Genomic DNA, 115343 nt, shown 5'->3' with positions numbered 1-115343 from the left:
TATATCAGAGAAAAACACCGTCACCCGCTTGCGCTCGGTGGTAAGCGATTGCTCGCGCCCCTCGCTAATGGCCTTCCACACTGTTGGCGGCAAGTAACGTGCAAGCTTATAGGTTTTGAGTTTATAAAGCGTATGCTCACTAGAAAGGCGCTTAACCTGCTCGGTGAGCTTGCGCATACGGTTGTATGCATAAAGCGCATAAGCACAAAAATAAACGAAGATACCGACAAGGCTAATACTGCTAATTTCCAAGCGGCTAGAATAATTCCACTCAGGCCTATGGAGAGCAAAACTTGCGGCCACGCCCAACAATAGCGCCAGCGTATCGAGCACCCACTTGCGAATACCGCCGTTAATCAGGCTGTTGAACTGCACCATCGTGACAAACATAATCGTTGGTAACACACTAAAGTCACATAAACTCAGTACCGCACCAATCACAGCCGCATCAGCCATCATAAAACGGTCAAAAGCCTTATGCTGGCTCATGACTCGACGCTTAATAAAGAAGTAGCTAACAACCGTATACACGCCCACCAGCAAGCCTGCGCCAAACAAAAGCCAATCGATTTCTGGCCAGTTGACGTGGGTAATCGCCGTGCCCGCTGCTGCAAAGCAGATCAGAGCTCGAATGTCGTGCTGACGCAAGGAAACCTCAGAATGAGAGGAATTCTTGCTGTTAGCTGAGTTGTCGCTCATATGCGCACTCAATTGTTATTGTGTTTACCTTGTTCTCATCGTCTGTTCGATGAACGCTTATTGCACCATATGCTTATAGCTTCAACAAAAACCAGCGAAGCCTGTCTTTATTAAAACTTTTTGCTATATCTATAGTTATTAAAGGTGCTTAATTATTGCTGTGCATTAAACGCCTTTTACGCGCTATTGTCCATATTGACCTTTACTGAAACCTCAATCATAAGCAGCGCGACCGACACGGCTACCCCTGAAGCTTTAAATCCAAATACCGCTCTTCTAGTTCGGCATATTGCTTTTTCAACGCACTGAGCTCTTTTGCTAGCTCAGGGTCCTGCTCAGCTGATGCAGCAGGGCTCGCCGCCACAGTGCGAACCGCTTGTGAGGCATAGGATTCGGCATTACTGGACAACTCAAGCTTCAAGTCACACACTTCATCTTTCAAGCGGTTAATCATCACATCACTCACTCCAGACTCGTCCTGCAACTCTTTTAAGTGCGCACGCAAACTTGGTAACTCCTTCAATTTAGCTTTCAAGCTTTGCAACTCTTTATGCGTAACTGACAGCTCATCCTCCATTAATTTGACACACGACTCAGACTCCCGCAAAAAGCGTTGCTGCCGATTAAGCTCATCTTCTAAGTTGCGAATAAGGGCTACTTTGGCATTATCATCAGTAGCATTATCGATTTGCTTTTTAAGATCATCAATCAAGCGATGCTGCTCGGCCGTGGTCCGACGCAGGGCTCTAAGCTCTTCGCTAGCCGCTTCTATGGTCTCTGGCAGCGGCATCTGGCTATCAAAAATCACATTAACGCTGTCATAACTACGGTGATACTCGCCGACCAACTCAATTAAGCCATCGGCCCCTTCGTCATTTTTATCCACGCGCCCTTTGATTTGCTCGTAGTACTCATCCGCCTGGTTTTTACTCGCGTGCCAACTGGCCTCCAAATCAAAATACAGCCCTTTATATTTTTCAATGGAAGCAACGTGCTTTTGCGCCGAACGCAAAGCTTCACTCAATTCGTGAATCCGCGCTTCGGCCTTTAGCGAAGGGAAGTCTTCGTAGTAACTCAGCAATGCCTTATACCGCCCCTTCAAGCTGGTCCAATTAACCTCTTCCGTCAGCGTAGCCTCTCGCTCAGCAATTAATACCGCGTGCCTTACCGCCGCTATCCTTCGTTCTAATGGTGCACTCGGGTCAATATCCAAGGCGATATCACGGCCGCCACCCAACTCTTCATGGTGCCTGCGCACATTCATCAGCTCATCATCAATATAAGCGGTGTAGGTTTTTTGCTTCAGATTATCAGGCATAACATCGCGCTGTTGCACCAGTTCATCAACAGGGTTTGGCGGCTCATCAGGCGCAGAGGTTTGCGCGGCAGGCTTCGCTTGTGCCGCAAGTGCCTTTTTCAGCTGCTGCTTTAGCTTTTGAATATAAAAAATAAGGCCGAACACCATCAACACAGACAATATACAAAGCTCTGCCAATACGATGAACGTAAATGTCTTAACCTCCATGCGCCCCTTACATACTCTCGTTAGCTGTCATGCGTTAAAAATGGACTTTTGTATTAGTATGGTTCAAATACTGCCGACTTGCCGAACGGAAAAAGAAAAGCCGCAATAACATTTGCCTTTACCGAGACTCTTCGGTAAAGTTGCGCGCCTTATTTGAGCGAAAGCACGCTTAACGTGTTGAAAACTCAAAGGTTATTGGTGAGGTGTCCGAGTGGTCGAAGGAGCACGCCTGGAAAGTGTGTAGGTCGCAAGGCCTCGAGGGTTCGAATCCCTCCCTCACCGCCATATTAAAGAGGCCTGACACTGTCAGGCTTTTTTTATGGCTAACGGTCGCAAGCGTCGGCCTGCCGTAAACGGCAGTCGCTTCGGTAGCGCGAGCTGCACTCGCGAAAACCCTACCTTCGCCCCTCACCGCCATATTAAAGAGGCCTGACACTGTCAGGCTTTTTTTATGGCTAACGGTCGCAAGCGTCGGCCTGCCTTAAACGGCAGTCGCTTCGGTAGCGCGAGCTGCACTCGCGAAAACCCTACCTTCGCCCCTCACCGCCATATTAAAGAGGCCTGACACTGTCAGGCTTTTTTTATGGCTAACGGTCGCAAGCGTCGGCCTGCCGTAAACGGCAGTCGCTTCGGTAGCGCGAGCTCCACTCGCGAAAACCCTACCTTCGCCCCTCACCGCCATATTAAAGAGGCCTGACACTGTCAGGCTTTTTTTATGGCTAACGGTCGCAAGCGTCGGCCTGCCGTAAACGGCAGTCGCTTCGGTAGCGCGAGCTGCACTCGCAACCCCCTACTTTCGCCCATCTAAACAGTAAACAACTTAAAGGCTCCCTCTTGCCACTTTTATCGCTTGACGCTTTAGCCATGGCATTTGATTGAATAGGCGCATGCCTTCGTTTCTTAGCAAGCCAACCATCGGGCTTTTGGCTTCGAATAAAACCTTAAAAGCGGCCATGGCTTTAATTGCCGCGGTGTTGTGTGCTCGGCGCTGGCGCTGGTATCGGGTTAATACGCTTGGCTCGGCTAAAGGCAACCCTCGGATTTGTGCGCGCTTTAGCTCGGTAGCTAGCGCTTGCGCATCAGCAAAACCTAAATTAATACCCTGCCCTGCAAGGGGGTGAAGGGTATGGGCCGCATCACCGATTAGCGCTAAACCTGCACGATAGTAACTATTTGCATGTCGCTCTTTTAGTGGGTACGCCGCTCGATTATGCACACTCAGTACGCGACCAAGGCGATGCTCGATGGCACGTTCCAGCTTGAGCACAAAAGCTGCATCATCCAATGCTAGTAGCTCGTCAGCAACGGCTTGCTGTTGCGACCAGACAATTGAGCAGTAATGCTTACCCTCTTTTGATGGCAGAGGCAAAAATGCAAGCGGGCCTGTATTTGAAAAACGCTGGAACGCTACGCCATCGTGCGCGTGCTGTGTTTCTACCGTTGCAACAATTGCACTATGGCCATAGTCATTTTCGCTTACCCCTAAACCGGCCATTGTACGCACTACCGATTCGGCGCCATCAGCCGCGACAACTAAAGAAGTTTTAAACTTCGAACCCGACTTAAGCTCCACACAGTGTTTTGCTTGCCCCTGCGAAAAAACAACATCACTCACCGCATCCGCTGTAACCACATGAATACGGCCGGTTGCCTGTAACGCACCCCACAACCGAGTAAGTAGGTGATTATTTTCAACAATGGTACCAAGCTGTGTTTGATGCTCATCGGCAGCATCAAAGGTAACTTCGCCGGTTCCCTCGCCATCCCAAACCACCATCTTTTGGTAGGGGCTATAATATGCGGCCTGAAGCTCAGGCCATACGCCTAACCGAGTCAACCAATTGATAGAAGCTTCGTTTAATGCAACTACCCGGCTAGCCAAAACGGGGGGGGCCGTTGCAGCCTTGTCGCCGCTTGCGCCGGCATCAATTAGCGCAATGCTCCACTGGGTTTCCTGCGCCAACGCCAGTGCCAGTGCCGCACCGGCCATACCCCCGCCAACAATGGTGATATCGGTTTGATAATTCATATGTCCATCCATTATAAAATGGTAAAAAATAAACTACTGGCGTAGCAGCCTTTTTATTAAGCTGCAGGCTGCGCCCTACCAGAAAGCAAGCGGATAAATTGCGCACGCAATACTGGGTTTAGCTCTAGAGCAATAAGCCCTGAAGTTCTTAGCAACTGAATGGGAAAAGGCATGCGAGTGAATATACGGTTAAACCCATGGCTCAGCGCTATGGTATTTTGCTGATCGGCCCTTTGTTGTTTTTCATAACTTTGCAATACGGCCAAATCGCCAATACTACTACCGGCAGCAACCGCTGTTTTTAACACCGAAACCAAGCGCAAGGCATCACGAACCGACAAGTTAAAGCCCTGCCCCGCCACCGGATGTAAAAAATGGGCCGCATTACCCATCAAAACAACATTCGAGCGCACTTGCTCTTGCGCGACTAACAGCTCTAACGGGTAGAAATTGGGCGTACCGATATCCAATAAGCGCCCCAAGCGAAAACCAAACTGCGACTGCAAACGCTGAATTAACTGTGCGCCATCAAGCGCTTGATAATTCTGTAATTCGTCGGTGGGGCATGTCCACACCAAAGCGCTTTCACAACTGCTCGCATGCCCGCCTTTAGGCAACAACGCAATTGGACCGCGAGGCGTAAAACGCTCAAAGGCTTGTAATTGGTGAGGTAACTCATGGCGAACATTGGCAACTATGGCGTGCTGCTGATAATCAACTCGCCGCACATCAATGCCTAGCTGCTTACGCAAAGAGGAATGCGCACCATCGGCAACGACTACCAAATCAAAGACTGTCGCATTCTGGCCAGAGGTATCACCAGCATTTAACACTGCCCCCAGGGCCACCATATTAATAGATTTAACGTTGGCCTGAACGCTCTGTAAGTTGGGTTGATTATTCACAGCCGCTAGCAGTACCTGCCCCATGCCGCCATTATCAATAACGTAACCTAAGGGCGCGCCGCTATTATCACTGGGGTCGAACAAAGCCATGCCAGCATGCCCTTTATCAGACACATGGATTTGCTCTATAGGCGTCGCGTGAGCAGCTAATGCCGCCCAAAGCCCCAAACGCCGGAAGCACTGCTCGGTAGAAGGCGCTATCGCCGTAGAGCGCCGATCAAAACTTGGCCTTTCTTGCTCGCCCGCTTCGTACCGATCAAACAAAGTAATATGCGCACACGGCAAATTGCGCGCGAGCAATAAGGCAAGCACCGCGCCCACCATGCCGCCACCTACAATGGCAATACTCGGCTGTGCTTTTTCACCGCCTTCTAATGTTTGCCCTATATCCAACCCTTGCACAGCCCCCACCCTTACTTAATGCCATCACGCTTGAAATAGGCGCGATTTAACTTCTCGTTTATTTATGGGCATAATACGGTATTCGCACCTAACTTTCCTTGTTTGCTCCGCGCGCATATTTATCTAAGGCAGCACCATGCCAACTAATGACATTCATTACCATAGCTACATCGCCGGCGAAAACACCAACCTAGTCACTGGGGACGATTTTCGCCAACTGCTTAAAAATTGCGCGCTAGGGCAGCGCAGGCCAAGCGATACCCACTGCACCGACGGTATGATTAATAACAGCAACCTAATTGTTAGCGCTTGGCAAGAAAACCCCGCCGGCAAACGCCTCGTTGGAATTGCGCGCGCAATGACAGACTTTCATTACGCGTGCTACCTTTCAGACTTAGCAGTCCACAATGATTTACAGCGAAGAGGCATTGGCAAACAATTAATAACAGGCGTAACTCAAGCGCTACAAAAGAAGTGCAAAGTCATTTTATTAGCAGCGCCAGATGCCAACGACTACTACGCCCCTTTAGGTTTTGTTAGCAACCCTAGAGGCTGGGTTTTAGACACATAAAGGAAGTTTTTCAACGACAAGCCCAAACTTACTGACAGTTCAGAGCGCCAACATACCCCCAGCTGTTCAACCCCAGTTGAATATCTTCGACCACCTGAGCAGGGGTTTTGCTGCCAGCTAAAATATCCTCGACCGCCCTAAAGACAAGATCATTATAACTAGGGCTGTCATGATTAAGCGCATAAGCTGTAAAAAGACTAACTGGATAAGCATTATCCGCAACAATCGCGGCCATATTTTTAAGGTCGCCCTCTTTAATATAAAAGGCTCCGCCGTATGCTGGCAATTCATTTACGTGCTCTGCGAATAGCTCCGCAAATTTTTGCGTTGTGGTAAATTCCAGCACCTGCTGCGCTGCGGCACGTACTTTAGACGTAGCAGCTACCTGGAAAGTACCATCACCCAAGGCATAAACTTTTCCCGATAAACCTGGAACAGGCCAAAAACCCAGCTCGAAATTAGGGTCTATTTCATAAAAGATGGACGTTGGCCCAGCCATCCATGCACCATCAATATTCATAGCAGAATTACCGACAGCAACAGCCCTTGCCATTACGCCATAATCTTCGGTAGTTATATTATCGTTAACAAACCCTTGGGCTTGCCAGCGTGCCAAGGTTTCAAAAATTAAGCGGTAGCGTGGTGATGTAAAGCATTCTTCCCCGGCAAGCAAAGCAGCTGCAAATTCCTCGTCAACTAAGCCTGCCAACAATACCTCGGCCAATACTTGCTTAACATACCAGTTAGTACCTCCCGCCAAGTGCATTGGATTTATACCTTTAGCTTTTAACGCCTCGAACATTTGCGTTAGCTCGGCCATAGTCTGCGGTTTTTGATCCAAACCGTGCTTTTGCAATAGTTTGCGATTAATCGTCATAGATTGCAGCTGCAAGGCAAAAGGCACACCATAGGAAATACCCTGTGCGCTTTTGCCTGCCAATATTGCGGCAGAATTCATCATGCTTAAATCGTGCGGGTAAGGCTCAATAAAATTGCGCCGCACCAGTTCTTGTAAATTAGTAGCGCCCGGCTGCCATAAGAACAAATCGGCTTTGCCATTTTGCAACGCCAAAAAAACATAAGAGCGATAAACCGAACGAAAAACTGCATCAACCTCTACGGTGACACCGGGGATTAAATTTTTCTCATTAACCGCTTGCCATACGGGTTTATCTTGCGTGCGCCAAGTATAAAATTTAACAACCGTATTGGATTCACTCGCATTAGCACCAGCAAAAAAAGAAGGTAACAAGGCACCGCAAAAAACCACCACACTTAACCACAGAATATAAAAGGGGCGCCGTATTGCTTGCATCAAACTCACTCGCTGCCAAGCCTTCATAAGGTAAATTTCTCCACAAGCGCTTCTAGTTCGTGGGTAGAGCGGTGCAAGCCATCAACTTGCCGCTGTGTTTGTTCGGCACCATCAGCCGTATCGTGCGATAGCGATGTAATCCTATCAACATTGCGGTCAATATCTTTTGATGTTCGGCTTTGCTCTTCTGAAGACGTTGCAATTTGCATATTTAAATTTTTGGCATTGGAAATCATCGTCACAATTTCCTCTATTTGCCGCGAAATCAACTCTGCACTGGCAACAGAATCCTGCGTTTTTTGTTGCGAGCGTTGAATAACATCAACCGCATTACGCGACCCTTCCAATAGGTGGTGAATATTCGACTTAATCTCTTCAGTTGATAGTCGCGTTCGCTTAGCCAATGTTCTTACTTCGTCAGCCACTACCGCAAAGCCTCGCCCTTGGTCGCCCGCGCGTGCAGCTTCGATAGCTGCATTTAAGGCTAATAGGTTTGTCTGCTCTGCAATGCCTTCAATAACCTGAATAATTTCCTCGATCTTATGAACATCACCATCCAAATCATTAATGACACCGCAAGCATTGTTCATTTCATCTTGCAGCAGTAGTGACTTTTCTTTGTTTTCAATAATTTTTTGTTGGCTGAGTTCAGCATTTTCATGAGCGCCCACCATTTTTTCAAAAGCATCTTCAGCGTTGCGCGAAACCTCACTAATAGAAACGGACATTTCATGCATAGCCGCAGCAACCATCTCTGTTTGCTCTTGCTGGGTGTTTACATTATTTAACGATTTTTCGGTGATTGTGCGGGTTTGATCAACCGACTCCATAATAAAGAGCGATTGCGAACGAATAGACTGGATCATAGCTTGCAAATTTTCGCTCAGCGTTTTTGCCGAGCCTTGCAATAAACCAAATTCATCTTTCTTTGAAACAACTATCGATTGAGATAAATCCCCGGTTGCCATACTTTCTAATACCGACACCACATATTTAAGCGGGGATCGAATACTGCGAACCACAAGAAACGCAATAATAAGGCAAGCCAAAATTGCTACGGCACTAATTGCAAGAATCGTTGTTCTGCCGCCATCAACGGTATTTGCAGCGTTACTGGCTAAACGGTTGGTATAGTTTTTAGCAAACCCACCCACAATCGCAAATTCTGTACGAATAAGCTTGATGTCTTTTTCGTTATTGGCGAGGCTTTTCTCCATGACAGTCTCATTACCTAAATACCCCGATTGAGACTCCAACAAGCCGTGGTTACGCGCCACAATCCAAACAAGGTGGCTGACTTTATCGCCTAGCTCTATTAGTTCTGGCGCTAGATGCTGGCTTTGTTGCTCTAGTCCCTTTAACTGATAACCCAGCTCTACATAACGCTCCAACCATTTAGCAAACTGATTACTCAGCTGGTTGTATTCATCAAAGCGCGTGGTTAAAGCAATATAGGTGGCTAGTGAAACACCCCGATTAACCTCTAATATAGCTTCGTGTATTAATGGCCTTTCTTGCGCCGAAAGCTCAATAACTTTGAGCCGTTCAAAAACAGTATGCAGTTCGTTTTCTGCCGTTTTAATTTCTTCTTTTAAACTTAACAACCGGCTTAACCCTAAAAGGCTTTCGCGGTTTAAAGTCATTAAACGATCTACGCTGGCAAAGACTTCGTTGGCTTTTTTGGCGATTCGATCTAGCCGCTCTATCTCGCCGTCACCGCCGGCGACCTGCTGCAGCTTTTCCGATAATTGCTGTGATAAACGCTGATAATTACTTTTAAATTCAGCAAAGCGCGCTTCAAAATCGAGGGCTTGCTGCGGATCGGTACTGTTGTAATGTTGGTACATTAAGAGGTTAGCAAGCGCCAGTTCGTCAGCTAGCTGTGCGGTGGTATCACCAATAGGCGCCGCTTGACGAGAGACCTCCTGCAAATTTTGATTAATGCTTGTAATGCGCGACAGCCCTGCAACGGCAATAGCAATCAAGCACGCCAAAATAAAAAGGTAACCGCCCGCAATGCGGTGAATAACCGACAAATTCATAACTAACTGAAATATCTAAAGTGCGCTGTAATTTCGAAACCACTCATACCCGCTAAAGACTCCTACATTAATGGCTATCGCCTTTAGTGTAGTACAGTTATTTAGCCCGCTCTGGGCAATGCAAGGCCTAGCCTGCCAATTCCTAAGCCCCAAAAAAAAGCGGGTGCCTCATAAAGGCACCCGCTTTTTTACTAACACTATTTTATAACGGTGTTTTTTCTTCCGGCTCGCTTTGCCACAGCCAGCGCAAGCCTTCGGGTAATAACGCCCCTGGATGGCTATCATTATGCTCACCATCCGTCCAGACATGGGTAAATTGATAACGCGCACCGCCAATTTTTTGGTTGTCGGCATGCCGATTAGCGTAATCCAATGCTTTTATCATCTGCTGATTGGCTAAAAACCAATTGCCCCATTCATTATCAATATCGTTAATGCCATCTTGAAAAAATATTTTTAGCGGCCGAATAGCCTCGCGACGAATTAATGCAGGGTAATCTTGCCCACCCAACTTGATAGGCTTTTCGGTAGGCTTAAAGCCTATGGATACATAACTGCCGATTCCGCTAAATACTTTGCGAAAATAATCTGGCCGCTGCCAAGCCGCTGTAAACGCAGCAATAGCACCACTACTAGTGCCACCAATAACGCGCTGCTCTGGATCAGTTGTTAAATGGTAACGCTTGCCAACCAAAGGCAGAAGCTCCTCAATAAGCATGCGTGCATAACGGTCATCAAGGGCATCGTACTCTTGCGCGCGCTGACTCGGATTGCTCATACCTAAATTATCGGGATAGTATTTAGCTTTGTGCCCAGGCGTAACAAACACCCCTATGGTCACGGGCATCTCCCCTTTGGCGATTAAGTTTTCCATAACTTGCGGCACACGCAAAGAGCCACTGGGGTTTGTTGCTCTTTGGCCGTCTTGAAAAACCAGTAAGCTGGCAGGCTTGCTTTTATCGTATTGCGCAGGAACAAATATCCAATAACGCCTTACGGTATTATCAAACACCGTACTATAAAAACCAAAAGGGCCTTCTAATCGACCTTTGGGTACGCCTTCCTGTGGGAGATGATCTGGTGTTAGTTGTACATTTGTGCGCACATCCATTGCTGCGACAGGCAAAGCTAAAAACGTAACAAACAGCCATGCCACTACTCGACCAACCTTCAGATACCTCTGCATATAAAACCCTTAATCATAATTGAATGCAGGTAGTCTATCGGCAAAGGGCACATTGGGCAAAATGTAAAGCCACGCGGGGTCTACATTTTGCCCAATTAAGGCTGGCAGCTAAAAACCACCTACAACCGACTAGTTATCGAAAATAGTGGGCATATCTTCTGGGAAGCTTTTCCATACCAAGGTGCCTTGACCATAAATGGCATCTAACATTTCACAGCGATACCATTCGTTTTCGCTGCTTTGTGGGTCGCACGATGCATATTCATTAAGCATATAGCCTAGAGGAACCTCGGTATCACGCGGGTTCCTTAGCATTTCTGAACGATAAACAGGTTGGCCGTCCAACACTTCGACTTGTGTTTCAGCCGAGTGACAAAAAGCACAAACGCTCAGAGTATTCGATTCGTCATAATTTATTTTGACGTAAGGTGCGTTCCGAGGCAGCTGTTGCGTTACAGGGAATTTAAGCTCAGCCTTAATGGATTGCCTTGTTGGTAATGTAGTAGCCACCTCCATTGATAATTCCAACAATTGAATATTATCAATATCCCAAAAACGCAAATCCAAGCCCGTTTCTGGGTCCTTCATAACCTTACCTGTTTCAGGGTCTCGCTTGGTGTCCGACTTTTCGTCGGGCACAACGGTCAGCACTAAATCATTAATCATGAAAAAAACGCGTGGGCTACGCTTACCCACCGAGGGCTGGGCACTAAACGAGCTTAGTGTAGCGTTGTAATACATTGGCCGCGGCAAGCTTTTAACAAAGCACGCCAACGTCAATGGCTTAGGCATCGCATTTACCCAATCGACCACACTGGCAATATCTGTAATTTCTAAATCTGCAGGCGCTTCGCACAAAGGCTCGCTTGGTATGCTCGGCTCGCTACTCGAACTCACGCTGCTTAATGCTTCAGAAGAAACACTCGAAGCCATCGAGCTAACGCTACTGGCTGCATTGGAAGACAAGCTCGACACCACCGCGCTAGAACTGGTCAAACTAGAGCCGTCGCAAGCCCCCAACAACAAGCTTGTTAACGCCACAACCCCGTAGGATAGAGGTCCACGTTTCAGCCATTTTGGACATGTTCTTTTACGCTTCATACAACGTCCTTACACCTACAAAAATGAAAGCCACAAAAGTGGCATTGGGCACATACGTTACAGCACCCGCTATAAAGGTTATAAGCGCCAGCCTCGCTAAGCACAACGATTTTTACCGGCTTTAGGCTAAGGCTTGACCCAAATCAACCTTCTAACATCGCTTGCGCATCAACCTCTCATTACAGGTGCCAACCCTGTCACAACGCAACTTTGGGTTGAATATTTGCATTTAGTTGAGCCATCTCGAATAATGCGTACTTTTTCGAGATGCCTGTGACCAAACGACGCACACCCGTAAACCGCTCCAACAAACCAAGCCATCGCAATGGCAGTAACTCGCGACCACAGCGCAACGCTGCAACAGAGCACTCCGATCACTACTCCCCCGAAGTCCGTATTGCCAACCAAATGCGCCAAGCACTTGCGCTATGGCAAGAATGGTTAGATCAACGCAATTGGTACCAATTGGATCGCTGGCTCAAACACACACTGGGTAAAAACCGTAAATACGGCAAGCGCGACCGCCTTTTTTATGGTGATGTTCTTTTTAATGCCGCACGCTTTGGTTACTGGGCTGCAAACGTTATTACCCTCAAAAACACTATGTCGGCTGGCGCTACCGCCGCGCAAAGCGTCAGCCGTTTTAGCGAGCTAACCCCCGATGCCTTTAGCTTAAAAGAACAGCTAGGCTTGTTAAGCCAAAGCTCTAGTGGCGAAACCTTATTAGCGCTTTGCCAATGGCGCGCCCATTGCGAGCAACCCTTACCGCAAGCGCTTAGCGAATATCAAGCTAGCGTGCAGGCACTGCAACAATACCAACACGATGATTTAGCCGGCACACTGGTATGGCACGGCATTCCTACAAGCTATGCACAGCAATTAGAAACCCTAAAACGCAACGGCAGCGATGATGCATTGCGTTCTTTTTTAGCTGCGCAAGATACACGCCCCCCGCTATGGCTACGTCTTAACCACGAAAATAAACGCACCGAGGTTATGACCGAACTAGCCGAGTTTTACAAAGCACAAGAAGATGGCAGAGCCATTTCTATCGAAGGTGAACGCGGTGTGTTTGGCCTAGATTGTTATAAAAACGGCTGGGTAGAAATTCAAGACTGGGCCTCGCAACAGCTTGCGCTGAAAGTCGACGCAACACCAGGACAAAAAGTGTGGGATGCCTGCGCAGGCGGCGGCGGAAAAACCCTGGCCATTGCTGCGCCGCTAAAAAATAAAGGCGCCGTATGGGCAACTGACATTCGTGAGCACAAACTGATCGAGGTAAAACGCCGCGCCAAACAAGCCGAGTTTTACAATATTCGCACAGCACCATGGGATGGCGAAGCACCTTTACGCTTGCCTAAAGAAATTGCCAACGATGGCGGTTTTGACTGGGTATTAGTGGACGGGCCTTGCAGCTCCAGCGGCACATGGCGCCGCAACCCGGATGCCAAATTACGCAATACCGGCGAAGATCTCACTAAGCTGACGCAGCTTCAGCTTCAGCTACTCACCCACGCCAGTAAAAGCGTGAAAACGGGGGGCAAATTGGTTTATGGCACCTGCTCTTTTTTCGACAGCGAAAACAGCGCTATCGTGGACGAATTTCTAACCAACAATCCAGAGTGGTCCTTAAAATCTAGCGAGCTTATGGGGTGCCCAAACAACAATAGCGATACACTCTTTGCAGCAGTGCTACAGGCGCCGTAATTTAATTAGCCACTCAACCCTGTGTGGCGCAAATAACTAGGCTCTGTACGTACGGGTTTTATTGCGCCACTTTCTAGCGCTTTGGGCAAGGGCACACAAATCAAGTGGCTATGCCCTTTGGCACACAGCTTTTCCCAGTTTTTGGCGTAGCGCATTACCTCACCAACCGTTAAAAGGTGCGCGCCGCCACTCAATGCATCACTAAAGCTATCGCGTAATGGCCTAAACCGAATGGACTCGCAAACCACCAAAACCAAAATACCTAAGGCCTCGCGAATTTCACCATAATGGCCACCTGCCCTAACCTTTTGTGTGCTCAGCTTCTGCAGCGCAGCCATAATGCGATCTTTTGTGATGACTTTGTGGTACGCGCGATCAGTCATACCCAAGCTATCATAACTATCGTCGTTAAAGTTAACATGCGACCAAGGCAAGCTATCGCGCTCTTGCGTTTGCAAACGTAGGCCATTGTAGGTGTTTAAGTAAAAAGCACCGTTATCATTATAAAAAGCCTGCATGTAAATATTGCTATCGTTAACCAATAACGTAACTGGCGATACACCATATTTAACCGGCGCAATAATTTTAATGCGCGTATAAGCCTGGCCGCCCGAGCAAACAGCCAGTGTTCGATCTGCAAGGCTATTAAACGCCATTTGCAAGCGCCCAATATCACGCTTGAAGTTATTGTCTAGCCTTACCTCAAAAACTTGCTTCATAGCTTTCCCCTAATCCTTTTGGATGACAACATTAAACCTGAAGCCTGAAACCGCAGTTGAACCATCAAAGTCTACGCACCTTCTTGACTCTCAACTGATGTTTCTAGGTTAAACGCAAAATATACTAACAAAAAAAAACCGGCTTTCGCCGGTTTTTAACACTCAAAAACAGCCTAAATTAATTAGTTGTTTCAGGTGTTGCCGCTTGCTGTTGCTGCTGTTGAACAGCGCGCGCAAACAAAGCTTCAAAATTAATAGGCGGTAAAGCTAATGCTGGGAAGCCGCCTTTTAATGCGCAGCTATCAACGGCTTCACGCGCATATGGGAATAAGATTTGTGGGCACATGGTGTTTAGCAATTGCGCTAATTGCTGGCCTTCAATGTCTTTTGCCAAGAATAAGCCGGCTTGCTGTACTTCAACCAAGAAGATGGTTTTTTCATCAATAGTGACATTGATGGTCAACTTTAAAACCACTTCGTAGTGGTTTTCGTCAACTTTGCTTGAAGTAGTGTTTAAATCTTGGCCGATTTTTGGGTTCCACTGCTGCTTAAACGCTTCAATACCTTGTGGCGCCTCAAAGGACATATCTTTAAGGTAAATGCGCTGTAACATGAACTGCGGGCCTTGTGCTTGACCTTGTGCGTTATTATCGTCTGCCATGATGTCTCCTAGTGGCTTTACGCCGGCTTTGTAATCTATCTATAAAGAAAAGCCTGCAACACAGTGCAGGCCATTAAGGATGATATGTATCGTTTACCCTATATGGGGTGCCTTCAGGCAGGATCAACCCTCTGTGGCTAAAAGTGCGTCTAGCTGGCCCTTTTGCTGAAGCTCAGCTAAGTCGTCGTAGCCGCCAACATGGGTTTGACCGATCCATATTTGCGGTACTGTTCGCTGGCCACTATCAGCCATCATTTTTTTCAGCATCGCATCGTCGCTATCCACTTTAATTTCGGTAAAGTTAGCGCCTTTGCTCACCAATAAGCGCTTAGCCATTACACAATAAGGGCAAAACTGCTTGCTGTACACGGTGATACTCATCCCTTTTTACCTTTGTTTTTACCTGCCTTAATGACGGGCAACTTCTGTGCATTCCACTCTGCCATACCGCCTTGCATACGCACCGCCTCAAAGCCCGCCTCGCGCAGTACTTTACCGGCATGGCCTGAATGCTGACCCATTTTATCTGTCACTATCACCTGCTTAGCTTTGTACTTTTCCAACTCACCTAAGCGGGTAGCTAAACTGCCATGTGGGATATTAATCGCATCAATAATATGCCCAGCCTTGTAGTCTGCGCTGTCACGTACATCTAGCAAGATGGCTTCTTCACTGTTGAGTAGGCGCGAAACCTCATGGTAACTCACTGTTTTACCACCCTTTTTACTTTCAAAGGTCATAAAAGCCACAATAAGCACCAACAACAGCGAAACCAGTATCCACTGCTCCGCTACAAAATCAATCCAACCCACAAAAACACCTCAATCTCGGTTATCTGGCTAAGCTAGAACATCTAAGCCGCCGTAAAAGGGCCGGAATTATACATCAATGACTTAGTGAATAGTGGCCCTCAACCCTGCAATAGGAATGTGCCTATAATACCCGCCATATTGCACCTAGCTGGACACACCTGAATTATGCTTTTTATTGGACTAAGTCTAACCACGGGCTTGATTGTTTTAGCGGCCATGCTACCCATAAGCCACTGCAGCCACTGGATAGTAAGAGGGCTCGACTTCCCGCGCTTCCAACTGGCAGTAATAGGCGCCGCGACCGCCGTTATATGTATTTTAGGGCTGGACTTTTCACAGCCGCAAAGCTGGTTGCTCGTGCTACTAAATATGGCCGCAACACTATACCAACTGTGGTGGATAGCCCCGTACACTCCCTGCTGGCCCAAGCAAGTTAAACGCACGGCACCGCATAGCAAGCACGCCTTAGTGCGCATACTTAGTAGCAACGTGCTAATGCCCAACAAAAATGCCGATGCACTCATTGATATTATTAAAGCCCGCAATCCAGATATTGTTGTTACGCTAGAATCAAACCAGTGGTGGGAAGATCAAATCAAAACCATTGAAGCACAATACCCGCACACCATTAAATGCCCCAAAGAAAACTTATACGGAATGCACGTTTATTCCAAGCATGCCCTGCACGATGGTAGCGTTAAGTATTTAATTGACGACGATATACCTTCCATTGAAGCATCCATCACGCTGGCAAATAATCGCTCAGTGCGTTTACACTTTTTACACCCCACACCGCCAAGCCCAACCGAAAGCGAAACCTCGCAGGATCGCGATAGCGAATTGATCCTTGTTGCCAAAAAACTCGCGAACTTCCAGGACCCGGTAATCGTTACCGGCGACCTCAACGATGTGGCTTGGTCAAAAACCACCCGTTTATTTCGGCATCAAAGCGGACTTAAAGACCCGCGCATTGGCCGCGGCATGTTTAATACCTTCCATGCCGGTTACTGGTTTTTACGCTGGCCGCTAGATCATCTATTCCATAGCGACCACTTCCAATTAAAAACCATGGCCCGGATTAAACTTAAAGGCTCTGACCACTTCGCCTTGTTCACCGAATTATCCTTAGCTAACGACTCCAACAAAACCACAACAGACACCCAACCCGATGCGCTTAGCGATGATGAAAAATCACTAATGCGCCAGCGCAAGCAAGAACAACAAGCCAAGGCTACCAATAACCATAACGGTTAATATCCATTACACCGGCAGCAATAGGGGAAACCTGCTCTAAGTGTTTACGGTAGCCATCCAGCTCAGCCCACAACCTTGGCTGCATACGGCGCACTCCGTAGCGATCGATAAAAAGGTCAAAATCTTTTTGCGTTTCAACTTCTGCAATGTCTTTAAGCATTTGTGTTACCTCTTTTGCTGTAACACTCAACATTAAATTAGGGTAGCTCCCCACCAATTCAGGCAATATTGTTACCGTATCTTGCGCCTGCTGGTAACGTAATGATTCGCCCAGCATAAATGCTACGTTGCTGTGCATTCGATTGCGCAATATCGAAAAGACTTGGCTGCTACCATCGGCATTCTTAAGGCTTAACAATGTGGTTTCCGGTAAAAATTGAATAAACGGCAATTGCTCGGCCGTTTTCTGCCTAAGCGTATTAAAAGCATCTGGCTCGGGAAAGGGCTTTAAAAGCTTAAGCGGCAAACCTTGCAAAAAACCCGACGCAGCAAACTCTTGCGCCCCGGCAAGTAACGGAAACTGACTAAACACATGGGTAAAAAACTCTGCTTTGGGTGCTTTCGTGGTATAGCTTATGGGGCTAGCATGCTTAAAATCCGGGGTGAAATAAGCTCCAAAAACCTTAATTTTTGCTGCCCCTTGATACCAGTGTTCATATTCTTTTTGACGCGCTTCAGGGGGTAACAAGCGCAAAAAATTAACCTCACCGCCGTTGCGAATCAAATCAAAATAAAGCCGCGTTTGTAACTGATGCGAGGTATTACCAAATACATTAAAACCAACCACCAACTCATAGTAAGACCGTTCTAATAAAGGGTAATCCATTAACCACGCTGTACGCGGAATATTGCCGCGAAAGCCCTGCACAACAGAGGCGTTATCGTGATGCCTAAAAACACTTAAAAAGGCATTTTTATTATTTTTGTTACCATCCCATAAAAGCTCAAAAGGAGCCATATCCGGCATCATACGACTATAGTGCTGGTCTCGCATTTTGGCGTAGGCATTACGCTTGCGGCTATATTTTAGCCATTGGTCGCCAAGCTCAGTTAATGCGTCTTTTTCACCGGGCAAACCAAGCAACGGGGTAGACTCGCGCCGATAAGCCTCGTCATTTACATACTGTTCTACCGCGGGGTTTTCAAACATCACCCAAAACTGATCGCGTATAACGTCGGTAGCAATTGGCCCATGGCACACCGGCCCGCGAATAAAATTACGAATAAAATACTCGGCGTCTTGCAATAAAAACTGATAGCGCAATTTAGCGGGAATATCCGCAAAGGTAAGAAATGGATTGGCGCGCTCTTGGTAGCTGTAACCCGGTAAAACATCAACCTGCCAATCGTCTGATAAAAAATGCGATTCAAAATAAGCCAAGCGCTTTTGATCTAACCGATAAGGAATATGATCTTTATAAACCAATGTTTGGGTAACAGGCACAAAGCGATAATAAAAATGTTCTGGCGGCGGCTCATTAGCCAGTACAGTTGCAACATCGACAGGAGGTTTGCCCGGTGGCGTTGTCGAGCGAATGAGCTTAAAGAAAACCGCGACGGGTTCTGCCCGTTTAGCCCCGAGCCGCACTTTTAGCTGGGCATCCGATTGAAAATATAAGTGACCCAAAATGAAATGTTCAAACAAATAGCGCGATAGCAACTGCTGCTTTTTACCCGGCCGATTAAACCAGGACTCCCATATATCCAGCTGTATTTGATCCTCCGGTAAAATACGAGCAGCCGATGGCGCTAAATTTTTATTGTTTGCCGCTTGCATGGTCCATTGCGTTAACACGCTATATTCACGATCACTGAGCCCTGCAACTGCCAGTGGCATACCGCCATTAGGGTTTTCGCGAGCATACTCATCCATGTCATTGCCAGCCGCGCAACTTAATTCACGCTCGGAGCCTAGCGTTAACATTGATTTAGTTACTTTAGTTGTGGCATCAATTTCTCGCGTTTTTCCAAGCGCAAGCATGTGATTCATCACCGATACAGAGCTAGGCGCCTTATCCGAAGGTTCTAAAATACTAAAAAACCCCTTTTCTCGCCATTCCGGTTGCGTGTACGCATCAACAAACAACCGCGTTGTTGGTGCTGCATCGATACGCGAAGCGTTGTAGACCGGCGCTTGTGTAGCACCGCGAATAATCCCCTCCAATGAAGTTAACTTTAATTGGCAAGGCGCATCGTAGCAGGCATGGCAAACAATGCATTTTCTATCCACAATAGGCTTAACATCTTGATAATAATTTAATGACGGTTTGGACTGTGGAGTATTTTGCAAACGAAATAACTCAGCCTGATAAGCCTGTTGTTGGGCGTTACTGATTTGCCCTCCACCCAACCAACTCGCGGTATTACACCCCAACAATGCCAAACCCACGGCTGCCATTAATAACCAAAATAGAAACTTTTTGATATTCAACGTCGCTCCTTACTCATTAATAATTACAAGCACTCCACCACACTATGCCAATAGCACTATCAAACGTCGCAGCAACGAATCGTTAGAGTTAACTAGGGGAACCTCTAAAAATAGTAATTTTTGTGTGAGAGCAAGAAAGCACCGCCCGGAGAGCCGCAGTTTACGTGGTGTAAATGAGGACTCGAGGACGGAGCTGACGCTGCTATCGCGGAAAAAGTGCATTTTTAGAGATGCCCTAGGGCAATAATAAGCGCTCTATGGTTGTTAGCTCTGGATCGCCGCCGCGCTCACCACAACCGGAGGCGATAAAGAGTGTTTTATTAACTACAGCAAAACCCGAGCCATGGCGCCCCTGAAGTAAATTTGGCCAGCGACTCCATTGCTTAAAGTGGGTATTAAATACCTCGACTTCACTGTGTGCCAATTGCTGCGCAATGCTTTCTCCGCCTGCCACAACAAGGCTATCGCGCCACGCGACTGTTGCATTACCGGCACGTTGCGTGGGTAAGCGCGGTGTTTTATCTGCTGGCAACCAGTGCCCTTGACTAAAATCATAAACATCCACATTAGCGACGGTTAAATCAATGCCTTGCCCTGTTTTATGCGATGTTGTTCGCCCACCCGCTGCGTACAATTTGCCGTCAATCACTGCCGCTTGAAAATGGTCTCGCGCATGCGGTGCATCAGGCAATGTACGCCACAAGCCTGTAACAGGATCGAACTCATCAAGCCACGCTTTGGCGCCATCCATATGGCCATCAGTAATACCGCCTAACCAGTATATTTTGTTGTTATAGACTACAGCCCCTGCCCCGCCGCGCCTGCGCGATTCTGGGATTGTTGTACCGTATTCAAATTTATCTTGCTCGGGGTAATAAATAACAACCTTATCCAGCGGTTTTTCATTGGGCCAATCCCCTGTCATCGCCCCAATAATATAAATAGCATTACCCCAAACAACCGGCTGAAAGTGGTGTATCTCTAGCGGGGGCTTCGACTTTTCTTGCCAGCTATTGGTCGCTGGGTTGTATACGTCAGTGGGGTTAACGCGACGCCCACCAATAAGATAAACCTTATCGTCATAGGCAATAACGGCCGCTTCATGGCGCGCCGTAGGTGTACCTAATGGCTGCAATTGCAACCACCCGCCTTTAGGCATACTGGCGCTTGGCTGGTTTGAGCAACTCAGCATAAGAGACAAGCCAGCACAGCAAAAAACAGATTTAAACACTTTATTTTTTAACAATTTCACCACAACCTCACGACATATCATTTTGTCTTATTAAACACTGCTATAGCACGCAAGGGTACGACAATTTGTTAGCATGGCGCTTTTTTACAGGCATTAAGATGAAGTTAAAGGGTAAACGCGTGCTTATTACCGCTGGCGCACAAGGCATAGGCCAAGCAATTAGCCAGCAATTTATAACAGCCGGCGCACATGTGGCCATTCACTATTTTTCCAGCAGTTTTGTAGCGCAAGAATTAGCCGCTAAGGCACAAAAAGAAGGGTTAAAGGCTATCGCCATCCAAGGCGATTTATGCAAAATAGATGACGCGCAAAAAGTTGTTGATACCGCAGTCAATCACCTAGGCGGGCTAGACATATTAATTAATAATGCCGGATCGCTTATCGACAGAAGAACACTTGAAAGCTGTGACTCCAATTTTTGGTACAAAGTCATCGATACCAATATATCCTCTGCGCAATTTGTTACTCAAGCCGCCGCGCCAGTTATGAAGAACAACCCCAACGGCAGTATTGTTAATTTAGCCTCGTTAGCCGGCCGTAAAGGTGGGCATCCGGGGTCGCTGGTATATAGCATGGCCAAAGGCGCAATTCTGACATGGACTCGGGCCCTTGCTAACGAGCTAGGGCCACACGGCATTCGCGTAAATGCCGTAGCGCCGGGCCTTATTTTAGGAACCTCCTTTCACAATACCCATACCACCAAAGATTCCGCCCAAGCTACCATCGCCAGTATTCCATTACAATGCGCCGGTACAGCAGACGACGTTGCTCGGGCGGTTATTTTTTTGGCTAGCGAATACGACGGTTTTATTAATGGCGCCACCCTAGATATTAATGGCGGCGTATACTGTGCCTAAGGGCATCTTTATAAACTAAAACTTATAAATTAGAGCGTCGCTTTGTAAGTTTTACAGAGCAACGCTGATTTTTTGTGTACTTTTCAAACTTCCCCAACGCCGCCTTTATCGATTAGTCAAAGCTTTGTGCAAAGCACTGCTATCGGCAGAACATCATACAGGCAACCCTTAAGGGCATGGTTATTGCTGGTCCCCTATAAATTATCAGCTTCAACCTAGAAACCGCAGTTGAGAGTCAAAAAGGTGCGTATTCCGTTGGTGTGCATGGCGTGTAGTAAAAATGTGTGGTCACCTTATTGGTGATGAATCATTTTTATCACGCGTCAGGTGCACCAAGGGGATGCGTAGACTTTGATGGTTCAACTGCGGTTTTTAGGTTAAAGCAGGCTATAGGGGCAAGATTGCCGTGAATATAAAATGGTTGAAAGATTCAAAACTCTATAGAGCGGCCTTGCCGGCGTGGTATTTTTTAAAACTACTAAAGCAAACCACTGCAGCATGGTGGCTGCGAGACCCTTTTCGCAACAGCTCCGTTATCGCCTACTACACGATATTTTCTCTGCCTGGGCTAATGGTGATTATTGTTAATGTACTGGGGTACGCATTTGGCACTCAACGCGCATCAGATGAGATTTTGAATCAAGTTAAAAGCACCATGGGCGCTCGGGTTGCCGAATCATTTAATACCATTATTAGCAGTACATTAACCAACAATGATTTCACTCTTAGCTCCGCAATAGGTTTAGCGACATTACTGTTTGGCGCAACAGGTGTATTTATTCAGATGCAGGTATCGCTCAACAACATATGGGGAGTCGAACCTCACCCTAAACGCGCATGGCTTAAATTTATTAAGGATAGGTTTTTCTCATTTGGCATTGTGTTAACTGTTGGGTTTCTTTTATTAGTTTCCTTATTGTTATCTACCGCGCTAAGCGCCGTTAGCACATGGTTAAGCTATCGTTTTACGCTACCGTTAAACACAGTATTTTATGCCATTGACGTATGCATATCCCTTAGTGTTGCGACCTTTTTGTTCTCTGCTATTTTTAAATTTTTACCCGATGTCGAAATAGACTGGAAAGATGTTTGGGGTGGCGCACTACTCACTTCAATACTGTTTATTGTTGCTAAGTTTCTGCTCAGTTTTTATCTTGCCCAAAGCGACCCCACATCGGCTTATGGTGCAGCCGGCAGCATAGTACTAACTATGCTGTGGGTGTCTTACTCGACAATGCTGTTACTTTTTGGGGCTGAATTCACAAGGGTCTACGCGCAATTTCGCGGCGAACGAATACAGGCTAGTGAATTTGCAATGCAAGAACAACCTTAAAAACAGAGCAATAAAAAGTGCCCAAGCTTTTACCAAGCTTGGGGACTTTTAGGCAAAACATTAGCTATGTAATAATCGGTTACCGGTTCACCGCATTAAAGCTTGTATTACTCGACCATTCAAAATTACCCGTACCATTAGGCTGGCGGGAATAGCTTTGATCTTCGGGGGCATCAACGTACTCGACATGATCTGCGATATCTAGATTGCCATTGACAAGATACACATTTTCCCCGCCCGCACTCAGCTTAAAGCTAGCATGTAAGCCTCCTAAGGTATCTGTTTCGTCATCGGCCCAAACCACTAAAGTACCGCCTGCAGCAATCACGGTCCCTTGCGGAAACGCCCAACGATCCAGCTTCGTATCTTCGTCGGTTAAATACCACCCCGATAAATCCACTGCTGCATTACCGTTATTGTACAACTCGATCCAATCGGAATAGGCGCCAGTCTCGTCTGCCTGCAGGCTTTCGTTGTCGGCAACCAGCTCGTTAATAACAACTGGGCTATTCACTTGCGACGCAGCCAAAACCTGATAAATGTACACATCGTGCTCGGCACCTACAGGGTTATAACTGGCCGAGCCTTTGCCGTCATTTGCAATAACTTCGATGTAGTAACGAACAAATTCACCTTTGGGCATTGGGGGTATTTCGGCCAACAAGCGGTTACCATTAATGTTCATGGCCACTTTCACAAATTCACCGGCTAACCCCTTACCATAATAAAGATATGCCGCTTGCGCACTGCCATCAACGGTTGCAGCAACGCTAACACTTTGGTCTTCTCTTGGGCGAATTGAAGGCGTACCCTCAACACTATCAACGACATCTCTGATTGCCACAGGATTGCCCGATAACTCAGAATGGGATGACAAATAATTATAACGCCGAGTAATAAAATCTTTTATGCCCTGCACATCTTGTTGATGCTCGCTATACGAATACGCTTTTATTGCATTAGGGTCGGCAATGCCGGGGCCAATTAAACTGGCATAAGTGTCAACAATAGGATGACTCACTTCAGGCTTTAACGATTCCTCCATAACGGTACGGTAATGAGCAAAATAACGTTCGCGAAGCTCTGGAATGCGCAGTAACGTATCAACCAACGGGAAGCGGTCGTCATCCATTCGGTATAGAGGGTTCCATGTTTCCGCAAAAGCGCCATGGAAAGCACTATTACCATCGTATTCAATAGGTAAAATACGGCCGGTAAAGACATCAAAATACACGTAATAATCTAGGCCGCCCTTATTTAAATAGCCATCGTCATCGGCAAAGATATTTTCTGAGGCGATAAACCATAAAGCTTCATCTATATCCATATACTGACCTAGCTCTTGAACAAGGTATTCAGGCGAGGCAACACCCATTGTGTGTGCCGCGTTGGCCAAATCCTGCCACGGGTTAGGCGCTTTTTCGGGATCAGAATATTTTAAATTATAATCGGCTTTATATTGATCGCCGCTTTCGCCCAAATCATTTAGCGTTGATTTACCAGCACCGAACAGGCTGGCAAAATCAAAACCACCGTCACCAAAACCACCGCCGAAACCGCCGCCAAAACCACCACCGAAGCCGCCTCCACCGCCACCCAACACAAAGCCACCAGCAACTTCGGCGCGCCAGCGAGTATTATCTTTATCAAAGAACCAATCATCGACATGGTCTTTTTCTAATTTTTCAAGATTGGTATAAATACCGTAGTCACGCCCATTAATCACAAGCTTCACAAAATTGGCTCGTGCCGCTGGCACGTTAGCGCCAATTAAATTTGAAAATAGCGTTTCTCGCATTGCCGATGGGTCTTCGTGGGCATTATTCAATTTAAGCTCGTCATAACCATTAATATCAACGCCGGTATCATTTGGGTCTAAATCAATAGCAAATGATTTTTTATCTTGATGGGCCGATTGATAACTGGTTGCACCGCGAAAACCTACACCAACACCTTCAATAACCTTATCTTTGTAACGTAAAGTAGCAGATACTTTCTGGCCGTTATTGGATTCTTTATTCGTTACCATTTGAGCCCAATAGTCGCCCTGCGAAAATTCCAGCGTAATCGTTTCTAGAGCAGCCTCGTTATAAAATTTTGACGTATAAAAACCACCGCGCTCAAGCCGCTCACCATCTTCACTAATGCGATATTCTTTAGGCAAATCAACAAACTGGCTAATGCTGCCATCTTGGACCTGCGCACTGGAGGCCGCAGAAGAACTTGCTTCCACCACTGAGCTGGCGCTACTACTAATACTCGCTTGGCTGCTTGTCGAGTCCTCACTAGAGGAGCTTGTAACCGTGCCGCCAGTGCAGGCACTCAACATCAATGCAGAAACCGCTAAGGTTAAAAAAGGATAAGTGTTCATAAAGTCCTCAAGAATAAGCAAAAATGGAAAAAACGAATAGCACCTACAATACGCCACCAAATATGCTCAAAATTGTTCATTTAAGGAAAATAGAGGACTATATCTCGTTTTTGACAGTTTTATGTCAATTTTGTGAACCACTCTAGATAAGGCCCAGAGCCAAGCCAAAAATAGAACTGCCCGCAACCCAAAAAAACAACAAGCTTTTGGGTTCGAAAACTTGACGCAAAGCTCAGTTTTTAAAGCGACACAGCCACGCCAGCTAGCCATAAAAAACTAGGATAAAACAACTTATTAATGGGCTTTCCTAGAGCAAACAGTACGCATGTTAAAAAATGACTAGCCTAAGAATTCAAACACAAAAAAGGCCGCTCTCGAATAAGAGCAGCCTTTAATCACTCAAAGCGCACATTAAACCAGCGCCTTAAAGTTGCAACCTAACAAGCCAAGAAAAAGCCGCTAAGTTGCCAGCCATACTTGGGCGCTAACGCAGCTTATGGCTTAGCCAGTTTACGCCGCACTTTAACGTAATCCACAACATCAATCATAGGGGCTACCCACAGATCACTTTTCTTCTTATCCAAATAAGCAATCAGGGCATCATGCGCCTCTTTCGATACATCAAGGCCATGCTCACCACCAACGCCATGAAAAAGAAAGACCACCAAGGCGCCTTGCTTAATGGCTTCATCAACGCGGCCTATTAGTTTTTCGGCGCTATCGCCCATTACCATAAACGAGCGAATATCACTTAAATCCATCGTCTCAATTTTTTCATAACCGCCTTGTACTCCACGTGCACCAGGAAAGCTCTGCATCACCTGCCCAACAAAAGACTCCCCACCAGCGCTTTTATCACCACACGTATAAGCAAATGTGCGCTTAGATTTACCATCAACAGCTGTCAGCAAGACATTGGTCATTGCAATATTATCGACCATGCGCTGCACGCTCCACGTTGAAAGGTCGGTCGCTTTACTCACCCAATCGCGGCCCGGCTGGCTGCCATCGCATGGATGGAACATCGTGTGATTACCCAGTTCGTGCCCCGCCTTCGCCATTGCGCGCCAATCTGATATCCGCGCTTTAAAAGGCTCGCTACTTACCGTGACATAAAAGGTGCCTTTAAACCGGTACTTATCCAATGTTTGCATAGCGTTATCTAAGTGCACACCTAAAGCATCGTCGTAGGTTAAAACCACCGCCGCCTTTTTGCCCTTCCAATCTCCCGATATCGCCGCAGTAGAACTCAGCAAAAGCAGGAAAACCATCAAAATTTTCATACGCCAACACCCTTAATATTAAAATATTTAGGTAAGTGTAGAGCCCAATAGCACGAGCAGCCAACTGAGACATACATTTCTTTAAAACAAAAAAATCCCGCCCTGTTTCCAAGGCGGGATTTTATTTAGGCTGGCTCATACTGAGCCTTTCAACGCCTACTTAATTACATGCCCCAAACGTCTCGCAGCATGTTCATTTTCACGTTATCAACGCCATCCCAAAGACCCCAGCTCTTACCGTCTCGCGCATAACCGTGCTCAAACACACCGCCAGTATCACTCGACTCAGGGTTAATGCCCCAGTAGCAAGATTCGATATCCTCCTCTTTAAGATACTTAGCAAATTGACGCTGCCATTGGAAATCGATATTAGCTTCACCGGGGCCATTAGTAAGGTGGCTCCAAGCTTCAGCTTCAGATTGACGTGCGCCACCGCCCGTAGGCCAGTAGCGGTTACCGCCCCACTCACCAATAACAGTGGCGTAACCCAAATCGCGCAAGAAGCCGAAATGCTCTTCCCAACCCGGCTTAAGTCGGTCGTACTCCATAATCATATCGCAACCCGACCCATGATTGGCAGCCTCTTCACCGTGCAAGCCCTCGCAGGTTGGGTCTTTATCAAGATTCATGAAGTGCGCTTGCTGATACACAGCAGGGCCATAGGTATGCGGTGAAATCACCAAACGGTCTTGCGGAATATCCAGTGGGCGATTCATGAAACCGTAGAAGTTCTCACCCCAGTTCGGGTTAGTGGCCATTTCGCCATGCGGCTCTTCATCGTTTACACGGTTACCGCCAGAAATACCCTGCACAAAGATCAAAAGGTTAGGGTTATGCTGCTCAATCACCTTATAAGCTTTTTCCGCTAAAGTTGCCCACTGATCCCAAGTGTAATCCCACGGCTCGTTGAAGATATCGATACCTATAACATTGGGGTGATCCATAGCAAGCTTAGCGATAGTCTCAATATCAGCTAACCATTTTGCTTCGTTATAAGCGTGAACAGTTATACCAGCGCCAGCAGGGCCACAACTGTAACCCTCACGAGTAAACTCGTAATCGTCGCCACGGTTCGCATCAACCCAAGGTGGCTGAGCATCCAAGCGGCCTGCACGCCAACCGACATAGTTTGAGCACGAGTGAATATCAATCATCACGTTTACGTTTTCTGACTCTGCTGTTTCCAAGAAGCCAATCATTGCATCATAAGCGTCGGCATAGGGGTAAGCAGAATAGATGTTTTTAAGGTTTTGCCCTTTAAGGTCGGCTGGCGCATTAATGTCGCGATAGCCTTGACCATCTGGATGGCCTTTAACTAACGTCTGCGGCGCAATAGGCAAGCGAATAGTATTGAAGCCCAAGCCCTTAATTTCGGTCATGTCATTTTCCATCGTGCGGCCGGTGTCATCCCACCACATATTGCCGATGTAAAGCTCCATGGGCGCCTCACCACTGGCCTCATGCTGACCTTCTAGACCAAACCAGTTACCACAACGTACCGGCAACTCTTGACCATTCTTAATTACTTTACCGTTTTTAACACGGAAAATACCATTAGTGCCTGATTGCGGTGGCTGATATGAAGCCACAAATTCAGCAATCTGTTCTGCTGGGGTAAGGCTTGCATTTGGCGCCGAAGACACCGAAGCCGCAGAAGATACTGTAGCGACCGAAGAAACTGCAGGCGCGGATGAGGCCACAACAGGCACAGAAGATGCGGTTTGAGCAGTAGAACTATTGCCCACGCCGACAGCCTCACTAGATGAACTCTCACCGCCGGTACCAACACAAGCGGTTAGCGCGGCAATAGATGCGGCTAAGAATGTATGCTTAGCGATTGTTTTACCGCTAAGCCTATTTAAATTATGAATCATTAAACTCTCCAAACGTGGCGATTATTATCGATTAAAAGCTACAAGAAAACGCAGCTATTTTATGAGGTACCATCTGTTGTTTATGTGGATTAAAGACCCTAAAAGCCTGTTAATTCATACGCCGATTAAACACCACAATAATCAAGCCGCAAGCCACGGTAAGTAAAGAGATTTATCCCTCTAAAATGTGATACCACTAACACTTCAAGAAAAGTCTAAGCGTGATATTGTTGAATAGAATAATAACAAGGTAATTAAAGTACATTTTTAAATATCAGCAAAAGGCGCAGCCGTATCTGTGACAAAAATCACACTAAGTAGAAAAAATTTGATTGAGCTAAATTAACAACCACTATTGCCAAATGGCAAAAAAATAACCGATAAAAAATAGCAGCGTGAAAATAGACTCCCAAAAAAAGTTAAAAACAAAACCCTTATAGCTATTAATTATAATTACCTACAGTAGGTAATTTTTGTTTCGTGCTCATATACACTAGGTGCCGCCAAACAAGTATTCAGTGGAAGTACTTTCCAAATTTTTACGAACAACACATCAAGATGCTACATAATGTAAAAACCACCCAACAATAGAAGAGCTCGCTTGTAAGTTACCAAGCAAGGTAATCTCTAAAAATAGTGATTTTTGGTGAGAACGAAGAAATACAGTGCTAGACAGCAGAATGGATTCAGAAGGTAGAGCGACCCATCGATGAAGGATGCCCCTCATTAGACATCACAGGAGAAACACAATGCAAAGGAAGCCAAAATAGAGAACCCCAGCTTACGCAGGGTAATGCACTCAGCGCATCCTTGCGCCTCCCCTTCTAGGCAGCAAGCTGTGCAAGTTGACCCTTCAATTTGCGAGGGCTAGAGAACGGAGCTTATTATGTACGACGCGCGGCATACCGCGTTAGAGAAGTAAAAACAGTGACGGCGCTATCACAGAAAAAACCCTACAACAAGCGCACTACCTCTACATTTCATTCACCGCAGTCAGGGCCATCGGTTGGGATTAAATGCTCATAGCGGGCATCGGTTAATGAGTATAAAAAGCACACCATAGCTTCTACTTTTTCTGGCGTGAGTTTTTTACCATCTTCAAGCTCTGTAAGGCTAATATTTTCTGGCACTTCTGGGGCGGCCCACGTATCACCAGTTTCTGGGTTTATAGTAAATTCGCTATTTGTTAAATAGTGATCATAAAATTGGATAACCGTGCTTAAGCGCTTAAAAACCCCGTTATGCATATAAGGCGCAGTAACCGCAATATTCCGCAAAGTCGGCACTTTAAATTTACCGCGCGCCGACGCATCGGTTACCTGCGGGTTATCCATCAAACCCTGATCGACAAAATCACCACCTTTGCTATTTATGGCCCTAACCGCCTGATTAACCGGAACACCAATATTGTGATATTCGTAACTGGTAAATAATTCTTGCCGATGGCTATTAGGTTTTAATTGGTGACATGTGGCGCAATTAGTAAACTGTTGCGAGAAAAACAACCCCTTTCCTTCTGCCGCTTTTGATAGCGGGTCGTAAAAATATTCACCGCGTAAATAGCGGTCATATTTCGAATCAAAAGGCGCAAACTCAGGCGTTTGCTCAAAGGCTGCAATGCTTTTGAGGACACCCAAACGCTAGAAGCGACAAGATGAAGCTAGCGGAAACCCTCAGCGGATGCTTTGGCAGGGATAGCCAATGATAGAGTTGCAGGAGCATGAACTCCAGATTGCGCTGAGGAGCCTACTGCGCCGGCAGGATAGCGGTGGTAGCCATCGCAGGAGCATGATGTCGAGATGGGTTTACGGCGAGTTTCAGCTGGCTTTACCCTGTCGCACCCCGATTGCTAAAGCGAGTGCCTGCCCTAGCTATTCGTAGGTTGTACTGGTAGCGGTTCAACGGAATCTTCCCAGTGGCTGAGTGCCTGTCCAGCACTACTGCTGCATTATTGTTCTGTCCTGCAATACTGTTCTTCTCGAAACAGATTTAAAGGGCTAGACAGGAATCGGGCCAAAATTGCTTTGGCACGCTGTACTCAACGCACTCCCATTTGAAATCTGCACCGTGTACCTTAGGTTTGAGTAGCAAAACATCGCCTTTTATTGATTCCGGCCATGCAAAAATAATAACTACCGAAGCCTCGCCGTCAATGCCAATTTCTGTACCATCAGCTAATACTTGGGGTATATCAATATCTAGATCACGGTAGCTTTTCGGAAAAGCCCCCCTCTCCTTGAAATAAGTTTCAACGGCAACTTGAACAACTCGAGATTCGCCAATTGCAGTACTTACAGCCGCTCGCGTTGCGTGCTGCTGAAGAGCGGGAACTACTTCTTTTTTAAAAGCAATCGTTAGCACGATTATCACCGCAAGACCGAGAACCGCAGCTATAACTAGCCAAGTAATACCTTCATCCCCATGGCCTCTAGGTTTGTTTTCATTATGCTTGAAATCCCAATTGCGCTGAACAGTGGACAAAAATATCCAAGCTTCGACAAAGGCGATGATTGCTGGAATTAAAGTCCATGATAATAGCACATAGAAAATCCCCCACCATTGCCCTAAGTAGAACCGATGAACACCCACACCACCCAACAATATGGCGAGCACAGCCGCACCTGCACGACTTTTGTATGGCCTTTTGCGCAGGTTTGCACCGCACTTATAACAACGACTGGAGCTCGCATCAAGTATGGTTGAGCAGGATATGCATGGGATTTCTGTGGTGGAAGTCGAACTTATATTGCTGTTATTACTTGCCATAAATATTCTCTCGTTAATCCCTAAAACACATAATTACGGAAGCTATAATAACAATCGCATTCGAGGACATCCACATCACTATCGTTCAGCGTGGGACTAGTAAGCCTTAACTGAAGTTAACGCTCAGAATCAGCTTACATTACAGTAATCCGCTCCCCAAACAATCGCATTCGAGGACATCCACATCACTATCGTTCAGCGTGGGACTAGTAAGCCTTAACTGAAGTTAACGCTCAGAATCAGCTTACATTACAGTAATCCGCTCCCCACAACTGAAAGGCTTAATGGTTCATGAGGCGGTCGGTTCGTAGAGGGCATATTCGGGGACACCCACATCCCCCCCACCTCACAAAACGTTTACAACCACCTGCATATCTAAGCCTGCGCGTAATATGCTTGAACTGCCAGCCGTTTTGCTACGGGTTGAAATCAAAAACAAAGCGCGCCCTTGAAGAGCCTTGATTCCCCCTCCCCGAACTAAACCCTTAACGCACAGCTAAACATAGCCCATGCAGCTATACTCTAAAAAAAGACTAACCTCTAAACTACATGATAATTCCAAAACGCTAATGACAATAAAAAATCAATATCAAAAGCTGGAACAACTCAAGCCCGAGCAACGCCAAGCGCTTGAAGATCAGCTGGGTTCGATGGGTGATTTTTCGCTGGCACGGGCCTTTAATATCAAGCCTTCGGTACTGAAAAGACTCCGTAAAAAGCTGGGTATTAAAGGTATAAGCGAGACATTTCAGACCGGTAGCATTCAATGGACGGCAACTAAAATTAAAAAGCTGGGCTCAACTTTTGATACCCAATTAGCAAGGGAATGGGGCGTAAGGCCTGGGTTGGTCACGGACAAACGCAACAGCCTAGGAATTTCACCTTACCGGCAGCAAGACCTGCCTACTGGCGATAAACGCCATATTAAGCACATTTGGCAACCCGAAGAAATCGCCTTATTGGGTACCGACTTTGACACAGTTATCGCAGATAATGTTGGTTTGAGCCCGTCCACCGTAACCCACTATCGGAATTCGATGGGCATCGACCCCTTTAGCGAGCGCTCGCCTATCGAATGGTCACAAGAAATGCTTGACCGCCTTGGAGAGGTGAGTGATTTAGAATATGCAGAGTATTTTGGTATTAGCTATGTAGCCGCTCGCTCTAAGCGAATACTCATGGACATTCCCAATGCAGTCACAGGCGAATTAACGCCGCTACCTCAACTTTCCAATGCCGTTATAAAAAGGTTGGGTAAAATGACTGACCAAGGCATTAGCCAAAAGCACAACCTTACACGCGCTAAAATCAGACTAGTACGTCAATACCATGGCATTCCACCTTTTAACCCCCCAAAAACGGGCCGCAAGTATGACTGGAATAAAACATTACTCAAAAAGATGGGTAAATCCAGTGATCGCGACCTTGCGATTGAGTTCAATATCCCTAAAGGTCTTATCTCTTCGAAGCGCCGTCAACTTGGCACCCCGTTGTCCGAGGCTGCGGGCAGTTTTGACTGGACACCCATAATGCTTAAGCAATTGCCCTTGATGGCACCACCATATTTTTCCCAATCATTTAAAGTGGACCTATCTGTTGTACGACAAAAACTGGCCGAACTCAACATTACTGCGCATCAAGGCGCTAAGCACTGGTTAGATGAAGAACTAGCATTGATTGGCACCAATACAGATCCTCACATTGCCAAATTACTTGGCTTAAATACTACTCTTGTCAGGCTTAAGCGGCACGAACTCGGCATTGCCAGCTTTCGTAGGAGCGGGCCATTTGACTGGCAACCTCAGGATATTGAGTTGCTGGGAAAATACACCGATGCTGAAATTGGCTATCAACTGGGTTTGCATCCGTCAGCGGTAAGCAAGGCACGCAAGCGCCTAAAAATAGCCCCCTGCAATCGTTTGAGCGGGCAATATGAAAAGTTAGTCGAGTGAAAGCCCCCTCCGTAAATAGGGAGTCTGCAGGGTGAAGATCAATGCCATTAACTTAAGGCTAGTTAAGCGGTAGGCGGTGATTTTTCAGGACCCTCACGCTCCGGGAGCGCGTGCGGAGCGCCCATGGATTGGCTTGAGCGAGTCCAGAAAAATTGTCGGCTGCCGCTAAGTTAATGACATTGGGGTGAAGATAGCAGAATCCACATTACGCTCATCCAGCTTGGGATTGAAAGCACCTTCAATTCAACTAACAGTAAGCTTTAACTAAATTTAACGTTCAGCATCTGAAGCAGCCAAAATCACGGCAACTTGCTCCCTTACAGCTGCAGGGTTCAATGGTTTATTTGGCAAATACTGTTGATCCAACCACGCAAGAATATCGCGCCGAATAACTCCAGTATGTGGCACGCAATAACCTTCATCACGTACGTACACTTGTCTTGCATAAATAGAAGGTGAGGTATATGACTGACAAAAGCTGTAGCCATGGTTTGCCATAAAACTCGACAACATAAACCCGTACACAAGCCTAGCGACCACAGCAGAACCTGCAAAGAATAAACAAATACTCATTGTTTTAGAAATTCGAGCAGAAGTGGCCTTGTTAAAAAGGCGTAAAAAAAGACCATAGATAATACCGAAAAAACAAGGCATTACTACGATAGTGGGCAAGTCCCAGCCAGAAACAGATACATAAGCATTTTCTCGCGCTAGCCGATCTAGGTTGTCTAATAAATCACTAACCTGCACCCACAATATTATTAGCGTAACTGATAGCAAGAGTACAATTGCGCTTTGAATTCTAAGCTGGTAAATGGTGCCCTGCTCTTCAGAGCTCGCCGTAGCTTTATTCATTATCGAGTATTGCCAAAATTGGGTACGCCAAATTGTAATTGATACTGTAAATTCGAAAATGTTTATCGATTTAATATATAACGATATTGCTTAGGTTTACCTCATACTGGACGTAAAAGCTTACGTCAGTCTAGGCAAGAGCGAGGAACATATCCTGGGTCATGGGCCGCGCCATCCATAATAATATCAATCAATTCACCCTGCCGGACCACAACAAAATGTAAAAGCGTTACATCTTTTATCAACTGATAGAGCTCTCTTACCCGCCTGGGCTCACTAATGGATATGCCGTTTATTGATATAATAATGTCACCTTCCAGAAAAAGTAAGTTGTCAACACCCTCCGCTCTTCGTCTCGGTTTTACCCTGTAACCCACCATTTCCCCGTTATCTCGTGCAACCATAAAACGCAAATCCTCCCTAGCGCTATTTGTCACTAATAGCGCCGAATCCTCAGGGCTTAAAGCATTAACTATTGAATTTAAACCTTCTTGATACTCAGCATTTAATATGGCAACGTCTTTATTATATTGCTCTAAACCGAATGACATAGAGTCTCTAAGCAGATCATCAAGCTTATTTAGCTTTTCAATAGCGCTGGCGCCATGGCTAGACTTTAAAAATTCAGTTAAAAGGTCAGACTCTTGTGGCTCCAAATAATTATCCAGCGAAGCCGTCAATTTAAACAGCTCTCGCTCCTTATCTTTTAGCAACGCCTCAATATTTTTAGCCTTCAATACCTCAATGGCTGCTTTCAAGTCCTCGAGTTTCTTTGTAGTTTTTTTGGCTTGCTGTATTTTTTTAAGGGTAGTAGCACCATATTTCGAGCTAATGAATTTATATATGGCATCCACTTCTTCTGGTGTGAAATCATTTTCCAAAAAACTCTTAATTTCTAGAAAACGAACATCCCAATCGAGATGTTGTTTGTAAGCACTAACAACACCATTCCTGCGCTGTTGATGCAATGCGAAAAATTCGGCACGACCCGCTCGCCTATCAACCACCAAGCTAGGAAGCAAGTAGTCAAACCTCTCTTGGAACTCTGCTTGATACCCGAGAACACTTATTATCTTTTCAATTTTGGGGAGCGAAGCATCAGTAGCCGCTAAAGAAAGGAAAAGTACCAGTACAATTATTTTACTCATAAACCCTCTGTAGGGCATCTCTAAAAATGCACTTTTTCCGCGATAGCGGCGTCAGCGCCGTCCTCGAATCCTCATTTACCCCACGTAAACTGCGGTTCTCCGGGCGGCGCTTTCTTGCTCTCACGAAAAAATCACTATTTTTAGAGGCGCCCTGTATTGTACTTTGGCGACACAATCTAACTAAATTGTAGTTATGCACCCTAGAAACATCAATGCTTCAAAGACAAGCCAATAACCCATAGGTTCGGTTCGGGGCGGCCTCAAACTCCAGATTACGCTACAGAACCTGCGGCGCCGGCAGGATAGCCGGTGGTAGACATTGCATTGCTATATGGAAGTTGAGCGTGTCAGAGAAAACTATACTCGGCGGCGTATCGCAACCTTACGCGCCCAAAGTACTTGGTACAGCCCACTGGTGAATTTCAGCAGCCCTTAAAACAAAAAAGGCTTACTAAGTATTACTTAGTAAGCCTTTTTTTATTTACCACTACTGCGGCGTAGCTTAAATTACGCCACCGATTTTTGACTATCCAAATACTCGTTATAGGTCCCCTGGAAGTCGACGACTTGTTGGTTTTTAATTTCAATAACGCGGGTGGCCAATGACGAAACAAACTGGCGGTCGTGGCTTACAAAAATGAGTGTGCCGTCGTACGCTTTTAGCGCGGTATTCAGCGCATCAATGGCTTCTAGATCTAAGTGGTTTGTCGGCTCATCCATAATTAATACATTGGTGTCTTGCATCATCAGTTTGCCAAACAGTAGCCGGTTTTTCTCTCCACCGGAACACACGCGGGCTTGCTTGTTTGCATCGTCGGCGGTGAATAGCAAGCGGCCTAATATACCGCGCACGGCTAAGTCATCATGCTTAGGTGTGCGCCACTGGCTCATCCAATCAAATATGGTTAAGTCGCAATCAAAGTCGGCGGTAGAGTCTTGTGGGCAGTAGCCGACTTGGGCATTTTCTGACCATTTAATTGTCCCGACATTCACCTCTAGCTGATTCATCAGGCAGCGGAGGAAGGTCGATTTGCCCGCGCCATTTTCACCAATAACCGCCAGCTTGGCGCCAGCCTCTAAAATAAGATTCCCCTTACTAAACAAAGTTTCGCCGTCAAACCCGTGGCCTATATTTTCAAGTATTAAAGCTTGGCGGTGGAGTTTTTTATGTTGTTTCATACTGATGGATGGCGTCATGCGGCTTGAGGCTTTAACGTCATCCAGCTTGATTTTATCCAGCTTTTTCGCCCGCGAAGCCGCTTGCTTTGCCTTAGAGGCATTGGCACCAAAGCGGTTAACGAAGTCTTGTAGCTCGGCTATTTCTTCGCTTTTTTTCGCGTTGCCCGAAAGCAACTGCTCGCGGATTAGCGCCGAGGCCTCTTGAAAAGCTTCGTAGTTGCCGGGGTAAATGCGCAGCTCGCCATAATCGATATCGGCCATGTGCGTACACACACTGTTTAGAAAGTGGCGATCGTGGGAGATGATAATCATGGTCGACTTGCGCTGATTGAGCACATCGGCCAACCAATTAATGGTATTGATGTCGAGGTTGTTGGTTGGCTCGTCGAGCAGCAAAATTTCGGGGTCTGCAAACAGCGCCTGCGCCAACAATACCCGCACCTTATAACCAGGCGCCACTTGCGACATCAAACCAAAGTGCAATTCCTCATCAATACCGGCTTCAAGCAAAATATCACCGGCGCGGCTCTCGGCACTGTAGCCGTCCATCTCGGCAAATAGTACTTCTAGCTCGGCTACTTTCATGCCGTCTTCTTCGCTCATTTCTGGCAAGCTATAAATGCGGTCACGCTCTTGTTTGATCTTCCAAAGCTCGACATCTCCCATAATCACGGTGTCTACCACCGAATAGGCCTCGAAGGCGAACTGATTCTGGCTGAGCGTGCCCACTTTATGCCCTGGCGTAAACGATAGGTTGCCCGAAGTCGCCGCCAGTTCACCACTAAGGATCTTCATAAACGTTGACTTGCCGCAACCGTTGGCGCCAATCAAACCATAGCGATTGCCATGACCAAATTGCGCAGAAATATTTTCGAACAACGGCTCGGCGCCAAATTGCATGGTGATGTTTGCGGTAGTAATCAAGGTGGTGGGTTCCTAAATAAAGCATTAAACCTTAGCAATGGGGTTTAATGGTGGGATTAAACCAAGGCGAGCGGTGCCGGCACATCTCACTGGAGGGGTTAGGCTTGCCAGAAAAGCAGGCCCGGGGAACATCCAAAAGCGGCAAAAAACGTCTACAACAAGGCGATAATAAAAAGGGGCTATAAAAGTGCGTGTAATTGGGCCGCACTATAGAGATTTAGCCCACCAATGTCGAGACGCGCGCCAGCAATCGCACAAGCTGATAGCGCAGCCCCTTACACTGCGCCAGTACAGTTCAACAAGTTTTGCACCGCATAATCGAAAGCCGCATACCGCCGCATCACGCAAGCTGTAACACTTGTCGCGCCAGCAGCAACCCTTTACGGCGCATAAGCACCGGCCAGCCAAGTTCAAAACGCGCAAGCAAAGCTTACAAGAAAATAGCGCCTACAGCCCGCAATGCACTGTATACGCACCGAATGATTGATTATGCTATACGCGTTGTAAATAGACGGCGGTACCGATGATTTTGGATTATTCGCGCCCAAACGCTATTTTACTATGGTGCAATCAATAATCCCCCGCCAGCAATTTGATGGTAAGCAGCAAGATCCACTAGCCCGCTTTGGCGGTAAGTTTTAGGCAACCCAGGGGAACTTTTAGTCGCCCAAAGGCCAAATTAGCGGTTACTTGTACTGCATTAGCTACAAATGGCCTTTTATTGCATTGCTGTTTTACCAAGGCCTTTTACGTTTGCATTACCGTCATTAAGCACTGATTCTTGTCATAGTCACTCAGTAAAATTAGCCAGCACAAACCTGCAGCTGTAACGCTTGTTTAATTTTTTAAAAGGGAAACCATTCTTACCATGTCACTTTCAAAAGTATTTAGCCCCGTAAAATTAGCCATTGTACTAGCGCTACTGTTTGCCATTTGGTTGTTAATTGGCGATAAAAAAAGCGCCCAAGACGAGCCGCCCGCCGAGCAGCAAAGTGCGGCGCAAGGCCTGCCAAAGGTCGAGGTTAAAACCTCTAATGCTATTGAATGGCAAAATGAAATTATCACCCAAGGGCAAATTGAACCTTGGCAAGCTGTGACCGTATCGGCGCAAGTGGCCGGCCAAATTGATAAGTTACTGGCTGATCAAGGGCAAAGCGTTAAACAGGGCCAAGCGCTTTTAACATTATCTGACGAGGGCCGAAGCCAGCGCTTAGTGCAATCAAAAGCAGAATTAAATTTGGCCAAAAAGGAACTGGCCAGTGCCAAAACCTTAAAGTCATCGCGCTTAGTTGCAGAAACCGAACTTAGCCGTTTACTCAGCGCGCAAGAACTCGCCAAAGCCAATTTAGTTGCGGCGCAGCTAGCGTTAGATTATGGCCAACCCAAGGCGCCCATTAACGGCGTGATTAATCGCCGTTATGTGGATGCCGGCACTTACGTAAAAATTGGTGACCCGCTAATGGATGTGGTGGATATCGATAAACTCAAAGTTGTTGCCCATATTCCCCAGCAACAAGTTCAACATTTAAAAAACGGCCAAGATGTCGAGCTGCGTTTACTGGATGGCCGTTTAATGGCAGGCCAAATTAGCTTTATTAGTTACGCCGCTAACGCAAGCACCCGCGCTTACACCATTGAAGTTAGCGCGAATAACCCAAGCCGCAGCCGCGTTGCTGGCGCCAGCGCCACCTTGCGTATTCACTTACCCAAAGCCCGCGTACATCGCTTATCCCCTGCGCTGTTAAGCCTAAACGACGAAGGCCAATTGGGCGTAAGCGGTGTAACTGATGACAACACCGTGCGTTTTTATCCGGTAAAAGTGTTAGACCTAGACAACAACGGCGCAAGCCTACAAGGCCTGCCGGATTCGTTCCGGCTAATTACTTTAGGCGCCGGTTTTGTACAGCCTGGGCAAACAGTGGAGCCCGTGGAGGCTAAGCAATGAGAGCGCTGATAGAAGCCGCCATTAGCCGCAGCCGGGCCACGGTAACTTTATTAATATTTTTGTTTTTAAGCGGCATTGGCGCTTATATGGCCATCCCAAAAGAATCCAACCCCGACGTTGCGATTCCTATGATGTATGTCTCCATGACACTCGATGGCGTAAGCCCCGAGGATGGCGAGCGCTTGCTGATTCGGCCCATGGAGCACGAGTTGCGCTCGCTCGAGGGCTTAAAAGAAATGACCTCCACCGCCAGCGAGGGTTACGCCTCGGTGATGCTGGAGTTTGACGCCGGTTTTGATTCAGATACCGCAATTGCCGATGTACGCGAAAAGGTCGATATGGCGCGCAGTAAATTGCCCGGCGAAGCCGACGAGCCTGTGGTTCACGAAATTAACGTGTCGTTATTCCCCGTATTATCCATTGGCTTATCTGGCCCCGTATCGCAGCGCGAATTGGTGGCCATTGCCCGCGAGCTGCGCGATAACATCGAAGCCATCCCCGAGGTATTAGAGGTAGACATCGGCGGCGACCGCGAAGATTTGCTCGAAATTATTGTCGACCCACAGGTACTCGAAACCTATGGCATCGATTACTTACAGCTGTACAACATAGTGTCCAATAACAACCGCCTTGTAGCCGCCGGCAGCTTAGATACAGGCGCCGGTAGAATGTCCATTAAGGTGCCCGGCGTGGTCGAGGACTTAGATGATATTCTGAATATGCCCATCAAAGTCGATGGCGACACAGTAGTGACTTTTGCCGACGTGGCAACGGTGAACCGCAGCTTTAAAGACCCGCACGGTTTTGCCCGTATTAATGGCGAGCCCGCCGTTGTGTTAGAGGTTAAAAAGCGCACCGGCGCCAACATTATTGAAACCATCGAAAAAACCCAAGCGCTAGTCGCCCGCGCTACCGAGTTTTTCCCTGCGGACATTAAAGTCACCTATATCATGGATCAATCCGATCAAGTACGCACCATGTTGTCGGACTTACTCAATAACGTGTTAACGGCCGTGGTATTGGTGCTTATTTTAATTATTGCCAGCATGGGTGTGCGCTCGGCATTATTGGTGGGCATTACCATTCCTGGGGCATTTTTAACGGGGATTTTATTTATTTGGCTAATTGGCTTCACCATGAATATGGTGGTGTTGTTTTCACTGATTTTAGTTGCCGGTATGTTGGTGGACGGCGCCATTGTGGTTAGCGAACTGGCCGATCGCAATTTAGCCGATGGTGAATCCCCAAGGCAAGCTTGGGCCAATGCCGCTAGCCGTATGGCATGGCCCATTATTGCCTCTACCGCCACCACCATTGCCGTATTTGCGCCGCTATTATTTTGGCCCGGCGTTATTGGCCAGTTTATGAAGTACCTTCCGGCCACGGTGATTTTATGTTTAATTTGTTCGCTGGCGATGGCATTGGTTTTTTTGCCCACCTTAGGCGCCATATCCCAGCGTAAAAGCACCCAAAAACACCAAGTCGCCAATGGCAAAGCTAGCAAGCTTTACGCCCGCGTATTAATGGCTTGCCTAAAAAAACCGCGCACCACTTTAATGGGCATGATTGCAGGCATGGTCGTTATTTACACCGCCTACGGGATGTTTAACCACGGGGTCGAATTCTTCCCTGCGGCCGAGCCAGAATCCGCCCAAGTATGGGTGCGCGCGCGCGGTGATTTATCCATTTACGAGCGCGATACTATTTTGCGCAACGTCGAAGACCGTTTGCAGGGTTTGTCAGAGGTAAAAGCGCTCTATGCCCGCTCGATGGTGGGCGCATCTGGCGAAATGCCACCGGATGTTATCGGCACGCTGCAGTTTCAATTTATCGATTGGGATCAACGCCGCCCCGCCAGCAAAATTTTGGACCAAATGCGTAAACTCACTGCTGATATTGCCGGTATTAAGTTGGAATTTCGCCAACAAGAAGAAGGCCCCAGTGGCGGCAAACCTATCGAGCTACACATTAGCGGCATAGACCGCACTAAAATGGATTCCGCTGTTAACGCCATTACCGCCAAAATGGAGGAGCTAGGCGGCTTTGTGGATATTGAAGATAACCGCAGCTTACCGGGCGTAGAATGGCGGGTAGAGGTAGACCGCGCCGCCGCCGCGCGTTTTGGCGCCGATGTATTAACCGTAGGCAACGCCGTGCAAATGGTGACTAATGGTTTAATGCTAGCGCGCTACCGGCCAGAATACGCCAGCGACGAAGTCGACATTCGCGTGCGCTTCCCTAAGGTTTGGCGCTCGCTCGATCAAATGAAACGCCTCACCGTTAAAACATCCCGTGGCCAAGTACCGCTTTCCAATTTTGTGGTTGTGGTACCTAGCAATAAAACCAGCGTGCTTAACCGCATCGATGGCAGCCGCGCGATCACTGTTAAATCGGGCTTAGCACCGGGTGCGCAAGTAGGCGAGCGTTTAAAAGCGTTGTTGGATTCCGGCATTGATATTTCACCAGGCGTAAAAGTCACACCCGCAGGCGAAAGTGAAGATCAACAAGAAGCTGGGCAATTTTTAGGCACCGCCTTTTTAATTGCCATTTTTATGATGCTAATGATTTTATTGGTGCAGTTTAATAGCTGGTATCAATCGCTGTTAATTATTTCGGCCATTGTGTTTTCTACGGCTGGGGTTTTACTAGGGCTATTAGTGAATAGCCAACCCTTTGGCATTGTGATGGTGGGCATGGGCATTATTGGTTTGGCCGGCATTGTGGTAAACAACAATATTGTTTTAATCGATACCTACAATCAAATTCGCGATTCTGGCGTTAGCGCATTAGATGCCGCTTTTCAAACCGGCTGCCTGCGCCTGCGCCCGGTTATGCTAACGTCGGTTACTACTATTTTAGGGCTATTGCCCATGGCCCTTGGGGTTAACGTGAATTTATTAGAACCCAGCCTTGGCTTTGGCGCCCCCTCCACCCAGTGGTGGACGCAACTTTCCAGTGCTATTGCCGGCGGTTTAGCCATTGCTACTTTATTAACATTATTACTTACCCCCTGCATGTTAATAATGGGCGATAAAATTCGCGAGAAACATAAAATAAAACCAGCGCAGCCAGTGGCTAAAACGCCTTAAGATAGTTTTTTATAGCGATGCGGGCAGCGCAGGCTTGCGTCAACCCCTACTGGGGTAAACTTCATTTATTCTTAAGGGGTACCCCGGCCTACGCAAAGTAATAAAGGAGCGTTCTACCTTCTTGGTGTGAGCATTGGCTTGTGTACACCCCTTGCAATTATCATTTACCAAGGCGTTGTTAAAAAACCGTTAACACCGAAGGTAACCAAACTGTTTTCGCAAAGCGCCGCTGCTAGCTTAGCACTCACGTTCACCCTCCCGATTTTAGGCCACCTTTACATTAATCACTGGAGCCAAAATCAGAATTACTTTTTATGCAGCGGAAAAAGTAATATCTGGTTTCATATCGCAGAATTGGTTTATGTAAAAGACACAAATAATTGCTCTCACTCAAAATAGCGAGGCATGCAGTGACAAAAGTTATTAGCATAGCTCCTACGGAGAAACAGCACAGGCCAGCCTTAAGGCACATGTACAGATACTGCGAGCTAATCAATCGAGCGTACCCTAGAAACCGCGGTTGAGAGTCAAAAAGATGCGTATTCCGTTGGTGTGCATGGCGTGTAGTAAAAATGTGTAGTCACCTTATTGGTGATGAATCATTTTTATCACGCGTCAGGTGCACCAAGGGGATGCGTAGACTTTGATGGTTCAACTGCGGTTTTTAGGGTAAACCTTTTACCCGCGAGCGCCTATAACCCAACACAAAAACAATACACGCCGCTAGAACCACAATATCGACTAAACGTACCGCCAACTGCCAATTGGTTGCAAGCTGCAAGCCTTTGGCTCGACAGGAAGAATACACTGCCCAACTTTTACTTCAGTTAACTCGAAGTCACGGGCAATGCCCCATGCCTCGTACCCAGAGGCCCCTCACAACCCGTAAAAGATATTTAGCTCTAAATTTCGGTGATTACTCGTCAATGTCGAACCACACGGGGTATACATTATGCGCGGCCCCTGCAAGCATAAATGATAATTATTAACGTATAATGCCCCGCTTAAAGGCAGTATCGCGCTGCCCCGCTCAGCTTGACCTTAGGACACGCACATGAAGAACTCACACCTAATTGTATTGACCGCCTGTATTGCGGCCGCCGTATTAATCACTCTAGGCTTTAAAGCCACCAGTAATTCCCCTGCCTCGCAAAAAGGTGCCGAGGAGATTAATGTGTACTCCGCTCGCAAAGCAGAGCTCATTTTACCGCTGCTGGATGAATTCTCCCAAGAAACAGGCGTAAAGGTTAATTTGGTGACAGGGAAAGATGACGCTCTCATTAAGCGCTTACAGGTGGAAGGTAAAGGAAGTCCAGCCGATGTACTCATTACCGTCGATGCTGGGCGCCTGCATCGAGCAAAAAGCGTAGGCCTCTTGCAGCCAGTGGATAGCCAAAAACTGAATAGCCTAGTACCCATAAACCTTCGCGATAGCGAGAACCAATGGTTTGGATTATCCCTTCGAGCCAGACCTATTTTTTATGTCAAGGGCAAGGTCGACCCTAGCGAGCTTTCGAGCTATGAGTCCTTAACCGACAGCCAGTGGAAAGGTCGCATTTGTATCCGCTCGTCCAGTAATATTTACAACCAATCTCTCGTTGGTTCCATGATCGAGTCGAAGGGTGAAAACGCAACACTCACGTGGGCAAAAGGGTTGGTCGCTAATTTTGCTAGGCCGCCTGCAGGCGGTGATACTGACCAGCTTAAAGCGGCCGCAGCCGGTGTATGCGATATTGCCATCGCTAACACTTATTATTTTGGCCGCCTATTAAAAAGTGATGACACCGAAAGTAAAAACATAGCCAGCAAGCTGGCGATTTTTTGGCCAAACCAAGAAGACAGAGGCACTCATGTGAATGTGAGCGGCATAGGTATGACTCAATCAGCAAAAAATGAAGAAAACGCCATCAAACTCATGGAGTTTTTGGTTTCTGAGTCTGCCCAAGCGTGGTATGGCGAGAAAAATAATGAATACCCAATAATAGAGGCAGGCACCATCGACCCTGTACTTGCCAGCTGGGGTTCCTTTAAACGCGACGACCTAGCATTAACAAAGCTTGGCGAGAATAACCGTAAAGCTGTTGAACTTATGGATCGCGCAGGCTGGAAATAAGCTATCTATTTCAGGGCACCGTATTAAGCCCCCCCTCAAACTCGTCAATTTTTTTGCGCGGGCAAGAAACTACCGCCCGAACGTCGCAATGAATTTAAGCGGCACTTCGGGCATCGTTGCAGGAAGCACCTTATTAGACATTGCACCGCCACAGAGAGGTGGCTGATTAGAATAACGATCGGGACTGGAATCCCTTATTAGACATTACACCGTCACATGGATTTGATTGATTAGAATAACGCAGGAGCAGTTATCGAGGAGAACAATGTCGAAGAGCCGTTATCGAGGAGCAGCTATTAAGAGGCTCAGAACAGTAACAATGCTATCGCGGAAAAGTGTATTTTTAGACGCGCCCTTAAGTTATGATTTTGACAATTTAAAGGCGCTGCTTAAAGTGCTTTTATTCGCTTTCTTTCAGTGATCCAAAACAGATGCCGCTTACTCCCCAAACAAACAACAACTCCGCAGCTAAAGCACCAAAATTCACACTCATACCCGCGAGCCTACCCCGGCCTCTTACGTTAAGCGCGCTGTGTATTGCCTTGCTCATTATGCTTCCAATTGGAGCCGTTGTATTCGAAGTGTTCACCGGCTCTTTGAATGTCCTTACGCACCTCTATAGTACTGTCTTGGCTGACTATATTGTCAACTCTCTTTTACTGATGCTGGGGGTTGGTTGCGGCGTTACCATTGTGGGTGTACCCAGCGCATGGCTAACAAGTCGTTATGACTTCCCCGGGAAAACAATATTTGTGTGGGCTTTACTACTGCCTTTGGCAATACCTGCATATATTATCGGCTACACCTATACCGGCATGCTTGATTTTGCCGGGCCCGTACAAACACTAATCAGAGATCTAACGGGCTGGAAATATGGCGAGTACTGGTTTTTTAATATTCGCTCGCTTGGCGGCGCAATAGTCATGTTTACTCTAGTCCTATACCCGTATGTCTACCTACTGGCACGCGCGGCCTTTATTGAGCAGTCGCCGAGCATTACCGAAGTCAGTAGAACATTAGGCTGTAGCGCGAAGCGAGCCTTTTTTTTAGTCAATATTCCCATGGCAAGGCCCGCCATTGTTACAGGCTTGACCTTAGCCTTAATGGAAACTTTAGCGGACTACGGAACAGTACAATACTTTGGAGTTAGTACGTTTACCACAGGTATTTTTAGAGTTTTTTATGGTTTTGGGGATACCGCCGCTGCTGCACAGCTTGCTTCATTTTTATTAGGCTTTATTGCCTTACTCATATTCTTAGAGCGGCATTCCAGAAAGCAATCTCGATATCACCATGCGCTCGGTAAACCCGCCAAAGCCAACCGGTTATCGGGAGCAAAAGCCCTTTTGGCCGTCTTGGTATGTGCAGTACCAGTGATATTTGGCTTTATTATTCCCTTCCTACAGCTTTTATTTTGGGCTATTTTAGAGTCTAAAATCGACTACAACTTTATAAGCCTAGCTTGGAACTCACTCTATCTTGCGGCTATGGCCGGCTGCATTGCCGTGGTGCTAGCCTTACTATTAGCCTACGCAAAAAGAGTCCATCAAAGAAGCCGAGCAGTTAAAGTATCGGTGTCCTTAGCCGGTTTAGGCTATGCCCTGCCAGGCACCATTATCGCTATCGGCGTAATCACCCCTCTCGCCTGGTTTGATAATCAGCTGATCGATTTCATTAAATACAGCTTTAATATGGACATTCAGCTATTGCTTTCAAGTACTATTGTTGCACTATTATTTGCTTATACGGTGCGATTTTTAGCGGTATCCCTCGGAGCCATCGAAAGCGGAATGCAACAAATAAAACCCAATATTGATCAAGCAGCCAGATTATTGGGTTATCGCCCCTTAGCGGTCCTCCAGAAAATTCATTTACCACTGTTAAAAGGCTCAATACTCACGGCATTTTTAATTGTGTTTGTGGATACTCTCAAGGAGTTACCCGCAACGTTAATGCTTAGACCCTTTAACTTCGATACCTTAGCCGTTAAAGCCTACGAGCTAGCATCGGATGAACGCTTAATTGATGCAGCGCCCTCTTCTTTACTCATTGTTTTGGTTGGGCTAATTCCTGTCATACTATTAAGCCGCTCAATTAAACTGAGTACTAAACCTTAGCGTTATAAAGCACTAAAAAAGCCACCCTATAGCCAACAATTAATGAATAAAAATGAATAATACACCCGCTGAATTAACCCAGTTCGCGATCAACAATATTACTGTTGGCCATGATGGTATTGCCATTGTAAAAGACGCATCTTTAACACTGAATAACGGTCAAATTGGCTCCTTACTTGGCCCTAGTGGCTGTGGGAAATCAACCTTATTACGTGCTTTGGCAGGCTTCGAGCCCTTAATGTCAGGCGATATCGTAATGGACGGTAATACTTACTCCACCGCTTCATTCACATTAGCGCCAGAGCAGCGTCAAATAGGCATGGTTTTTCAAGACCTCGCTCTATTTCCACACCTAACCATTGAAGAAAATATAGCCTTTGGCTTACACAACTGGCCAAAGGCAAAAATAGAACACCGCGTAGACAAGCTACTGGCCCTCGTAGGCTTGGAGGACATGAAAAAACGCTACCCACATTCTCTATCTGGCGGCCAACAGCAGCGTATCGCTTTAGCCCGAGCCATTGCTCCAAAACCTAAGCTTTTACTCTTAGACGAACCCTTTTCCGGCTTAGATGCAGCTTTACGGGAAGCGCTGGTCCCAGAAGTTAGAGAAATATTACTCAAAGAAAGAATCAGTGCGCTACTCGTTACTCACGATCAAATGGAAGCCTTTGCAATAGCCGATAAAGTCGCTGTAATGTACGGCGGCCAGATCCAGCAATACGATGTTCCCCATACCATTTATCACGAACCGGCCACCCGATTTGTTGCGGACTTTGTCGGTGAGGGCGATTTCTTAAGTGGTATCGTACTCGATAACAACCGAGTGCAATCTTCATTAGGAATACTAAGCATAAACAAACCCCATAACTTTGCTGTTAATCAAGCCGTTGAAATTTTGGTTCGACCTGACGATTTGCTACACGACGACGACAGCGATATCCTCGCAACAATTATAAGCAAACGGTTTCGAGGCTCTCATTTTTTGTATCGGGTTAAATTAGAATCACAACAAGAGCTGTACTGCTTTGCATCATCACACCACAACCATGCCATAGGTGAAGATATAGGGATAAAACTCGATTTGGATCACTTGGTTATATTTGAACAGTAAAAAATACATTAAGATAATTATTCATAACATCTGGTAACTGAGACACAGACCAGCATGTGGATATCCAAGATTAGGATAATGTCTAGAGTCATTTTTTAGGAGTGAACCATCAAAGTCTACGCACCTTTTTGACTCTCAACTGCGGTTTCCAGGTTAAAATACCGTTAAAATAGCCAGGGCACCGCAATGACGCGATGCTTTAAATCTCGGCGTAGCAATACCCAGTACAACCAATAAGGATATTAACCATGTCAACATTTATATTCCCCACTCAAAACACAAAACCAGACTCACTGACCGACGAGTACGGCCGCGAATTAAAGCCCATTTTGGCTCAGCAATGCACAATGCTAACGGCAAATACACCCTACTGCTTGGAGCAAAGCCCTCAAAATCATAGCATCCAGCGCACACTTACTGGACTAAATATCGCCGAGCGCGACAAGCTGATGTGTACAATGGATGTACTCGACCAGCGCTTGCTCGCCATAGCCGAGCTTTACGATAAAGCCCTCTCGACAATAGACCTGCAGCAAACGGGAAGCTTAGTAGGCGCTGGAGCTACCGCTAGCCACGCAAGGCTAACGGGCTTTCAAAAAGCCATTGTCGACTACCAACGCTCACTTCTTGCTTTAAGCGAGCACAGCAAATCAAAAATTAACGGCCGCCCAGCCAACGCCAAAAAGGCATTACTTAAAGCTGCTGTTCAACGCTCCTATAAACATTTACAACAAACCTATCAAACCGAACTCAAAAAAATCGTCACACCCGCCGAATGGGGCAAAAACCGAGGCTCTGCTTTATCCAGCGCCCAACGCGGTATTAACGTCGCCAGCCGCCGAAAATACCGCCAACTGAATATTCAGAACGGCCAGCAAGCAATACAATTGGTTAAGCTGACCAAGGGGATAAACTTTGCGGGTAATGGCTTGATTGCGCTTGATGCTGGGCTTCGCGCAAACAAAGTACACGACAGCTACCAAAACAACGAAAACTGGCAGAGGGAGTTGGCTGTTCAGACAACGGGGTTCGGTGCTGGAGGATCCGCCGGTTTAGCTGCAGGACGATTAACAGCCTCTGCATTAGCAGCTGGAGCAGTCGCAATAGGCTTAAGCGTCACCCCTATAGGCTGGGTAATTATCATTGGAGCAGCTCTTACTGTAGGGTATATCGCTGCGAATGAAGTAGACAAGGCGGCGCAAAAAGCAGCAAGGAATATCTATGATAAAAATCTACTAGAGGCTCTACATTAATGCCTAATTGGTACCTAATCGCATTTGTCATAGCTCTACTTTACTTTGGCGCTAGCACAATACTGTTTCGCTTGCTTACAGTAAAAAGAATTAACAGAGAAGTACGCGCAAACGGCGAGTACTATCTGAGCACAGAAGACTCTGTTGGCTACTCTTTTTTCGACATTGCCTTATCAATATTGTTGCCGTTAAAGTGGGCAAAAATAGTAGCTCCCAAGATAATTATTGATGCTCATAGCATTAAAAAACTCGACATAAAGATAAAAGATATTGTATTGAGTTATTGTTTTATGACATCAACTATTGTTTTTTTAGCGATAGGCCTTTATGGGTCTCGCTACGTGTAACCTATCTAAGCTCCAGTAAAACCGGAAGTTAGATAGGTACCGCTCTCATACCACCTTTTCAGTAAGGCATTCCGTCTTCGAGAAATATTAGACGTAAATACCGCCAAAAAATTTGCAATCAACCCAAGAGATAAAATTCTTGGGTTGATTTTGCTTTTAATGACGGCTGTTTTTTTCATTACCGTATTGATCGACACTGTCATTAAATAATTCTATGTATTAAATACCCTAACGCGACTGTAGCCCAGCACCTAGCGGCACGTCGCTAACAAAAATACCGTCAGCGCCCCATTCCTCAAGCATTTGCCACTGCTGCGCGGTATCTGCAACGTAAGCGTGTACAATAAGCCCCAACTGCTTTGCTTGTCCGACTATCGCTGCTGCGGCGCCGGGCTGAAGTTGCTCCGCTTGCGCAAGAAAAACCCAATCGAGGGCTATGACTGTTACGCCGGCTAGATGCGCAGTAATAAAGTATTGCTCGATGGATTCGTAGCCGGGCAAGCGGAAAAAGCTGCCTATTTCTGCCCACTGCAAACCATAGCCAGCATCTTTATCGATTAAAGTTACTGGCAGCCCTGTTGCAGCTTCTATTTGCGCTTCGCTCAAAAATTGTAGCGCTGTCATAGTTAAATTCCGGGGAAGCTCGGGCGCCAAATTGGCAATTTCATTTAGCACCGCAGGCGAAAAGCTTTCGATAATTACCTGCTGTTCCATACGAGATCGCCGCACAGCTTTAATCACCGACTCTGCCAACGTATTCGCAGTGCTATCAGTAGCATCACATAGCGGCGATGGCGTTTTAATTTCAATAATCACTAAGCCTTGAAGGAATTCATTACGCTGTAATTTTTCCTGCTGTTTTTTTAGATGCCGTTTCGCATAATAACCTGAAGCGCTATAATTACGCGCATAACGCTTGGCTGTTTTAAGTAACGCTTTTAGCGTGGGCACCTCAGGCTTAAGTTCGTGTAACGTTTCATAGCTTAGTGCGTTAACACAGGTTAGATCTTCTAGGTAATCATCGTGCATAACAACCGCTTTGCCGTCTGCCGTGATAGCGACATCCACCTCTACAATACTCACGCCACTTTCAAAGGCAGCCACGACCGACGCTATCGTATTTTCGATAGGTTTATCTGGATTTTCACCTAAATTGATACCAAACCCACGGTGACCAATCGCAAACGTCCCCTGTAGATCAGCAAAAAAATGCTCAATCGTAGCGGGTGAATGGCTCTTTCCTCCTGCTTTACTACCTGCAAAAGCATTGGATACCGATACAAAAAATACTGCAGCATAAACAATTTTAATAAGCCCTTTCATTACATCCCCTTTAATTTTAGAAAAAAATACATTCAATATTTGAACCTCGCCAACGACTTTGGCACACGCCGTAACAACGCTCCCCAAATAATCAAACAACCGTATATTGCACGAACCAACGCAGTAGCTACAACACTTCTAGTGCCAAGTACCAAGCCTTGATGTCATTTACGCCGATAGTCGCGATTTTTCTGTATGGCTAGCTCAAATATAATGAAGTCGCCCCTACTCCCCCGCCGCTAGCGCTAGCCAAAGCATCCCCCGAACGGCATAATCCCACTCTAGTAAAAACCTCGTAGAAATGGCTACAATTAGGTAAGGAAACCCATGCTAAAAATCATTGTTTATTGCTTCTTAGGCTTAACCGCACTTGGTATCGCCGGTTTCGTGGCTGTCTTTTCAAGCATGATTTTTATTGGCCCTATCAGCGATGGAAAACTAAGAGCATTAAGCCCATCCAAAATATTGGTTGACGGTGTTGCCATTAACGAGGTTCCTGAAAACAGCTGAGCAGCTGAAACTTGGAGTGTGTAGTGGCACACTAAATCTGGTCACCCATTAAGAGGTGTTAAAATCACCTCACTACTTAAAAAGGTGCGCCATGAGCAAGCAAACACGACCCAGATATGATGCTGAATTCCGATTGAAAGTCGCTAATTTGGTGTTACAGCAAGATTATAGTATTCGAGAGGCCGCCGAGGCGATGGGTGTCGGAAAATCCACAGTGGACAAATGGGTCCGGCAGTTACGCAATAATCGGCAAAGTAAGCCCGGCGAGCTGAGCGTACCAATCGGGAATGATCAGCAGCGAATCCGTGAGCAGGAAAAAGAAATACGCTGCATTAATGAAGAGAATGATATTTTAAAAAAGGCTTCAGCTCTCTTGCTGTCGGGATCACTGAAAAATTTTCGGTAATCACTGACTTGCAAGAGAGCTATCCGGTTAAAACTCTATGCTCAACCTTTGGTGTGCATCGCAGTAGTTACTCTTACTGGCTGGCTAATACGCGCCATTCGCAAACACTTTGCCCGCAACTTGCGAAAGCCGTATTCACGGCATGCAATGATACAACGAATGCACTGAGGTTTGACACACAAGCACTGCGCTTTAAAAGAAATAGCAAACAGGTAATGACGGTAAAGGTTGGCTGAAAATTACGCTCGTTTGATTCGCACGACTTTCATAACTTCAAAGGAAATTCCAGCAACAACCTCTTCAACTGGGTAGTAGGTTACATTCACACGTGCAGCTTTCAAGCTTTTGTAATTCCCTTGGCGCTTGAATTTGAAGGGGGCATCGCAATTTTCGATCATCAGCGAATGCAAAACCCATTCACCATCATCGCGCTGAGTATGGGATACAACCTTCAGCCCTTCGGAATGTATAAGTTGTTTATTTTTTTCGATAAGTTTATTGGGATCAGATTGCATAGGCCAGCGGATAAGGTATTTTAAGTTTTAGAACCGTTAGGGGCTATTTAGCTCATTCGCACTTGCGCAATAGCTGGAGCGCAATACGATTAATACTAAAGCGTTTACAAGAGTGAGGCTAGCCGAATTGTCGCCCCCCCACACAAAACGCCCCGTTAAGTGAGTACTCGCAAACCATATAACACCACAGTCAAGTCATAATAGCTAATCAACCATACTGATGATCGAAACCTGATATACACTTAGAGCTCGCTCCGCCCATAGCTTGCTCAAAACCCACCATCATCTACACTTTGAGATGCAACGGTAGTTTAAGCGCAAAGGCATAAGGGCATGACGAATACCTCAATAAAGATTCTTATCGTCGACGACAACGAGGATAACTGCGAGCTGCTGGAGGATATCTTCGAGCAATATTATGCCGTTCAAAGCGTTTTCAGTGGTCCAGCATGCCTAGATGCTATGGCAGACGACACCTTTGATTTAGTACTACTCGACATCAATATGCCAAATATGGATGGCTACCAAGTATGCCAAAAAATCAAACAGGACCCTAACACGGCATTAACGCCTGTTATTTTTGTCTCTGCGTTAGCCTCTACAGAAGAGCGCCTTAAAGGTTATGAATTCGGCGCAGAGGACTACATTACTAAGCCCTTTAAAGCCCAACAACTCAAAGACACAGTCACTAAAGTACTTGAGCATCGTCTTCAAACAAAAAATATCGAAAAGCAGGGCCAAGAGGCTATGAGCACTGCGTTTCAAGCGATGAGCACCAGTGCAGAGCTAGGCCAAATTATCCAGTTTATGCAGGCTAGTTACGAATGTAAAAGCGTAGAAAAGCTAGCCCAAAGTTTGTTAAGTACATTAAGTGATTTTGGCTTAAATGGCTGCCTAATGTTTCGAATGCACTACCACACAGGGTTTTACGGCTGCGATAGTAGCTCTATAGAGGCCAAAGTGTTTGCGCGCTGCCATCAAGCAGGGCGCATTCTCGACTTTGGCGCGCGCACGCTAATTAACGACCCGAATATATCCATTTTAGTACGCAACATGCCAGTCGATAAACCAGATGCGTACGGTCGAATTAAAGATAACCTAGTAGCCCTACTCACCGGTACGCAAGCGCGCTGCAGTGCATTAGAAATAGAGCACCAATTAGAATCCGAGCGTAAACGCGCCCTACTTGGCATGCTGCAGAAAAGCCAAGGCAGCCTTAGTAACATAAGCGAGCTGGTACATCATCAAAAGCAAAACACCCAAAATGTTTTACTTTCTATTAACCAGAAGATCGAACATATTATTTTTGGATTAGGGCTGGATGAGGCACAAGAGCAAGCCTTAATGGTGGCTATCGACAAGGGTGTAGAAGAACTTAATCAGCTCACCGAATACAGCGATCAAATCGAAACGACTTTTCACGGCTTCGTGGAAGAACTCGACATTTTGGTTAACCAATAAACCAATGCAAAGTACAAAGTTATTCATCGTTACCAAACTAGCGCAAGAGCACTGCCCGCTTATTCAATCCACGCTGGACCATCAATATATTACCGAATGTTATGAAAGCTGCCAATGCATTCCAGAAAAACAAACCCAGCGACCACTGCTGCAGCCCGCACAGGTTATACTTTTTTTTACCGAAGGATGGCAACCAGAAGAAGTTATTGCAGAGCTTGAGATACTCACACCAAAACCCGACATAACTAGAACATATGCACTGCTTTTTGTCACAACAGAAAATTTTCTACCTAAAATAAGTCAACACTTTTCCGAGGAAGATGATTTTATTTTCGTCGATTACTCAACACAACTATTACATCAAAAAATACAACAGCTTAGTCAGCGCAGTAATCTTCTTAAAAAGCTAAAGCGTGATTTACACGAAGCGAGCGAAATAGCGCTGCTATCTATGTCTAACAGCAGCGAATTAGGCGAGGTTTCTCGTTTTATTTTGGCATCTTATAACTGTAAAAACTACGACGAACTACTGGACGCGTTATTTCAGGCGGTTGAAATTTTTGGTGTGAGCTGTAGTGCCCTAATTGTGGTTGATGATAAAGTTGTGGTTCGCATTGCAAAACATTCAGCCCCCAAGATTCGGCATGTGATGCTAAAGCATCATAATCAGGGCCGCATTCACCACCTTGGCACTGATGTCATCATTTCATTTACCCATGCCACCATGATGGTGCACGATATGCCAGTACAAAACGAGATGCACTTTGGTCGCCTTCTCGACAACCTTACTGTACTGGGCAACTGCTTTGAAGCACGCGCAAAAGGTATTCACACCGAAGAAGAAGCCGATGCCGCTAGTCGCGCAAAAACTATGTTTTTAGCAACGATGTCACACGAACTTCGCACCCCCATGAACTCGGTCATAGGCTTCACAGAACGACTAATAGAAAAGTTGGACGGCCGAATTACAGAGCGCGAACAAAAACATTTACATACAATCAAACGCAATGGTGATCACCTTTTATCAGTAATCAATGACATATTAGATATGTCTAAAATTGAAACTGGAAAAATGGAAATTCATCCAGAAATACACGATGCGGTTACGCTAATTAATGATATTTTCTTGCAGCTGCAGCCCATCGCCAAAAGTAACACGCTAGAATTTAAGCTAAATATTACACAATCCACTGCGCCGGTTTGCATCGATCAAACTCGCTTCACCCAAATGGTTATGAATTTAGTTTCAAATGCAATTAAGTACACCGCAGAAGGTTTTGTCCACATTGAAGTATATACCCAGCAACACGAAACGCTCGGCGAGTGCTTATGTATTGCCGTGCAAGATAGCGGCATTGGTATAAGCGAAGAAGATCAAAAAAGTCTCTTTGGCAACTTTGTGCAAATAGATTCCGAATTGTGCCGTAAAGTGGAAGGCACAGGGTTAGGGTTAGCCATTAGCATGGTATTTGCCGAAATGCATGGAGGCCATATAGACGTGGAAAGCGAGCAAGGGATTGGCAGCTGCTTTTCAATTAACCTGCCACTACCAAACAACCCCCGGTCACCCGCGCCGAATCCAATCGAGCCAACAGATGACAAAGCTCTTAAGCTATTGGCCCAACAACAAAAACCGCCAACGGGCGACACTGGTGTAGAATTATTTTAACCCTTATGATTTAAATTAAAATCGATGCGCATTTTCATTCAAAACAATTCTGGCCCGATCATTCAACCTTAGAAATGAGCGCCATCACAATTTCTTGCAACTTTTCCACCTCACGCGCACTCAGCCCCTTACCCGCTTTTTGTAACAACCGGGTTAAAGATAACTGCTGAGTTTTATCTAGGGTTTGCAACCAATGCTCGTCTTGCTCGTAGCGTAGCTGCAGTACATCGCGATTAGCATGCGAATGCTGCGCTACAGCGCGCTGAAAACTTAACGCACGCCCTAATAATACAAAAGCAAACTGTAAATTCTTAACGGGGCCAGCCATTAGCTGCTGCCCCCCTAAAGGCATTTTCTTTAGGCTAATTTTTTCTGGCTCTGCAGAAAAGTACAGCGATGCGGCACCGCTGGTAATACCTCCAAGTACAGCCCCAGTCATTAAAGAGGCTCCACCAACACCAATATCCAGTAAAGCACCGGCCGCCGCACCGGCGGAAGCCGACAACGCAACTAGTTTTTGCCGCGTAAGACCAAACAAATACCAAGCACTTTGATCAAAAATATCGGGGTAATCCAAAACTAGCTCGTCACCCTCAGCCTGTAAATTTTGATGCTCATAAAGGATCGCAATAGAAGCTTGAAACTGTTCCTCACGCTGCTTAAGCGCATATTTATACTGGCTTTGAAGTTGTTTTTTTAACGTGTTTTTTAACGATTCGTCCGGCAATGGTAAAACTGTGGAATAACGTAAGACCTCAATCAAATATTGTGAAAGCGCAAAAGCGGCCTGCGTTGCATGCTGTTGTTGCTGCTGCAAAATCAGTTGCTGGCTACGCGCCAAACTAGGCTGCCACTGCGTACTTAATTGCGCAAAAGCCGATAAAATCGCGCACTGCTTATCTACCGATGCCGTCATCGGGTTGAATACCCGCACCAAACTAAAAAATTGCCCCAGCGCACTTTCCCATTCGCCCACATATTGCTCGCCGCCAATGGGGTTAATCAATGCCATTCGCGGCTGCCCTGTCCACTGCAGTAGCGTCATTTCTGCTTCGTATTCAGGGGTATAAGGCACAGAACCATCCACCACATAAATAATACCGGCGCCATCTAAAATGGGCGTTAACAGCTCAACCTCATCTTTAAAGCGCGGCGCCGATGATTGCTGTACATTTTTTTGGTGGTATTCGGTAATAAAGCGATGAATCGCAGCCAAGCGCTCAGAGGCATTAGCCGCATGCTGTTCGATGTAGTCCAGCAATTGCCGCGGCCGTTGGAAACCGGGCGTATCAACTAGGTGATATAACGGTTGGCCAGCCAAATAAAAGCTAAAGCTTTGCGCCTGTGTTGTAGTACCCGATAATGCCGATATAGAAACAGAATCGGTATGTGTCAGTGCTGCGACAATACTGGATTTCCCTTTATTGGGGTGGCCTACAACGGCAAACGTTGGTTCATTGTGCATCGCCATTCCCCCGCGCGGTCGTGTCCATTGCGTTATTGCTTTGCCGCTCTATAGCGCGCGTAAAAATAATATTTATCGATTGCTCGGTGGCAAAATAGCGCCACGATTTGAGCTGATGTATTTGGCGCTCAGAATCCGGCTCGTCTATCGTATTAACTTGCACAACTAACTCTATTACACATTGTGAATTTAGCTCGCCCGCAAGCGCGATAATATCGGCAAGCTCGGCGGTAGGCACTTGCTGCTCCTGCACTAATAAATAGGTAATCCCTTGCCAATTCTTCGCATTGTCTTTTAACCATTGTTCGTCGTCTTGCCATTTTTTTAATCCCAATATAGTACTGGGCGCACTGCTAAACTCGCGCTGCCAACTTACAAGCCACTCGGCATTTAAGGTTAACGCGGGCAATATTATTTCATCGGCTGTAGTCTGGGTCGGAACCGGTGGCACCTTAGGCTTTATGGTGCTTTTTTTAGTACAAACCTGAAAAAAATTATCAAGCTCGCAACTATTACGTATTTCACGCGCCAGTACACATCTGGCTTTATAAGATAACCAAACAACCAGTAAACACCGGGGAATTAAGCCATAAACAATCATCGCCATTGCTATGTGCGGCCACCACTGCCCTAATAATGCAGGGTTCGCAGCAACCGCCACGTTTGAATTAGCACGGTAATACTGGCTTTGTTCAACCAGTAATCCTGATGGAGCATCTACTAGCCATTGCCAAGGCCAAGTAAAAATATTTAAAAAATTTGGCAACCAATGCGCTTGTTGAATCAAGGTAGAAGACCAGCCAAAAGCAATATCGTTAAATAGCAATACCAGCATAAAGCTAATAATTAAAGCAAGTTGAAAAACAACCCCAAACCACTGTACCTGCCTAAATAACCACAACCGCCCCGCGGCACTTCTTAATAATTGCGAAGCATTAATACCGGCACTCACTCTTTGCGTTGCACGCGCAAAAAGTTCTAACAAAAAAGGCGGATGTTCGGCTGATAAACGCAACGCGGTAAAGGTGCTGCTTAGCGTCATAAGCAATGGCAACACGCTAAATAAGCCCAACATTAACCAAAGGTTAACCGGTGCAGCGCCCGAATAACTGAGCGCCCCAAACATTGTCGCAACACCCAGCAGGCCCCCAAGCAATAGCAACAAAAAAGACACAGCGCGTGCTTTACTAGCAATAGCGCCCTGTGCCAACCACTGGTTTATCGCTGCCTTACCTACCTGCAAGCTGGCCGCCTTTTGCTGCCAGTCCGGCTGTTTCAACGACGAGCAAAAATACACCCACGCCAAAACCCGGTAGCTTAACCCACCCGTATTAAAAGCCTGTGCCGGCACAGCGCCAAGCTCACTGTATTTAGCGGTAACGTCTGAAGACATAATGAATATTCATGGAGATACAAAAGGCTATGTTAACGTATGCAGGTAGTATTGGGCACAGCCCGCAAGCGCAATAAGCATTCAACAGTCAAACTTCATAACTATTTGGGAGCCTCACCTTGCCCACACAAAAGGAAATGTGCATTAAACACGGTGCCATACCCTACCCCTGCCACGATAACGACTTAATGAACATCGCCAAAGAAACCATTGGCCAGTTACCCATAAATGGGCTGCGCCGCAGTGCTAGTGCAGGCCACTGCGGTTGGTCTATTTGGTGTGGTGCAGAGCAGCCCACTGATAACACGCACTTTTTTAGCGAACTACCGGCCAGTAATATTCAGCGCAGCCTAGCCGAAGCCTACCGTTTTTTGGCGCTGCCGCCTGGCTATCGCTTTTTGATTGCCGGCGCCTATACCAAAGTATGGTTTGATGCCGCGCTGCTAGAAAATAACTCAACAATAAACAGCGCAAACGGCCGTAAACAGCCCTAGCCGCAGGCTTGCCCCCTCGCAAAACGCGCTAAAAGGTTTAGAATAGCGGCCATTTCCCCGTAAAAGTCGAAAGGTATTGTATGAGCGATGTAAAGAAACCCCTTGTCCTGTTGATTCTTGATGGTTTTGGTTATTCAGAAGTGAACAAATACAACGCCATTGCTAACGCTAAGGCCCCTGTATGGAAAGGCGTTTGCGAAAACTCACCCAACACCTTAATTGCAACCTCTGGTTTAGAGGTTGGCCTACCCGAAGGCCAAATGGGTAACTCTGAAGTTGGCCACATGACACTCGGTGCCGGCCGCGTGATATACCAAAACTTTACCCGCATCAACAAAGCCATTAGCGATGGCGATTTCTTCACAAACAGCGCCTATACCAACGCCGTTGATAAGGCCATCGCCAACGATAAAGCCGTGCATATTTTTGGCTTGCTTTCCGATGGTGGCGTGCATAGCCACGAAGATCACATGCTTGCCGCACTTAAGCTTGCCGCAGAGCGTGGCGCTAAAAAGCTGTACTTACACGCCTTTTTAGATGGCCGCGATACACCACCACGCAGCGCCGAAAGCGCACTTAGCAAAGCACAAGCCGCCCTTAAAGAGTTAGGTGTTGGCCGTATTGCCTCGGTTGTGGGCCGCTTTTTCGCACTAGACCGCGACAACCGCTGGGACCGCGTAGAGCAAGCCTATAACGTAATGGTGAATGGCGAAGGCTTACATACTGCAACCAGCGCGCAAGAAGCCCTGGCTGCCGCCTATGCCCGCGATGAAAATGACGAGTTTGTCGGCGCTACAACCATTGTTGGTGAAGGCGAAAGCCCTGTACGCATGGAAGATGGCGACAGCGCTATTTTCATGAACTTCCGCCCAGATCGCGCTCGTGAAATAACTCACGCCATTATCGATGCGGACTTTGACGGCTTTGAGCGCAAGCGCACCGTTAAACTCGCCGATTACGTGATGACAACAGAATACGCCGCCACGATTGATGCACCTTGCGCCTTCCCCCCCGAAGACGTTAAAAACTCCTTTGGCGAAGTATTACAAAACTTGGGCAAAAAGCAGCTTCGCATTGCTGAAACTGAAAAATACGCCCACGTCACCTTCTTCTTTAGTGGCGGGCAAGAAACCCTCTACGATGGCGAAGAGCGCATTTTGGTACCGTCACCTAACGTTGCCACCTACGACTTAAAACCTGAAATGAGCGCCTTTGAGGTTACCGATAAACTCATCGCGGCAATCGAAAGCAACCAATTCGACGCCATCATTTGCAACTACGCCAACTGCGACCAAGTCGGCCACTCAGGTGTTTACGACGCCGCCGTTAAAGCGGTTGAAACCGTTGATGAATGCATGGGCCGCATCTTCGAATGCTTAGAAAAGGTCGGTGGGCACGCACTAGTCACTGCCGACCACGGTAACGTAGAAGAAATGTTTGATGAAGAGTCAAACCAAGTTCACACCCAGCACACCACTCTGCCTGTACCGCTAGCTTATGTTGGCCCGTTAGCATTAACATTAAAAAGTGGTGGCAGCTTGGCCGATATCGCGCCAACCATGCTAGCCTTAATGAACTTGGAACAGCCCGCTGAAATGACGGGTAAAAACCTAACCGACGTGAAATAAGCATTGCCAGCCAAGCGAGCCCCGCCATATGCCACGCGCTATGGCGGGGCTCGCCGCCAGCACAATAATAACGATCCACTCAATTGCCAGCCACTGGCATACCAACAGGAGCCGACATGCGGTTGCACTCGCCCCACGCATTGGTGATTTGGCGCTTTAAAGCACGCGCCTGTACGCGCATTTTACTCGCCATCACACTCGCGGTTATAACGCCCTCACTGTTGGCCCAAGATAAAGACCCGCGCCAAGCCAAGCTAGACGAACTGCGCGCAGTGATTAACCAACTCAAAGGCGAACTCGATGGCGTTAAAGACGAACGCGACGACCTGCTTAAAAACCTCGAGAAAAGTGAAAGTAAAATTGGCGAGCTGAACAAAAAAGCCAAAGAGCTCGAGCAAAAAATCGATAACAACCAAGTGCAACTACTCGATCTACGACGGGAAAAGGAGGCCCTTGCCAGCGTAAAAAAGCAGCAACAGCGCCAAGTCACCGAGCAGGTTAATACCGCTTACCGGCTGGGCCAGCAAAGCCACCTAAAACTCTTGCTTAATCAGCGCGATGCCGCCTTGGTTGCCCGCAATTTAAAGTATTTTGATTACATTGCCGCCGCACGCGCCGAGCAAATTGCCGCCGCCAACCACACCATCGAACGGCTTTCACGCATCGAACCCGAAATGGCCGCTGAGCAAACCAAGCTTGCTCGCAACAGCAAAAGCCTACGCGAACAACAACAAGCCCTCAAAGCACAGTTTAAAGAGCGCAAGCAAACACTTAAAAAACTTGAACAAACCATAGCCACCAAAGACCAGCAGCTTAAGGCCTCTGAAAAAGACCAAAAACGCCTGCAAAACCTTATCGAACGCGTTGTGCGCGTTGCCGGCGATATAGATGCCCCAGTCAATACACAAAAAATTACCAGCCTAAAAGGCCAACTGCCTTGGCCCACAAAGGGGCCGGTAAGGCACAGTTACAACAGCCAGCGCGTTAGCGGCAAAGTACGCTGGCAAGGCATGCTTATTGGCGCACCCGCCGACTCACCCGTAAAAGCGGTACACCACGGCCGCGTCGTCTTTGCCGATTACCTGCGCGGCCACGGACTGCTGGTTATTGTCGATCACGGCCACGGCATGCTTAGCCTGTACGCACATAATAAAACCCTTTATAAAACCTTGGGCGAATGGGTTAACGCCGGCGAAATAATTGCTGCAGTAGGCAACAGCGGCGGTCAAGCTCAAGCAGGGCTGTACTTCGAGCTACGCAAAAATGGGACACCAACCAACCCTCACCACTGGCTCAAAAAGTCGGCGTAACCTACAATGTTAGAATCGCTATGGGCTCTTCTCCGCTTTAGTGAGGTGATCTAGTGGCTTCCATAGAACATGGATTGCTCGTCAGGCATCGATGATTGCCTTATTTTTAGCTTGAAGTACTCGGTATCCTTGATGCCTCTTGCTCGCTTGCGAATCATGCCAATGCTGACATTGCCGGCTTCAATTCTGGCGCTAGTCAGCCCGTGTTTTCCGTAGTTACAAATGCCTACGCTATGCTTCCTTAGTGACTTTGCAAATTTCTTGAGATAGAGCATATTCGTCTGTTCCGCGATGTCGCACCACTGCTCCAATGCATTCATCATGGCGTCATAATTCCCTGCATTCCACAAAGCTTGGAGCTGCTCTTTGAGTATATAAAGTGTATTGATATTGGAATTATTTTCGAGCAATGTCTGGAGTTTATTGGCTTGTTTATCATTTAACTTGTCGGCATTTTTTAACAACAGGTAGTGGGTACCTTTAAGCTGCTCTTTGCCTGCGCGATCCGCCTTTCTGAACTCGATCCTACGCTGATTGCTCATGGCTTTACTGTAGTTTTGCATCACATGAAACCGATCGAAAACAATGTCAGCATTAGGCAAGCATTCGCGTACCGATTTTTGATAGGCTGGCCCCATATCCATGGCTACCGCCTCTATGTTTTCAGCGGTTTGTGCTGGTAAGCGCTTTAGAAACGCTGTCAACACCTCGGCTTTACGGCCTGTCTCAACGCCAATTAAATGACCGGATTCCATGTCATAAATCACCGTCATATAATCATGGCCTTTGGCTCTAGCGACTTCATCGACCCCAAGATATTTTAAGTCAATTAATTTTTCAGGATTAAGTGCAGGCAACGTTTTCTCTAGGTGAAATTTATCCATATTTTTCACCGTTTCCCATCGTAGCTTTAGGTGCCGACTGACCGTGCTGATACTCATATGGCGACACAATCCGCTCACCAACTGGCAAAATCTTTGAGTATAGCGATTGCCTGTATCGACAAATTCGCAAGCCTCCATTAGACGCCTACCGCAAGTCGTCACAACTTGAGCGAGCTCAACTTCCAAATAGCACTCGAAGCCACACAAAGGGACATCACGGATCGTTCTGCGCAAGTATCGGTTGATGTTGGCCGCCTCATTACTTGACGGGTCAATCGCTCTATAACGACGGTCTCGCTTGCAGTGTATAGTCAATCTTTGCAGGGCCAAGTCATGCTGAACTTGTTTGACACGCTGACCAGGAAGGCTCAAAATTTTGCTGGAGATGTTAAGGCTCATATATTCGTTTAAGTGTAGTGGCGTGAGAACCTTACATTTCAACGGATATGGCGGGTCTTAGCATCTCTTTTTACCTCACTAAAGCGGAGAAGACCCTCGCTATGTTCAGATTTACTATAAAAAACAATAACTTTGGAGCTTTTATGATGCCACGCTGTGGATCTTGGCTATTCGCGTGCTGCACCTTGTTTGTTACCGCGCTCCCCTTTAGTGTTAACGCCGAATCGCCAATTTCAGGCGAAACAACCTCTGGCGTAACAACCCCTGGCCTAACAACAGAGCCCCCTGCGCCGGCAAAAGGCGCACTGCCGCTTGAAGATCTACGCGTATTCACGCAAATTTACGAGCAAATTCGCAAAAACTACGTCGAAGAAATCGACGATAAAACACTGCTGGAATATGCCATTCGCGGCATGCTCGACAAACTAGATCCGCACTCGGCCTACCTTGATAAATCCTCTTTCGACGACCTGCAAGTACACACAACCGGTGAATTTGGCGGTATTGGTATTGAGGTCAGCATGGAAGATGGCGTGCTAACCGTAGTCACCCCCATCGACGATACGCCAGCGGTAAAAGCCGGTATAGAAGCCGGCGATAAGATTATCAAACTAGACGACATACTCGTAAAAGGCCTAAGCCTAGAAGAAGCCGTCGATAAAATGCGCGGCATTAAAGGCACCGAAATTGTTTTAACACTGGTGCGCGAAGGCACCGAAGGCCCATTCGAAATTATTATTGTGCGCGACACCATTAAAGTACGCTCTATTCGGCACGAAATTGTAGAAGAACACTATGGCTATATTCGGGTAGCGCAATTTCAAACCCGCACCGGTAGCGACATGATAAACGCCGTAACTACCATGCAAGAAGAGCACGACCTTCACGGCTTGATATTAGATTTGCGCAATAATCCAGGCGGCGTATTGCAAGCCTCGGTAGAAATTGCCGGCGCCTTTTTAGACGGCAAAAAAGTCGTTTATACCGAAGGCCGCAGCCCTGGCATGAACGAAGATTTTTTTGCCGACGAAGGCGACTTAACCCAAGGCTTGCCATTAGTCGTGTTAATTAACGACGGTTCGGCATCGGCCAGCGAAATTGTCGCTGGCGCCTTGCAAGACCATAAGCGTGCCGTACTGCTTGGCACCCGTAGCTTTGGCAAAGGCTCGGTACAAACGGTACAACCCATTACCCAAGATAAAGCCATTAAATTAACCACCGCGCTTTATTACACCCCCAATGGGCGATCGATTCAGGCGCAAGGTATTGTGCCTGATATCCGTGTAGAACGCGTACGCGTTACCGCCATTAAGGGCCGCGCACGCGTTAGCGAAGCCGAACTCAGCGGGCATATTAATAACAGCACCGGCAATGAAGTTAGCCGCAAAGCACGCAACGCAGAACAAGAAGACACAAAACTGAGCCTGCAAAACCAAGACAACCAATTGTACGAAGCCTTAAATTTACTAAAAGGTTTAAGCATTTTTAAGCACGCAGCTAAAAATACCAGCGAAGACACCAGCAGCGCAGCAAGCGAGCAATAATGGTTCAAAAACGCCGTAAAAAAAAGCCGTCGCGCAAGTTATTAAGCCGTAAAAACCTGCCCATACTTGGCGTAACGGTTTTATTTTGCATCGGCATTATGGCCGGTGCATTTTCGCTGGATCACATTTACCAGCGACATATTGAAAATGCCCGCCTTGCCCAAGCCGAGCAGGCTGCTGCCGAGCGCGCGCAAGCCACTCTGGCACAAAAAAAGAGCCGTTTCATCGAGCTAAAAAAGCAGCGTGAAAAACAAGCTGCGCAACAACTGGCGGCCACCCAAAAACACAAAAAAGCCAAAGCAACACCAAAAGAAGCACCCAAAAAAGTCGCGTTTTCGTCGTATATACCAGCTGCTAGCAGCCAAATTGTTGCCATTGTTATTGACGATATTGGCTACCAGCGCCAAGAGGGCGAACGCACACTGGCACTACCGGCCAAGTTAACCGTCGCGGTGCTGCCGTTTACCCCGTTTGCAAAATCGCTGGCCAAGCAAGCCCCAGCAGCTGGTAAGGAAGTTATGCTGCATGCCCCTATGGAACCCAAAAAACTTAGCTACTGGGGTGATGGTTTAAAAGCGAGCATGCCAGAGCAAGCATTGCGCGAAAGCTTTAACAGCATGATTAACGACATCCCAAACCTGGTCGGCATTAATAACCACATGGGCAGCGGCCTTACCGAAAACGCCGAAATTATGGCCTGGTTAATGGCAGAGCTACCCGCACGTGGCCTGTACTTTATTGATAGCCGCACCACCGCCGCCAGCGCAGCTTACGATGCAGCTAAAAAACTGGGCATCCCCACTTACGAGCGCGATATTTTTCTAGACCATAGCCGCAAGCCCAAAGACATAAGCCGCCAACTGGACAAACTCGTTCAAACCGCACAAAAAAACGGAATGGCATTAGGCATTGGCCACCCCTACCCCGAAACCCTGCAAGTTTTAGAACAACGCATACCACAACTGCACGCCCAAGGCATAGAGCTTGTCACGGTTTCTGAGCTACTAAACGCACGCGCTAATCGCGTTCAATTAGCGCTGCAAACCAATAAGCACTCTGGCACGCCGAAAACTTCCGTTTTTTAGGTTTAAGTAATGCGCACGCCCCCTAAAAACCCAGTTATTGCGCAGCCTAAAAACTAAGCACGACTTTCTGCCAATAATTTTCGACTGAAATAACCCAAGTCAGAAAAATTACAAAAGTCGTAGTTAGCACCAGATGCCATTAGTTTACGCAGCAGCAAATTATTTAACGCGTGACCGGTGTACTTACCATTAAAGTAACCAATAATGGGGGCACCGCTTAATGCTAGATCACCTATGGTATCGAGCACTTTATGGCGCACAAACTCATTGTCGTAGCGCAACCCCGAAGAATTAACCACTTTGCCATTATTGACTAAAATAGCATTTTCCAGCGAACCGCCTCGCGCAAAACCCAAGTCTTTTAATGCATTTATGTGCTCCCCAAAACCAAAGGTTCTAGCACACGCTATATCGCGCTTAACCGTTGCGTAATCAATAGCCGTAGAAATGCTTTGCCGCCCAATACAGGGGTCTTCAAAATCAATTTCGACCTTAACCCAAGGTTTATCGTAAGGTAATAAACAGGCAAGCTTATCGCCCTCGCGTACGGACAACGGTTTTTTTACCACTATGGCCCGCCGCTGCCAAGCTTGTTGCTGCAGCCCTACCGAATCAATAAGCTCTACAAATGCCTTGGCACTACCGTCCATAATTGGCACCTCGGGGCCATCTAATACAATAATGGCATTATCAATATCACAAACATGCAGCGCGGCAATAAGGTGCTCGATGGTAGATACCCGCACACCGCATAAATTTGAAATAGTGGTACAAAGGTGCGTGTCGCTCACGGTATACCATGCCGCTAATATTTCGTTACAATCCCCCTTTACGTCGCGGCGAATAAAGCGATAACCGGTATTTGCCGGTGCTGGCAACACACGCATAATCACCTTTAGGCCACTATGCAAACCACGCCCAATACACGAAAATGAATCCCTCAGCGTATGTTGGTAAAAGGCGGATGGGGTAACCTGCTTAATCTTAGACATTTCACTTCACACCTGTTGAATTGAATTGCCATCAGGTTATGCCACAGCCACAAGACTCACTTGGCCAAAGCGGACAACAGCTTGTCTTTACGCCGGTTTATCTAAAAATAACCAATACAAGGAGCCGTTATGCACATTACCTCTATATCCTCTTGGGCTTTAATCATTTGGAAAACACTGGAAAAAGAAGGCTTCGATCCTTCTATAGCATTCAAACGCGCAGGGGCAGATATTCATAAGTTAAGTAACCCAGAGGCGCGCTACCCGCTAGAAACCATGCATAAGCTATGGGGCGCCTTAGCCGAACAAACTCAAGATACAACTATCGGTGTGCGTATCGGCCAGCAATGGGATGTCACAACATTTCATGCGTTAGGCTATGCCTGGTTAGCCAGTAGCAGTTTATTAGAAGCCTTTGAACGCTTTAACCGCTATGCGGCCATTATTAATAACGCATTAGTCACATCCAGCGGCCGCGATGGCTCGCTAATATCGCTGCAACTCGAAAGCCACGCCGACCCAGCGCTAATACACGACTTAGCGGTTGATGCCGGTATTTCCGCCATTATTAAAATGTGCAAAATGTTAGTGGGCGAACATTTTCTGCCCGTAAAATTAGACATTAAACGTTCTTCCCCAGCCCCTATGGGTATATCACAACTTATCGCAGCCCCAATAGAATATAACGCAACGCATACTGCGCTTTGGGTTGATATTCGCACAGCAGAACAAACACTGTTATCGGGTAACGACAAACTCGCTTTTAGTAACGAACAATTAGCCCATAACTACCTTGACCAAGTATTACAGGGCGACATTGAATTGTCGGCATTTAATTTAATTGTAAAAAAACTACCCAGCGGAGAAACATCTGAAGATTGGATTGCAGAACAACTGCATATGAGCGTACGTACCCTACGCAGAAAGCTAAATGCAAGCGGTACCTCTTTTCGCGAATTGCTCAATAGTGTTCGCAAAGAAATTGCCTTGCACCACGTTAACGACACTAATATAAGCTGTATTGAAATTGCCTATTTATTAGGGTTTTCCGACCAAGCCAATTTTACTCGGGCCTTTAAACGCTGGTATAACTGCACACCCACAGAATACCGTGAACAACGAGCACTAAAACGGCAAGCAGTTACGGTGATATAGCAAACACCCTTACACCATTAAAGGCTGTAAGCGATGCCCTAGCACAACACGGCACCATCCTTCTGCGCCCCCCATTAGCAACCTAAAGAACATGCCTTATACCTTAGTAAGTAAGCATTTACAGCTGCTTACTAAAACTCACAAGTAGCAATGAAGAAACACCTAAAAAAAACAAACTTATACCCGTAAAATAATATTTTTTAGAATAATTAAAATTAAATCTCAAAAAGAAACGGTAAAATTAAAATCGTATTTTAATTTTATTGAAAACAATTATATTTTTCGAAACGCCTCACGTTTTTTATGCCGCCATTACTCTAGGGTGGGAGTAACTTTTTTTGATAATTCAAAAACAAACGGAAACTCCCATGAATGTAAGAATAATTGCGGCGCTAGGCTGTACCTTGGCGCTAGCCAGCTGCGACGGCAATGATATTTCAAGCTCTAGCGCACCGTCACCCACTAGCAGCTCACCCAGCAACGTGGCATCAAGCAGCGTATCAGTCGTACCTTCAAGTAGCGCCGTATTTTCTAGCAGTTCCTCTTTAGCGAGCAGCATTTCAAGTGCGTCGTTAAGCAGTGTTGCTTCGAGCAGCCCAGCAGCTCCTCAAAATACAATCACCATCGAGGAAGGCTCTAACGCAATTTGCAGCGCAACTGGCGTGATTGAAAGCAACCACGCTGGGTTTGGTGGGGCCGGTTTTTTTAATGGCGACAATACCGTAGGAGCAGGCATAACCTACAGTGTAAAAACCGCAGATAACGGCAACGCTACCCTTCAAATCCGCTATGCCAATGGCTCGGGTAGTGCGCGCAATGCAACAGTATCGATAAACGACGGGGCCGGTGGTGCAACCGATGTAAGCTTTAGCACTACCGGCGAGTGGTCTAATTGGCAAACCTTGAATACCACTGTATTTTTAAATGCTGGCGACAATACAATCACTATTAACAGCGCCGCAGCTGAAGGTCTTGCAAACATAGACGCCATAACCCTATCAGGCAGCGAAATAGCCGCAGGAAGCTGTGATGGCGTAGAAACTAGCTCTAGCCCAAACACCGCTAGCAGTACTAGTAATAGCTCGTCTGGAGGCGTCATCACGCCTCCCCCTGGCGCCAAAGCAGACCCATCAATGGGTGGCTACGCCAATATAGCTGGCCATGGTTTATCCACCACAACGGGTGGCGACGGAGGAAGAACAGTTAGTGTAAGTAACTATGCAGATTTGGCCCGTTATGCTCTATCGGACGAAGTTTTAATCATAAAAGTCAGCGGCACCATCAAGGCACCAGCAGACGTTAAAATGATGGATGTAAAATCCAATAAAACCATTATTGGCCAAGGATCTGGCGCCACCATTGATGGCTTTGGTTTTGATGTTAACGGCTGGCTACCCGAGCAAATTGCCGCCTTTGGCAAAACATGCTCGCCCGACAAAAAGAATTCGTTCACACCCACCAGTAACGTGATTATTCGCAACCTGATTTTTAAAAATGCAGCCGATGATTCAATTAACATCCAGTGCTATTCGCATCACGTTTGGGTCGATCACAATACTTTTTACGCCGCTTATGATGGCTCGGTAGATACCAAGCGCGGCTCTGATTTGGTGACGATATCTTTTAACAAGTTTAGCCAAACCGGTAAAACCAGCCTTGTGGGCCACAGCGATAACAACGGCGACCAAGATAGCGGCTACCTACGCGTAACCTACCACCACAACTGGTTTGACCGCCCAAACAACCGCACCCCCAGAGTACGTTTTGGCCACGTTCACACATACAACAACTACTACGACAATAACGATTCGTGCATGCGCATTGGCCCAGGCGGAAAAATATATGCCGAGGCAAATTACGTTAAAGATGCTGGCAAAATATTAAAAGCATCAGAAAACGAAGGTAGCCTAACCTGGACTAGCTCGAACATTTGGGATAAAAATGAATTTGGTGATGTCGGCAGCGACAAACTAGACGCCGACCAAAGCGTGCAAAAGCCACCTTATAGCTCAAACGTAGGCCCCGCACCCACCTCACCGCCACCAGCCGGAGCGGGAAGGCTTTAACCACTGCAGCGATACAAAAAAGGGGCTTATTCATCTAGCCCCTTTTTTAATTAAAGCCCGCCTGACTGCTTAATAAATATATAAAGCACAATGGCAGCGCACCGTATTCACTACGACATCTGCAGCAACAACACCTAGCCCCCTAGGCCAACGCCCCTTCGAGTAATATCCGAAACCAAACAAAAACATTAACGAAAGTGTGCGTAACTGCCCATTTTCACAGCTATCATGTGTAGCTAAAGCAAGCTAATAATTGCTATTGTTTACCGCATATGTACCATCTATGCACATACTTGCTAATTTTATGGGAGTTAAACATGAAAATTACCGTAGGCAGCACGCTAAACGTAGCCGCAAAGATATCTCTATTGGCAAGTATTGCAGGCCTTGCGGCGTGTAACGGCGGCAATAATACGCCGACAAGCAGCGTACAAGCCAGCAGCATTACTACCCAAAGCAGCGTGGCCTCATCCGTTGCGCTGCCCGTGGCGTCCAGCAGCTTAATCGCAAGTTCCAGCAGTGCTAGTCAATCGTCGGTTGCGCGCCCAAGTGGCCCGCCGGTAAATGCAGGCCAAGCTAACGCACCCGAGCAAACACCCGCTTTTCCTGAGCAAACACGCGCGCCTGAAGTTAACTCGGATATTGAATACAACGTGCAAGTTCTAGCCACCAACGAAGCCGTACCATGGGGCATAGACTTCCTACCAGACGGCCGCATTTTAATGACTTTACGCAACGGCGGGATGCGCATTGTCTCCACCGATGGCAATATCATTCAAGTCGCAGGAACGCCCGATTTGTATACCAGCTTCCAAGGCGGCTTACTCGATGTAAAACTTGCACCCGATTTTGCTACATCGCGCCTAGTGTATTTTAGCTATGCAGAAAACCGCGAAGCCGGAAAAAATGGCACCACCGTTGCCCACGCTCGCTTATCGGATGACGAATCGCGCCTAGAAAACCTTGAAGTTATTTTCCGCCAGCAGCCTGCTTGGAATTCACAACTGCACTTTGGCTCGCGTTTAGTCTGGTCTAACGATGGCACCCTTTATGTCACCCTCGGCGAAAGGTCACTTGAAGAGCCTAGGCAATATTCACAAACCCTAGACAACACCCTAGGTAAAGTTGTACGCATCAATGCAGATGGCTCTATTCCGGCCGATAACCCCTTTGTAAATACTAACGGTGCGAGCGGTGAGATTTGGTCTTATGGGCACCGCAATGTGCAAGGCGCAGCACTACACCCTGACACCGGCAAACTATGGACCATCGAGCACGGCCCAAAAGGTGGCGATGAAATAAACATCCCGCAAGCAGGGCTAAACTACGGCTGGCCAATTATTACCTACGGCGAGGACTACAACAGCTCTCCCATTGGCGCAGGCATTACTGCCATGGCCACAATGGAACAGCCCACATATTATTGGGACCCAGTCATTGCCCCCTCAGACATGACCTTCTACACCGGTGATTTATTTGCCCAATGGCAAGGCAATATTATTATTGGCTCACTCAACCCCGGTGGCCTAGTACGGTTAATGCTAGACGGCTCTACCGTTATTGGCGAAGAGCGCATTCTTACCTACCTAGGCCGTGTACGCGACGTTGCACAAGGGCCTGACGGCGCAATTTATGCCACATCCGATAACAGTCAATACAGCCTAGTGCGCATCACGCCTCGCTAATTGAGCACTTACCATACCGAGACGAATCAACGGCGCCTAAACAGCGCCGTTTTTTTGCAGCTATTTTATAAACGAATCAAAATAGAAATAACAACAAGCTAGCGCAACACCAAACCCTAAAAGACCAAAAGCCTAAGTGGCGCCAAATCAAACGTCCCCCTTAGGCCTTTAAATTCTATGACAAGATGTAACCTGAAGTATCTTTCTAAACAACATTATCCGCCGCGTTTACGCTCCCTGCGCCTGCGGCATTGTGACCCGCTTCATGTGGCCGTTTTTAGGATTTCATTATCCTCCAAGCCTTTAATCTTAGCTTTTAGCCTCTGGATTTCTTGATGTCTGTAGTTAAGACCTTTGCACCTTTTGGCGTTTGGCCCGATAGCTCATTCATTAGCTGATCAACCCAGTGCCTAACGCACTTTCGCAAACTCGGCCTATTAACCAAAATTCTTGCACTAATTCACTACTGAGGACAATCCTCATCAACAGCCGACCTGACCTTTTTCTTACGCCCATTTAACAACCAGCCTATGGGTGTTCTGCGCACTAGCAAGGCGTAGCTAAGATATCCCGTGCCCAGCGTTACGGCGGAGATAATAAAAAACTCTGAGATTAAGGGTAAATCCTTGTCGTGAAAATAATATTGTAAAGCAAAGACAATCGGCAAGTGCACAATGTAAACCCAGTAGGAACCATCGGATAAGTAACGCAATAAGGCATTATTTTTATTGGCAAACCGGAATGCCGCCCATAAGCATAAAAAACTCAAGTAGCAGGCAAGAACGCCTGCGGACACCGACAATGCAAAGTGAACCGCCGTTAATTCTGGCGCCTTACCCACAAAGGCCATAGCTTGCTCTAACGGAACGGAATTTGGCGGCAACAGGAAGCAAAACAACAATGCAACTATCAACGAAACCACGGCTAAATACGGCCAAAACTTAGCAATCACATCAACCAAGTTCTGCCGGACAAAAAACACCCAGCCTACGAAATAGAATGCACCATAAAATGCTATCGCTTTTAAACTTGGGATAAAGCTTTCTGGCGCAGGGTGTGGGATTGAGTGCTGAGTCATTACCCCGGTGATAAATACCGGCAAGACTAACAACAACACCCAAGGTTGGACTACCCAATCATAAATGCGCTCACCCTTTTTTATCAGCAAACAACACAATGCCGCGAGTAGGCTGAAAATCGACAAGTAGTAAATAAACCAAAGGTGCGTTGTAGACAACGGCGGTTCTTTTCCCTCCATTTGATCGGGGTACTCCATGGCAAACTTCACCATATTAATCACTGGAGTATCTACATTCATGTGCGTAGCCGCATAAAACATTAAGCCCACAAAGGCGGCAAATAGTAGCGGCCAAAAAATAACAAAGGGCAATGCAACGCGAAGCATGCGATTCCTTAAAAACTGCTTAACACCCTTTTTGCTTACAAGATAGTGCGCAAAGAAACCCGCTATTAAAAAGAACAGCGGCATACGAAAAGTATGTAACAACCAAATCCAATAATCGAAAACAATGGACTTTTCGGCGTTGGCGCTTGGCAGTAACTCAGCGGTAATCACACAAAAACTTAATCCGGCATGCAACAGTACACCTGCCAACAAGGCAACCGCCCTCAGGTTGTCTAAATAGTAGTAACGGGTTTGCATCGGCAGCCCTAACGACTCAACTTTTTCACTCATAAAAATATCCTTTTCAATTTACACACAAATAATGGACAAATAAGCGTCGTTAAAATGAGAGAAACGTCGCCGATATTTGCTACGCCCAACTAGACTTTAGGGCACCTCTAAAAATAGTAATTTTTGTGTGATAGCAAGGAAGCACCGCCCGGAGAGCCGCAGTTTACGTGGTGTAAATGAGGACTCGAGGACGGAGCTGACGCCGCTATCGCGGAAAAAGTGCATTTTTAGAGATGCCCTTTAAATAAAAGATAAACCGAACTAAAAGAAATCTTCTTTACCCCAACCTTTCACGATTGAAACCGTAATAACGATCAAAGTAATCACTCCCACCACAACAAAAAATGATTCTGACCAAGATGGCCAAATAAAACCCAGCTGTCTAAATGTACCCGCATTAAAGGCACCGGTAATTTCAGGATTACTGGCTATAAAGTTGAATGCGACGGTACTCACCACATTAGAAAAAACAATAACGATAATACTCCAGCCTTCCGACCCAGTGATAATACTTACCGTTAGAATTATGCAATACGCAGGTACTACGATTGCAAAAATCATCAAGTAAAGCGAAAGCACAACCGCTGGCATGTGGTTACTTACGGTAATCACAACAGCGATTACTGCAACATATAGCAACCACATCATCACAAAGACTAAACCGTTAAAGGCTAACTTAGTGAAAAAAGCTGCCGGGGAGAAACCGGTAAAGTCATGAGAAAAAGGTCATTCTTATCCTTTTTTTCAGCGACAACGGATTTCATAACAACGTGGCAATAGAACACCATAAAAGCAGTAATTGTGAGTATTGAACTGATAAACGAGGCGGGCTGACCAGGTATTAAGTTAATCGAAATACTCAGCAGGCCAACAATTGCATAACCAATTATGTGCGGAGAAAAAAAGCACCATTCTTTGAAAAACAATGCTCGAATTGTAGTGTTAACCCTAACGTTGCATTAGATATTGAGTTCAGGAGCTTGTAGAGTGGTATTTATAGCGTTGAACGGAGATTTTTTGGGATTGATACTAGTCACTCTAGGTGAGATCCAGAAAAATTGAGTACGACGTTAGAAATACTGCTATAGAAGCAGCGAAGCGATCCTGGGCCAAAAGTTAATGCAACGTTAGGGTTAAGCATAAGCTTTCAACTCCGAGCGCTGGCGGCTGTAGCGCACCTGATGAATAAAAATCTCTTCGAGCGTTAGCAGTTGCGTCTGACTGACGGTAAAGCCAAGCTGCGTAAAACGCTCGACAGCCGCATCATCAAACTGGGCATGAGTTAACGAGTAACCACCTGTATACGCCCTACAATCGAGAACCTCATCCATCATTGGTAAGGACCCTCCCCCAGCAAGCTCAACCCGACGCCATTTATCAAGGTAAGTTTCTTTATCTTGATGGGCGATAAGTTTCCCGCGGTCCATAAATGCAATGCTATCCGAAAGGCGCTCCACGTCCTGGGTAAATTGAGATGAAAACACCACACTATTTTCTTCGTTTAACATAATTTCGAACAACTGCGCGGTGAGCTCATAACGCGCAATGGGGTCTAACCCGGTAGAGGGTTCATCAAGTACAAGCAGCTGCGGACGCCGCGCCAATGCAAGTAGCAATGTGGTTTTAATTCGCTGCTCAAGCGACAACTCTTTAATTTTTTGCTGAGAATTTAATTCAAAATTGCGCAGAAGCTTCTGAGCGAAGGCGTCGTCCCAGCGAGAAAATAACTTTTTTATAAAGCCCATGTGCCATTCAATTGTGGTATCCGCAAAAAGCCGCATGTCTTCAGAAACAAATGCCGCCCGCTCTTTCAGCCAAACCGCGTGTTCAGGTATTGCTCGCCCCAGCACATTAACTTCGCCTGAGTCCTGTCGCAACAAGCCCATTATTAGGCGCAAACAGGTCGATTTTCCGGCCCCATTTGGCCCTACAAGCCCTAAGACTTCACCATGAGGCAAACACAAATCCAGGCCATCTAAATCGAAATGACGGTAGTGCTTACTCACATTAGACAATTCAACACTGAAGGCCGTGGCTGACTCACTCATCATTTCGCTCCTCAATTTGAGACTGCATTAACTGCAACAATTTATCCTGAGGCATATCTAAAAATTCCGCTAAAGCGATGACCCTATCGATGGCAGACAACAATTCAGTCCGTTTTAAGTGTGCAACGGACTGACTTTTCTCTGCCACAAACGAGCCTAACCCGTGGCGCGTTAAAATCACATTTTCTCTTTCCAACTCCTGATATGCTCGTTTCACGGTAATCACACTCACGTTAATGGCTACGGCTAACTCCCTAATAGAAGGCAAACCCTCCCCCTCAGCCCACTCGCCTTTGAGAATGAGCTGCTTGATATTGTCCATAATCTGCACGTACATCGGACGCCCGTCCGCCTGCGACAACTGAAATGGTTGATCCATAAATTGGCTAACGCCCAACTGTATATAGAGTATATACACAGTATACTCTTCATCGGGAATCTCAGTAAATAACTTTATGTGATCAACCTAAAAACCGCACCTTACGAAAACCAGAAAAGCCAAAACCCAAAAAGCCCAGCATTGCTGGGCTTAAAGTTTTGAAGCCTCGCTGCAAGTATGGCTAGCTAGCTTCAGGGATAATATGCACATCGCGTTGAGGGAACGGGATGGTTAGGCCGGCCTCTTCGACAGCCGCCTTGAGCAAAGGTCTAGAATCAAAATAGAACGACCAATAATCTTCTGTCTTTACAAATGCACGCACTAAAAAATCAACCGAGCTTGCACCAAGATCAACGACGGCAACTAGGTTATCTTGATCTTGTAAAATACGAGGATCATTTTTTAATACAGCCTCCATGGCCTCTTTACCTTTAGCGATATCATCTGAATAGGATATACCTATCGCGACTTCTACCGCGCGCACTTCGCTGGCAGTGTGATTAATAATATTGCCATTAGCTAGCGGGCCATTAGGGACGATAATTGTGCGCTTATCAAAAGTTTTAAGCGTAGTAACAAAAATACCTATATCAATCACTACTCCTTCTAAACCCTGCGCTTCAACATAATCCCCCACTTTAAACGGGCGGAAAATCAGCACCATCACACCACCGGCAAAGTTTGACAAACTACCTTGCAATGCCAAGCCTACTGCCAAACCCGCAGCACCCAGCACCGCTACAAAAGAGGTTGTTTCAATCCCCACCATAGAGGCCACACTAATAACCAACAATACCTTTAGAATAATTTCAAAGATATTGGCAAGAAACTTAGCAAGGGTTTCATCGGGTAAGCCTTTTACGGTAGATTTGCGCACCAGATCGCTCATCCGGCCAATAATCCATAGCCCAAGCACCAAAACCACAATCGCCAAAACAAAACGACCGCCATAAATTGTGACTAGCTCCCACAACTTTTCCGCATGTGTTTGCATTTGTATCTGAACATCTTCCATTATTTTCTCCTCATTTGATTGATTTATTCTGTAACTATTTAGCCATAAAAAATTATTGCCGACTCGGGGGCTGATTGATTATTTTCTAAGTATTCACGCGCCGGGAGCGCATGCATAGCACCCATGGATGGCTTGAGCGGCCTAGAAAATGATCGATTAGCACTCAATTGTGCAGATGGCTGAATATTTTATTTATTGGCAGGTATAGCCGCCATCAACCGGCACCAAGGCGCCCGTCATAAAGCTATTTTCATCAGATAACAAAAAACACGCGACTCGCGCGATTTCAGCAGGTTCAGCTATACGCTTAATGGGCTGAGCATCTTCTAGAATTGCCATTACCTCGCCATCGCTCGCGCCAGTAATAGACTTAAATTTATCGACCGCCTTATGGAGCAAAGGCGTATCAATAGTGCCAGGGCAAATGCAATTGATGCTGATATTGAATTCGGCATAATCAATAGCGGTACTTTTAGTCAGCTGTGCAACGGCGCCTTTAGTCATGCCATAAGCCGCACTCATCCCCTTACCCACAAAGGATTGATCCGACCCCATAATCAAAACCTTACCCTGTCGCTGTTCTTTCATAATGGGCAATACAGCTTTAAGCGTAAAGAATACACCCTTGCAATTTACCGCCAATACTCGCTCAAACTCATCCACACTGGTTTGCTCGATATTCGCAAATAGATGTATGCCGGCATTCGCAAACAGCAGATCAACCCGGCCGCTTTCATCCAACACCTGAGCAACCGCCTTTTCTACTTGCTCGTAATTACTTACATCGCACGCGATATAACTGCAAGCATCACTTTCAACATCAACAATATCCAAGTTATAGACTTTCGCGCCTTGCGCGCAGAGCTTTAAAACTACCTCTCTGCCTATCCCTGTGGAGCCACCGGTCACTATGGCCACTTTCTTACTGAAGCTCATTACCACCCCCGTTATTAAACACATTAATAAAGCAATATATTAACACTGCTTTATTAAGCTTTTTACAAAGGCTTACGATAAGACGTTAACTTTAATTGCTGTAAATAGGCTGAGTGTGCACACTCGCAAGGCGTCATAAACAAATCATCCTCAGCGGCATGCATTTTCGTTACTCGGGATTCCAATGCGCACTGCGACTCTAGCTCTCCATCATGCAAAATATGCCCAAGTGGCACATTTGGGTAGCTCCGCGCCCAATAATGCCCGATTAGTAAACTGCGATGGCACGTAGCTGGATCTTTTTCTGCACACATCAGCGCAATACTCAGCGGTTTATTTAAACCGTTATTTAGACGATTAATACCTGCCTTGAATAAGGCCGAGGCCATTAGACGGTCGAATTGTACTTGGCCTAGCTCGTCATAATGCGCATCATCTTTTGAGCGCGGGCCCAGCTCGTCACCAAGGTATACATAATAAATACCCTCGGTTTTTAAACGCGCTTCAATCGCTTCTTTGTGATAATCAAAAAATGCTTTGCTATAAGGTACCGAACGTACATCGGCAACCGCTTGAATATTGTGGCGCTGCAATTGTGCAACGAAGGTATCTATCGGCTTAGTGGCATAACCAATGGTAAACAAAGACATAAATTCTACGCTCCAAAAACAAAAAAACCGGCCATTGGCCGGTTTTAAATTATTGCGTATTAATGCTTATAGTAATAAACGGCGAACATCGCCAAGCACTGTACTTAAGTAAGTCAGGAAGCGCCCGGCATCACTACCGTTAACTGCACGGTGATCGTAAGAAAGACTTAGCGGCAACATCATACGCGGCTGGAAGGCTGCGCCATCCCACACCGGCTGCATGCTTGCTTTAGAGACACCCAGAATGCCTGCTTCAGTTGTGCTCACCATAGGTGTAAAACCGGTACCGCCAAATGGGCCCAAGCTAGAAATAGTAAAGCAACCGCCTTGCATTTCGGCCGGCTTCAATTTGCCGTCACGCGCCTTACCGGCCAACTCCACAACTTCGCGAGCAATATCGTAAATGCCTTTTTGATCGACATTTTTAATCACTGGCACCATCAAGCCACGCGGGGTATCCACCGCAACAGCAATATGGATAAACTTCTTCTGAATAATGTGCTCACCGTCATTATGCATTGCCACATTAAAACTTGGCTCTGCCTGTAAAGCAGCGGCAGCCGCTTTAATAATGAACGGTAGCGGCGTTAACTTAACGCCTGATTTTTCAGCTTCGGCTTTCATGCCTTTGCGGAAACTTTCGATATCGGTAATATCGGCATCATCAAATTGCGTGACACGCGGAATATTTAGCCAGTTACGCGTCATAGCTTCTGCGGTTAGCTGCTTGATCTTGCTCATTTTCACAAGTTCAACTTCACCAAACTGGGCATAATCCACGTCGGGCACGGCTGGAATACCAGCGCCGCTAGTCACACCGCCGCCGGAAGCACGCTTTTGCATCACGTTTTTGACAAAGCCATGAACATCGTCAAACGAAACACGGCCGCGCGTACCCGTACCTTTGACCTCGGCAAGGTTAACGCCAAGCTGGCGAGCTAGTTTGCGTACCGCAGGACCGGCATAGACTTCGCTAGAGGAAACGACTATTTCAGCGCCAACCGACGACGCAGGTACTGGTTCGGCTTTAGCCGGAGCAGACGTGACAGCGGGAGCTGGTGCTGCCGCTTTTGGGGCCTCTGGTGCAGGGGCAGCTGCTGGCGCAGCACCCTCGACTTCCATTTGACCAATCACATCACCCTGGCTAGCTTTATCACCCACTTTAATCGTGAATGCGGTTATTTTACCGCTCGCAGGTGCGGGGATTTCCATACTGGCTTTATCGGATTCTAAAACAATAAGGCTATCGCCTTCGCTTACGGTATCGCCCACCGCGACAAAAACTTCTATAACCTCTACGCCTTCTGCACCACCGATATCCGGTACCGGAATATCTGTAACACTCGCCTCTGGTGCACTCGCTGCTGCCGGAGCCGGCTCAGCGGCTGGCTCTGGAGCGGCAGCTGGCTCTGGAGCAGCGGCATCGCCTTCCACTTCAAGCTCAAGCATTGGCGTGCCTTCCGCGACTTTATCGCCCTCTTTAACCAATATGGCTTTTACCACGCCGCCTTTTGGCGAAGGGATATCCATACTGGCTTTATCGGACTCTAGCATCAGCACTTCTTGATCGGCGGCTATCGTATCGCCAACCGCAACGCTAATCTCAATGACATCAACGCCTTCTGCGCCGCCAACATCAGGGATGTTAATTATTTCAATCGCCACAATAGACTCCTATACCGTCAAGGGCTCGGCTTTTTCAGCATCGATGCCATATTTTGCCATGGCTTCTACAACCACTTTCGCGTCAATTTTGCCTTGGTCTGCCAACGCCTTAAGCGCCGTCACGGCAACGTAGTTACGATCCACCTCGAAGAACTCGCGCAACTTACTGCGTGAATCACTGCGACCAAAACCATCTGTACCCAACACGTAGTAATCGCCAGGGATGTAATTGCGCAATTGCTCAGAATAATTTTTGATGTAATCCGTCGAGATAATGAACGGGCCGTCTTGTTTTTCAAGCGTTTGGGTCACGTAAGCTTTTTTGGCCGGTTGATCGGGGTGGAAGCGATTCCAGCGCTCAACTGTTTGCGCTTCACGTGTTAGCTCGTTGGTGCTTGTGACACTCCAGATGTCTGATTCCACACCAAAGTCTTTGCGTAACAATTCGGCTGCCGCTTCAACTTCGCGCAAAATAGAACCCGCCCCCATCAACTGTACGCGGTGCTTGCCTTTAGGCGTTTTCTTGCCTGCGGCCAATTGATAAATACCTTTAATAATGCCTTCTTCGGCACCTTCTGGCATATCTGGGTGGGTATATTCTTCGGTCATGGTGGTGATGTAGTAAAAGACATTCTCTTTTTCAGCATACATACGGCGCAAACCGTCTGTAATAATCACCGCCAACTCAAAGCCATAAGTGGGGTCGTAGCTGCGACAGTTAGGAATGGTATTTGCCATCACATGACTGTGACCATCTTGGTGCTGCAAGCCTTCGCCGTTAAGCGTGGTGCGCCCTGCGGTGGCACCAATTAAAAAGCCACGCGCTTGAGCGTCGCCCGCTAACCAGGCTAAATCACCAATGCGCTGGAAGCCAAACATCGAGTAGTACACGTAAAACGGCACCATCGGCATTTTGTAGTTGCTATAGGCCGTAGCAGCAGCAACCCAAGCCGACATAGCGCCTGCTTCGTTGATGCCTTCTTCCATGATCTGGCCTTTTTTATCTTCTTTGTAGTACATGATCTGCTCGTGATCATGCGGGGTATATTGCTGGCCAGCCGAGCTATAAATACCTAACTGGCGGAACATACCTTCCATACCAAAAGTACGGGCTTCGTCAGGCACAATAGGCACTAGATTTTTGCCCATGTTTTTGTCTTTCGCCAACGCCGACAAGTATTGTACAAACGCCTTAGTCGTCGACATTGTTCGCTCGCCCGTCGTCTTTAAAAGACGCGGGAATTTATCGAGCCCGGGGGTTTCGAGCGGCGTAAAGTCACTGACGCGCGATGGTAAATAACCATTCAACGCTTCACGGCGAGACTTTAGGTACTTAATTTCAGGCGAGTCTTCTGCGGGGCGATAAAACGGAACATCTTTAACCTGCTCGTCCGTTAGCGGAATATTAAAGCGGTCGCGAATACGCAATAAATCTTCGGCGCCCAGCTTTTTAACGTTGTGCGCAATATTGACAGACTCGCCACCGGCCGCACCCAAACCATAACCTTTAACAGTTTGTGCCAGAATAACCGTTGGCTGCCCTTTGTGGTTTGTCGCTTCGTGATATGCGGCATACACCTTTTGAGGGTCGTGACCACCACGGCTTAAATGCATAATGTCGTCATCGCTCATATCTTCTACAAGCGAGAGTAACTCTGGGTATTTACCGAAGAAGTGCTTACGGGTGTAAGCGCCGCCGTTGGCCTTGTAGTTTTGCAACTCGCCATCAACCACTTCGTTCATGCGTTGCTGCAATAAACCAGTGGTGTCTTTTTCAAGCAAGCGGTCCCAGCCTTTACCCCAAACCACTTTAAGCACATTCCAGCCTGCGCCACGGAACATACCTTCAAGTTCTTGAATAATCTTACCGTTACCGCGCACAGGGCCATCAAGACGCTGCAAGTTACAGTTAATCACAAAAATAAGGTTATCTAAGCCTTCACGGCCTGCTAACGATATTGCGCCTAAGCTTTCTGGCTCGTCACACTCACCATCGCCCAAAAACGCCCATACTTTACGATCACCGCGCGGCACCAATTCGCGAGCCGACATGTAACGCATAAAGTTAGCTTGGTAAATAGCCGTGATGGGACCAAGGCCCATAGATACCGTTGGGAACTGCCAGTAATCAGGCATTAACCAAGGATGCGGATAAGACGACAAACCCTTGCCATCAACTTCACGACGAAAGTTATTAAGCTGATCTTCGTTGATACGACCTTCTAGGTACGAGCGGGCGTAAATACCCGGAGCGATATGGCCCTGAAAGTAAACGCAATCGCCCATTTGCTCGCCGTTATTACCGCGAAAGAAGTGGTTAAAAGCTACATCGTATAAAGTCGCAGAAGAGGAGAAAGACGATATATGACCACCGAGGCCATCATCGTTATTCGCATTAGCACGAACAACCGTAGCAATTGCATTCCACCGAATTAATGAGCGAATTTTACGCTCTAACGCTAAATCACCAGGAATTTGTGCTTCCGCTGAAACGGGAATGGTATTGCTGTAGGGTGTAGTAATCGCGGACGGCAGGCGGACACCGGCCTGTGTCGCAGCGTTCGACAAGTTTGCCAGCAATTGTCCAGCACGCTCAGAACCGCTGTGTTTAATGACAGATTCTAGTGCGTCTAGCCACTCTTGTGTTTCAAGAGTATCGTTTTCCTCAAGCATCAAAGCCTCCTCATCCACTGCGCCTTACACAAAGTACGCAAGTTTCAGTAATAACAGGAACAAGCTGGCTCTTCCCTTTTCAGCTCGTCGTTTTTTAATATCAATTGCACTACTGAGTGCGCCGCCTAGTCTTAGGGGGCCACGCGGTAGCGGTGTGTTCATCTATACGCCATACCAACGAAGCGGTAGGTGTGAGCCAGTCGCAACCAAAAGACCCTGCTACCGCGCCTTCTTAGTAGCCGCAGCAAAGCTGTGAAAGTAGAAATAAGGTGTTACGCAACTGCCCCAATAACGATGAACTACAGATTAAGGCGCCACGATTCTACACAGATCAAATTCACATTTCTAGCTGTGCGTCGGGCCCGCCCATAGATAGGCGGGCCTATTGCGCAGTGTTACAGCTGTCACATTGCGCAATAGTCGTACCATCTGCTCAATTTACAGCTCGGCAAATACCGAGCGCATAATAAACAACTTAGGGGTACAGCAAGGAGGGAGCCTTGCCCTTAAAGGCCGCGTAATCAGTGATGTGAGGAATTAACGAGAATACCGTTTTAGGCTTATCTACCGTGGCATTTTGGGAATATAAAATCAGCTGACGCTTTTGGCTATCCGTTAAAAACTGGTTGTACCAAGCCTTGAAATCATCAAGCTGGTAATTTTCAACTGCGGCAATCAACGCCTCGTCGCGACTGAACGCCGTATCGCCACTGTTTAAACTTTGCCAGTATTGGCTTACCAGCGCATTCAAGTTTTTGGGTTTCTCGGATAACTGCCCTACCAACGCCAATTGATGGACATGAAACTGGGTGTCGAAGTCGGGTTTATAATCGGCTAAAAATGTCGATATCGCTCGCTCTAATGCCACAACATCCGCCTGCGGTGATTGCACAACAAAAACCGCACCTGGCACCTCCCGCACAGGGTAGTAACTGCCAAATACAATGTAACCTAGCTGCTGCTGGGTGCGCAGCTGGTGATAAAATGGCGTGCTCAAAGTTTGCGCAAACAACTGTAATGCGGCTTGTTCCTGCAGCGAATCATCGCTGCCCTGCAGGTAAAGCATCGTGGCGTTGTCTTGGTGCTCGGCTGCAATATCAATAGCGTTAGCCTGCACAAGCTGAGTCACCCTTGCTCCCACTTTCGATTTAAATGAGCGCCCATCGACCAATACGCGCTTTAGCTTTTTCGCCAGCTTTTTCGCATGCCGAGTATTAATATTGCCCGCGGTTAGCACCGTGACTTCACTTTGACGCAATAAATTCTCAGTAAAACCCGGCAAGGCTGTAGGCTCTAGCGCGGCTAGCGCATCAGCCATATCTGGTGCAGACCAATACGGCTGATAAAGCGTTGCCGCAAGGTGGCTCATCATTTGTCGGTAAGGCGTTTCTTTTTTGTCATTGCGATAACGTCGCACCAAAGCCTCTTGCATGCTTTTAAGGCGAGGCAACTCGGCAACAATCCCCTTACCTTTTTTGTAATTATTAAGCTGTTTTACCGTGTAATTTAGTAGCGGCTCAATGCTATCTGAATAACCACTAAAAACAAAATCGATGCCTCTCGAGGTGGCATTAATACTAAAGTTTGCGCCGGCCATTGCCGCTTGATATGTCACCGGATTGAGATCGGCTTCGATAGCGTCGGCCAGTAATTTCACCATCGCAGCATGTTCTGCAGATTGCTCTACTAACACTGATTTTAAGCGCACCCGCACTGTTGCTCGCGGTACAGAAAATTCGGTATTACTGACATGCCATGCATTAAAGCGAGCATGTTTTACAATTTGCTTGGGCTTATCGTGCGCCTCTTTTATCAACGCTAAGCTTTCTGGCACAAAGGGATTTTTAGCGGGTAGTGCGCTTTTATCTAATAGTACTTTATACGCTTCGTTTTTAGCCGGGTCGATATGCGCGGGCTTATAAGTTTGGTTAACCGCATAAGGCACTTCGTACAGCGCGGTTTTATCCGTGGTTTGCAATGATGGCGCAGTAACAATTCGCAAAACATTATCGGCATTTAAGTGGCCGGCAAAATTTTGAATCAATGCTTTGTCAAACTGCCCTAAACGATAATCCATTGAAAACAAAATGGGGCTATCAACTAGCTGCATTTTACTGGCGAGATGGCTTGCTTCCATCATGGCTTCGCCACGCTCTTTAAAATTAAAGTCTATTTCGCCTAAACGTTTTATTTCGTTAAAACGCCACTCGTTAATGCCCTCGCGCTGCAGGGTTTTAATGTAACTAAACAGCAAGCTATCAATGGTATCGACATGCTTCAAGCCTTCGGGTGTTAAGCTGATAGAAACACCAAACGTATCGCCTTGGCGCCAGCCCACCCCCCGCCCCGCAGAAAGGCTTTCTATCCAGCCTTGCTCTTTTAGCAACCATGCCAAACTACCTTCACCTTCATGCCCCAACACAAAGCCTAAATAGCTCAGCGGTTTTTTCATCCAATAGTCATTTTTAGGGATTGGGAAAAGGTAGCTGACCGAGCGCACTTCGGTATTGGGGGTAATATTGATTGAAGCTGGCAAAAATGACGCATTAAATAGCGGTGTGCTCGCTTCTTCGTGGGCGACGGGGAAATCTTTTATGGCTGAGAACAAAGGTTTTACCATCGCCCGTAGCTGTGGAAGTGTTTCTTTGCCCACCACCACCAAACGCATATTATTAGCCGCGTAGTAACGGTTATAGAAGCTGACTAACGCTTTGCGCAGCTCACCGTCTTCATTATGTAAGGAATCTAAATTACCCGTTCGAAAGCGCGACAAGGCGTGGCCCGGCGTAATCACCTGCCGCAGGACATCTTCTTGACGGCGGTACTCAGTCGAAAACTTAGAGCGAAACTCCGAATGCACCGCATTGCGTTCTCTGTCGACATACTCTTCGTTAAATAGTGGCCCTATAAAAAACTGCGCAAAACGATCCAGCGCCCCCGCCAAGTGATCAGCATTAACATCAAAGAAATAGTTGGTATGCATTAAGCTCGTATAGGCATTATGGCTACCGCCATGCTTTTGAATATAGGCTTGATACTCTTCGGAATCTGGGTATTTTTGTGTTCCCAAAAACAACATATGCTCTAAAAAGTGTGCCAAACCAGCACGCTCTAGTGGATCTTCTCCGCTGCCAACATTCACATCTAGCGCGGCCGCAGCCTTTTCAGCGTTGGGGTCAGAAATCAACAATACGGGTAGATTATTATTCAGCACAAAGTAATCAACTTGGCGAGCATCGTTAGGGCTAAGCTCTGGCTGCAGCCATTGTGGTTGCAAGCGCTGTGGCGCATTCACTGCCAGCGCCTCGGCACCGGGTGTTTCATGCACCGGCGCTTGCGAAGCTGTAACTTGAGCCTGAGCCACACACATAGAGGACAACCAGCTACATGCCAGCCCCAGGCCCACAGCACATACTTTATTATGTAACTTACCGATAATGCCCACACAGGCCAAGCGATGTCGTTTACAGACTGAATTCATTGTGTCCTCTTTATTTAAAAAAAACCGCGATAGTTTAGGACATATCGCGGTCTATTCGGTTCACCCACATTGTGCGTACGCTAGAACCTAGAGCTAACAGCTACACGATAACCACTACCCTTTTGCAGCAGCTTCTTCCATGCCGGCTTTTGCCGTAGGCCAAGCGGTTAATATCGCCTTAACTAAGGTTGCGAGCGGGATGGCAAAAAAGACCCCCCAAAAACCCCATAAACCACCAAAAACTAGTACAGCCAACACGATGGCTACGGGGTGCATTTTAACGGCCTCGGAAAACAGCAGAGGAACGAGAACGTTACCATCTAGCCCCTGAATAACACCATACGCCAACATAAGGTACATGAATTCGCTGCCCCAGCCCCACTGAAAAAAGCCAATAAGCGCAACGGGGATTGTTGCAACGGCAGCACCGATATAAGGAATAAGAACCGAAAGACCCACAATAACGGCCAACAAAAGGGCGTAATTGACCCCCAGCAGCGTAAACGTAATGACAGAAACCCCAGCAACAATGATAATTTCTACCACTTTACCTCGGACGTAATTAGCTATTTGCTGATTCATCTCGTGCCAAATTTGGCGCATAAGCGGGCGCCGGTTAGGTAACTTATTGCCCAACCAATCCACCATAGCGGCGCCATCTTTTAAAAAGAAAAACACCAAAATTGGTACTAATACTAAATAGATCAATACACCAAAGAGTATGGGTAGCTGCGCAATAGAGAAGGTTAAAATCTGCTGCGCCGTTTGCCCAAGTTCAGCGCTCGCTGCCGTAATTAACTGTGTCATTTGTTCTTTGGAGAGTAAATCTGGGTAGCTTTCGGGCAAAACCAATAACAGCTTTTGCGCTTGCTTTAGCATTTTGGGCGCTTCACCAGCTAGGTTTAACGTTTGCGACCAGATCGAAGGCAATAGCACCAACAGGATTAACACAATGGCACTAACGAGCAGTAAAAAAGCCATGGTGACCGCCGCGATATGCGGCACCCCCCAGTGCTCTAACCGCGCCACTACCCCCTGCAGTAAAAAAGCAATAATAATCGCAGCGATCATGGGTGCCAATACAACCCCCATAGTCACCAAAACCGCCACACTAACAACCAACAATACCGCAATTAAAATAGCTTCTTCGTCGGCAAAGTAACGTTCGATCCAGCGCTCAAAAACCTTAATCATGCGACACCTTCCGGTTTGTATTCACCTTTTTGCACATGGTATTCAAAAAAGCTTTCATGCTCATTAAATCGTAACAGTGTATGCGCAGAAAGCTCAGCAAATGCATGAAAATCGCGTACTGAGCCAGCATCTGTTGCCAGTACCCGCACCACATCGCCACTATTGCACCCATTAAGCGCAAGCTTGGCCTTAAGTAATGGCATGGGGCAATCTAACCCTCGCGCATCAACCTCAACGGTCGTTTTTATCGATTCATTAGACATAATTGTTATCAGCAGTAAGGGGAGTCATTGAGCACACATGGAATTATTTGCCGCATTGTAACTCTTATTACGGCATGATCGTATCAGCCTTAAGAGGCATAGCGCCCCTCAAGGCAGGATGTGATCCACTAAGATTTCACAATAGCGCTTGATGACACCCGTTTTTTTAGGCACTGTGCCATTTAATATGAAGAACCCGAGCTTTTGCATGACCTTTATCCGCACCCTTTGCGCCCTTGCACTTTGTGTCACTACATCAAAAAGCCTAGCTGCAGTTGAGCTTCCCAGTATTGGTGATAACAGCGCTGGGTTAATTTCCCCGTCTGTTGAATATGCCCTTGGTCGCAAGGCCCTGCGCCAATACCGTGCCTATTTCCCACAAGCGCAAGACCCTTACTTTGAGGCTTACCTTGATAGCCTGCTCGATAACATGGTGGTCCACAGCGGTTTGCCTGATAAGCCGTTATCTTTATTAGTTATTGACGACATGAGCTTAAATGCCTTTGCGGCGCCCGGCGGTATTGTTGGCGTTAATACTGGTACCTTTCTGATGGCACAAACTGAGCAGCAGCTTGCCTCTATTCTCGCGCACGAGCTAGCCCACCTTAGCCAACGCCACTACGCACGACGAGTTGCCTATCAAAAAAGTAAGGCACCATTAAACTGGGCCACCATGCTAGGTAGCATTTTAATTATGGCCGCCGGAGAGGCTGACGCCGGCATTGTCGCGATGACCGCAGCACAAGCCCAACAAATGAGTAGCTCTTTAGCCTTTAGCCGAGACATGGAGCGCGAAGCCGACCGAGTGGGGCTAGATACTATGATTAACGCGGGCTACGACCCACACGCCATGCCGCAAATGTTTGAACAGCTGCTGCGCGCCAGCCGCTACCGTGCCAAGGTACCTGAATTTTTACTGACCCACCCGGTTACCGAAAGTCGCATTAGCGATGCCAAGAACCGCAGTCAAAATTACCCTAAGCGCCACTACCCGAGCGATGAAAACTTTCAAATTCTAAAAGCACGCGCCATTTTACGCCATGAATCGAGCACCCAGTTTGCGGTAAAGCGGTTCACTAACGAGCTTAACGGCATTAGCTTATCGCCATTAACCGCACGCTACGGCTTAGTAACAGCACTAATCGAAAGCCGCCGCACAGAAGATGCACTGCGAGAATACGAAATTTTAGCCAAGGAGTACGGTCATTTATTGCCCGTGCGCATCGCTAGGGCCGACATCTATGCCGCCGAAGACCGCTTGGACTTGGCGATAGATATACTAAAGCGGGAACTCGCTATAACGCCAACCAACCATATTTTAAACGTGCGTTACGCCGAAATATTGATGCAGGCCTCACGCTATGAACTGGGTCAATCGGTGCTAACCGAGCACGTAAAACGCCACCCAGAAAACGCTTACGTGTGGTATTTACTGGCAGAGACACACGGCCTTGCAGGGCATATTCTCGAGGTGCATAAGGCACGTGCCGAGTACTTTATTTTGCTTGGTATTTACGAAAAAGCTGAAATTCAACTGCGCAATGCCCTTAAGCTCACTGAAGACACCAAATACGAAAAACCTAGGCTAGAGCAGCGCTTAGCGTATGTTCGCAAATTACAAAACGAGAAACTGTAATACGCAATGAATTTAAAATGCCCCGCTTGCCAGCAAGTCCTTAACGCATTCCCCGAAAATACACCGCACAGCTTACGTTGCGAGAATAACCACAGTTACGACTTTGCCAAAGAAGGTTATGTAAACTTACTTTTAGCGCAAAAAAAACGCAGTAAAAACCCTGGCGACGACAACGCCATGATGCAATGCCGTCAGCACTTCCTCAACAAAGGTTATTATCAATTCCTGGTTGATACATTAGTGCAGTTACTCAAGCAGCATGCACCGGGTACAGTATTAGATGTTGGCTGCGGCGAAGGCTATTACGGCCACGCCTTCAAGCAACAAATGCCCCAGTTATCACTCTCTGGCTTCGACATTGCTAAGGGCGGCATAAAGCTAGCAGCTAAACGCCGCGTGTACGACCAATTAGCCGTAGCCAGCGCTTACGATATTCCTGTAATGCAAAGTAGCGTCGATTTAGCGCTGAGCATTTTCTCGCCGTTGGACGACAAGGAGCTTGCCAGAGTACTCACCACAAAAGGCATCCTCATCGCAGTTGGACCTGCCAGTAACCATCTACAAACTCTCGCAGAGCAGGTATATACGCAATTCAAGCCCCACCAAAATGGTTTTGCACTGTTAGATAATAGCCCGTACTTCAACAGCATTGAAACACTTCAAGTTGAACAAAAAACAACCATTACAGGGGCGGATATTTTCAACCTACTAACAATGACGCCCTACTACTGGAGTGCCAGCGAAGAAAAACAGCAGGCGATAAAAAAGCTAGAGGCGCTGACCACACCGCTAGCTTTTCAAATCAAACTCTATTGCCGCGCTTAAGGGTTATTTCTTTGCGCTGGGAATATCCTTTAGCAATGCATTAAAGGCATTGTTTAAACCCGTTTCAATTTCAGCATTGTTCAGCTGGTGATCAATACGCTTGGTTGCAACACCACGCCAAACCAGCTTATCTGATGTCGCATTCACAAAATCAAAGATTAAGGTGCCCTTTTTAAAGGTATCAATGTTGTACTCTTTACTTTGAACATACACCTCATTGCTTACACCTTCACCATGGCGCCAAACAAATCCATCTCCCATACCGGAATAAACATTCATGGCCGTTACATCAACAAGGTCCTGAGCCGTAAGTTCATAATTCACTAGAAAGTCGGCCTTAGCCGCGGCCACTAGCGCGTAGCCTTTTGCTGCCAACTGCTTATTAACAATCGCCTTTACCAAGCTGTCGACCTTTTTCTCTGCTGGATTTAAGCCTTGCTTGCTTTGAATGTGCCAGCTGTACGTGGCAAAGTCTTTGAATTCGTCAGTCACAACGTCAGTTTTTACATTCAAAGGGTTCGTTGAACAAGCGGTTATTGCGCACAGCAATAGCGCGATAATGGGCGTAATAAATACTAATTTCATGGTATTGATCCAACTGTTGTATCAAAAAATCACAGGATATAATGGCGCCCCATATAATGTTAAACGCCGGCGTTATGTTAAGCTTGCGCAGTATAACAACGACCTAGGCTTGTGCAATACAACAAAGCTTGAGCCCGTTCGCGCCGCCCAAATGCCTGATCACAATGACGAGTAGCAAATGATCATGAAACCCTCTTTTTTACGACTGCGTGCACCTATAGTTGCCAGCGCCATACTCACTAGCAGCCTCTTTGGTGCGCAAGCGGCCCACGCTCTCAACGTAAGTTTTTTGAAAAATTCTATTCTAGGGGACTTTTCTCACGAGGAAATTGCTGAATTTAAAAAATTTATCCGCGATGGACTAGACACCCTTGAGGACCACAAAGAAGTCACTTGGCGCAGCTCAACCAGTGATTTAGCCGGCAAGTACAAGGTGAAGTTCACTTATACCAGCGGCAATCATACCTGCCGCCGCTCTTTATTCTTGCTAGCCAACGGCGAAGCGCGCGAAGCCTACCGCTTTGACATTTGTAAAGTGGACAACCAGTGGCAAGTTAAAGATACGCCCGCTCGCCGCTTCACTGAGGACGACTGGGCAAAACTAAGCAATTCTGCAGAGCTGGCACTGGAGTCGGCAAATATTGGTCACCCGTACTCGTGGTACAACCCAGAAACTCAGCACTCAGGCGTCAATGTTGTCACGGCTAACTACCGTCAAAACAGCAAAAAATGCCGAGATATTGCGATATCTATTTCTGACAGCAAAGGCGAATCCTCCAACGGCAACTACAGTTTTTGCTTGGCTAAGGATAAAACGTGGCAACGAAACTTTTCGAACCACTAAATGCTCCAGCCCTTGCATCGTTTAGAAGCTTAACGCCGCGCATCAAGCCGGCGTTTAACTCGCAACCATTATCAATCTGCCACGGTCACGGCTAACTGCATTTTTAAGTCATTGCTAGAATTCACATCAAGCGCTAAAGGCTCAACCACTATTAACCGTTTAACGTCGATTGCGGATGCCGACAGCAATGTTTTCACATTATCCGCGCGCTGATTAGCTAGCGCCCTCAATGCTTCATTTGGAATCACTTCCTTCTCGACCAAGCGCTGTTTGACGGCTTTGGCATACGCTAGCTTATCGAGTGTTTTTTTATCCTCTGGCGATATAAATTGCTGTTCCAGCTGCGATAGCGCTGGGGTTAACAATAGCGTCTCGTAACGAGACTCTAAGTATTTAAGGTAATCTTTAGAGCTAAGCGACAAACTATCAAACTGCTCACCAAAGTACGCCTTTACTTGGCCGTTAAATTGCTGTTGCTGCAATGTAGCAAGATCCCACTGTTCATCAAAAACACCCGCAATATTGAGCGCCAATTCCGGCCTTGCCTTCATCGCTTTTGCCAAGCCATCAAGCTTTTCTCTTTCTGGCGGTGTAATGTCTGCGCGCCCAGGGGAGAATACCACCTGGCCAAAATTATCCGCATCGCCCCCAACAATACCAGCCAACAATCGAAAAGGAGACGTGATGGCACTTTTTAAAATTTTCACCAACGCCTGCCCAACCACATCACCCACTGAGAACTCGGGGCTATTCACATCACCCTTAACGGGAATGTTCATGGTAATTTTGCCGTCACCATCTTTTAACAAGGCAATGGCTAAATCCAAAGGTAAGTCCATAGCACCAGGCTGCTCAATAGACTCACCTAAATCAAACGACCTCAACACCACATTGTTATCGCCGATCATTTGCCCCTTATCAAGCGTGTACTTTAAATTGAGATCTAAACGCCCATCGGTAATTTTCCGCCCTGCAAACTTGACAGAGTAAGGCGTAAAATTAGGCACATTGACATTTTTAAAGCTCAAGGCAATATCAGAGGCCTGATCAAAAGCAAACGGACTTAAGCGCCCCTTCACACTCAACAAGCCGTATTCATCTAACTGCCCCTCCATTGTTAAGTCAGAGGCCGCTTGGCTTTGACTATCCAATGATTCAATACCGCCATTTAGGTGATGTATTTTGGTGGCAAAAGGCAAGGGTAAAGAGGCATCGGCAAAATAACCCCCGCCATCCACAATTTGAACACTGCCAATACTAAAATGAAAATTGGTTTCTGGATCTGCAGTATTTAGCGCCTCATCTTTAGGTTTTTTTACCGCTTGCGGTTCTTCTGGCGGAGGCGCCTGAGCAATTAAAATTTTATCAATCGTTGTTGTACCATCTTGCTCAATAGCAAAATCAGCAAATGGTTTATCCAATACTATACGATGAATACTCACAGCCTTATCTTGTGTTGCTGCCTGCACATTATCAAAGGTGAGTTTTTTCCAGCTCAAAATATCTTGAGAGGGGCCTGCTGCACCGTCAAAGTCATTCAGTATTTTAAGATCGGTAATCGCAAAAGTGCTTTCTATAGAGAAACCCTCCGATTGCGACTCGATTAATGCATTACCATTAAAAGCACCGTCACTCATCGAGACTTTTGCCACGCTCGCAATATAAGGTTGCAAGTGAGTTAACAAGAGCTGTTCGATATTAACGCTGGACTTTAAGCTTCCGAATGGCATGGGCACCACACTCCCCTGCCCCGATATATGCCCACCCAGCAAAGACAGGCCATAATCAAACGAAAGCGGGGCGTGATCTTTAAATACGTAATCGCGCAATGCTAGAGAAATATTCGAAATTTCGTATTCTGGGGAAGTTGCAATCGTTTTATCTAACCAGTGCAAAGCCCAACCATCCAATTCAAACAAAGTATTTTGCACAGACCACGGCATAGACTCTGCCACTTTAGCAGAGCCAAGTGCAGGAGCATTCTGCGTCGGCGCTACTGAGCCAGATGATGTTATTGCACTATTTGGACTAGAGCTTTTAGGGCCGGCATTAAACGACGCTAACAGATGCTCAACGTTAGTAATGCCCTCGGCATCGCGCTGCAACCAAATCTCCCCGCCGCGCATTGCAATATGAGGCAACAATACGGTTTGCTCTGGCCACTGCACGCTAGCATTAGCCAATGCGAACCGCTCTAAATAATATAGCGGTTCCAAGCTTGCCTTGTTTTTGACGCTAAGGTTATCTAGAGAAACATCGATATTATCCATAGAAACAGACAGCGGCTTTGAAGGCTCTGTGAACGCCTGCAGCTGATAGCTCAAAGACATTGAAAAATCGCCACTATCAATAACTATAGGCAACGAGTCCTGTAGATAATCAGACGCAATCACAGGGTATGGCCCCTTTACAGTAATCTCACCTCGACTACTCATCGGCGTAAGATCAATATCACCCTGCCAACTGACAGCTATACCACGATCGCCTTTGATCAATATGCGATGGACGCCGACGCGATCCGGCAGAGATGTTAGTTCGTCGATGCCAATATTAATCGGCCCAATAATGTTGCTAAATGGTGTTAGGGGCACGTTATCGACTAGCGTGGCCGATTCGACCTCTAAGCGGATATTGCGCACCAAAAAGCGAGGAAGCTCGGGGGAACCAGCATCACTATTGCGCTCTTCAGTATTGGATAGAACCGGCTCGCCGGGTGACACAGAAGACAACCATTTGTCCTGTAAGCGCGATAGCGTATTTTCAGCTTTACTATATCGCTCAAGGTGCGTAGTTAAACCGGTTAGCTCTAGGTGTTTTAATGTCCACGCCCAACGGAACAAACTTGACGCCTCAAAATCGATCAAAAAACGATCAAAACCAAAAACCTTCTCACCTTGCGGCTGATGCAACGCCAATTGCCGGATATCTACGGTAAAAATAAAAGGGTTTAGCCGTAAGCGCTCAACCTCTAAAGTTAACCCCAACCTCTGCTCGGCAAGTTTTTTAGCCTGAATAAGAGCCACCTTAGGCACGACAACACCCAAAAGAACTCCATACACCAGCACGGTACCCAAACACCACGCAATGCGCTTTTTGTGGGTTTTGAGTAAAACCAACATAACTGCCCCTTTAGAGATACTCATAGCATTACACCTCCCAAAAACTTAAAACGGCGCCACCATAAAGACACCGGCGTCAACACATACCCAAAATGCAGTTTAACAAGACTAACAGGCAATGGGCATGCTCTCGCTATACCCGCTTAAGGTTACAACCTCATTAATGAATACACATAACAACTACGACAGATGCAGCCTGTACACAACACTAGGATCCAAATTGAGAAACGCAAAGGACACCGGAGTCAAAGTAAAATGTTATGACAAACTGCAGCCTTAAGCCGGTAAGAAAATTTCTAGCCTTTCGCAAAGCTTGCAGCAATAACTGCATACAAAATAGATAATTAATCACCAGAAAACTTACAAAATGGGAAATCAAATATTTATAACCGTGACTTTTAGCTGGGCATCAAGGCTCAACTCCAGCGCCAAACCAACTACTCCTAACACCCAACAGCGAGGTTTTTAATAACAACCAAAACACAAGGAATATATTACACCTTTGAGAACTGACTTCTATTTTTAAAGAAATTACGTTTTAGCATTAAGACTAGCTGCCAATTCATTCCGGCTGAATCATAAAAAATACGAATTGCAACGAACACGGGTATACAAGTTATGCCACAAAGTATCAAAATTACTTAATGAATCCATAGCTAACACCCAGAGAATACAAGAAGAAATCTATTTATTTCATTTTGCTATATACGCAATTAAAAAACTTACAGCCGAACCTAGCGCTAAAAAACGCTTTTTGTAAGACAGAAGCCCTTCGGTAATAAGATCCAAAAGAAAAGCAGAGCCCCTATAAAAATAATTCAAACCCATAAAAATCAATATTACTGGGGTATTAAAAACCAAAAATGGCCAATAAAACACAAAACCAACACGTTGAAATTTACTAAAAATATTTAACGCACCCCAAAAATATCCAGAGTGTTTAACGCATCACGGTTTACTTTTAAAAAAATCAGCCTAAATCAACTCAGGTAGAGATCAAAAATTTCATTAGCATCTGTAGCTTCAAATTAATAATCACCAGCACTCATTTTTCTTTTTCATCCCAAATGTTGAAAAAAAATACGCACGACATCACGAATTAGAGGTATCGGCCATGGCTTACCGCGATTACTTATATATTATCGCGCTTACCTGATTGTCTTAGACCACCCCTCAGTGAGAAAAACTATGAAAATTTTATCAATACCAACCCTCGGTATATTATCGCTTACCCTAGCCGGCTGTATCGGCAAGAATAATTATGAACTTGATCCCGCAATCTGCGACCACCACCCTGGCGAATACGGCTGCCCTGCCGCCGATAGCTCTGATAGCTCTGCTCCTGACATTGTATCTTCAAGCGATACATCTGTAATTGTGTCTTCAAGCTCTGTGCCTGTAGTTGTTTCTTCTAGTTCTGCGCCTGTAATTGTGTCTTCAAGCTCTGCGCCTGTAGTTGTTTCTTCAAGCTCTGCACCTATAGTTGTTATATCATCAAGTTCGGCACCTGAAGCCTCTTCAAGCTCGGCTCCTGTCGCTAGCAGCTCTTCTGCTCCCACCGTAAATATCGAAGATTTAAGCTTTACTGAAGCATTGAGCGAAGACCAAAGCATTGAGGTAGACGCTGTTGCAAACTTAGGCGAGGCATTCATTAACCTTGTTGATAAAGACGCCTTCGACGCATTTTACTTAGACCTTGTCGCACAAGGCCTAGACGAAGCGGCAATTGCTAAAGCAGTGGCTGCGTTAACGCCTGTAGGTACAGCGATTGGTGCTGAGCTTATTTATGATATAGCCGCTCAATACGTAATACCGAAGTCCGAAGACATTAATGTTATTAAAACCAAAGAACGTTTGAACTTTTCCGGACAAACTTTGAGATATTCAGTTAATCAAGAAATTGATGATGTTGTTGTTGCTCTCGATATAGAATTACAGTTCCCTATTTCGGAGGCTGGGGCCAACATAGTGCTAGATAATGCGACAGGCATCACAACCTACAGCTTAACAGGTCTAACCATGTTAGAGGTGGTGGTTAACGAGCTTAAATTAACCACAACCGATGTAACAATTGCACTCGATACGACTAACCCAATACTGGCCTTTAAGGGAGGCATTAACTTAAAAGCAGTTACAGATTCTGATGGCGGCATTACATCGATAGAATTTGCGAGCCAACCTGTAGCCGTTCACTTAGAAGGCTCCGTTGTTAACGGCATTATCGGCGTAGATGGTGCTGCTATCGGTACTATTGGCACTAGTGATACCCCTATCGCATTGGATGTTCAAATTGATATGGCTGCCGACACAGCAACTATTGATGTAATACAACCTGATGTTACTGTTGAAATGCAAGGTGTTGACACCTCAAACTAAAATCGTAACACGCTTATCGGCAGTCACCATGATGTAATGCCAGTGAGCCGGAGAGGCCTTGCGAAGGTCTCCGTTAAATAGAGTAAATAGCCCAAGGGCGCTCTCCGCTAATATGGAGAGCGCCTTTTTTACGTTCTATTTTTCAGTAATTACATTGCCCCACGCAAAGAATTCTAACGCTGCGAACCAAAATACCAATGGGACGCCAACCTCCATTGGGTTTTGGAATATCGATGCGTCTTACAAGCTGCGGCTGGTATTTTAGGGAAGGAATACGATGGTATAACGCAGGGAAATACTCAGAAAAAATTAATGCCGTAGCTTTTCGTGTTTATACCATCACACATTCAGCCGATTGTTATTTCAATTGTTGGCACGCATGAAGGAACCGCCTTAACGTGATGTAGCGCAGCAAGTAATAAACTGACAATATCGGCGCCACCTTGCGGCTTCCTATGCTCGTGCTAGCCCCAATAATATTGATACCGTGCCCACGCACTCCCCTGTCAACGCTTAGCCATAATGGTTACCTATTACCGCCCATGGCTCGGCAATGCTCTAAATCTTACCGAGCAGAGAAGATACGCCTCTTGATCTATTCGCTAGCTTTACTTGGCGCACTACAGGCCCCCGCTACTTGTGTTTAATTATTTCATTAAACTTGCTGTTTGTTCGATTTTTGAAGCCATTCTTTCAGTAACCCGCAATTTTATTACCTAATATGAGACCTTGGTGTCTCGTGCCGGTAAATTTTGTGAGCAGCTTATTAGTTTTGATCATGCATCTTTCGCGGTTTTTATTTTGTCTTGTATTATTTTTTGACGGAACTAGCGCTGCAGCGCACAAAGATACCGATAGCACTCCATGCGCTTAAATAGTGATACAAATAAGGTGCGGTACGTCTCACAATAATTTCTCAAAACAGTTAGAGTAGCTATTAGCTTAAGTCTCAATCACTCGATAATAAAAATGACGTCGCCTCCTGTAGCGCTTACGCCGAAGACTCAATAATGATAATAAATGATGACTGCTATGTATAAAATACCTTTTGCCCTAGGGCTTAGTTTAATCGGCCTGGTCGGGTGTGTAGGCAATGACTATGTTTGGCTGTCAGACCCCGATATTGAGCTTTATGAAAATCATCGCGGCGCTGCTTATCGAGCCGAGCTAGCAGGCACCATTGGGGCAGAGGTATCTTTTCGAGTTGAAGGCGAAGATGCTGAGTTGTTTACCACTAATACACAGACAGGGGAAATACAATTTAAACAGTCCCCTAATTATGAAGCTCCCAAAGATTTTATGCGGGATAATCGCTACCGAATCACCGTTATTGGTGAAGATGCAAATAGTGGCGAGAGGTTATCCGCCTTGAATGTGAGCATTACCATCATTGATGCCGAGCAAATAAAAGCAGCGCAGTTATTCCCGCTACCGAACAGTTATGTTGAATCCAATAGTCAAGGTGTAGTACCGCTGACAGTAGTATTTGACGGCAACGATGCACTGACTTTAAACCCAGACTATTGGCAGATTTTTGATCCAGATATCACGCATTTATTCGAATACAATTTTTTTGGTATTAACCCTAGCTATAATGAGGATGCACTATCAGTTTATTTAGATGCTAACCAGTACGATCATATAGATTATCAGTGGGTCCCAGCCTATTATGAGTCGGTTCAAGCCTACTTTGAGCGAAGCTTTAGCAATAATTTTCATCAAACCTCTTTGTTGCAATACGGTTATACGGTCAACCCTAGCAATAACATAACAGCGACCTACTCTAATAATGCATCGGAACAGGTTTCACCGCTTGAGATGGAGTGGCAGCTGAAAGATCAGTTAAACGACCAAGTGACCAGCTTTAATGATCGCCCTCAACAAATTGCACTCAGTGAAAGTATGGTATACCTCGCGAGTGACAATGTACTGTGGCAGATGACTCGCGAGGGTAAGCAGCTAGCCCCAGTATATAACGAGCAAAATTCCGCGATAGTGAAACTCTCAGTACTCAGCGAGCGAGTGTTTATGGTAGTGCATGAACAATTATCGCAGCGTTGGTACCTCAAGGAATTACTGGGCAATGGCGAAATCATCGATGTATATGAATTAGTGGGGTTTAACGCGCTAATGATTGGCGCTGATTTCGATATTGAAATCCTGTATGAAAACTCTGGGTATGTCGTTATTTTTCTACCCAAGGATTTATGTGCAACAAATAGTGAGGGAGCAATTGAGCCTGCCTTATATCGCTTTGATACAACGGGTTTCACTTTGGATAAGTCGCTACTAACCAATTCAAGCGAGGCCTTATTTAATTGCCAAAATGGATATATTGTCGATCAAAATTTATCGGTTGACCTAGAATATTCCTCGCCAAAACTAAGCTATAACTACAAAGAAAACACGGTTTACTACTGGGGGCGAAGTTATTCCGAAGACGATATAAACGGCCTCGCATTCACTGGAGCCTCATCATCGATTACGATAGGCACCGAATATTGGTTTGATGAGTCAGCGGACAGTGTCAGTGAGTTTCAGCACTTTTCGAAACACTTTGAACAGAGAAAATCGTTTTATGTTAAAGGCGGTGGTTTGTATGTGGTGAACGGTCATATAAACGGCGATGCGACGCGCATTTCCAGCGAGAATTATCAGGTACAAACCTATGCAGTAGATGCCTCTGCCAATCTCATTTACAGCATCGGCTTATGGGGGGATACCCAAACCCCTGCGATGGCTGCACACCATTTTTACAGTGGTGCTGCGAGCTATATACCCTTAATCAGCACCCATTAACAAAAAGAAGGGCGCACCATTTTTATTGAGACAAAGAAACGCCAGACATCAGTGTATTTGGGGCCGATGTCGTGGTTGAAATGCAAGGTGTTGATACCAGCAATTAACAGCTAAAACCCTGCCGGTACTTTTGTATTGCCGGCAGGGTTAGGTAAAGCCAATATACCCAAATAAAAGAAGGCAAGCTCCCTGCACGATTGGAGAACTCGCCTTTTTCTATTAAATAAAAATTTAGGAAATCCTTCACGGCGATATTGGCAGTTTTAACCCTTCTTACAAGACCTAATTTTAAAGATTCCTATTTCGTTTTTTGACCAATCGCCGCATAACCTAGAAGCTACCCAATGTCATTAACTTAGCGGCAGCCGACAATTTTTCAGGACTCGCTCAAGCCAATCCATGGGCGCTCCGCAGCGCTCCCGGCGCGTGAGGGTCCTGAAAAATCACCGCCTACGCTTCACTTGCCTTAAGTTAATGGCATTGAGAAGCCCCCCCCTACCCCAAACTTAAACCACATTACCACCCAGCAGCTTTTGCCCACTCGCGATGCATTTTATTATGCGCTGCGATATCTTTGGGTTTCCCACCGGGGTTTGACTGTAGCTCTTTTAGGTGCGCTTGCACGGCTTCTTGAATAGAAGGAAACCCAAGTTCCTTTCTTTTAATATTTGCTTGATCAACACAGACAACATTCGCATACAATTCACCACTGAGCGCCCACTCGAGAAACAGGCCGCATATTTGTGGCTTTCCTTCATAGTATTTAACACAATCCGCAAACGCTGCAAGGTTAGCTGGGTTTGATTCTTGTTTATCCACTGATGCAGATAATTTAGCTAAGAAATACTTCATTTTTTGGGGGTGCTGAATGGACGCACGTGCGACAAGATAGGCAGCCTCATTGATTTCAGTACCGAATTTAGAAATACAAGGCCACCCAGTGGCCTCTACGCATTGATATAAATACACAGTATTTTCTGCTCGTAGGTCCTTAAATCGAGATTCAGCGCCCTCATATCGTTTACCGCTTTCTGTAATTTCGTGCCAAAACTGCTTCTCCCTCTGAACCCTTGAAGTTATTTCTTCCCACATACTGCTATTCCTATAGATGCTATTCATGCGTACGATATTTAAAATAAACAGGGTAAACATACATAATTTCCCCGTAATTTAAACCTAAAAACCGCAGTTGAACCATCAAAGTCTACGCATCTTTTTGACTCTCAACTGCGGTTTCTAGGTTAAACTTAAGTTAATCGATGTAATCAGAGAAAAGACCAATATCAAGGATCACTAATCACCGAAAATACTGGGCTAATGGCGTAAGTGTAGCGGCGAGTCGCTACTGGCTATACGGTTACTGATTAAGGTGACTTTATTATTATCGATAAACTCATCAAGGCGCTGCATAAAATCGGTGGCATCAGCATGCAATGGTTGATTGAGCATTAACCCTGCCCAGCCATTACGGCCGCTATTTTTCACTTTGTACAAACACCAGTCGGCAATATCAATTGTTTGTTCCATCGTAACAGCCTTAACGTCATAAGCATCAAAGGGGTAGCAGGCATAACCAATGGAGCAGCTGCGCTGAATGACCAATTCATCATCTAACTCGAAGGAGATATTATCGATAGCTTTACGCAGCCGTTCTGCCATGACATCGGCAGATTTTCGCGAAACATAGCGGCACACAATTAAAAACTCTTCACCACCCCAACGAATCACCATATCGGAATCACGGCAAGTATCACTTAAAACTTCAGCTATTTTCTTTAGAACGCTATCGCCATGTGCGTGACCATAGCGATCATTCACGCTTTTAAAATGATCAATATCAACAAGATAAAAAATTAAACTATCCGCAGCCAAAGCCGCTTCTTGCGAGTCATCAAAACCATAATAGTTACGCGCCACTTTTGCTACATCGATCGCTATAGCGTCGTAAAAATAACGTCGATTACGCAACCCTGTTAGCTGATCGGAATAACTGGCATCCTCCATATTCTTATAGGCAACCTCTAACTCTTGGTTTTTCGCCTTAAGCTCTTTAGTGCGCTCTATAATTTTATCTTCTAACAATTTATTCTGGGCTTCAACAAACTGCCGCCTAGCATACTGAGAATAGATAATCCCCAAAAAAAACGACATAAATGCCATACAGTAGATAAGGTAGGCCCACCAAGTTTGCCACCAAGGAGGCAATATGAATAAAGCCACACTGAGCTCTTGATCCATCCAAATACCTTCATTGTTACTCGCACGGACACGAAAGGTATACTCCCCCGAATCAAGGTTGGTGTAGGTTGCAGCACGGTTAGTCTTTGCATAAGTCCAGTGTTCGTCAAAGCCTTCCAATTTATAAGCGTAATGATTTTTCTCTGTTATATCGAAATTTAGGAGCGAAAATTCAAACGTAAATACCGATTGATCATGGCGTAAAGTAATCTCTTCGGTATAACTAATGGATTGCGCTAAGGTGAAATCGGAAGTGGGGCTTTCACTATAAGCCAACGATTTTTCTAAAAATTTAGCTTCGCCGGCATTGGTGTTAGAGTAAAACGGATTATCCACCTTCACAGGTAAATTAAATAGATAAAATGCCGTCATCCTCAACGGTGCTTGATAATGATTGGTAAATATCAATGTTGGATCGACGATAGTCAGCCCACCAACACCACCAAAGGCGATCTGTCCAGCTGCTGTTTTTAATCCGGCGGGATGGTTGAAAATATTACTTTTTAAACCATTTTCTTTAGTAAAGGTTTTAAAGTTTTTGGTTATAGGGTCGAAACGAGAAATACCGCCACCTGTACTCATCCAAATAAAGCCATCATCATCTTCAACAATGGACGATACCGAATCGTGCGCCAACCCCTCTTGCATCCCATACACATGGAAAGTATTTTCTGCACGATACCAAACGTTCACTCCCCCACCTTCTGTTCCAAGCCAGATATTCCCGTGTGAATCTTGGAATGTATCGCGAATAACCGGAATACTCGGCTTGATAACATGATCACCAAGCTGTGCAAAGTACTCGAAGTAAGACTCTGTTGGCGCTTGATTATTGGCAGAATCGCTACCGAGGTTTTGATGCTCTCTGGCCAAACGAAAAAGGCCATCATCAGTCGACAGCCAAAATGCACCTCTGTCATCCTCTTCTATATCCAAAGCCCGACCGGATGTTGACTTGCCAGGTTCTCGAAAATGATACCGCACAAAATCATCACTCTGAGGGCGGTAGCGATGCAGCCCCCCCATGTTGGAGCCTACCCATAAGCGATCTAAACTATCAATTGAAAGCGACCAAGCCTCGCGATTAACAAGACTATTCGGGTTGTCATTTTCAGGCATATAGCGTCGAAACTTTTGCGTAACCGGATCTAAACGCCCAACTCCCCCCCACGCGGTACCTACCCAAACTGACTTATCTTTATCTAAAGCCACCGCACTTACCATCGATGAGGGCAAAGATGACGGGTCTTCATCATCATGCATATAGCGGGTAATCTTATCGAGACTAAAATCCAAATAATTAAGGCATTTACGTGTGCCCACCCAAAGATTGCGCTCTTCATCTTCAGCCAATGACAATACATCGGTATAGCTTAAGCTATTTGGGTTGGCCGGCTCGTGCTGGTAAATTTGAAAAGCTGCCGAGTAGCGATCGGCACGCGCCACCCCTGCGGGGCTAAACGCAATCCATAAGCCACCGCTGGCATCGTAAAACAAAGCTGACAAACTTGTGCTTTTGGCATCACTCCCAGAAAAGTATTGATCAAAGTCATTAGTGTCGGGCTGATATAACATCAAGCCTTTATCGCCAGTACCAATCCATATGTTCTCAGCAGACGCCAAGATCCGGTTAACATTGGAGGAGCCTAAAGCATTAGGGTTATTGTAATCGGCAAAAAAACTATCGAACTTACCGTCACCTAAATAGCGGTTCAAACCATAATAGGTTCCAACCCACATATCTCCGCTCGGCGCTCTTGCAATCGACGTTGCATGATTCTGGCTTAAACTTTGTGGGTCGTTATCCGCATGCCGTAAGCGCCTCACTACTTGTCGAGTTTTAGGGTTAAGAATATCAATACCCCCGTCCTTTATACCCACCCATAAAAGCCCATCAGGCCCCTCTTCAATCGAAGATATAATATTACCGCTCAGGCTAAACTCATCGTTGATATCATAAACAAAGCGATCAAAGTCATTGCCGGCAGGGTTAAACCGTAAAAGACCACCACCTTCAGTACCAACCCAAAGCTCCCCTGCTTCGGTATATTTTAAATTCAATACGCTATTGTGGCTCAGGCCGCGAGGGTCTTCGGGATCAAACATAAAGCGCTCAAAGCGTTCAAGGGCGGGATCAAAACGATTTAACCCCCAGTAGGTTGCCACCCAAAGGTCACCATTGTTATCAACCGCCAAGTCATTCACGGTATTGGTAGAAATGCTTGTTTGATCAAGATTGCTGTGTTGAAACAACTGAATGCTGTAGCCATCTAATCGAGCTAAACCATTTTTACCACCAAACCACATAAACCCCTGCCTATCTTGCGCCATAGCAAGCACTTGCCCTAGGGTACCCAGTGCTGGGTCTTCGTAAAAATGCAGGTCCATATTTAGCGGTTTGCGCTGCGTTTTGCGGCTTTGCTCAGCAACAGCAGAATCAACAGGCGCACTTTCAGCAATTGCCGGCGCACCTATTAAAGCTAGGCAGGTAACAGTTATTAGCCTAAAAGCAATGGCACGGGCCGGCCATAAAATGACGATCCCCGTAACCAACCATGTCAACGAAGAAAGCACACGCAAACCTAATGTTAGTTATTTAGCTAAGTATAGGAAAAGCCTGCCTATAAGCACGCCTTTAATGCAACCAATATCCCGTCAAAGGTACAAATTACCGGGCGCTGCAAAACGCACCCTTTTTTGCAACGCTAGCGACTTACTCTTTAAGCCTCCAAATTTAGCCCCCAAAGCCAACTTTCCTTAATTTCACTCTGGTATTCCACTGTTGAACTTTCATCACCGGAGTACAAACTGCAATAAATTATTGACGGTAAAAGCTCACAAACGCAGTGCTTTTTTACAATGACAATATCTTGTCGCTGTTAATAGTTTTAATAACCAAAAAAAAGCACCGCTCCGAAACACAGCATTATTAAGTCTATTTAAGTGTCACCAAAGGTAACGCCAGGCGTGCACAATAATCACACAAAACGAACACATCATAAACTACTGAGATTTAACCATGCTTTTACAAAAAACTTTTTATGTCGCCGCGACTTTTTCTGCAGCTTTACTTTTTAGCGCATCAACTTTGGCTGCGCCATCAACAAAAGGCGTTATTACCAGCGTAGATACACTTAATAACATTATTAATGTTGAAGCGAGAGGCGGGCAGCAAAAAAGCTTTGCGCTAAACCCACAAAGCCGCGTAATTATTGAGGGAGCAGCGGCAGGAATTAGTGACTTGCGCACCGGCCACACAGTAAAAATATCCACCGTTAAGCCACCTCAAGAACCCACCATCAGCGGAGAAATTATCGCGATAAACCACGATGATTCCACCGCCAAAATTAAAGACAAAAAAACACGTAAGGTGGTGACCGTCTCTTTAGATTCATCGGTTAATGTATTAGGCGAAGTAAATACTGTCGCGGCCTTAACAAAGGGCCATTTAGTGACAGTCCGTTTAAAATAATTACCGCATCGGGCGGGTAATTTAACGCATTAAATCAGCCTTCATTCGCCTGATTTAATGCGCGCACTGTTTCCCTGCCATTTAGTAACTCATCAAGCGTCAGTTTATAGCTTGGCGCAAAAAGGCCCAGAAACGTATCAACTTCTGGCATATTGAAAGCCGCTAAGCGTGCGGCGATATCTTGTGCAGCTTTGGAAAATTCACTGTTACCTGCTTTAAGTTCTTCTTGGCATTTCAAAAACGCCGCTAATGTATCGGCGCCTTTAATTAGCCGCTTAACCTCAGCAGGCACTTCAGACGAAACAACCAACGGGGTAAATGCGGCTTTCATGTCTTCAGGCAATAGCGCAATTAACTCACGCTCAGCTTGTATTTCGACCTCTTTAAACGCCTTTTGCATACCCTTTGAATGATATTTAATGGGCGTGGGCATATCGCCGGTAATCACTTCAGACACATCGTGATATAGCGCCGTTGTCGCCACCAAATTAGCGTCATATTGGCCGCCAAAGCGGCTGTTGCTTAATACCGCCAAGGCATGCGCTATTGTTGCTACCTCCCAGCTATGCTCCATCACATTTTCAGGAATGGCATTGCGCTTTAAGCCCCAGCGAATAACCCACCGAATCTTGCTGATGTAAGCAAAAAAGTGGCTTTGCATTTTGGTAGTACTTATTGGTGCTTTCGACATGAGAATCCCCTTTGGCGTTACACAATAAACACAGCCATTTTGCGCCTAATAAGGCGGTAAAATAAAGGGGGGGATAAAGTGAATACTGAGGGCGCGCATAACGCGCAAACAGCGGCGCCAGAATAGGCGCCGCCATAACAACACTTAAGCGGTTTTAGGCTTAGAACCAAGCAAACCGTAATAGGCAATAAAGCCGTAGCACAAAATGGGCAAGAAGAAGGCGATTTGCAGGCCAAGGCTATCGGCTAATGCGCCTTGCGCCAATGGCACAATAGCGCCACCAACAATGGCCATACACAAAATGCCAGAACCTTGGCTGGTGTGCTCACCTAAACCACGAAGCGCCAAACTAAAAATCGTTGGGAACATAATCGAGTTACACAAACCTACCGCCAAAATAGCCACCATCGCTAGCTTACCTGACGTTACCATTGCAATGGCCACCAAAATACACGCCATAACAGCGTTAAAGGCCAATACACGGCCAGCCGGTAAATAACGCATTACCGCAGCACCAATAAAGCGGCCTACCATAGCGCCCATCCAATAGTAAGTGAGCATTGCACCTGCAGCGAGCTCGGTCATACCCACAATGTTTGGGTCGCCCAAGAAGTTAACAATAAAGCTACCAATCGATACTTCTGCGCCCACATATACAAAAATACCTACAGCCCCTAATACCAAGTGCCGATATGCCCAAGCAGAAGAGCCGCTAGTTTGCCCTTTAACATCAGGGCTAGAGACAATTTTAGGCAGCTTGATAAAAGCAAAAATCACCGCCAGTAATATCAATGCGCCAAACAGCATAATGTAAGGCCCCTGTACCGACGCCGCTTCATGGGCTTGGGTTTCGGCAATAGTCGCGCCTTCAGGTGCTGACGATAAAATAAGGAAAGCACCAAATACCGGCGCAATAGTGGTACCCAGCGAGTTAAAAGCCTGCGTTAACGTTAAGCGGCTAGAGGCTGTTTCTGGCGATCCTAAAACAGTCACAAACGGGTTAGCAGCCACCTGTAAAATAGTAATGCCCGATGCCAATACAAACAGCGCCGCTAAAAATAAACCGTATACACGCATGCCGGCAGCGGGGTAAAACATTAAGCACCCTACACCAGCAATGACCAAACCCAACACAATACCACGCTGAAAACCAATGCGTTTAACCAAAGAGCCAGCAGGAATAGAGACAATAAAATAAGCCCCAAAGAAGCAAAATTGCACCAGCATCGCCTGAGTGTAATTCAGATCAAAGACACCCTTTAAATGCGGAATCAAGATATCATTTAAGCAGGTTAGAAAACCCCACATAAAGAATAGCGATGTTAACCAAACCAGTGGCAGTAGATAACTCTTACCGGGCACGTAGCCCTCACTGTTGACGGGGCTTTCATTGACACTAGGCGTTACAGCCATACGACCTCCTACATAGTTCTCGCGGTGCGAGGTGAATTAAAAACAGGAATACCCTACTCGGGAAATCGCGATACCCGCCGATTTCTAAAATCATGCGCATACTACCGCATTGACGATTAATCAGTGCAAATAAATAGGCGAAAAATGGAGGCGCATTTTGCCCTAAGTTATGGGCTTAGGTAACAACTAAACGCCATTTGACAGCAAAAAAACAATACCTGTTACTCTTTCAACGGGTACCGCCGCATGGTTTTACCCGCTATAGAAGCGACTTTCGATACTCTGACGGCGTACTGCCGGTGATTTTTTTGAAAAAGCGATTGAATGCCGATTTACTATTAAAACCAGACATCTCTGATATGTCGATAATCGAGTGGCCATGCCCGTCGGCCAGCAGTGTTTTAGCATGCTCGATACGGTAGTTATTGACGTACTCAAAAAAGTTAACGCCAAAGTGCCGGTTAATAATATTAGATGTTTGCCTGGCTGGTATGCGCGCCGCACGCGCGAGTTGATCCACCGTAAGCTCTGGCTCTAAGTACAAACGCTCTTGCTCCATCAGTGCCACTAAACGGTTGACCAATACTAACGGCACCTCTTGCGTTTCGTCGCCATGTACTTCGGTCGGCTCGCTAGGCAATTCAACTACGCGGCGAGGTGCGAGCGAAGCAGCCGGCTGTACCAACGGCAGCTGCGATGCGATAACGGGCGCACTGTTTTCTACAGGAGTAGAAGCCTGGCTTTCTTGTATTGGCTGCTCGGTAGGCTGTAGTTCCTCGCGGCCTACACTATTGGGGGGCGTACGCCCTAAAGCCATACGCGAATACAATAAATTGTAGAACGCGAGTGCTTTTACAAAAATTAAATCGTAGTAGTTACCCGTTAAGCCAAACAAAGCCGATAAAGACGTTAGGCCAACAGTCGCAAAAATGATATTGGCAAAATTCCAACACCAGGTGAATAAAAAGCCATAAATAAGCAGCTTCAACCAATTGCGATCAATTTTATCGACATTGGAATAAGTGTCTTTTAAGCCCTCTACATAAACACGAATACTTTTTACACTTGCCAACGCATACACCAAAGTCAGTGCGCTAGGGCCGTAAACAATCCAGTTAAAAGCCCAGCTATCCAAGAGCAAGCCATAATGAAAAACCCCCTCAACGACCTTATCGTGGCCGAGCTCTGCCATCATTACCGCAAAGTACACAGGAAATAAAAGCGCAGGAATTGCATGCAGAGCAACGGATTTAACAGGCCCAACAGTACCGTAAAGTACAGAGCGCGTATAAAAAAGCAGCAGTGGCCCCTGTAAAAAAGCAGCAATTTTAAAAACAAAAAACAAATACACGTAATCGGCTAAGTAGCCATTTTTTAAAGGCGCGCACCAATACATTAAGGTATCCAAGGCTTCACAGCCTGTGGCCAATAAAAACAGAGACAATAGCCGGCAACTTAACACCCGCCCTTCTCGCACAGCTAAAAGCAATACCGAAAAAGAGATACTTTCAAAAATCACCAAAATTAAGGTGATGTCATTAATATTGAAAATTGAGTCAGAAAAAAACATAAGCCGTCTTTTATATTATTATCATTAAGGTGCGCAGGATATTCGCTAGCGAAAACATATTACTCGAGCAAAACTACATCAGTTGTTAATCCACCGGCCTCTACCGTGAACACGCCAGGCTCTGCTGTTAGCGCTAGGGCACCGTTGACGAATGCAAAATCATCGACCGTTAACGTAAAAGCAACCGTGCGCTGCTCGCCTGCAGCCAAAGCAATGCGAGTAAAACGCTTTAAGCGTTTATTGGCGGGGGTTAAGGAAGCAAAGTGATCTTTAATATAAAGCTCGATTACTTTTTCACCGGCGTGCTGGCCAGTATTTTTCACCTGCACGCTCACAGTTAAGGTATCGCCCGCTTTAAATTCTGACTGCGCAAGCCCATCCTCACCACTTACCGATAAGTTCGAAATAGCAAAGTCGGTATAACTCAAGCCAAAACCAAACGGCCACTGCGGGGCATAGCCATCCATGCCAGCGCTACTTTTGGGCCGCTGGCGAATCGCTGCACTTATGGGGTGATCATAAGTCAGCAGGTTACCGGTATATTGGGGGTAGCTAAACGGTAAAACGCCTGCTGGGTTGTTCAAGCCGAGCAACGTTTGGGCGATAGCTTGTGCACCTTGGCTACCCGGCCTGTAGGCATAAAGAATAGCGGCTAAACCATCGACTATAGGTGCAATAATACGCGGGCGCCCCATTGTAAATAATGCTATTACTGGCTTGCCGGTAGCAATGGCTGCTTGTGCCAACTGCAGCTGATCTTTGGCGAGTGTTAGATCATCAATCGACCCCATTTGCTCGGCGTAAGCGCCCTCGCCTAGCGCTAATACAATGTAATCCACCTTGGGGGCAAAACGCTTCACACTGGCAACATCTACATTTGCCGGCGCGTAAAAGTCTGCTTCACCTTGATGAATGACATTGCCTGCACCAAGGTGCTGCTGTAAAGCTTGATGCAGTGTTTGCGTTTCACTGGGGTATAAACTGTCATCATCGCCCTGCCAACTAAAAGACCAACTACCATTTAGCGCATGTAAACTTTTAGCCGCGGGGCCGGCCAATAACACTTTGGCACCGGCGGGTAACGGCAAGGTGCGCTTATCGTTTTTAAGCAATGTCATACTTTTATTGGCTAAAGCTAATGCATGCTGCTTATGTGCTGCTTTTTCAGCCCGTAAAGTGGCCGCTGACGATTGCTGCTGCACCCAGTGAGCAGGCATTAATTGATTAAATAAGCCCAGCTTTATTTTTAAGGCCAATATGCGCCTTACCGAATCATCTATACGTCGCTCACTAATACGACCTTCTTTGACTAAAGCTACAAGCAACTCAGGAAAGCTAAACTCAGTAGCAACCATGCTCATATCTATACCGGCATTAACCGCCATTTCTACTGCGTGCTTTTTGGATGGCGCCACCTTGTGGCGGGTATGTAAATAATTAATATCGGCCCAGTCAGATACGATTAACCCGCGATACCCTAATTGCTCGCGAAGTACGCCTTGCAGTAACGCCGCATTGGCGTGCGTTGGCATACCGTTAATGGAGGCCGAATTAACCATCGCTGTCGAGGCGCCAGCAGCAATAGCGGCCTTGAATGGCGGTATGTGATCTTGCCAAAGCTGCACATCAGGCAAGTATGCCGGCGCGCGATCCTTGCCATCGAGCGGAACGGAATAACCAATAAAATGCTTCATCGTTGAGGCCATTCCCATCGCTTCAAACACCTGAATCATAGTGGCGCCGTATTGGCTCACAAGGTATGGGTCTTCACCGAAGGTTTCTTCTAGCCTTGGCCATAGTGGGTGGCGTCCCACATCGAGTACAGGGCCAAAATTCCATAAAATACCGGCTGCGGCGGTTTCCTTTGCTGTAATGCTGGCGGCTATTTGCGCCGCCTGTGTATCGCGTATTGCAGCTAGGCTAATGTTCTGGGGCAGTAAAACGGCGTCTTTTACAAAAGAGGCACCGTGCATGGAATCGGTACCTATAAGCACCGGAATCTGGTGACTACTATTAGCCTGATTAAGCGTGTCAATCCACCTCTGCCACTGGCTTGTACTGTATAAATTTGCCGGTGAATTAATGAACGTGCCGACATGATATTGATTTAGCGCTTTATCTAACTTGGCGGCATTAAGCACTGGCTGGCCGTTAGCGTCGGTATCAAAAAAGATATAAGCCGCCAACATTGTCATTTGTCCAACTTTTTGCTCTAGCGACAAGCCTTGTAATATTCGCTCTATTTGCGCTTGCTCACTCGGAATTTGGGGTGCTGGAGGCTGATTCTTATAGTCTGCGCCAACACACGCCGCTAGCGTAAAAGCCGCTAATGCGCAGGTTATGCAGCACCTTAAAAGACGCAACGTCACCATGGCCTTTAAACTAAACCTCATAAGCGCAAACCTTTAACTTGGTGGTACTGCAAAGTGCACATCAGATGCATTCGAATATACAGGGTGTTGTATTAAGAATAGAGGGTTTCTGGCGGTCAAGCTCAGCCAGTGCCACTTTTAGTGCAGTGCTTAGACTTGGATGTCTAAGCACTGCAACCAAACTGGCCCCACTGTATCGCCGCGAAGGGTGACACCACACCCAACCGCCGTCGACTCAACTTGTGCATACTCAAAACTAAGCCTTAGTACCAGCCCTAGTAGCACGTGCCACTTAACGTTAAATGCGCCGGCGGCTACGCGCAAAGCCAGTAAAATCAGCGAGTGCCGTAAGTACCTTACGGGTTTAGGTACTGCTTTTTTATAGCAACAGTGGCGAGACACGCTGTGTCCTTATCGCGGCTAAACGCGAATCAGTACGCCTAGTATGTTTGTACCCAACCACAAAACTGATTATTTTTTATACAGAAAAGAGAAAATATGCGAGAATGTCGCGACTTTCCACATCGCGTCACATAAAGAATACTTTAATCAGGATTTTGTATAAATGGATAAGCGTTTTACTGGCTCCAGCACCTTTTTAGCTTTACCCAACACCACAACAAAAACACGACGCTATCGCCGGGCAAGCTTGATGGTAGCTCTGTTTAGTAGCCTGCTGCTAGGCGGCTGTAATGAGTTTGAACCGGCTGCGAATAATAGCCAAACAAGCTCAGCAGCCGCCGCATCTATTGCAACAACGGTACAAACACTGATTGATGCAGGCAACCAGGCGTTAACCGCCAATAATGCCAAACACGTTAGCGCCGCACCAACCGGCGAAGGCTTTACCCTCGCTATTGCCGGCGCCGATATTACTGATAGCCGGCTTGTCGCCGCGTTAACAGGCAATATTACCCTGCATGGTGACAACACCATTACCCAGCAAATGTGGTTACAACGCCAAGGCCCCGCCGCTTTTATTTTAAATGCCAATACCGCCCAAGCTACCGCGCTTTTACCTCAAGTAAAAACGACCACTACCCTAAGCTTTGGCTGGCTCGCCGTTGATTCTGAGTTTTATGTAGATGAACAATTAACGTCTGTGGAGCTATTGGCTAATAAGGCTCCGTTTTCGGTAACCACCCGCGCGCAAAGTGAACGCTATTCGCAACTGACTTTAGAAATAGCTTTAGACGCACCGGCCAGCCAAATCACCCAGCTGCACTATCAAACACAAAACGGGACGGCTCTGGCTAATGAGGACTACCTCGCCACAAGCGGTAGCGTAGTGTTTGAGGCGGGGCAACGCAGCAAACTGATTACAGTTCCCCTATTAAGCGACCCGTTCAATACTAATGCCAACAACGAAGGCGACGAATATTTTAAGGTGTTACTCAGTGGCAGTGCCCACAACTTTACCGGCACAGTGCACGGCTACGGCGTTATTTATAACAGCAGCGTACAAGATGCCAACGCCCCCACAATCGCCGGCAGCACCGTCACGCAAAACAGCCTAATGGGAAGCGCAGGCCTGCAACGCGCTTATTTAGAATACGCAAGTACAGGCCTTATATTGTCTGTAACCAATAGTTGTAGCCTTGGGCAAAGCGCTAACTGTAGCCAAATGCCACTAGAAGAAAACGGCGAAGGTTGGGCAAATATTGCTTGGCCCAATACACCGGCCGCAGTACAAAGCTACAGCGTTACCAATATCACCAGCGCTCCTATCAATTATGCCGTTACTATTTTTGATGGTGAACAAACGTTGCTAATTACGGGCACGGCGCCGGCAAATCAACGCATAAATGTTTATACCGCCGGCAGCGACGCTAGCAATAGCTCGAGTAGCACAAGAAGTAATAGCAGCTCATCCAGCGCGGCAATAATCCCAACACAGCTAGAAGCCCAAGTACAAACCAATGGCATAGCCGCTACATCACTCGCCCTAGCTTTTAGCTTTGACAATACAATCGCCATCAATACCCTAACGGCCGATTTAAACGGTAGCCGCCTTACCGCTAACGCACTATTGGATATTCCTTTTGCACAGCTTGTAAGCGGCCTTAACCAACTGCAGGTTCACGCCAGCGATGCACAAGGCAATAGCCTAAGCCGCGCCTTCCATATCTATTTTGCCGATGGCGAAAGCAATACTTTTATTGGCGATGGCGATAGCAATATTTTTATTGGTCGCGAAGGCGTAGATACTTTTACCGGAGGTGAAGGCACCAACATTTATATAGCCGGCAGCAATGCCACAACACTGATAAACGGCGCAGGGCAAAATATTTTTATTCTTCAAAATGGTGCAGCAGTAGGAACACTCGAAGCACAAGGCAACTTCACCGATAGCATTGTTATGCCAGATATTTCCATAGACGCTTTACGCATTCGGCAATTCGACGAAAACAGCTTTTATTTAACCACTGAAGAGCAAGGTGTATCGCTACCTCACTTTTTCACCGCCGAGGGAGATATTCAATCATCGATCCAACGTTTTATTTTTGCCGACGGCGAATTAAACGCGACGGACATCCGGCAAAGAGTCCACGCGCCCAGTATTGAAGATGACAACTACTGGGGTTTTAACAGCGACGACATCATTACAGACACCGAAGGCAAAGATAACGCCTTTGGCGGTGGCGGCAACGATACCCTTACGGTAAATGGCCGTGCCGAAGGCGGTGACGGTGACGACATTATCAATGCAGGTACTGCCTACGGTGGTAATGGCAACGATACCATTATTGCCAGCGATTACGCAGACGGTGGCGAAGGCAACGACACCATTCAAGCAAACACCGCAGAAGGTGGTGACGGCGACGATACCTTAAGCACTACCGGTTACGCCAATGGCGGTGCGGGCAACGACCTCATTACACAAGCTAGCACAGGTGAAGGTGGCGATGGTGACGATGAAGTTCACGCTAACTCCCCTTTTGGTAACGCTGGCAACGATATTTTGTACACCTCGGGCACCAACGCTTTTGGTGGCGACGGTGACGATATTATTTATGGCAACGACCTAGATAACAGCCTTTTTGGCGATTTAGGCAACGACGTTTTATATGGCTATGCTGGCGACGATGGTTTATTTTCCGGCGAAGGCAACAGCACCATGGATGGCGGTGACGGCGACGACGAACTGTTTGCTGCCCAAGGGGATTTTGACGATATTTTAATTGGTGGCAATGGCAACGATATGATGTGGGGTTACGACGGTAACAATACCTTCGATGGCGGCCCTGGCGACGAAACCTTTTTTGCCGGTAACGGTAATAACAGCATTGACTGCGGCGAAGGCATCCACAACATATTCGGGAACGGTGCCGGCAACGACACCATCGTGTGCGGCAGCGGTGACGACACAATACACCTTGCCCAAGGCAATGATGATGTAATAGCTGGTGCCGGCAATGACCAAATATACGCTAGCGGGTCTTCCTCAAGCGCCATGTCTGCAGAAGACACTCATGTCGGTAATAAAAATATTTTACTGGAAGACGGCGACGACGAACTGCGTTTATCCGACGGTTTAAGCTGTTATGCCGATGGTGGTGACGGTAACGACCTTTTTTATGCCGATTGCCAACAATTTACAGTGAACGGCGGCAGCGGTAATGACACCCTATACTTCAGCGCTTTTTTTCAGCTATCGGTTACCGGCGGTACTGGCGACGACGAGTTTAATATTCGCCAAAGCAGCGCAATCCCGCACCCTACTCTAGCGGGAGATACTGCGTTTTTACACTATTACTGGGCACCCGGCGATGGTAACGACACCTATCAATTAGACAATATGCTACCCGACGAAACCAGCGAGGGCGTCGCTTACGAACGTGCCAGCGAACGTTTTGATAATAGTCATTTTTACTTGGGTGGCGATATCACCGTCGACACAATCACACTGACGCAAAGCGAGTATTCATTACTGGTTATGCATTACCGCAATCCCGAAAACGGCGCAGCTGAAATGCTAACGTTTAACAATTGGTTTAATTGGCAAACCGGGCAAGCTAACGGCGAAAAATTTAAAGATTTCCGATTCCAAGACAATGCCGTGTTAAATACCCAAACCATTAACGACTATTTTAACCAGTTTTACCACAGGAACTTCGATGCAGACAGAAGCACAGGTTTAAGCGCCGAAGGTACGCCCATGCCAGCAGACCAAGTGGTCGTCAGCGAGCAGAGTGTATTAATCGACAACGAAAACTACCTTGTGAAAAAAGACCACTCATTCACAGCCAGTAACTGGACTCTGGAATTTTGGCTATTGCCGCCACCA

Annotated in this window: 82 protein-coding genes and 1 tRNA gene (2 of these 83 only partly in view); 33 read left to right on the top strand and 50 right to left on the bottom strand. The window is 46.5% G+C overall.

Annotated features, from left to right (window positions below; translation table 11 throughout):
* On the bottom strand, positions 1–699 hold the 5' portion of the coding sequence (locus MARGE09_RS11085) for an adenylate/guanylate cyclase domain-containing protein (protein WP_236981912.1). 687 nt of this gene lie to the left of the window's left edge; 699 of the gene's 1386 nt are visible here — the first part of the coding sequence; it begins with the start codon at positions 697–699; its stop codon lies beyond the left edge, outside the window.
* A gap of 241 nt (positions 700–940) precedes the next feature.
* The gene (locus MARGE09_RS11080) at positions 941–2224 is read right to left on the bottom strand and encodes a coiled-coil domain-containing protein (RefSeq protein WP_236981910.1); all 1284 of its coding nucleotides are present in this window, start codon (positions 2222–2224) and stop codon (positions 941–943) included.
* A 197-nt stretch (positions 2225–2421) separates the two neighbouring features.
* Between MARGE09_RS11080 and MARGE09_RS11075 the strand changes: the two genes are divergently transcribed.
* Positions 2422–2509: transfer RNA gene (locus MARGE09_RS11075), tRNA-Ser, on the top strand.
* A 535-nt stretch (positions 2510–3044) separates the two neighbouring features.
* Here the strand turns inward: MARGE09_RS11075 and MARGE09_RS11070 are convergent.
* On the bottom strand, positions 3045–4253 hold the full coding sequence (locus MARGE09_RS11070) for an FAD-dependent monooxygenase (protein WP_236981908.1): 1209 nt from the start codon (positions 4251–4253) through the stop codon (positions 3045–3047).
* Positions 4254–4309: 56 nt separating this feature from the next.
* Positions 4310–5560 (bottom strand): 2-octaprenyl-6-methoxyphenyl hydroxylase, encoded by a 1251-nt coding sequence (gene ubiH / locus MARGE09_RS11065; protein ID WP_236981906.1) that lies wholly within the window; start codon positions 5558–5560, stop codon positions 4310–4312.
* Between the two features lie 136 nt (positions 5561–5696).
* Here ubiH and MARGE09_RS11060 point away from each other — a divergent pair, with 136 nt between their 5' ends.
* Positions 5697–6131 (top strand): GNAT family N-acetyltransferase, encoded by a 435-nt coding sequence (locus MARGE09_RS11060; protein ID WP_236981904.1) that lies wholly within the window; start codon positions 5697–5699, stop codon positions 6129–6131.
* 28 nt (positions 6132–6159) lie between these two features.
* Here MARGE09_RS11060 and MARGE09_RS11055 read toward each other — a convergent pair whose 3' ends face one another.
* The 4 genes from MARGE09_RS11055 to MARGE09_RS11040 form a co-directional block, all read right to left on the bottom strand.
* The gene (locus tag MARGE09_RS11055) at positions 6160–7473 is read right to left on the bottom strand and encodes an ABC transporter substrate-binding protein (protein WP_236981902.1); all 1314 of its coding nucleotides are present in this window, start codon (positions 7471–7473) and stop codon (positions 6160–6162) included.
* Positions 7470–9488, bottom strand: coding sequence for a methyl-accepting chemotaxis protein (locus MARGE09_RS11050; RefSeq protein WP_236981900.1), 2019 nt, complete (start codon positions 9486–9488; stop codon positions 7470–7472). Before MARGE09_RS11050 ends, MARGE09_RS11055 begins: the two co-directional genes overlap by 4 nt.
* 202 nt (positions 9489–9690) lie before the next feature.
* Positions 9691–10674, bottom strand: a complete 984-nt coding sequence (locus tag MARGE09_RS11045) for an alpha/beta hydrolase (RefSeq protein WP_236981898.1) — start codon at positions 10672–10674, stop codon at positions 9691–9693.
* Between the two features lie 129 nt (positions 10675–10803).
* Complete coding sequence (locus MARGE09_RS11040) at positions 10804–11532, bottom strand: hypothetical protein (RefSeq protein ID WP_236981896.1); 729 nt, start codon at positions 11530–11532, stop codon at positions 10804–10806.
* A gap of 13 nt (positions 11533–11545) precedes the next feature.
* On the opposite strand from MARGE09_RS11040, the gene MARGE09_RS11035 reads away from it, so the two are divergent.
* Positions 11546–11725 carry a hypothetical protein gene (locus MARGE09_RS11035; protein WP_236981894.1) on the top strand — a complete coding sequence of 60 codons (180 nt, stop codon included), beginning with the start codon at positions 11546–11548 and terminating at the stop codon, positions 11723–11725.
* 323 nt (positions 11726–12048) lie between these two features.
* Entirely contained in the window at positions 12049–13482 is a 1434-nt protein-coding gene (locus tag MARGE09_RS11030; protein WP_236981891.1) for an RsmB/NOP family class I SAM-dependent RNA methyltransferase, read from the top strand.
* A 5-nt stretch (positions 13483–13487) separates the two neighbouring features.
* On the opposite strand, the gene MARGE09_RS11025 is transcribed toward MARGE09_RS11030, so the two are convergent.
* From MARGE09_RS11025 to MARGE09_RS11010, 4 genes are all read right to left on the bottom strand, one after another.
* Positions 13488–14201: a ribosome-inactivating family protein gene (locus MARGE09_RS11025; RefSeq protein WP_236981889.1), complete on the bottom strand. Its 714-nt coding sequence runs from the start codon at positions 14199–14201 to the stop codon at positions 13488–13490.
* A 178-nt stretch (positions 14202–14379) separates the two neighbouring features.
* On the bottom strand, positions 14380–14862 hold the full coding sequence (gene secB, locus MARGE09_RS11020) for a protein-export chaperone SecB (protein WP_236981887.1): 483 nt from the start codon (positions 14860–14862) through the stop codon (positions 14380–14382).
* A gap of 123 nt (positions 14863–14985) precedes the next feature.
* A complete protein-coding gene (gene grxC, locus MARGE09_RS11015; protein ID WP_236981885.1) occupies positions 14986–15243 on the bottom strand; it encodes a glutaredoxin 3 in 258 nt (85 codons plus the stop codon).
* Positions 15240–15674: a rhodanese-like domain-containing protein gene (locus tag MARGE09_RS11010; protein ID WP_338040696.1), complete on the bottom strand. Its 435-nt coding sequence runs from the start codon at positions 15672–15674 to the stop codon at positions 15240–15242. The genes grxC and MARGE09_RS11010 overlap by 4 nt, the downstream gene beginning before the upstream one ends.
* Positions 15675–15839: 165 nt before the next feature.
* Here MARGE09_RS11010 and MARGE09_RS11005 point away from each other — a divergent pair, with 165 nt between their 5' ends.
* A complete protein-coding gene (locus tag MARGE09_RS11005; RefSeq protein WP_236981883.1) occupies positions 15840–16928 on the top strand; it encodes an endonuclease/exonuclease/phosphatase family protein in 1089 nt (362 codons plus the stop codon).
* Here the strand turns inward: MARGE09_RS11005 and MARGE09_RS11000 are convergent.
* Positions 16906–19359 (bottom strand): fatty acid cis/trans isomerase, encoded by a 2454-nt coding sequence (locus tag MARGE09_RS11000; protein WP_236981881.1) that lies wholly within the window; start codon positions 19357–19359, stop codon positions 16906–16908. The genes MARGE09_RS11005 and MARGE09_RS11000 overlap by 23 nt on opposite strands.
* 235 nt (positions 19360–19594) lie before the next feature.
* Positions 19595–20551 carry a Kelch repeat-containing protein gene (locus MARGE09_RS10995; protein WP_236981879.1) on the bottom strand — a complete coding sequence of 319 codons (957 nt, stop codon included), beginning with the start codon at positions 20549–20551 and terminating at the stop codon, positions 19595–19597.
* 158 nt (positions 20552–20709) lie between these two features.
* Here MARGE09_RS10995 and MARGE09_RS10990 point away from each other — a divergent pair, with 158 nt between their 5' ends.
* Positions 20710–21468, top strand: coding sequence for an SDR family NAD(P)-dependent oxidoreductase (locus MARGE09_RS10990; protein WP_236981877.1), 759 nt, complete (start codon positions 20710–20712; stop codon positions 21466–21468).
* Between the two features lie 406 nt (positions 21469–21874).
* Positions 21875–22801: a YihY/virulence factor BrkB family protein gene (locus MARGE09_RS10985; protein ID WP_236981875.1), complete on the top strand. Its 927-nt coding sequence runs from the start codon at positions 21875–21877 to the stop codon at positions 22799–22801.
* A gap of 79 nt (positions 22802–22880) precedes the next feature.
* Here MARGE09_RS10985 and MARGE09_RS10980 read toward each other — a convergent pair whose 3' ends face one another.
* The 5 genes from MARGE09_RS10980 to MARGE09_RS10960 all read right to left on the bottom strand — a co-directional run bounded on the left by MARGE09_RS10980 (position 22881) and on the right by MARGE09_RS10960 (position 31095).
* Complete coding sequence (locus MARGE09_RS10980) at positions 22881–25172, bottom strand: CotH kinase family protein (RefSeq protein ID WP_236981874.1); 2292 nt, start codon at positions 25170–25172, stop codon at positions 22881–22883.
* Positions 25173–25666: 494 nt separating this feature from the next.
* Entirely contained in the window at positions 25667–26455 is a 789-nt protein-coding gene (locus tag MARGE09_RS10975; RefSeq protein ID WP_236981873.1) for a polysaccharide deacetylase family protein, read from the bottom strand.
* A 164-nt stretch (positions 26456–26619) separates the two neighbouring features.
* Positions 26620–28329 carry a glycoside hydrolase family 5 protein gene (locus MARGE09_RS10970; RefSeq protein WP_236981872.1) on the bottom strand — a complete coding sequence of 570 codons (1710 nt, stop codon included), beginning with the start codon at positions 28327–28329 and terminating at the stop codon, positions 26620–26622.
* Between the two features lie 980 nt (positions 28330–29309).
* Positions 29310–29966 (bottom strand): cytochrome-c peroxidase, encoded by a 657-nt coding sequence (locus MARGE09_RS10965; protein ID WP_236981871.1) that lies wholly within the window; start codon positions 29964–29966, stop codon positions 29310–29312.
* Positions 29967–30318: 352 nt separating this feature from the next.
* Positions 30319–31095 carry an NINE protein gene (locus tag MARGE09_RS10960; protein WP_255711635.1) on the bottom strand — a complete coding sequence of 259 codons (777 nt, stop codon included), beginning with the start codon at positions 31093–31095 and terminating at the stop codon, positions 30319–30321.
* 569 nt (positions 31096–31664) lie between these two features.
* Here MARGE09_RS10960 and MARGE09_RS10955 point away from each other — a divergent pair.
* Positions 31665–33047, top strand: coding sequence for a hypothetical protein (locus MARGE09_RS10955; RefSeq protein ID WP_236981869.1), 1383 nt, complete (start codon positions 31665–31667; stop codon positions 33045–33047).
* 270 nt (positions 33048–33317) lie between these two features.
* Here MARGE09_RS10955 and MARGE09_RS10950 read toward each other — a convergent pair whose 3' ends face one another.
* The 3 genes from MARGE09_RS10950 to MARGE09_RS10940 all read right to left on the bottom strand — a co-directional run bounded on the left by MARGE09_RS10950 (position 33318) and on the right by MARGE09_RS10940 (position 37153).
* Positions 33318–33902 (bottom strand): hypothetical protein, encoded by a 585-nt coding sequence (locus tag MARGE09_RS10950; protein WP_236981867.1) that lies wholly within the window; start codon positions 33900–33902, stop codon positions 33318–33320.
* 125 nt (positions 33903–34027) lie between these two features.
* Entirely contained in the window at positions 34028–35050 is a 1023-nt protein-coding gene (locus tag MARGE09_RS10945; protein ID WP_236981866.1) for a hypothetical protein, read from the bottom strand.
* A gap of 507 nt (positions 35051–35557) precedes the next feature.
* On the bottom strand, positions 35558–37153 hold the full coding sequence (locus MARGE09_RS10940) for an ABC-F family ATPase (RefSeq protein ID WP_236981865.1): 1596 nt from the start codon (positions 37151–37153) through the stop codon (positions 35558–35560).
* 868 nt (positions 37154–38021) lie between these two features.
* Here MARGE09_RS10940 and MARGE09_RS10935 point away from each other — a divergent pair.
* Positions 38022–39098, top strand: coding sequence for an efflux RND transporter periplasmic adaptor subunit (locus tag MARGE09_RS10935; RefSeq protein WP_236981864.1), 1077 nt, complete (start codon positions 38022–38024; stop codon positions 39096–39098).
* Positions 39095–42187: an efflux RND transporter permease subunit gene (locus MARGE09_RS10930; RefSeq protein ID WP_236981863.1), complete on the top strand. Its 3093-nt coding sequence runs from the start codon at positions 39095–39097 to the stop codon at positions 42185–42187. The genes MARGE09_RS10935 and MARGE09_RS10930 overlap by 4 nt, the downstream gene beginning before the upstream one ends.
* Before the next feature lie 664 nt (positions 42188–42851).
* On the opposite strand, the gene MARGE09_RS10925 is transcribed toward MARGE09_RS10930, so the two are convergent.
* Positions 42852–42995 (bottom strand): hypothetical protein, encoded by a 144-nt coding sequence (locus MARGE09_RS10925; RefSeq protein WP_236981862.1) that lies wholly within the window; start codon positions 42993–42995, stop codon positions 42852–42854.
* A gap of 246 nt (positions 42996–43241) precedes the next feature.
* Between MARGE09_RS10925 and MARGE09_RS10920 the strand changes: the two genes are divergently transcribed.
* The 4 genes from MARGE09_RS10920 to MARGE09_RS10905 all read left to right on the top strand — a co-directional run bounded on the left by MARGE09_RS10920 (position 43242) and on the right by MARGE09_RS10905 (position 48784).
* Entirely contained in the window at positions 43242–44300 is a 1059-nt protein-coding gene (locus MARGE09_RS10920; protein ID WP_236981861.1) for a Fe(3+) ABC transporter substrate-binding protein, read from the top strand.
* A gap of 551 nt (positions 44301–44851) precedes the next feature.
* On the top strand, positions 44852–46417 hold the full coding sequence (locus tag MARGE09_RS10915; RefSeq protein ID WP_236981859.1) for an ABC transporter permease: 1566 nt from the start codon (positions 44852–44854) through the stop codon (positions 46415–46417).
* Between the two features lie 52 nt (positions 46418–46469).
* Positions 46470–47531, top strand: coding sequence for an ABC transporter ATP-binding protein (locus MARGE09_RS10910; RefSeq protein WP_236981858.1), 1062 nt, complete (start codon positions 46470–46472; stop codon positions 47529–47531).
* A gap of 248 nt (positions 47532–47779) precedes the next feature.
* On the top strand, positions 47780–48784 hold the full coding sequence (locus tag MARGE09_RS10905) for a hypothetical protein (RefSeq protein WP_236981855.1): 1005 nt from the start codon (positions 47780–47782) through the stop codon (positions 48782–48784).
* A gap of 575 nt (positions 48785–49359) precedes the next feature.
* On the opposite strand, the gene MARGE09_RS10900 is transcribed toward MARGE09_RS10905, so the two are convergent.
* Positions 49360–50454, bottom strand: coding sequence for a glycerophosphodiester phosphodiesterase (locus MARGE09_RS10900; RefSeq protein WP_236981853.1), 1095 nt, complete (start codon positions 50452–50454; stop codon positions 49360–49362).
* 327 nt (positions 50455–50781) lie between these two features.
* Between MARGE09_RS10900 and MARGE09_RS10895 the strand changes: the two genes are divergently transcribed.
* Both MARGE09_RS10895 and MARGE09_RS10890 read left to right on the top strand, forming a co-directional pair.
* Entirely contained in the window at positions 50782–50964 is a 183-nt protein-coding gene (locus MARGE09_RS10895) for a hypothetical protein (RefSeq protein ID WP_236981851.1), read from the top strand.
* Positions 50965–51055: 91 nt separating this feature from the next.
* Positions 51056–51370, top strand: coding sequence for a transposase (locus MARGE09_RS10890; RefSeq protein ID WP_236981847.1), 315 nt, complete (start codon positions 51056–51058; stop codon positions 51368–51370).
* A 239-nt stretch (positions 51371–51609) separates the two neighbouring features.
* Here MARGE09_RS10890 and MARGE09_RS10885 read toward each other — a convergent pair whose 3' ends face one another.
* On the bottom strand, positions 51610–51885 hold the full coding sequence (locus tag MARGE09_RS10885; RefSeq protein ID WP_236981846.1) for a hypothetical protein: 276 nt from the start codon (positions 51883–51885) through the stop codon (positions 51610–51612).
* Between the two features lie 333 nt (positions 51886–52218).
* On the opposite strand from MARGE09_RS10885, the gene MARGE09_RS10880 reads away from it, so the two are divergent.
* Both MARGE09_RS10880 and MARGE09_RS10875 read left to right on the top strand, forming a co-directional pair.
* Positions 52219–53346, top strand: coding sequence for a response regulator (locus MARGE09_RS10880; protein WP_236981844.1), 1128 nt, complete (start codon positions 52219–52221; stop codon positions 53344–53346).
* A gap of 4 nt (positions 53347–53350) precedes the next feature.
* Positions 53351–55015, top strand: coding sequence for a sensor histidine kinase (locus MARGE09_RS10875; protein ID WP_236981843.1), 1665 nt, complete (start codon positions 53351–53353; stop codon positions 55013–55015).
* Positions 55016–55073: 58 nt separating this feature from the next.
* On the opposite strand, the gene MARGE09_RS10870 is transcribed toward MARGE09_RS10875, so the two are convergent.
* Together MARGE09_RS10870 and MARGE09_RS10865 are read right to left on the bottom strand one after the other, a co-directional pair.
* Positions 55074–56480, bottom strand: coding sequence for a DUF3482 domain-containing protein (locus MARGE09_RS10870; RefSeq protein ID WP_236981842.1), 1407 nt, complete (start codon positions 56478–56480; stop codon positions 55074–55076).
* Positions 56470–57873, bottom strand: coding sequence for a DUF2868 domain-containing protein (locus MARGE09_RS10865; protein ID WP_236981841.1), 1404 nt, complete (start codon positions 57871–57873; stop codon positions 56470–56472). Before MARGE09_RS10865 ends, MARGE09_RS10870 begins: the two co-directional genes overlap by 11 nt.
* A gap of 119 nt (positions 57874–57992) precedes the next feature.
* Here MARGE09_RS10865 and MARGE09_RS10860 point away from each other — a divergent pair, with 119 nt between their 5' ends.
* From MARGE09_RS10860 to MARGE09_RS10850, 3 genes are all read left to right on the top strand, one after another.
* A complete protein-coding gene (locus MARGE09_RS10860; RefSeq protein WP_236981840.1) occupies positions 57993–58367 on the top strand; it encodes an immunity protein Imm33 domain-containing protein in 375 nt (124 codons plus the stop codon).
* Between the two features lie 80 nt (positions 58368–58447).
* Positions 58448–59995, top strand: coding sequence for a 2,3-bisphosphoglycerate-independent phosphoglycerate mutase (gene gpmI, locus MARGE09_RS10855; protein ID WP_236981839.1), 1548 nt, complete (start codon positions 58448–58450; stop codon positions 59993–59995).
* A 116-nt stretch (positions 59996–60111) separates the two neighbouring features.
* Positions 60112–61305 carry a murein hydrolase activator EnvC family protein gene (locus MARGE09_RS10850; RefSeq protein ID WP_236981838.1) on the top strand — a complete coding sequence of 398 codons (1194 nt, stop codon included), beginning with the start codon at positions 60112–60114 and terminating at the stop codon, positions 61303–61305.
* 50 nt (positions 61306–61355) lie between these two features.
* Here the strand turns inward: MARGE09_RS10850 and MARGE09_RS10845 are convergent, their stop codons facing one another.
* Positions 61356–62588, bottom strand: coding sequence for an ISL3 family transposase (locus MARGE09_RS10845; protein ID WP_236981837.1), 1233 nt, complete (start codon positions 62586–62588; stop codon positions 61356–61358).
* A gap of 143 nt (positions 62589–62731) precedes the next feature.
* Between MARGE09_RS10845 and MARGE09_RS10840 the strand changes: the two genes are divergently transcribed.
* Together MARGE09_RS10840 and MARGE09_RS10835 are read left to right on the top strand one after the other, a co-directional pair.
* On the top strand, positions 62732–64132 hold the full coding sequence (locus MARGE09_RS10840) for a S41 family peptidase (RefSeq protein ID WP_236981834.1): 1401 nt from the start codon (positions 62732–62734) through the stop codon (positions 64130–64132).
* Positions 64132–65217 carry a divergent polysaccharide deacetylase family protein gene (locus MARGE09_RS10835; RefSeq protein WP_236981833.1) on the top strand — a complete coding sequence of 362 codons (1086 nt, stop codon included), beginning with the start codon at positions 64132–64134 and terminating at the stop codon, positions 65215–65217. Before MARGE09_RS10840 ends, MARGE09_RS10835 begins: the two co-directional genes overlap by 1 nt.
* Before the next feature lie 53 nt (positions 65218–65270).
* Here MARGE09_RS10835 and lpxC read toward each other — a convergent pair whose 3' ends face one another.
* Positions 65271–66209, bottom strand: coding sequence for a UDP-3-O-acyl-N-acetylglucosamine deacetylase (lpxC, locus tag MARGE09_RS10830; RefSeq protein WP_236981832.1), 939 nt, complete (start codon positions 66207–66209; stop codon positions 65271–65273).
* A 129-nt stretch (positions 66210–66338) separates the two neighbouring features.
* Here lpxC and MARGE09_RS10825 point away from each other — a divergent pair, with 129 nt between their 5' ends.
* The 3 genes from MARGE09_RS10825 to MARGE09_RS10815 all read left to right on the top strand — a co-directional run bounded on the left by MARGE09_RS10825 (position 66339) and on the right by MARGE09_RS10815 (position 71115).
* Positions 66339–67364, top strand: coding sequence for an AraC family transcriptional regulator (locus tag MARGE09_RS10825; RefSeq protein ID WP_236981831.1), 1026 nt, complete (start codon positions 66339–66341; stop codon positions 67362–67364).
* Between the two features lie 368 nt (positions 67365–67732).
* Complete coding sequence (locus tag MARGE09_RS10820; protein WP_236981830.1) at positions 67733–69430, top strand: pectate lyase family protein; 1698 nt, start codon at positions 67733–67735, stop codon at positions 69428–69430.
* 317 nt (positions 69431–69747) lie between these two features.
* Positions 69748–71115, top strand: coding sequence for a PQQ-dependent sugar dehydrogenase (locus MARGE09_RS10815; protein WP_236981829.1), 1368 nt, complete (start codon positions 69748–69750; stop codon positions 71113–71115).
* A gap of 463 nt (positions 71116–71578) precedes the next feature.
* On the opposite strand, the gene MARGE09_RS10810 is transcribed toward MARGE09_RS10815, so the two are convergent.
* The 12 genes from MARGE09_RS10810 to MARGE09_RS10755 all read right to left on the bottom strand — a co-directional run bounded on the left by MARGE09_RS10810 (position 71579) and on the right by MARGE09_RS10755 (position 87115).
* Positions 71579–72811, bottom strand: coding sequence for an acyltransferase family protein (locus MARGE09_RS10810; RefSeq protein WP_236981828.1), 1233 nt, complete (start codon positions 72809–72811; stop codon positions 71579–71581).
* Between the two features lie 261 nt (positions 72812–73072).
* Positions 73073–73459: a hypothetical protein gene (locus MARGE09_RS10805; protein ID WP_236981827.1), complete on the bottom strand. Its 387-nt coding sequence runs from the start codon at positions 73457–73459 to the stop codon at positions 73073–73075.
* Positions 73460–73944: 485 nt separating this feature from the next.
* On the bottom strand, positions 73945–74862 hold the full coding sequence (locus tag MARGE09_RS10800) for an ABC transporter ATP-binding protein (RefSeq protein WP_236981825.1): 918 nt from the start codon (positions 74860–74862) through the stop codon (positions 73945–73947).
* Entirely contained in the window at positions 74852–75277 is a 426-nt protein-coding gene (locus MARGE09_RS10795; RefSeq protein WP_236981823.1) for a GntR family transcriptional regulator, read from the bottom strand. The genes MARGE09_RS10800 and MARGE09_RS10795 overlap by 11 nt, the downstream gene beginning before the upstream one ends.
* Before the next feature lie 142 nt (positions 75278–75419).
* The gene (locus MARGE09_RS10790) at positions 75420–76253 is read right to left on the bottom strand and encodes a mechanosensitive ion channel family protein (protein ID WP_236981821.1); all 834 of its coding nucleotides are present in this window, start codon (positions 76251–76253) and stop codon (positions 75420–75422) included.
* 192 nt (positions 76254–76445) lie between these two features.
* Positions 76446–77189, bottom strand: coding sequence for an SDR family NAD(P)-dependent oxidoreductase (locus tag MARGE09_RS10785; protein ID WP_236981819.1), 744 nt, complete (start codon positions 77187–77189; stop codon positions 76446–76448).
* A gap of 62 nt (positions 77190–77251) precedes the next feature.
* Entirely contained in the window at positions 77252–77839 is a 588-nt protein-coding gene (locus tag MARGE09_RS10780) for a DUF488 domain-containing protein (protein ID WP_236981818.1), read from the bottom strand.
* Positions 77840–77905: 66 nt separating this feature from the next.
* A complete protein-coding gene (gene aceF, locus MARGE09_RS10775; RefSeq protein ID WP_236981816.1) occupies positions 77906–79504 on the bottom strand; it encodes a dihydrolipoyllysine-residue acetyltransferase in 1599 nt (532 codons plus the stop codon).
* A gap of 9 nt (positions 79505–79513) precedes the next feature.
* On the bottom strand, positions 79514–82177 hold the full coding sequence (gene aceE / locus MARGE09_RS10770) for a pyruvate dehydrogenase (acetyl-transferring), homodimeric type (RefSeq protein WP_236981814.1): 2664 nt from the start codon (positions 82175–82177) through the stop codon (positions 79514–79516).
* 475 nt (positions 82178–82652) lie between these two features.
* Complete coding sequence (locus MARGE09_RS10765; RefSeq protein ID WP_236981812.1) at positions 82653–85658, bottom strand: insulinase family protein; 3006 nt, start codon at positions 85656–85658, stop codon at positions 82653–82655.
* A 114-nt stretch (positions 85659–85772) separates the two neighbouring features.
* Positions 85773–86852: an AI-2E family transporter gene (locus MARGE09_RS10760; RefSeq protein WP_236981810.1), complete on the bottom strand. Its 1080-nt coding sequence runs from the start codon at positions 86850–86852 to the stop codon at positions 85773–85775.
* On the bottom strand, positions 86849–87115 hold the full coding sequence (locus MARGE09_RS10755) for a sulfurtransferase TusA family protein (RefSeq protein ID WP_236981808.1): 267 nt from the start codon (positions 87113–87115) through the stop codon (positions 86849–86851). The genes MARGE09_RS10760 and MARGE09_RS10755 overlap by 4 nt, the downstream gene beginning before the upstream one ends.
* Before the next feature lie 208 nt (positions 87116–87323).
* Between MARGE09_RS10755 and MARGE09_RS10750 the strand changes: the two genes are divergently transcribed.
* Together MARGE09_RS10750 and MARGE09_RS10745 are read left to right on the top strand one after the other, a co-directional pair.
* On the top strand, positions 87324–88751 hold the full coding sequence (locus tag MARGE09_RS10750) for a M48 family metalloprotease (protein WP_236981807.1): 1428 nt from the start codon (positions 87324–87326) through the stop codon (positions 88749–88751).
* 6 nt (positions 88752–88757) lie between these two features.
* Positions 88758–89576 carry a putative RNA methyltransferase gene (locus tag MARGE09_RS10745; RefSeq protein WP_236981805.1) on the top strand — a complete coding sequence of 273 codons (819 nt, stop codon included), beginning with the start codon at positions 88758–88760 and terminating at the stop codon, positions 89574–89576.
* Between the two features lie 3 nt (positions 89577–89579).
* Here MARGE09_RS10745 and MARGE09_RS10740 read toward each other — a convergent pair whose 3' ends face one another.
* Positions 89580–90161 carry a DUF4136 domain-containing protein gene (locus tag MARGE09_RS10740; RefSeq protein ID WP_236981803.1) on the bottom strand — a complete coding sequence of 194 codons (582 nt, stop codon included), beginning with the start codon at positions 90159–90161 and terminating at the stop codon, positions 89580–89582.
* A gap of 178 nt (positions 90162–90339) precedes the next feature.
* Here MARGE09_RS10740 and MARGE09_RS10735 point away from each other — a divergent pair, with 178 nt between their 5' ends.
* A complete protein-coding gene (locus MARGE09_RS10735; protein WP_236981801.1) occupies positions 90340–91005 on the top strand; it encodes a hypothetical protein in 666 nt (221 codons plus the stop codon).
* A 71-nt stretch (positions 91006–91076) separates the two neighbouring features.
* Here the strand turns inward: MARGE09_RS10735 and MARGE09_RS10730 are convergent, their stop codons facing one another.
* Positions 91077–94148, bottom strand: coding sequence for a DUF748 domain-containing protein (locus tag MARGE09_RS10730; RefSeq protein WP_236981799.1), 3072 nt, complete (start codon positions 94146–94148; stop codon positions 91077–91079).
* A gap of 1164 nt (positions 94149–95312) precedes the next feature.
* On the opposite strand from MARGE09_RS10730, the gene MARGE09_RS10725 reads away from it, so the two are divergent.
* Both MARGE09_RS10725 and MARGE09_RS10720 read left to right on the top strand, forming a co-directional pair.
* On the top strand, positions 95313–96500 hold the full coding sequence (locus MARGE09_RS10725; protein WP_236981797.1) for a hypothetical protein: 1188 nt from the start codon (positions 95313–95315) through the stop codon (positions 96498–96500).
* A gap of 1032 nt (positions 96501–97532) precedes the next feature.
* Positions 97533–99299: a cadherin repeat domain-containing protein gene (locus MARGE09_RS10720; protein WP_236981795.1), complete on the top strand. Its 1767-nt coding sequence runs from the start codon at positions 97533–97535 to the stop codon at positions 99297–99299.
* A 516-nt stretch (positions 99300–99815) separates the two neighbouring features.
* Here MARGE09_RS10720 and MARGE09_RS10715 read toward each other — a convergent pair.
* Positions 99816–100451 carry a hypothetical protein gene (locus MARGE09_RS10715; RefSeq protein WP_236981793.1) on the bottom strand — a complete coding sequence of 212 codons (636 nt, stop codon included), beginning with the start codon at positions 100449–100451 and terminating at the stop codon, positions 99816–99818.
* 162 nt (positions 100452–100613) lie between these two features.
* Entirely contained in the window at positions 100614–104111 is a 3498-nt protein-coding gene (locus tag MARGE09_RS10710; protein WP_236981791.1) for a ligand-binding sensor domain-containing diguanylate cyclase, read from the bottom strand.
* 445 nt (positions 104112–104556) lie between these two features.
* Between MARGE09_RS10710 and MARGE09_RS10705 the strand changes: the two genes are divergently transcribed.
* Positions 104557–105009, top strand: coding sequence for a hypothetical protein (locus MARGE09_RS10705; protein WP_236987324.1), 453 nt, complete (start codon positions 104557–104559; stop codon positions 105007–105009).
* Positions 105010–105043: 34 nt separating this feature from the next.
* Here the strand turns inward: MARGE09_RS10705 and yfbR are convergent, their stop codons facing one another.
* The 5 genes from yfbR to MARGE09_RS10680 form a co-directional block, all read right to left on the bottom strand.
* A complete protein-coding gene (yfbR, locus tag MARGE09_RS10700; RefSeq protein ID WP_236987323.1) occupies positions 105044–105700 on the bottom strand; it encodes a 5'-deoxynucleotidase in 657 nt (218 codons plus the stop codon).
* A gap of 144 nt (positions 105701–105844) precedes the next feature.
* The gene (locus MARGE09_RS10695) at positions 105845–107113 is read right to left on the bottom strand and encodes a sugar MFS transporter (RefSeq protein WP_236987322.1); all 1269 of its coding nucleotides are present in this window, start codon (positions 107111–107113) and stop codon (positions 105845–105847) included.
* A 259-nt stretch (positions 107114–107372) separates the two neighbouring features.
* Positions 107373–108683: a helix-turn-helix domain-containing protein gene (locus MARGE09_RS10690; protein WP_236987321.1), complete on the bottom strand. Its 1311-nt coding sequence runs from the start codon at positions 108681–108683 to the stop codon at positions 107373–107375.
* A gap of 59 nt (positions 108684–108742) precedes the next feature.
* Positions 108743–111076, bottom strand: a complete 2334-nt coding sequence (locus MARGE09_RS10685; protein ID WP_236987320.1) for a glycoside hydrolase family 3 N-terminal domain-containing protein — start codon at positions 111074–111076, stop codon at positions 108743–108745.
* Between the two features lie 129 nt (positions 111077–111205).
* Positions 111206–111457 (bottom strand): hypothetical protein, encoded by a 252-nt coding sequence (locus MARGE09_RS10680; protein WP_236987319.1) that lies wholly within the window; start codon positions 111455–111457, stop codon positions 111206–111208.
* 163 nt (positions 111458–111620) lie between these two features.
* Here MARGE09_RS10680 and MARGE09_RS10675 point away from each other — a divergent pair, with 163 nt between their 5' ends.
* A protein-coding gene (locus MARGE09_RS10675; protein ID WP_236987318.1) for a Calx-beta domain-containing protein crosses the window boundary here: on the top strand, positions 111621–115343 show its 5' portion. 417 nt of this gene lie beyond the right edge of the window; only the first 3723 of its 4140 coding nucleotides appear in the window; its start codon is at positions 111621–111623; its stop codon lies off the right edge, out of view.

This window comes from Marinagarivorans cellulosilyticus (assembly GCF_021655555.1).
Lineage (GTDB): Bacteria > Pseudomonadota > Gammaproteobacteria > Pseudomonadales > Cellvibrionaceae > Marinagarivorans > Marinagarivorans cellulosilyticus.
Note: the sequence above shows the minus strand (reverse complement) of the source record. Positions and strands in the feature narration are given on the sequence as shown.

Coding starts and splice junctions, on each gene's coding strand:
- MARGE09_RS11050 (WP_236981900.1), bottom strand. CDS start 9,488: ATGAATTTGTCGGTTATTCACCGCATTGCGGGCGGTTACCTTTTTATT.
- MARGE09_RS10810 (WP_236981828.1), bottom strand. CDS start 72,811: ATGAGTGAAAAAGTTGAGTCGTTAGGGCTGCCGATGCAAACCCGTTAC.
- MARGE09_RS11025 (WP_236981889.1), bottom strand. CDS start 14,201: ATGAAGCAAGTTTTTGAGGTAAGGCTAGACAATAACTTCAAGCGTGAT.
- MARGE09_RS10935 (WP_236981864.1), top strand. CDS start 38,022: ATGTCACTTTCAAAAGTATTTAGCCCCGTAAAATTAGCCATTGTACTA.
- grxC (WP_236981885.1), bottom strand. CDS start 15,243: ATGAGTATCACCGTGTACAGCAAGCAGTTTTGCCCTTATTGTGTAATG.
- MARGE09_RS10705 (WP_236987324.1), top strand. CDS start 104,557: ATGCTTTTACAAAAAACTTTTTATGTCGCCGCGACTTTTTCTGCAGCT.
- MARGE09_RS11070 (WP_236981908.1), bottom strand. CDS start 4,253: ATGAATTATCAAACCGATATCACCATTGTTGGCGGGGGTATGGCCGGT.
- MARGE09_RS10790 (WP_236981821.1), bottom strand. CDS start 76,253: ATGGAAGATGTTCAGATACAAATGCAAACACATGCGGAAAAGTTGTGG.
- MARGE09_RS10995 (WP_236981879.1), bottom strand. CDS start 20,551: ATGCTGAGTTGCTCAAACCAGCCAAGCGCCAGTATGCCTAAAGGCGGG.
- MARGE09_RS10950 (WP_236981867.1), bottom strand. CDS start 33,902: ATGAATAAAGCTACGGCGAGCTCTGAAGAGCAGGGCACCATTTACCAG.
- MARGE09_RS10740 (WP_236981803.1), bottom strand. CDS start 90,161: ATGAAATTAGTATTTATTACGCCCATTATCGCGCTATTGCTGTGCGCA.
- lpxC (WP_236981832.1), bottom strand. CDS start 66,209: ATGTCTAAGATTAAGCAGGTTACCCCATCCGCCTTTTACCAACATACG.
- MARGE09_RS10765 (WP_236981812.1), bottom strand. CDS start 85,658: ATGAATTCAGTCTGTAAACGACATCGCTTGGCCTGTGTGGGCATTATC.
- MARGE09_RS10955 (WP_236981869.1), top strand. CDS start 31,665: ATGACAATAAAAAATCAATATCAAAAGCTGGAACAACTCAAGCCCGAG.
- MARGE09_RS10900 (WP_236981853.1), bottom strand. CDS start 50,454: ATGAAAGGGCTTATTAAAATTGTTTATGCTGCAGTATTTTTTGTATCG.
- MARGE09_RS10975 (WP_236981873.1), bottom strand. CDS start 26,455: ATGAAAATTTTGATGGTTTTCCTGCTTTTGCTGAGTTCTACTGCGGCG.
- yfbR (WP_236987323.1), bottom strand. CDS start 105,700: ATGTCGAAAGCACCAATAAGTACTACCAAAATGCAAAGCCACTTTTTT.
- MARGE09_RS10840 (WP_236981834.1), top strand. CDS start 62,732: ATGATGCCACGCTGTGGATCTTGGCTATTCGCGTGCTGCACCTTGTTT.
- MARGE09_RS10815 (WP_236981829.1), top strand. CDS start 69,748: ATGAAAATTACCGTAGGCAGCACGCTAAACGTAGCCGCAAAGATATCT.
- MARGE09_RS10755 (WP_236981808.1), bottom strand. CDS start 87,115: ATGTCTAATGAATCGATAAAAACGACCGTTGAGGTTGATGCGCGAGGG.
- MARGE09_RS10735 (WP_236981801.1), top strand. CDS start 90,340: ATGATCATGAAACCCTCTTTTTTACGACTGCGTGCACCTATAGTTGCC.
- MARGE09_RS11005 (WP_236981883.1), top strand. CDS start 15,840: ATGCTTTTTATTGGACTAAGTCTAACCACGGGCTTGATTGTTTTAGCG.
- MARGE09_RS10885 (WP_236981846.1), bottom strand. CDS start 51,885: ATGCAATCTGATCCCAATAAACTTATCGAAAAAAATAAACAACTTATA.
- MARGE09_RS10750 (WP_236981807.1), top strand. CDS start 87,324: ATGACCTTTATCCGCACCCTTTGCGCCCTTGCACTTTGTGTCACTACA.
- MARGE09_RS11045 (WP_236981898.1), bottom strand. CDS start 10,674: ATGCAGAGGTATCTGAAGGTTGGTCGAGTAGTGGCATGGCTGTTTGTT.
- MARGE09_RS10870 (WP_236981842.1), bottom strand. CDS start 56,480: ATGCACAATGAACCAACGTTTGCCGTTGTAGGCCACCCCAATAAAGGG.
- MARGE09_RS10865 (WP_236981841.1), bottom strand. CDS start 57,873: ATGTCTTCAGACGTTACCGCTAAATACAGTGAGCTTGGCGCTGTGCCG.
- MARGE09_RS10785 (WP_236981819.1), bottom strand. CDS start 77,189: ATGAGCTTCAGTAAGAAAGTGGCCATAGTGACCGGTGGCTCCACAGGG.
- MARGE09_RS10805 (WP_236981827.1), bottom strand. CDS start 73,459: ATGATGTGGTTGCTATATGTTGCAGTAATCGCTGTTGTGATTACCGTA.
- MARGE09_RS10850 (WP_236981838.1), top strand. CDS start 60,112: ATGCGGTTGCACTCGCCCCACGCATTGGTGATTTGGCGCTTTAAAGCA.
- MARGE09_RS10960 (WP_255711635.1), bottom strand. CDS start 31,095: ATGGCAAGTAATAACAGCAATATAAGTTCGACTTCCACCACAGAAATC.
- MARGE09_RS10890 (WP_236981847.1), top strand. CDS start 51,056: ATGAGCAAGCAAACACGACCCAGATATGATGCTGAATTCCGATTGAAA.
- MARGE09_RS10760 (WP_236981810.1), bottom strand. CDS start 86,852: ATGATTAAGGTTTTTGAGCGCTGGATCGAACGTTACTTTGCCGACGAA.
- MARGE09_RS10825 (WP_236981831.1), top strand. CDS start 66,339: ATGCACATTACCTCTATATCCTCTTGGGCTTTAATCATTTGGAAAACA.
- MARGE09_RS11055 (WP_236981902.1), bottom strand. CDS start 7,473: ATGAAGGCTTGGCAGCGAGTGAGTTTGATGCAAGCAATACGGCGCCCC.
- MARGE09_RS10780 (WP_236981818.1), bottom strand. CDS start 77,839: ATGTCTTTGTTTACCATTGGTTATGCCACTAAGCCGATAGATACCTTC.
- MARGE09_RS11060 (WP_236981904.1), top strand. CDS start 5,697: ATGCCAACTAATGACATTCATTACCATAGCTACATCGCCGGCGAAAAC.
- MARGE09_RS10930 (WP_236981863.1), top strand. CDS start 39,095: ATGAGAGCGCTGATAGAAGCCGCCATTAGCCGCAGCCGGGCCACGGTA.
- aceE (WP_236981814.1), bottom strand. CDS start 82,177: ATGCTTGAGGAAAACGATACTCTTGAAACACAAGAGTGGCTAGACGCA.
- MARGE09_RS10695 (WP_236987322.1), bottom strand. CDS start 107,113: ATGGCTGTAACGCCTAGTGTCAATGAAAGCCCCGTCAACAGTGAGGGC.
- MARGE09_RS10715 (WP_236981793.1), bottom strand. CDS start 100,451: ATGTTTACCCTGTTTATTTTAAATATCGTACGCATGAATAGCATCTAT.
- MARGE09_RS10880 (WP_236981844.1), top strand. CDS start 52,219: ATGACGAATACCTCAATAAAGATTCTTATCGTCGACGACAACGAGGAT.
- MARGE09_RS11035 (WP_236981894.1), top strand. CDS start 11,546: ATGCTCGGCTCGCTACTCGAACTCACGCTGCTTAATGCTTCAGAAGAA.
- MARGE09_RS10745 (WP_236981805.1), top strand. CDS start 88,758: ATGAATTTAAAATGCCCCGCTTGCCAGCAAGTCCTTAACGCATTCCCC.
- MARGE09_RS10725 (WP_236981797.1), top strand. CDS start 95,313: ATGAAAATTTTATCAATACCAACCCTCGGTATATTATCGCTTACCCTA.
- secB (WP_236981887.1), bottom strand. CDS start 14,862: ATGGCAGACGATAATAACGCACAAGGTCAAGCACAAGGCCCGCAGTTC.
- MARGE09_RS10720 (WP_236981795.1), top strand. CDS start 97,533: ATGTATAAAATACCTTTTGCCCTAGGGCTTAGTTTAATCGGCCTGGTC.
- MARGE09_RS10945 (WP_236981866.1), bottom strand. CDS start 35,050: ATGAGTAAAATAATTGTACTGGTACTTTTCCTTTCTTTAGCGGCTACT.
- MARGE09_RS10910 (WP_236981858.1), top strand. CDS start 46,470: ATGAATAATACACCCGCTGAATTAACCCAGTTCGCGATCAACAATATT.
- MARGE09_RS10730 (WP_236981799.1), bottom strand. CDS start 94,148: ATGAGTATCTCTAAAGGGGCAGTTATGTTGGTTTTACTCAAAACCCAC.
- MARGE09_RS10875 (WP_236981843.1), top strand. CDS start 53,351: ATGCAAAGTACAAAGTTATTCATCGTTACCAAACTAGCGCAAGAGCAC.
- MARGE09_RS11080 (WP_236981910.1), bottom strand. CDS start 2,224: ATGGAGGTTAAGACATTTACGTTCATCGTATTGGCAGAGCTTTGTATA.
- MARGE09_RS10915 (WP_236981859.1), top strand. CDS start 44,852: ATGCTTCCAATTGGAGCCGTTGTATTCGAAGTGTTCACCGGCTCTTTG.
- MARGE09_RS10895 (WP_236981851.1), top strand. CDS start 50,782: ATGCTAAAAATCATTGTTTATTGCTTCTTAGGCTTAACCGCACTTGGT.
- MARGE09_RS10800 (WP_236981825.1), bottom strand. CDS start 74,862: ATGATGAGTGAGTCAGCCACGGCCTTCAGTGTTGAATTGTCTAATGTG.
- MARGE09_RS10990 (WP_236981877.1), top strand. CDS start 20,710: ATGAAGTTAAAGGGTAAACGCGTGCTTATTACCGCTGGCGCACAAGGC.
- MARGE09_RS10835 (WP_236981833.1), top strand. CDS start 64,132: ATGGTTCAAAAACGCCGTAAAAAAAAGCCGTCGCGCAAGTTATTAAGC.
- MARGE09_RS10970 (WP_236981872.1), bottom strand. CDS start 28,329: ATGATTCATAATTTAAATAGGCTTAGCGGTAAAACAATCGCTAAGCAT.
- MARGE09_RS10845 (WP_236981837.1), bottom strand. CDS start 62,588: ATGAGCCTTAACATCTCCAGCAAAATTTTGAGCCTTCCTGGTCAGCGT.
- gpmI (WP_236981839.1), top strand. CDS start 58,448: ATGAGCGATGTAAAGAAACCCCTTGTCCTGTTGATTCTTGATGGTTTT.
- MARGE09_RS10685 (WP_236987320.1), bottom strand. CDS start 111,076: ATGAGGTTTAGTTTAAAGGCCATGGTGACGTTGCGTCTTTTAAGGTGC.
- MARGE09_RS10690 (WP_236987321.1), bottom strand. CDS start 108,683: ATGTTTTTTTCTGACTCAATTTTCAATATTAATGACATCACCTTAATT.
- MARGE09_RS10905 (WP_236981855.1), top strand. CDS start 47,780: ATGTCAACATTTATATTCCCCACTCAAAACACAAAACCAGACTCACTG.
- MARGE09_RS10980 (WP_236981874.1), bottom strand. CDS start 25,172: ATGAACACTTATCCTTTTTTAACCTTAGCGGTTTCTGCATTGATGTTG.
- MARGE09_RS10920 (WP_236981861.1), top strand. CDS start 43,242: ATGAAGAACTCACACCTAATTGTATTGACCGCCTGTATTGCGGCCGCC.
- MARGE09_RS10820 (WP_236981830.1), top strand. CDS start 67,733: ATGAATGTAAGAATAATTGCGGCGCTAGGCTGTACCTTGGCGCTAGCC.